Origin of the sequence: Rhizobium sp. L1K21, from assembly GCF_024055895.1 — a bacterium.
In the GTDB taxonomy this organism is placed as follows: Bacteria; Pseudomonadota; Alphaproteobacteria; order Rhizobiales; family Rhizobiaceae; genus Ensifer_A.
Map to the genome: position 1 here is coordinate 228,400 of NZ_JAMXLE010000002.1, position 110,913 is coordinate 339,312.

A 110,913-nucleotide genomic window follows, 5' to 3' on the forward strand; every position below is an offset into this window, starting at 1 on the left:
TTCGAGACCCCAGGTGATGTCTGCAACACCTTGAAGCGCGCGGACATATTGCTCGACCGGACCTTTGCCCAGTTCGCCACCGGGATAGACCTGAATGGTCAGTTCGCCATTGGTGGCGTCCTTCAGACCATTGGAAAGCGGATCGACCACAGCCTTGGTGATGATATGTGCCGGGGGTACGAAATGGGCAAGCTTGAGAACTTCGGCTGCGCTGGCACCAGCAAGCGGTGCTGCGGCCATGACTGCGCCGGCCAGAAGTGAAACGAACTTATTACGATACATGATTTCCTCCCATGAGATCATTATCAAGCGGCCATTTCCTCCGGGCCGCCTGATTGAATGTCATTTGCAGCCGCATGGGGAACATCCGCCCCATGCGGCTGAAGGTCTTACTTCGTACGCCAGCTGCCTTCGGCATAAGAGCCGCGGGCTTCCTTGGAATACGGTGTCGGGGCCACGCGAACGCGGATTTCGGCCTGCTTGTGCGCCTCGGTCGAGGTCTTGCCAGTCGTTTCCGGCTCGCCCCATTTGAGGGTCAGAACATCGCCTTCCTGAATGCTCTGGTCAACAACGCCGAGCGAGAGCACGCAACGCTCGTTGAAGGAATAGCCATTGAACATGGACATGCCGACCATCTTGTCGCCCTGCATGATCATATCGGCAGAGGACGATGCGTAGTTCGGCTGCGGGAAGTCAATCCACTTGTAAGGCGTGCCTTCTTCAAAGGCGGACGCGATGACCTTGAGAACGTCGTCGCGGTTCCATTCGAAGGTGACCTTCTTTCGGTTGTTGGCACCCTTCATTTTCTCGAGCGCGGCCTTGCCGATGAAGTCGTCCTTCTTCCAGCCAATGTAGAAGTCGTAGCCGAGTTCGAAGGGATTGACGTAGTAGTCTTCGATATTGTCGGACACAAAGCTGCCGCCGATAGCGCCTGCTGCTTCGTAGCTGTCTGCGCCCAGCCACTGGCGGTAATCTGCCAGCATGCCGTCGCCGGTGTAGATGCCCGGAAGCGGTGACGGGATCCAGCCGGATTCCAGCGTGTTGGTGGAGTAAGCGCGGCTGCCGCACTGCACGAGGTTGACGCCAGCGTCACGCGCTGCCTGCAGGATGGTGGAGTGGATATAGTCCTTGTCCTTGTACGGACCCCAGACTTCGAGACCCGGTGCGCCGGACATGCCGTGACGCAGCGCCTGAACCTTCTTCGAGCCGATATTGATCCAATCGACGTGGAAGAACTTGATATCCGGGATCGGGCCGCCGTTCATCTTTTCGAAGATCTTGGGAGCGTCCGGACCCTGGATCTGGAAGCGGTAGTGCTCGCGCAGCACGCGCTCGCCTTCCGGGCGTGACGGCGAACGAGGGTCGTAGCGCAGGCGCACGTTCCAGCTGCCATAAGCGGCGGCAAACATCAGCCAGTTGGAGGTCGGCGCACGGCCAACGAGGATGAACTTGTCTTCGCGCTCACGGAAAATGATGTGGTCGCCGATGACATGACCATTCGGGGTTACCGGCACATAGTGCTTGGCGCGGTTGAGATCGAAATTCGAAAACGAGTTGATGCCGTGATAGGCGAGAAATTCCGCGGCCTGCGGACCTTCCACGATCAATTCGTCCATGTGGTGCGACTGATCGAACAGAACGGCGCTCTTGCGCCATGCTTCCTGCTCAACACGCCAGTTTGAAAATTCCGGTGCGACGACCGGATAAACGTACATGCCGATCTTGGAGTTGCGCAGAACATTCACTGCTCCGCCACCGGCCTGCATGACGGATTCAAGGCTGCTTTTTGTCATTAGAAATCCTCCCAAAAGCGATAATGTATACAGCAAATACCTGATTTATGAAAAATTCAAGACAGAATCTGAAAAATAAGCCCTTGTATGGCCTATAAATGTATACATTCGAATTGGCGGCAGTGGCATTCAACTTTAACCGCTTGAAAGAATTGGAATTTCCATTGTTTACTACGCACAAACAAAACACCGCGACGCATTGAAGCGCCGCGGTGCAAGCTGGCGGAAAGCCGGAAAATTCATCGCTGAAAATGGCCTTCACCGCACGGGTGAAGCACCTTCTTAAATCAATGCGCGCCGGACATGTCGCCGAGCACCTCTTTGGAGGCGACGGTCGAATCAGCGTTGAGCTTGTAGACCATGGGAACACCGGTGGCCAAATTGACGCCAAGGATTTTCTCACGGTCCAGCCGATCAAGCACCATCAGGAGCGAGCGCAGAGAATTGCCGTGGGCGGCGACCAGAACGTTTTCTCCACGCAGAACACGCGGCAGAATTTCGGTCATGTAATAGGGCCAGACGCGCGCGCCGGTATCCTTCAGGCTCTCACCTCCGGGCGGCGGCACATCATAGGAGCGACGCCAGATGTGGACCTGTTCCTCACCCCATTTGACGCGTGCATCGTCCTTGTTGAGACCGGCGAGATCGCCATAGTCGCGCTCATTCAGCGCTTCATCCTTGATTGTCTCCAGCGACGACTGGCCGATACCATCGAGAATGATCTGGCAGGTCTTTTGCGCGCGCTGCAGAACGGAGGTAAAGGCGATATCGAACTTGATGCCGTAGTCGGCGAGCGCCATGGCCCCGGTGGTTGCCTCTTCCACACCGAGAGGCGTGAGGTCGGGGTCTTTCCAGCCTGTGAAAAGATTCTTCAGGTTCCACTCACTCTGGCCGTGACGGACGAGGACAAGGGTTCCACTCATGGTTCAGCTCCTACCTGCAAATTGCCTTAACTTGAAAGCCCGAGAACATCGAGCGTGTGATAAAGACCGGGCTTCTTGTCGCGCGCCCAGAGCGCGGACTTGATGGCACCGCTGGCAAAAAGCGAGCGATCCATGGCGCGGTGCGACAGGGTGATCGTCTCGTTTTCACTGGCGAAAATGACCGAGTGTTCGCCGACGACACCGCCGCCGCGCAGCGTGGCAAAACCGATGGAGCCTTCCTCGCGCGGACCGGTGATGCCGGAGCGCACGGTGACGGCCTTTTCCTTCAGGTCGATATTGCGGCCTTTGGCGGCCTCAAGACCGAGAAGATAGGCTGTTCCAGAGGGCGCATCGACCTTGTGTTTGTGGTGCATTTCGAGGACGTCAATATCCCAATCGGCTGCATCAAGCGCTGCTGCAGCCTGACGCACGAGCACGCCGAGCAGGTTCACGCCGAGGCTCATATTGCCGGATTTGACGATACGGGCGTGGCGGGATGCCGCTTCGATTTTCTTCTCGTCGTCCTCGCTGAGGCCTGTTGTGCCGATGATGTGGACAATGCGCGCCTGCGCCGCCAGAGCCACAAATTCAACGGTTGCCTCGGGCCGGGTGAAATCGATCACGCCGTCTGCTGCGGCAAATGCGGTCAGCGCATCGTCAGTGATTTTGACATCCAGAGGGCCGATGCCTGCCACCTCGCCCATGTCCTGACCGATAAAGGGCGAGCCGGGACGTTCAATGGCAGCTGAAACGGTGACGCCCTTGGCGTCATGGATCGCGCGCACAAGCGTTTGGCCCATGCGACCGGCTGCACCGACGACGACGAGTTTCATATCCGTTTCAGGCATTGGCTCTCCCGCATTTCCTCTCTCAGCTAATGCAGCTTCTATAGAGGCTCAATTCAGGCTCGCCAATAGCGTCCGTCCGTTGAAATGCCAAAACGAAGAGGATTGCACGCATAGTCGGCAAGTCCGGCAAGGGCTGCCATCGGGTGGGTGATGACATAGGTGGGAATGTCGCGCAGCAGGTGGGTGTGCGGTGCCTTGTCTTCGAACGCGGCGCGGAATTCCGGCATTTTGAGTGCGGGTATGATCCTCAGCGAAATGCCGCCGGCGAGATAGACCCCGCCATGCGCCATGAAAATGAGCGCAAGATCACCGGCAATCCGGCCGAGATAGGTGGAAAACAGCGACACGGTTTCGCACGCCTGCGCATTTTCTCCGCCCGGCAACCCGTTCGCGGTGATTTCGGCGGGCGTTTTCAGCACCGGCTCGACGCCGTCCACGGCGCAAATGGCGCGATAGATATTCATCAGACCGCGCCCGCAGAGCAGTTGCTCGCCGGAGATGCGGCCTTCAATCGTATCAAGATGGGGGAATATCTGGTAGTCGCGCGCGCTGCGCGGTCCCATATCAATATGACCGCCCTCGCCCGGCACCGGTACCCAGGTATCCTGCGCATGGATGAGACCGGCAACGCCGAGCCCCGTGCCTGGACCCAATGCGACGCGCGACAAAACCGGTGCGATATTGGGGCCACCGATCAGCTGGCGATGTTCTGGCCCAAGAGCTGCCACGGCAAGCGCTTGTGCCTCGAAGTCGTTGACCAGGAGAACTTCTTCAAAGCCCATTTCCGCAATCATCGTTTTCGGCCGCACGATCCAGGGGCAGTTCGTGAGATCCACCTCATCGCCATCAATGGGCGCAGCGACGGCGAGAATGGCCGACTTCGGGCGAGCGCCTTTGTCCAGGATACAGGTGCGGATCGCATCGTCGATGGTGGCATAATCGGCGGTCTGGGCCGTTATATAATTATCAGGCGTATCATCGACGCTTTCCAGAACTGCAAAGCGCGCATTGGTTCCACCGATATCACCGATGAGGATGGGAAATGGCATGGCATTATGGATCATGTTCTTTTCACTCATACCGCGTCGGCGGCTAAAATACCCTGATCAGAAGTTCTGCTGTGGCGCGGTTGAGCGCCATGGGAATGTCGTAGACGGTGGCAAGGCGTGTCAATGCCTTCACGTCCACATCGTGGGGAAGTGCCGTCAGCGGATCGGTGAAGAAAAGCAGCATCTGCACCTGACCATTGGCGATCATCGCACCGATTTGCTGATCACCGCCAAGCGGCCCGCTTTTGAGAGGCGTGATATCAAGGTCTGGGCATGCATCGAGAATACGCCCGCCAGTGGTTCCGGTCGCAACAAGGCGAAAACCAGAGAGTTCGGCCCGGTGATTGGTGGCAAACTCGACCATATCGTCTTTTTTCATGTCATGGGCGATCAACGCCAGGCATCGTTTGTCGGACATCGTTCAACCTCCTGGAGGCTCGATTTAAATCGATTTGATATCTACCGGCTTCGACACCGTTTGAAAAGCCCGTCAGCGATCCGGGCGGGCAAGCGGAATGGGAATGTTTGAAGGAACGGGGGCAAATCCATCCGCGCTTGCAGCCGTGTCAGGTGCTGGAACCGGGGTTGGAACGCTGGCCGGTGTGACAGGCAGCGATTTTGGCAGATCAACGGCCGAGGCAAGGCTGGTGATCGGTGTACCCTTTTCGGCCGCAAGGGAGGCCGTGGCGGAGATCGGAACGCCCATATTGTCGTCAGCGCGTTCGGAAGCCGCGTTCAGAACGGCCTGGCATGCATTGGGCAGATCGGAAACGGTGACAACCCGCGGCTTTGGTGGGGTGGTTCCTTTTTTGGGCGGCTCGGGCGCGCGCCAGGGCTCGTCACTGAACCACCATGAAAGCTGCTTGTCGCAACCATCGCCGGCAGGCACTGCAGCCTGCGATTTGCAATTCGGCGTGCCGGGCGGGCAGGACAAGCGAATGTGAAAATGATAGTCGTGACTGTAATAGGGGCGCACCTTGCCGAGGATTGACGGGTTGCCCTTCCAGGTTTCGCAAAGTTCCTTCTTGATCGCCGGATTGACGAAGATGCGCTCCACCTCGGGATAAGATGCAGCCCGCATGATCAATCGACCATGGGCGGGCGACCAGATGTTGCGGTCAAGCGTGAGAAAGGCACCTTTCTTCAAAACCGAAACTGCCGACAGGTTTTCCCGCTCGGCAGCCGTGAGCAAGCGGCTGGGCATCGGGGTCAGCCAGATATCAACATCAAGGCCAACCTGATGCGAGGCGTGGCCTGTGAGCATGGGGCCGCCGCGCGGCTGCGACATATCGCCCACGAGAAGGCCGGGCCAACCGTCTTTTTGTGCTGCATCCCGCGCGAGCTTTTCAATCGTGCTGATCAGCTCCGGTTGACCCCAGCGGCGATTGCGCGACAGGCGCATGGCCTGCCAGTTCGGCCCGCTGGCGGGGAGCTGGACGGCACCGGCCTGACAGCCCTTGGAATAAAAGCCGATGGGCTGGGGCGGTTGAGCCGAGCCTGCATCAACATGGCCAAAAGCCTGTTTGGCCTCGCGATTGTCGGCCATGGCCGGCAAAGCCGCCGACAAGCTGACAAGCAGAAAAACCCCTGCCCGCGCAGAACCCAAAACCGTTTTACCGCATAGCCGCATCACAAAATGTCCTCGCCTGTGATTTGTCCTCAAGTTTATCGCGAAACAGTTTTGGCGTGAATCCCTCGTCCCATTTGCGGGCGCGTTATGGCGATTCTCGCGATATTTACGTCGCGAATGCCTGTCTTTTGCTAAATTCTGTCTTATTGTGGGCGGATATCAGCGATTCATGAAAAGAGAGGATGCCGGATGAAAATGAAAGTCATGTGCCTGCTGGGCTGCTTGCTGACCACCATGACCATGAATTTACTTTTTCCGGCGATGTCTTCCGCACAAGAGCTTCAATGGCGAAACGGTGTCGCAGCCTTTGGCGAGCCGAAATACGGGCCGGACTTCAAGCATTTCGACTATGTGAACCCGGATGCGCCGAAGGGCGGTAATCTGCGCCTCTCGGAGGAAGGCACGTTCAACACGTTCAACACGCTGATCGACAAAGGCACCCCGGCAGCTGGCACTGGTCTCGTCTATGAAACGTTGCTGACGGATTCGCTGGATGAAGCGAATGTTTCCTATGGGCTGCTTGCCGAGGCGGTGGCCTATCCCGACGATTATGCCTATGCGAAATTCCGGCTGCGCCCCGAAGCCAAATGGGCCGATGGTGAAGCGGTGACGCCGGAGGATGTGGTTTTTAGCTTCAATAGCGCCAAGGAAAACAGCATCCAGTTTGCCAATTACTATCGCCACGTGACCTCTGCGGAAAAAACCGGCGAGCGTGAAGTGACATTCCGCTTTGACGAAAAGGACAACCGCGAACTGCCGGCCATTCTTGGGCAGTTTCCCATTTTGCCGAAACACTGGTGGGAGGGCAACGACGCCAGCGGCAAACAGCGCGACATTTCAAAAACCACGCTGGAACTGCCGATGGGCTCCGGTCCCTACAAGGTTGTCTCCGCCGAAGCCGGCTCGACGATCCGCTATCAGTTGCGGGACGACTATTGGGGCAAGGATCTGCCGGTCAATGTTGGCGAAAACAATTTCGGCACGATTGAATATGTCTATTTCACCGACCCCGAAGTGGAATTCGAGGCCTTCCGCGCAGGCAATATCGATTACTATCGCGAGAGCAGCGCCAGCCGCTGGGCAACGCGTTACGACTTCGAGGCCGTGAAAGACGGACGTGTCATTCGCGAAACATTGAAAAATCCATTGCGCGCTGTTGGCGTCATGCAGGCGCTGGTTCCCAACATGCGCCGTGATATTTTCAAGGATGAACGCGTTCGCGAGGCGCTGAACTATACGCTCGATTTTGAAAGCCTGAACCGCAACCTTGCTTATAATGGTCTGAAGCGTGTCGACAGCTATTTCTGGGGTACCGAACTTGCTTCATCCGGACTGCCTGAGGGCCGTGAAAAGGAAATCCTCGAAAGCATGAAAGACGAGGTGCCGCCGGAGGTTTTCACCACGCCATATACCAACCCGGTGGGCGGAACGCCGCAGAAGGAGCGTGAGAACCTGCGAAAGGCGGTTGCGCTTTTCAAGGAGGCCGGCTTTGAAATCAAGGGTCGGCAAATGGTGAACACCAAGACCGGCAAGCCCTTGAATTTCGAATTGCTGCTTGCCAGTCCCTCGCTCGAACGCTCGGTCAAACCATTTGTCGACAATCTCGCCAAGATTGGCGTAACCGCCACGATGCGCACTGTCGATGACTCGCAATATATCAACCGGGTGCGCTCATTCGACTATGACATGATCTGGGCGGTTTGGGCCCAGACGCTGAATCCCGGCAATGAACAGATCGACTATTGGGGATCACAATCGGTCGACCGGTCGGGGTCGAAGAACTATGCCGGCATTGCCGATCCGGCCATCGACAAGCTGATCAAGATGCTGACGAGCACCAAGACACGCGAGGAGCAGATGGCGATCGTGAAGGCGCTCGACCGGGTGCTGCTGGCCCATCACTATGTTGTGCCGCTGTTCTATTCGGGGGAAGAAAAGATCGCCTATTGGAACAAGCTCACGCACCTGCCCGAGCTTCCCTATTACTCAACCGGCTTCCCCACTGTCTGGTGGTCGAAAGACGCTGAAAAGCAATAAACGGCAAAAATCCAACTTCGCGTAAGACAGAGTGTATATTCAGCGCATGAACGGACTGGAGAAACCCGATTGAAGCCGACTGATACATGCCCAGCGACCGCGACGATGGAGATGCACTGAATGGGTGCCTATATCCTTCGCCGTCTTTTGCTGATCATTCCGACACTGATCGGCATTATGGCGATCTCCTTTGCGGTCGTTCAGTTTGCGCCCGGCGGGCCGGTGGAGCAGGTGATTGCTGACCTGACCGGACAGGGCGGCAATGCAGAGGGGCGTATTTCCGGCGGATCAGATGTTCAAGACTTCTCCACGGACGATTTTTCCGGCAAATATCGCGGTTCTCAAGGGCTCGATCCGGAACTGATCGCGAAGCTGGAAAAGCAATTCGGCTTCGACAAGCCTCCGCTTGAGCGCTTCCTGAAAATGATGTGGGATTATGCCCGCTTCGATTTCGGCGAGAGCTTCTTTTCCAACGAGACCGTGATCGATCAGATCAAATCACGGCTGCCTGTGTCCATGTCGCTCGGCGTGTGGATCCTCATCTTTTCCTACGTCATTTCCATTCCTCTCGGGATCAAGAAGGCCGTTTCGGATGGTTCCAAGTTCGATGTCTGGACCTCCGGCATCATTGTCATTGGCTACGCGGTTCCGAGCTTCTTGTTCGGTATTCTGCTGATCGTGCTTTTTGCCGGCGGCTCCTATTACGACTGGTTTCCGCTCCGGGGTCTTGTATCCGACAATTTCTGGGAACTGCCCTGGTATGAAAAGATCATCGATTATTTCTGGCATCTGACACTGCCGCTGATTTCGCTGTCGCTGGCCGCCTTTGCCACCACAACGCTTTTGACAAAGAACTCCTTCATCGATGAAATCCGCAAGCAATATGTGGTGACCGCGAAAGCCAAGGGCCTGACGGATCGACAGGTGCTTTACAAACATGTGTTCCGCAATGCGATGCTGATCATTATTGCCGGCTTCCCCGGTGCCTTCATCACCGCATTCTTCTCCGGGTCGCTGTTGATTGAAAACATCTTCTCGCTCGATGGTCTCGGGCGGCTCGGCTATTTTGCCATCGTGAAACGCGACTATCCGGTGGTGTTTGCAACGCTTTATATCTTCTCGCTGCTCGGCCTCATTGTCGGGCTGATCTCCGACATCATCTATACGTTGGTCGATCCGCGTATCGACTTTGAGCGGAGGGATGTGTGATGGCCGAAGCGATGGTGGATGTGGCCGACACGGTGCCGCACAAAAGACCGCTGATATCGCCGGCCAATCAGCGACGCTGGCAGAACTTCAAGGCCAACCGGCGCGGTTACTGGTCGTTCTGGATCTTCATGGTCCTGTTCGTTCTCAGCCTTTTTGCCGAACTGATCGCCAATGACAAGCCGCTGGTGGCGTCCTATCACGGCGAAATTCTTTTCCCCGTTCTGGTGGACTATCCGGAGGAGAAATTCGGCGGCTTTCTCGCGGTCACCGACTATCGCTCTCCCTATATTCGTGACGAAATCAATGCCAATGGCTGGATGATCTGGCCGCCGATCCGCTATTCCTACGGCACGGTAAATTCCTATATTCCGCATTCAGCGCCCACCCCGCCCTTCTGGACCATGAGCGATGACGAGGTCTGCTCGGCCTATCCCGAAGGCGACAAGGACCCCGATTGTACGCTTGGCAATCTCAATTGGCTCGGAACGGACGATCAGGCGCGCGACGTGACTGCGCGCATCATCTATGGGTTCCGGATTTCGGTTCTCTTTGGCCTGGCGCTGACGGTGGCCTCTGCCATTATCGGCGTGGCAGCCGGGGCGGTGCAGGGCTATTTTGGCGGCTGGACGGACCTGTTGATGCAGCGTTTCATCGAAATCTGGTCATCCATGCCGGTGCTTTACATCCTGCTGATCATCGCAGCGATCTTGCCACCTGGCTTCTTCATCCTGCTTGGGATCATGCTGCTCTTTTCATGGACCAGTTTCGTGGGCATCGTGCGGGCTGAATTCCTCCGTGCGCGCAATTTCGAATATGTGCGGGCAGCCCGCGCGCTCGGCGTTTCCAACGGCACGATCATGTTCCGTCACCTTTTGCCCAACGCGATGGTGGCAACGCTGACCTTCCTGCCCTTCATTCTATCGGGCTCGATCACCACGCTGACCTCACTCGACTTCCTGGGCTTCGGCATGCCGCCCGGCTCGCCATCACTCGGTGAATTGATCGCGCAGGGTAAGAACAACCTTCAGGCGCCGTGGCTCGGCTTTACTGCCTTTTTCACCATGTCGATCATGCTGTCCCTGCTGATCTTCGTTGGCGAGGCCGTGCGCGATGCGTTTGACCCGAGAAAGACGTTTGGATGACTGAGCCGCTTCTGACCATTCGCGATCTTTCGGTGGCATTTCATCAAGGCGGCAAGACCTCGCTTGCCGTCGATAAGGTGTCGTTTGAAATCGGCAAGGGTGAAGTGGTGGCTCTGGTTGGGGAATCCGGCTCGGGTAAATCGGTGACCGCCAACTCCATCCTGAAGCTGTTGCCCTACCCGGCAGCCAGCCACCCATCCGGCGAAGTGATTTTCAAGGGTGTCGACCTCTTGAATGCCAATGAAAAGGTGCTGCGCGGGGTGCGCGGCAATGACATCACGCAGATTTTCCAAGAGCCTATGACATCGCTGAACCCGCTTCATACCATCGAGCGGCAGATTGGCGAGATTTTGGAACTGCACCAGGCAATCACTGGTGAGGCAGCGCGCAAGCGCACGCTTGAGCTTTTGAATCAGGTCGGCATTCGTGAGCCGGAAAAACGGTTGAAAGCCTATCCGCATGAGCTTTCCGGCGGGCAGCGGCAACGCGTGATGATTGCCATGGCGCTTGCCAACCGGCCCGATCTGCTGATTGCAGACGAACCCACAACGGCGCTTGATGTGACCGTCCAGGCACAGATACTCGAGCTTTTGAAAGAGCTCAAGGATGTGCATGGCATGTCCATGCTGTTTATCACGCATGATCTCGGGATCGTTCGCCGCTTTGCCGACCGGGTTTGCGTGATGACCAATGGCAAGATTGTCGAAAGCGGGCCTGTGGAGACAATTTTCGACAATCCGCAACATGACTATACGCGCCACCTGCTGGCTGCCGAGCCCAAAGGAAGTGCACCTCCTGCCGACGCTGAAAAGCCGATTGTGGTTGAGGCGGAGGATATAAAGGTCTGGTTTCCCATCAAGACCGGGTTTCTGCGCAAGGTCACCGATTATGTGAAGGCCGTTGATGGGATCGACCTGAACCTTCGCGCGGGCCAGACCTTGGGCGTGGTGGGCGAATCCGGTTCCGGAAAGACCACGTTGGGCCTGGCGCTGACACGGCTGATTTCATCCAAGGGGCGCATTGCGTTCATCGGCACGGATATCAGCGCTTATTCCTTTGCCGAGATGAAGCCTTTCCGAAACCGCATGCAGGTGGTGTTTCAGGACCCCTACGGTTCGCTGTCGCCGCGCATGACGGTGGGCGATATCGTGGCCGAGGGGCTTGCCGTTCATGAGCCGTCCATTACGCCGGAAGAGCGTGACCGGCGCGTGTGCGACGTGCTGAAGGAGGTTGGGCTCGACCCGCAAACGCGCTGGCGCTATCCGCACGAATTTTCCGGCGGTCAGAGGCAACGTATCGCCATTGCCCGCGCCATGATCCTGAAACCGCGCTTCGTGATGCTCGATGAGCCGACATCGGCGCTGGACATGAGCGTGCAGGCGCAGGTGGTCGACCTCTTGCGCGAGCTCCAGGCGGCCCATGATCTGGCCTATCTGTTCATCAGCCACGATCTGAAGGTGGTGCGGGCGCTCGCCAATGACATCATCGTCATGCGGCTGGGGAAAGTTGTCGAACAGGGGCCGACCGAACAGATCATCACCGCACCCAAGGAAGATTATACCAAGGCGCTGATGGCAGCTGCCTTCGACCTGAAAGCCATTCGTTCCAAAGCAGTAAGCCAGTGAATAAAAGCCCTATCATTATCGATTTGAAATTTCGTGACGCTGAGATGTGCGCGGCGCTCGCCGGGGCTTTTGCCGGTCGTGAGGTGATCAACCTTGCAGATGCTGCGCACAAAACCCGTGACCTCAGCGGCATTGATTATGCGCTTGTGTGGAAGCCGCATGCTGATCTCTTTGAGCGGGCAACCGATCTGAAGGCCGTATTTTCGGGCGGAGCCGGTGTGGACCATGTGCTGAACCTGCCCGGCCTGCCGGATGTGCCGCTTGTGCGTTTCGTGGATCGCAGCCTGACAACGCGGATGAGCGAATGGGCGGTTATGCAGTGCCTGATGCATTTGCGCCAGATGAAAGCCTATGACGCGCAGCAGAGAAAGGCCGTCTGGAACCCGCTTTCTCAGCCGGAAGCGCGTGAGGTGACTGTGGGCGTCATGGGTCTTGGCGTTCTCGGGCAGGATGCGGCGTTCAAGCTGCAGATCATGGGCTTCAATGTCATCGGCTGGTCGCGAACCAAGAAAGAGCTGAAGGGCATGGAAACGTTTGATTCCGGTGCGCTTGATGCCTTTCTGGCGCAAACGGATATCCTTGTCGGGCTGCTGCCGCTAACCGACGACACGCGCGGGCTGTTCAATCTCGCCCTGTTCAAAACGTTGAGGCAAGGCGGAGCCCTCGGAAAGCCGGTTTTCGTCAATGCGGGGCGCGGCGGAAGTCAGGTTGAAGCCGATATTCTTCAGGCGCTGGATGAGGGCATTCTCGGCGGCGCATCGCTTGATGTGTTCGAGGCCGAACCCCTGGCGCAGGACAGCGCCCTTTGGAGCCACCCTGGCATTTTCATCACGCCGCATACCGCTGCGGATTCCGACATCCGATCGCTTTTCGCGCATGTGGAAGAACAGATTGAGCGACATGAAAATGGACTGCCGCTCGAGCATACGGTGAACCGCAAGCTTGGTTACTGAGGTCGTCTGAAGCCGGTGGGCTCGCCATAGAGATAGGAAATGCGTACGATCGCGTCCCGCAGTGGTTCGCGGGATACGCTCATCGTGTGGCCGTTGGCGTGGAGAAGGGTCTCGCTGTCTTCGAGAATGCCGACATGGCCCTTCCAGAAGACGAGATCGCCGCGACGGATTTCGTCGGGTGCAATTTCGACACCCAGGCCGGCGGCCTGCATGTCGCTGTCACGGGGAGCCTCGACACCTGTCATGTGCAGCGCAAGCTGAACGAGGCCAGAGCAATCGATGCCGAATCCGCTGCGCCCGCCCCACAGATAGGGCGTCTCGAGAAAACGACCGGCGATGCTGACATAGTCTTCGGTCTCCACTTCCCCCAGCGGCCTGCAGTGACCGGCAACCACCGCGCGCTCATCCTCCAGCACGAGGTAGCGTGTGCCGCGATGCTCCAGTTCTTCGATCACGGATATGCGGCTGCCCATGGACAGACCGCCAACCGGCGCCGTTTTCAATTCCGGTTCGGGATAGATGAAGGTGCGCGGGGCTGTGATCCAATGGGTGGGGTTATCGCCTGCGTCGTCCAGAAAACGATCCGGCAGGTAACCGACATAGGAATCGATATCGCTTTTCACCCACGACCAGCCGTTCTTCATTTCGAAGACCGTGACGCTTTCACCGAAGAGAAGCTGGGTATCGACGCCGACATTGAAATGCGGCTCGCTGCGCAGTTCAGCAACGGCCACAACGACGCGGGCTTTTTCGCCAACGACGAAGCGGGCGGCGTTCACCCTGCCTTTGAGCCCGATTTCGGCAAGGTCGGCGCGGAATGCGTTCAGCCTTCGATCCAGCATTGTTCCATTCTCCGGCGCGTTCAAAAACGAGGTATCAGCGGGGTAATTTATGACCTTCCTCGATGATCAGGTCACCCAATTTCTCAAGGTAAAGCGCCCCTTTGACCGTGCGTTTTATGATCACATTGCGGCGATCCTGCGTATCGCGCTCGCGGTCCACGAGCCCCATGGCGCCCATGGAATCGAGCGCGCGGGTAATCACCGGCTTGGATACGCCAAGCGTGGCGGCCAGCCCGCGCACGGTATGCGGCGGCGGCATGAGATAGATGTGCAGAAGGATAGCCGTTTGCCGCAACGTCAGATCGTGCGCTTCGGCACGCACCTGTTGAAGGGCAACCTGATGCCACAGACCCAAGGCCTGCGATGGCGAAAGCTCGACGGACACGCAAATACTCCAGAGACCGTTCCGGAACCGTTATATTTGTTTTGAGGCCGAAGAGCAAGGACACCTATCTCACATTGGTTTTGATGTGGCGGTAGAGGGCGCGGATCGCCTGGGCTTCGCCGCCGACCGGCGAGTGCGGCTTTTTCTTTGATGACCAGCCGAATATATCGAAGTGCACCCAGCTTTCCGTCTGCGTGACAAAACGCTTGAGGAAAAGCCCTGCAGTGATGGCTCCCGCCATACCGCCGGACGGCGCATTGGTGAGATCTGCGACACCGGCTGAGAGATAATCCTCATAGCCCTTGAAAAGCGGCATGCGCCATAGCGGATCGTCCGTTTCCGCCGATGCATCCAGGAGGTCTGTTGCAAGGTCGCGGTCATCGGTGAAGAAGGGGGGTAGGTCTGGGCCGAGCGCCACACGCGCGGCACCGGTCAAGGTCGCCATGTCCACCAGCAGATCGGGCGTTTCTTCATCGGCATAGGTCAGCGCATCGGCGAGGATCAAGCGACCCTCGGCATCGGTGTTATCAATCTGAACCGTCAGGCCTTTGCGGCTGCGATAGATATCGCCGGGCCGGAAAGCGTTGCCAGAAATAGAGTTTTCGACTGCGGGGATGAGGACGCGCAGATCAACCTTCAGGTTGGCATCCATGATCATCAGCGCCAGACCAAGCATATTGGCAGCGCCACCCATGTCCTTCTTCATGTTGAGCATGGAAGAGGCCGGTTTGATGTCGAGGCCGCCGGTGTCGAAACAAACACCCTTGCCGACCAGCGTGACCTTCGGCGCGCCCTCGTGGCCCCAGCGCATTTCCAGGAGGCGCGGTTCAGACGCCGAGGCGCGGCCCACGGTATGGATGAGCGGGAAGTTCTTTTTCAGAAGCGCATCGCCCTTGATGACGGTGACCTTTGCTTCGTAGTAATTCGCGAGATCGCGGAAGACGGCCTCCAGTTCGTCGGGGCCCATTTCGTTCGTCGGCATGTTGATCAGGTCGCGAGCCAAGAATATGCCTGCGATCTGGCGGCGAATATCCGCAGCAACCGCATCCTTGGGGATCATCAAGGTGGCATCCTGGTCTGTTTCGCCGGTATATCTTTCAAAACGGTAGCTGCCCATGCCGAAGCCAAGCGCAATGCGGCTGGCCGTCAGCGGCGCCGTTTCGATGTGCCAGTCGCCGGCAGGAAGTCCGGTTGCCAGCTTGCCGGTGATGAAAGGCGTCGCCGCGGGGTTTTTGCCAAGACCGAACAAGGCACCGCCCAGGCCCCCTTCCGCATTGGGGACAAGAAGGACCGAGCCAGCCTCTGCCTTGTAGCCGGACTTCTTTGCCCAGTCGAGTGCGACCGGATCCAGCGCTTCCAGTTCGATCTGCGCCGGCGTGATGGCAAAGACCGGCAATGTCTTGCCGCCTTTGTTGTTGAAAGGGCTTGCGCGCTTAATGAACTGGAATGGCGTCATCAGTTTTCCTTCGTTTGCTCGTCGATCTCAGCGCGGCATTAACGCTCTATTAGGGTTAACAGATTATTGCTTGAGCGAGGGTTGCGCTGCTGTTTCTCGTTCTGGCCAAGGGCCTGCGCATCCGGAAAGACCCAGGACGGCAAATATGACCAGCAGAATTCATGACCATTCCAAGAAATCAAAGCTTCTTCTCGCAGCAGCCTTTGCTGCTGTTGCAGTTTCTCTGGCCTCCTGCGGAACCACCGATCATAAATTGAAAACGGCGTCTATCCCGAAGTTTTCCAAGCCCATTTCCGAGATGAACGCGACCGAGCTTGCGTCGGCTTCCGACGCGGTGGGGGCCGCCTATGCAAAAGACCCGTCAAACCGGGATGCGGGGCTGAACTATGCCGACCTTCTGCGCATGACGGGAAAGAGTGATCAGGCGCTTGCCGTGATGCAGCAGGTGGTCATCCACCATCCTGACGACCAACAGGTGCTTGCCGCTTTTGGCAAGGCTCAGGCTGCGGCGGGTGACCTGCAGGCTGCGCTGAACACGATCAGACGTGCTCAGACGCCCGACCGCCCGGACTGGAAGCTGACCTCAGCCGAGGGTGCCATTCTCGACCAGCTTGGCCGGCCAGACGAAGCGCGACTGAAATATCGCGAAGCACTGGATCTTGCGCCGAATGAGCCTTCCGTGCTTTCCAATATGGGCATGTCCTATCTGCTGACGAAGGATCTGCGCACGGCTGAAACATACCTGAAAAAGGCCGTTGCGCAGCCGAATGCCGACAGCGGTGTGCGTCAGAACCTGGCTCTCGTGGTGGGGCTGCAGGGGCGTTATCAGGAAGCCGAAAACATCGCCCGGCAGGAACTATCGCCGGCACAGGCGGATGCCAATATCCAATATCTGCGCTCGATGATGTCGCAGCAGGGCTCCTGGGGCGCGCTGAAGAAACAAGGCTGATGCGTCGGCCTCGCGCTCTCAGAAAGCACCGCCAAAATCCAATGGCTTCATCCTGATCAACCGGCTGTCGAGAACACCTGCCTGACGGTGCGGCATAGCCTTGCGGTATTCGGGGTCTTCAATCATCGCCGCGAATGCGGCCGCGTCGGGATATTCGGCGATGAAGGCGATGTCCCAATCCTCGCCATCGGGTCCGATCATCATGAATTGCGGCTTACCGCGCCAGACAATGCGACCGCCCAGACGGCTGAAAACAGGTCCGCTCAATTTGGAATAGGTCTTGTAGGCCTCGGCACCGGAGACGTCACGGCCATCATCATAGTCTGCCTTTTGGCGAAAGCGGACGAGATTGAGCATGTGAATGGGACCGCTGTCATCAATCGCTCTGAAACCATCCCATCGTTCCCGGCTGAAACTCGTATGCATTTTTACTCCTCCCGAATTTTACTCGGGAGAAGGTACACAGGTTCGAGGGAAATACAAAACGAATGCGCCCAATGGCAGCTGTGCTTAGAAGTTATCAGCAACCTTGATGCCTGCAGGGCCGAGAATAACGGCAACCAGCACCGGCAGGAAGAAAAGGATCATCGGCACTGTGAGCTTCGGCGGCAAGGCTGCTGCCTTTTTCTCCGCTTCGTTCATGCGATGATCGCGGCTTTCCTGTGCGAGCACGCGCAGCGCCTGGGCAACCGGCGTACCATAGCGCTCAGCCTGGATAAGGGCCTGAACAGCAGACTTGATTGGCTCGAGCTGCGTGCGGATTGCCAGATTTTCAAAAGCCTGCCGGCGCTCCTGCAGAAACGACAGTTCGGCCGTGGTCAAAACCAGCTCCTCGGCCAGTTCGGGCGATTGCTCGGCAATTTCCTCGGCAACCCGGTGTAGACCCGCTTCCACCGAAACACCGGATTCCACACAGATCAACAGAAGATCAAGCGCATCCGGCCACGCCTGGCGGATTGATTTCTGACGCTTGCCGACCAGGTTTGCGATAAAGATGTTGGGGGCGTAAAATCCAACATATCCAAAAGCGATTGCCGCAAAGGCTTTGACCGTCAACGGCTGGGTTGGCAGGTTGCCAAGGACAAAAATCCAGACCAACGCAATGACAAGAAAAAGGAACGGTAGTGTGACGCGGGCAAAGAGGAAGGCGTTCAATGCGCTTTGCGAACGCAAACCTGCCGACTTCAGGCGGTTGACCGTCTTATCGTCAACCAGCGCTTTGCGCAGGTTCAGCCTTTCCACGATGTTGCGCACATTCGCATTGCCTTCACCGCGCAGGCTGGCTCTCTTTCCGGTCGCTTCTGCAGCAAGACGCGCTCTCTCACGCGCGCGCATTTGCTCACGCTCGGTTGAAACAGAGCGCATGCGTTTTTCCAAATCGCCCTTTTCGAAATAGGGCAGGATCAGCATGTAAAGGGTGAGGAAAACCGATAATGCCACCAGCACCGAAATGATCGTTCCGGGATCGGTCAACATTGCCGCAAAATCTTTGTTCATCGCGCGCTTCCCATCCTCAAATATCGAAACTGACCATTTTCTTCATCACCAGAATGCCGATTGACATCCAGATGGCTGAGAAGCCGAGGATAAGGTGTCCACGCGGATCGGTAAAAAGCGTCATGATGTATTCGGGCGAGGTGAGATAAACCATGAAGGCCACGGCAAAGGGCAAAATACCAATGATGCCGGCGGAGGCTTTGGCTTCCATGGAAAGCGCCGAAACCTTCGCACGCATCTTCTTGCGGTCACGCAGAACACGGCTGAGATTGCCCAATGCCTCGGACAGATTGCCGCCGGCCTGAGACTGAATGGCGATTACGACTGCAAAGAAGCTGACTTCCTGCAAGGGGATGCTCTGATACATGCGCGCGCAGGCTTCCGGGATGTTGAAGCCCATTTGCTGGGCTTCAACCACTCTGCGGATTTCGGTCTTGACCGGCTCCTGGCCATCAACGGCGATCAGGCGTAGAGCATCGTTGAGCGGAAGGCCCGATTTGATGGAACGGACCATAACGTCCAGAGCGTTGGGAAACTCGGCCAAAAACTGCTTCTTGCGCCGATTGACGAGAAAACGAACAATGATCTGCGGCAGACCTGCACCCAGCGCGAAGGCCGCACTGAGCGCAATCAGCGGGCTGAAGCCACCGAGAAACGCCAGCACGAATGCAAAAAGTCCAAAAGCTGCCGAGTAGATGTAGAACTGCGAGACGGTGATTTTCAAACCGGCCTGCTGAATTCTTTCCTTCAGGCCAATATTTTGCTTGCGGGATTTCTCCTGCTGTTTTCTCTCAAGCTCCTTGAGCGAATCCTGCACCGACTTCCTGCGTTTGGAGGCTTCGGCAACGCGATCGCGCGCGGCCTTCATCTTGATCGTGTCGGTCTCTGCAGCGCGTACCTTATTGAGGCGTCGCTCTGTCTTTTTCTCGGTTTCAATCTGACCGAAGAAGAGCATATAGGCGATGGCCCCTGCGGCGACAGCAGCGAGGACGATAATTCCCAGAACCCTGATATCCATACCAAACATCGGATATGCCCTACGTTGTCTTCATCTCCATGGAATCGAGCGCATCGGCCAGACGACGGTCTTCGTTGTAATAGCGAGCCCGATCCCAGAAATTCGGTTTTGAAATGCCGGTCGACATGTGGCGACCGATGATTTTTCCATTTGCGTCTTCGCCATCCATCTCAAAACGCATCAGGTCCTGCGTGACGATGACATCGCCTTCCATGCCGACCACTTCGGTGACGTGTGTGATGCGGCGCGAGCCGTCTCTGAGACGCGCAGCCTGAATAATGACGTCGACCGAACCGGCGATAATCTCGCGGACTGTCTTGGCGGGAAGGCTGAAACCACCCATGGCAATCATCGATTCCATACGGCTGAGGCATTCACGCGGGGTGTTGGCGTGGATGGTGCCCATCGAGCCATCGTGGCCGGTGTTCATGGCCTGCAGGAGGTCGAACACTTCCGGTCCGCGCACTTCGCCGACGATGATGCGTTCGGGACGCATACGCAGGCAGTTCTTGACCAGATCGCGCATGGTGATTTCGCCCTCACCTTCGATATTGGGCGGGCGCGTTTCCAGGCGGACGACATGCGGTTGCTGAAGCTGGAGTTCGGCGGAGTCTTCGCAAGTAATGATACGCTCGTCTTCGTCGATATAGCGCGTAAGGCAGTTGAGAAGCGTGGTCTTACCGGAGCCCGTACCGCCTGAGATGACAACATTGCAGCGCACGCGCCCGATAATCTGCAACAGGACCGCCCCGGCCTCGGTGATCGAGCCATAGCGCACAAGCTGATCAAGCGTCAGCTTGTCCTTCTTGAATTTACGAATGGTCAGTGCCGTGCCGTCGATGGCCAAGGGCGGCGCGATGACGTTGACGCGCGAACCATCGGGAAGGCGTGCGTCGCAGATTGGGCTTGCTTCATCAACACGGCGGCCGACCTGGCTGACGATACGCTGGCAGATGGACAGAAGCTGGGAATTGTCGCGAAACCGGATATCGGATTCGTGCACCTTGCCATCGACTTCGATAAATGTCTGGCCGGCACCATTGACCATGATATCGGCGATATCGTCGCGCGCCAGCAGCGGCTCCAGCGGACCATATCCGAGAACGTCGTTGCAGATGTCCTCCAGCAGTTCTTCCTGCTCGGCAATGGACATTGCAAAGTTCTTGATGGTGATGATGTCGTTGACAATATCACGGATTTCTTCGCGCGCGCTTTCAGCGTCGAGCTTGGCCAGCTGTGACAGATCGATCGTGTCGATCAGGGCCGAAAAAACCTGCGATTTTGTATCGTAATACTCGTTCGTGCGTGGTGTACGCTTGCGTTGCGATGACGGCGGTGGCGGTGGGGCAACCGGGGCGCGGGCCGGTTGGGCCGAGGCACGCGTCTGCTGGGGGGCCAAAGGCGGTGGTGCTACAGCAGCTCTCGGCTCATGCACGGCCGGTTGAGCGGGGGGCGCAGGTACAGGCGCCGCCTGCTGAACGGGCGTCGGTGCGGGCGCCAAAGGGGCAGGCTGCTCCGGGCGAACCTGCGGGGTCACACCTGTGCCAGCCTTTCCGAAACCGTCATTTCCTCGCTTGCCGAACATCGCTACCTAACCTAACAACATCGAATTCTTATTTGCGACCGAGCAGGCTGAGCACCTTTTCCAGCCCTGCGCGCTTCTGTTTTTTCAAGGCTGCCCGCCCCGTCACGATGTGAGAAATCTGTGAGAATATCTCTGCCGCCGGTGACTTGGGATCCGTCTCGCTGATCATCCGCCCGCTGTTGGCAGCGGCACCGAAGAGTTGCGCATCAAAGGGAATGATGGCTATCGGCTCTATTTCAAGCGGATCGCAGAAATCGCCGGGCGTGATTTCCGGACGTTTGGGCATACCGACCTGATTGAGGATGAGGTGCGGTTGCTTGTCGTTCGGGCGCAGCTTGCGCAGTGAGTCGAACATGTTTTTCGTATTGCGCAGGTTCGCGAGATCGGGAACCGAGGTGATCACGACTTCATCAACGCTTGCCAGCAGCGAGCGGGTCCACTCGTTCCAGGCGTGCGGAACGTCAAGCACCGTTACAGGTGCACTCTGGGTCAAAATGTCCAGAACTGGCCGAAACGCATCATGCCCGAAGTCAAAGGCACGGTCGAGCATGGACGGCGCCGCCAGCAGAGACAAATGATCAGAGCATTTGGCTAAAAGGCGGTCCAAAAAGACCTCATCAAGACGCTCAGGCGCGTAAACCGCTTCCGCCATGCCCTGGGTGGGATCCTGATCGAAGTCGATGTTTGCGGTCCCGAATGGCAGGTCGAGATCCGCGAGAATGGTTTCCGTTTCAAACAGGTGCGAAATGCCGAAGGCGCAGTTATGCGCCACAGTGGAGGAACCAGAACCGCCCTTTGCACCAATGAAGGCAATGCTTCGGCCAAGCGGTTCTGCATCGGGATCGACGAAGATCGAGGCGGCGGCACCAAGCACGTCGGCCATGCCGACAGGTGCTACCAGATATTCGGAAATGCCGTTGCGCATCAGTTCGCGATAAAGACCGATATCGTTGTTGCGGCCGATCAGAACAACGCGGCTGGAGGGATCGCAGACCTGCGCCAGCTCCATCAGTTCGCCCATCAAGCGATCCGGTGATGCTGCACTTTCCAGAATGATGAGGTTTGGTGTCGGTGAGGACGCAAACATGTTGGCAGCCGCCAGAATGGAGCCGCTGTTAATCCGGAAACTAACCTTGGCCATGCGGCGGTCGGCTTCGCAGCGCTCCATCAGCCGCATGGTTTCCTCCGACTCGCAAAATGCGTGGATCGAAATGCGCGGCAGCGGGCGCATGTGATCCAGATCGTTGGTGGCCGGCGGTTCCGACAGATCGGCTTCGACCTGCGGACCAAGTTTTTCGATACCGTATTCTACTGTACTCATCGCGTCTTCCTGCCTCTCTTCTGGCAGTTCAAATTATTCGGAAACCGGTGACGAACCTTCACGGTAGAGACCGATCACGGTTGCACGGCGTTCAGCATCGATGGGCGTTTCGGCGCGCGGGGTCTTCAAGTCCATGGGATTGGCGACCATGGCAGCAAGATTGTTCTGGTTGGCGCAACCGAAATTGTACCAATTCTTGTTGGAAAAAGAATTGTTTATGAGATCTTCCGGCCACTGTCCGCATTGATCCGTCGTGGCGCTGACGGCGATAAAGCTCAGTTTTACCGGCGCGGAGACTTCCCCGCCTTGAGCGGGATAAGTGGTCACGATAATACGTCCTTTTTTCACGCCGGAATTGTAAAGCTCTGCCTTGATGGCTCCGGTCAGCGCTTGTGCAGCAGCGGAATTGATCGATCCCGCCGGAATTGAAAGCTGGATGCTGCCGGAGGATGAATTGGCATAATCCTGGCCAAAACCGCGGATGGTGTCGCGCAGGCCATTTGAGAGCTTGCGGTCTCCACTTCCAATCGGCAGGTCAAGCGAGTGTTCGACTTCAGCCAGCGTAATGGGGTGACGGACGCGATAGTCGTTGTCGATGGATGCGGTTTTCAAGCTGTCATCCGGCTTTTTGGCACAACCGGCCATAGGCGCGGCGACGACGCTGACCAGCGCAACCAGAACCGCATTTCGCACAAACCGCATCTTTTTCGCCCTTGTCATTTCGTTTCCGGATTTCTGTCCGACCATTTCGATTTCGCTTACCGTCTTCATCTGGCCACCCTTACTTGTAGATAAAGCCGACAGCACCATGATAGCGCTCGCCTTGGGTCGCTTCGGGTTTGAGCCCGTAGACCTTGTTGACATTGTTGAGGAAGAAGGTCGCAGCATCGTTTTCCGGAATGAAGTTGTCATCGGGCCGCGCCAACTGATCGGCGGCGACAGGGCGCACGAGATAAGGTGTCGCGATGATGACGAGCTCGGTTTCGTTCCGCTGGAAGTCCTTCGACCGGAAAAGCGTGCCAATCACTGGAACCTTGGCAAGAGCCGGATTTCCGGAAAAGGCCTGACGGATGTTGTCCTTGACGAGACCGGCAATCACGATGGAGCCACCGGAGGGCAATTCGACCGTGGTCGATGCTTCGCGCCGACGGACGGAGAGCGTTGTCAGGCCAGGGACGTTGAGTGCTGCGCCGGAGACACTGGATCCCTCGTAGGTTGGTTCAGAGACCTCTGTTTCAATCTTAAGACTGATACGTCCCGCAGACAAAACCACGGGCACAAAGTTCAAACGTATGCCGTATTCCACGGTGGAGGCAGCCGAGCGGCTGACGGATTCAGCGGTGCCATCTGGGCCGATATTTCCCACGTATTGCGTCGAGTCCATATTGAACTCACCGCCAACATAAAATTTGGCCTGCTCGCCAGAAATAGCTGTCAGGCTCGGTTCGGCCAGCGTGCGCATAACGCCCGCGCGTTCCATGGCATTGAAATAGGATTCGAAATCGACGCCGCCAATGGCTGCCGACGCAAGCTTCTGCGACATCCAGTTAACCGCGCCGCCGAGGTTCGTGGGGCTCTGGAAGAGGATGTTGTTGCCATTTATCGTGCTCGAAGTGTTAATGCCGAGCTGCTTAATCACCTGCCTGCTGACTTCGGCGACTGTGACCTTCAGCGTCACCTGATCCTCGCCCTCGATCTGCAAAAGATTGACGATCTGCGACTTCTGTCTTTGTTCTGCGAAGATGGCTACACTGCTCGAGGTGCCCTCACCGCTTGCGACCGTATTTCGAGTTGTTGCTTCACCACCGGTCAGGAAAATGTCAGCCAGATTGGTCGCCTGGGCGGCATCCTGCGGCGTACGAACGGTACCGGTCAGAACAATGTTGTCGGAAATGATCTCGACCTTGATATCGGAATCCGGAAGGAAGCGCTTCAACTGAGCCTCAAGGTTGGAAATGTCACGTTCGACCTCAATCTCGATGCTGACAATCTGGCTTCCATCTTCGCCGAAAACGAAAATATTCGTTTGCCCAACCGCCTTGCCAAAGAGATATATGCGGCGCGAGGTGCGGGTGATCGCATCGGCCTTGACGGGATCAGCCACGAGAATATCGTGCGCATCCTCAGGCAGGTCGATCACCAGAGCCTTGTTGAGGCCAAGCTTGACATGCCTGGTGACGCCGGGGCCGGCTTGGGAGATCTTGATAATCGATTCTGCGGCATAGGCCGGGGACGGTCCGTAAACGGGAATTATCGTTGACGGCAGGCCGAGCATCGTCAGGTTGATGGAGAGACCTGCAACCAGAAAGCGCCGTGTATATTTGCTGAAGCTTTTCACTGGAACCTCTCGATCAATTGGTTTGGTCTACGACCGTGACTTTGCCGGTCTTGATGACTTTGATTGCCGGCGAGCCATCATCACCACTGAGCAGATAATTGGCCGAGTCGGTATCAGACTCGCCTGCGTCGGCAACCGAACGGAGCGCCAATGTCAAGCGATCTGCAATCTGCTGTGCGACGGTGACGACCTTTGCCTGGGTGGGGGTCAATTCGAGCGTCGCCGTTGAACCCACTGCGGTTTGCTGGCCGTCCGGCGTTTCCTGAATTCGCTGGTCGATGGCCAAAACACGGATGTTTTTGAGGATGGTTTCAGTCAGATACGAGCCGGACTCGCCGCGACGAACCATGATGACGTCGACGCGATCATTCGGCAGAATAAAGCCACCTGCCCCTGTATGGGCGGAAATTTCGGTAGCGACCGCAAGCTTGCCCGCAGGCAGCAACGACGACATGATCCGTGCGCTCGCATCTGCAATCTTTTCAAAGCGGATAGGCTCGCCGTCGAACATCGGCATTCGGATGATTGCTCCAGCCAGTTTCTGCTTCACGTCCGGATGCGCTTCTTCCGTGATCAGCCCCTCGCCGACAGAAGCCTTAGGCCAATCCGCCCAACGCATTGCATCATCATTCAGCGTTGCACCGGTCGGGAGATTTGCCCCAGCCACCAGAACCTTCACTGTGGGTTCTTTTTTTACAATGGCTTCAGCGGCCTGCATTTCGACGACCGTCGTGCCGCCCGACAGCGTCATTGCCAGATAGCCAGCAAGACCGGCGGCCGCGACGGCTACTGTCAAGATAATAAGACGTGCAGGTTTCATGATCATTCCCTACGGAGACTCAAGTGCTACTTACTGGCCGCAGAATGATCAGGAATTGGTGTAATTATAGTTAACGAATGCCTTCATCGTTTGGTTAATGAATAACTTCAGAATGAATAGCAGTCATGAAAAAGCCGGCTCGAGGCCGGCCCGGAGATGGACTGAACGGTTGGTATCAGCGGCTGAGAACGAGTTGCATCAGCGGAGACATGGGATATGTGACGAAGGCACCGATGCCGATTGCGATACCGTAGGGGATTTTTTTCGCATGCAGGATTGGCTTCGGGATGTAATGTCCAAGGCCGGTGGCATGAATACTGTTCTCGTTCACGCGCAGCATGACGATAAGGAATGTCAGAAACCCGCCAACAAAGGCGACCGTTCCAAGATAAAGAACAAGCGTTTCGTTCCAGCCAAACCAGACCGCACTGGCGGCTAGAACCTTGGCATCCCCACCGCCCATAACGTTCAACGCAAAAAGCGCGAACACGGCAGCAAAGACTGCGACGCCAGCAAGAAGATGAAAGCCAATTTGCTCCAGGGGCATACCGCATAATGGAGCAACAACAAAGAATCCGGCCAGCAAAATAACCGAAACCCGGTTCGGTATCGTCATCGTTATGAGGTCAGAGGACGCAGCGATTGCCATGCATAGCGGAAAAATCACCAGGATTGCCGCAACCAACATCTACCGAACTCCTCGAACATGAAAGAACGACGCATAGCTTGCTGGATAAAGCTTAATAAAATTCAAAGCCGCCACCGGCGAGGCGACGGCTTTGAAAAAGCTACGAAAGCTCAGATCGGCTTTGCAACCGTGTTCCCAAGCTTGACGAATGCGTTGTTCAAAGCATTGCCCAGCTGCGAAGCACCGGTGATCAGTGCAACTGAGATAAGGGCGGCGATCAGGCCATATTCAATGGCAGTCGCGCCGGATTCATCCTTGATGAAGCGTGCAAAAAGATTAGACATGTTTACTCCTATACAAGTAGTCGGTTCAGCACTACCGCCAACTTCTGCCGTTGATCGGATGGCCGCCAATTTATGGGTTACGTATTGCGATCGACTTAAAAGATACGGTTAATATTCTTATAATTCGGTGTTGGACATGGCCGGCACCTCTTTTCAAGCTTGCTGCAGGACCCGACCACCCAGTATTCCATACCCAGCAAAAATATTGGGATTTCTATGCTTTGGCGGTGAGATTTCGCTCCAAATCCGGTGCTGCTTAACCCAATGTTCACCATTCCGGACGAAACATAGCGTTGCGGGTATTACGAGGGACGTTTGATGAAACTGCACCAAATTGCGGCAGGTTGCTTAATCGCAGCCACTTCTATGGCGAGTGTTCTGCAGGGGAACGTGTTTGCTGCGGACAATAGCGATATGGTGCGGGTGTTCATGAACCATGCCCGCATTCTGAAACTCGACCGTCCGGTGGCAAAGGTTATTGTAGGCAATTCCGGCGTTGCGGATGCGACTGTCGCAGATGCCGAAACCATCGTTTTGACGGGACGTGCCTATGGCACCACAAATCTCGTTTTGCTGGACGCACAAGGCAATGCCATTCTCGACAAACGCATTCTGGTTTCCATTGATGAAGGCAATACCGTGCGCGTTTACCGGCAGACCGACCGCACCGTGTTTTCGTGCACGCCCAATTGCGAAGAGCATGCCAATATCGCTACCTCGTCAGAGTCGGCGGCGGCTACCCCTGCTGAATGATCTTTCGTAAAATTTTATCAACGATAGAAACCCCATCAAAACGCATAGGTTTTATCTTCTTGCAAGCTCAATAGGCGTTGCGGGAGTCCGGAATGGGCATTGCGGTTCGAATAGCCGCTTGGGGAATGAAGTCAAAAACGACCTTTGACCGGATGCGGATTAGCCGCGACGGCGCAACGGCGGTTGAATTTGCCATTCTGATCGTACCCTTCCTGATGGTTCTCTTTGCCACCATGGAGACCTTTCTCGCGTTCACGGCCGAACACCTGGCTGCGAATGCGGTGGACACGCTTGCCCGCAAGGTGCGTACCGGGGAAATTACCTTCGGTATGAACCGGCCGGCGACGGACATGACCGAGGCGCAATTCCGCCAGGCCTTTTGCGATGAAGTCTCCATTATCATCCGATGTTCTCCGACAGAGGCGGCCTCGCCACAAAAGCTTTACATCGATTTCGAGCAGGTCGCCTCCTTCGGCGCTATTCAAACGGATATTCCGCGCATCAACTCAGACAATAATTCCGATCTCGACACCAGCGCATTCAGCTTCAGCCCCGGCAATTCGGCAGCCATAAACTCGCTTAGGGTCTATTACAGATGGGAGATCACAACCGATCTCATCCGGCCGTTCATCTCGAATCTGAAACCGGCGGGCGAAACGGTGCCATCCCAATTCCTCATCGTTGCCACGACCGCATTCAGGAATGAAGCTTATCCATGAGTGCGCGTTTTCCATCCAGATCCGTCCCCATTCTTTCGCAGTGCCTGCGTCTTTTCCAAAGATTCTCTGGAGCCAAGGAGGGCGTTGCGGCTGTCGAATTCGCGCTTCTCCTGCCGATCTTCGCCTTCATATATCTGATGTCATTTCAGCTGACCGTCGGTTTCAGCGTCGCCAACAACGCTGATCGAGCCGCCTCCATCATCGCCGATATCGTGACACAGGAGCCGACAACCAACGTTGCGAAGCTGGATGACATGTATGCACTCGCAAAAGCGATCATGACTCCCTATTCCACTGATGACCTGCACATCAAAATCACCGGTGTGCAGGTTGATGCCGGGGGTAATCCAACCGTCAAATGGTCGTGGAAGGACGATGGCACCGCGGCCTATCCCGCCGGATCGGCCGTGACATTGCCGGTGGAACTCCGACAGCCGAACTCGTTTGTCGCGCATACGGAAATTGCCACTGTCTATAATTATCTCTTCTTTGTCCCAAGCATGACAAGCTCCACGGCGGCTGCACTGGACATCAACAAAGAGTTCTATTTTCGCCAGCGCGTCGGGAACAATGTCGCCTGCACAAACTGCCCCTAGATCATTGGAGCACCCGAATCCGGGCTTTACGCCGCGCAGGTGCGCTCGCAGACGTTTCGACGAATTTTCTTATTGCAACTAATTCGCATTTGCATTTTAATTGCAGATATCGACCATCTTCCGCGATGCTGGCAGTTTTCGCCCGGTGTCATATCAAACAGAGAGTGAGAATGTCCTCAGACCACTGTCTACCGCGTTTGAAATTTCTACTTATCCTGATCACGATTGGTTTGTTCTCATCCCCGGCCCCTGCCAAGGCGCAGGAGAAATTCAAGGCAGTTACCACCTTCACGGTGATTGCCGACCTTGCCCAGCACGTCGCAGGCGATGCGGCAATGGTTGAATCGATTACCAAGCCTGGTGCAGAAATTCACAACTATTCCCCGACCCCCGGCGACATACGCCGCGCACAAGGTGCACAGTTGATCTTGTGGAACGGGCTCAATCTGGAACTATGGTTTGAGCGCTTTTTCCGCAATCTGCGCGATGTGCCGAGCGTGGTCGTTTCACAGGGCGTTGCGCCCATGAGCATTGCTGAAGGCCCCTATTCCGGCAAACCCAACCCGCATGCCTGGATGTCGGCGGAAAATGCGCTGATCTATGTCGATAATATCCGTGACGCCTTCGTCAAATACGATCCGGACAATGCGGCCACTTATGAGGCCAATGCAAAAGCCTACAAGGACCAGATTGCTGCAGTTGCCGGGCCCATCCGGGAAGCTCTGAGCGCCATTCCAGAAGATCGCCGCTGGCTGGTGACGAGCGAAGGCGCATTCTCCTATCTCGCACGTGATTTCGGCCTGAAGGAACTCTACCTCTGGCCGATCAATGCGGACCAACAAGGCACGCCGCAGCAGGTGCGCAAGGTGATTGATACGGTGAAGGAAAACAACATTCCCACCATCTTCAGCGAAAGCACTGTTTCGGACAAGCCTGCGCGTCAGGTGGCTCGTGAGACGGGTGCGCATTATGGCGGCGTGCTTTACGTGGACTCGCTCAGCGAACCAAACGGCCCGGTCCCGACATATCTGGACCTCCTGCGCGTGACCTCGCAGACGATTGTTGATGGGCTGAACGCGGGAATGGCGCGATGAGTGATGGTGCAGACATTTCCGGCGTTGCATCAACCGGCAACGGCATAGCCGTCAGACATGCCACAGTGACATATCGCAATGGGCATACCGCGCTTCGCGATACGAGCTTTGAAATCCCGACCGGCACCATTACCGCCCTTGTTGGGGTAAACGGATCGGGCAAATCGACACTGTTCAAAGCCATCATGGGTTTTGTGCGTGTTGCGCAGGGCGAGATTTCCATTCTCGGCATGCCGGTTCAGACCGCGTTGAAAAAGAACCTCGTTGCCTATGTGCCGCAAGCGGAAGAGGTAGACTGGAACTTCCCCGTGCTCGTAGAAGACGTGGTGATGATGGGGCGCTACGGCCATATGGGCATGCTGCGCATGGCGCGCAAAGCCGACCATGCGGCGGTGGATGCGGCCCTTGCCCGCGTCAATATGAGCGAATTTCGCAAGCGTCAGATCGGTGAGCTTTCAGGCGGTCAGAAGAAACGTGTTTTCCTTGCCCGCGCGCTGGCGCAGGACGGCAAGGTCATTCTGTTGGACGAGCCCTTTACCGGCGTTGACGTCAAGACCGAAGAGCAGATCGTCAAACTCTTGAAGGAGTTGCGCGATGAAGGTCGGGTGATGCTCGTTTCCACTCACAATCTGGGCAGCGTGCCGGAATTCTGCGACCGGACTGTTCTGATCAAAGGCACGGTTCTGGCCTATGGCAAAACGGAGGACACGTTTACGCAGGCCAATCTGGAGCGGGCCTTCGGTGGCGTACTCCGGCATTTTGCCTTTGGTGATGTTGGCAAGGGCAAGCAGCCGGTGGGCGTGTTCACCGATGATGAACGGCCGCTCCTTTTGCAGGCGGGCCGTTTTGTGGAGCGCCGCGCAGAACAAAGCGAAGAAGGCGGCGCATAATGGACCTGCTTCTGGAGCCTTTTTTCTACGGCTATATGGTCAATGCAATCTGGGTTTCGGCGCTCGTTGGTGGAGTTTGCGCCTTTCTCTCCTGTTATCTGATGTTGAAAGGCTGGTCGTTGATCGGCGATGCCCTCTCGCATTCCATCGTGCCCGGTGTTGCCGGTGCTTATATGCTGGGCCTGCCCTTTTCCATCGGCGCATTCTTTTCCGGTGGGCTTGCCGCCGCAGGCATGCTTTTCCTGAACCATCGGACGCGGCTTCGTGAAGACGCCATCATCGGCCTGATCTTCTCGTCATTCTTCGCGCTTGGCCTCTTCATGGTGTCGCTTTCGCCCGCGGCGGTGAATATTCAGACCATCATCCTTGGCAATATTCTGGCGATCACGCCTGAAGACACGCTGCAGCTTGCCATTATCGGCTTCGTTTCGCTGGCAATCCTGCTTGCGAAATGGAAGGACCTGATGGTGGTGTTTTTCGATGAAAGCCATGCGCGCTCCATCGGCCTCAATCCGCAATGGCTGAAGGTTCTGTTTTTCACGCTGCTCTCGGCGTCAACGGTTGCGGCATTGCAGACGGTGGGCGCCTTTCTGGTAATCTGCATGGTGGTGACGCCAGGCGCGACCGCCTATTTGATCACGGATCGTTTTCCACGCCTGCTTGTGATTGCCGTGGCCATTGGTGCAGCGACAAGTGCTGTTGGGGCCTATATCAGCTATTACCTTGATGGCGCGACGGGTGGAATCATCGTGGTTCTGCAGACGGTGATCTTTCTTCTCACGTTTCTTTTTGCGCCCAAGCATGGGCTTCTGGCCGCACGGTCACGGGCCGCAGCTGCACTGGAGGTCGACAAATGAGCGTTATCGACATGCTGCTTGAGCCCTTCCAGTTTGAATTCATGGTCCATGCGCTGGTCATTTCGGCGTTGATTGCGGTTCCAGCAGCCCTGCTTTCCTGTTTCATGGTTCTCAAAGGCTGGTCGCTGATGGGCGATGCCATTTCACATGCGGTCTTTCCCGGCGTGGTTCTGGCTTATATTGCCGGCGTGCCCTTGGCGCTTGGTGCCTTTGCCGCCGGCATGTTCAGCGCCATTGCCACCGGCTATCTCGATGCCAATAGCCGGATCAAGCAGGATACGGTGATGGGTATCGTGTTTTCCGGCATGTTCGGGCTGGGCCTCGTCTTGTACGTGAAAATCCAATCAAGCGTACATCTCGACCACATCCTTTTTGGTGACATGCTCGGCGTTTCGATGCGCGACATCGGCGAAACGGCGCTTATTGCTGCCGCAACTGCCGCCATCCTGGGGGTCAAATGGAAAGACCTGCTTTTGCATGCCTTTGACCCTGCGCAAGCGCGGGCCGTGGGGCTCAGGGTCAACTGGTTGCATTACGGGCTGCTCTGTCTGATATCGCTCACGATTGTGGGTGCGTTGAAATCGGTCGGCATTATTCTGTCCATCGCACTTCTCATTGCGCCGGGGGCCATAGCCTTTCTGATAACACGCCGATTTTCGCACATGATGCTCGCGGCACTCCTGATTGCGGAAGTTTCGTCTTTTCTCGGCGTCTATCTGTCTTTCTTCATCGACAGCGCGCCCGCGCCGACCATCGTTTTGCTGATGGCTGCGGCCTTTATCGCAGCGCTTTTCTATTCATCGTTGAAGGTGAAGAAAGCAGAGGCCGGCCCGTCCGCCTGAGCGCTCAAGGCTTTTTTCGGCTGACATAGATTTCGAGCTTGTGGCTGACAATTGCGTAGCCATGGGCCTTAGCGATTTCTTCCTGCAGGCGCTCGATTTCGGCGGAATAGAACTCGATCACATCGCCGGTTTCGACATCAATCAGATGGTCGTGATGTTTCTGGTCGGCGCTTTCGAAACGCGCGCGACCATCGGCAAATGTGTGTTTCTCAAGGAGGCCCTTTTCCTGTAGCAGGTTCACAGTCCTATAGACTGTGGCCAGAGCAATTGCAGGATTGATACGGCTGACACGGCGATGCAGTTCGACGACATCGGGGTGATCCTCGGATTCCTCCAGCACCTGCATGATCACTCTGCGCGGGCCGGTCAGTCGCAAGCCATGCTCCTTGCAAAGTGTTTCTATATCCTTCGCAAACTCCATTGGCTCGACGTTCCCTCCTCGCTGATCAGCAGCTGGGCCTTCTTTCCATAGTATTCGCACTTAGCCCAGTTGCGACGCAATTGCAAAAAGGCAGCATGAGAATTACGAAATTTTCCCGGATGGACAATATTTCAATCCTGCTACGGTTGTTCTAGACTAACCTACTTAAATAAGAACCGAGACGAATATGGCGCGCGCATTTCTGTTTGTACTGGACTCCTTTGGCATCGGCGGCGGGCCGGATGCGGCTGATTATGGTGACAGGGGTTCCAATACGCTGGGCCATATCTCTCAGTTCTGCGCGGCCGGGGCCGGTGATCGGGAAGGTTTGCGCAAAGGGCCGTTGAAATTGCCCAACCTGTCTGTTCTTGGCCTGCTGCATGCAGCCAAACTGGCGACCGGACATTTTCCTGAAGGGATGCAAATTCCCTCGCAGGTGTTTGGTATTCATGCCGCCGCCAGCGAAACCTCGAACGGCAAGGACACCCCCTCCGGCCACTGGGAAATTGCCGGAACGCCCGTGAAATTCGACTGGGGCTATTTTCCCGAACCTGAAAACACGTTTCCGCCCGAGCTGATTGACGCCATTTGCGAGGCGGGCGAGATACCGGGTATTCTCGGAAACTGCCATGCGTCCGGCACCGAGGTGATCAAGAAATTTGGTGAAGAGCATATCAGGACCGGCAAGCCGATCTGTTACACCTCGTCGGACTCGGTCTTCCAGATTGCGGCCCATGAGCGGCATTTCGGGCTCGAACGCTTGCTCAAACTCTGCGAGACCGTTCGCACATTGGTGGATGATCTCAATATCGGGCGGGTGATTGCGCGACCCTTTATTGGGGAAACTGCGGCCACCTTTGAACGTACGGGCAACCGCCGCGACTATTCGGTTCTGCCGCCCGAGCCGACACTTCTCGATCGTCTGGAGGCAGAAGGCCGGACCGTGCATGCGGTGGGCAAGATCGGCGATATTTTTGCCCATCAGGGGGTGACGAAGCTCACCAAGGCAAGCGGCAATATGGCGTTGTTTGATGCAACACTTTCCGCCATGGATGCGGCGGAAGATGGCAGTCTGGTCTTCACCAATTTCGTCGATTTCGACATGCTTTATGGGCATCGCCGCGATGTGGCCGGTTATGCGGCCGCGCTCGAAGATTTTGACCGTCGGCTGCCGGAAATCAACCGCAAGCTCAAGCCCGGCGACATGATCGTGATTACCGCCGACCACGGCTGCGACCCGACGTGGCGCGGCACGGACCACACCCGCGAACGGGTGCCGGTGCTGGCCTATGGGCCGGGTTTTGCTTCACGCAGTGCGGGCATTCTTTCCACCTTCGCCGATATTGGCGAGAGCGTCGCCAAACACCTGGGCCTGGAACCCGGCCCCTATGGCAGGAGTTTCATTTGACAAAACATCTCGTGAAAGCAGAGCTTCACCTTCACATTGAAGGCGGGGCATTCCCCGCGCTTGTTGAAAAGCAGGCGCAGAAATACAATGTCGATACGTCCAGCTTCATCAAGGACGGCTCTTATATCTGGAGCGATTTCACGACATTTCTGCATGCCTATGATCAGGCCTCAATGCTTTTCAAGACGGAAGAGGATTACGCGCTTCTTGCCGAAACCTATCTGAGCTCGATTGCGGCTGAAGGCGCCATTTACGGCGAAATCATTGTCTCGACAGACCATGGGATTGCTGCGGGTCTGAGCGCGGACGCCTATATTGACGGGCTGATTGCAGGCATGGAAGCGGCGAAAGCCAAGACAGGTATCGAAAGCCGGATCATGCTGAGCGGTGTGCGCCATCTCGGCGTTGATCGCGTGATTGCTGCGGCTGAATATGGGGCCAAACGCCGTCACCCCTGGATTACCGGCTACAATATGGCCGGTGAAGAGCGCAACGGACGGGTTGCTGACTTTGCACGCGCCTTTGATATTGCCCGCGACGCCGGGCTGGGGATTTCCATTCATGCGGGCGAGCTTTGCGGCGCGTTTTCGGTGCGCGATGCGCTGGATATCGTGAAGCCCGACCGTATAGGCCATGGTGTGCGGGCAATCGAAGATCCTGAACTTGTGGCACGGCTTGCCGACAGCGGTACCGTGCTGGAAGTTTGCCCCGGCTCCAACATCGCCTTGAAGGTTTTTCCCGATTTCAAGAGCCATCCGCTGCGCGCCTTTTACGAGGCCGGGGTAAAGGTGACCTTGAACTCCGACGATCCGCCATTCTTCCATACCACGCTTGGCAAGGAATATGAGATTGCAGCCAATGAAATGGGCTTTGACGAGGCCGCGCTGAACACGATGACGCGCACGGCAATCGAAGCTGCATTCGTGGATGAGGATACGCGCGCTGCGCTGATGGCGAAACTTTAGTGGAGACAGTGCTGCAAACGCTTGCGGGGCGGCACTATTGCGGTAAAAAGATTGCAGACGGACGACAGTAAAAGGTGGACAAAATGAGTGGCGCAACGGTTATCAATCACCCGCTGGTGCAGCATAAACTGACGATCATGCGCCGCAAGGAAACTTCGACGGCAAGCTTCCGCCGGCTTTTGCGCGAAATCTCCACACTGCTCTGTTACGAGGTGACGCGCGATCTGGACCTGACCTATGAGACGATTGAAACGCCCATCCAGGAAATGCAGGCCCCTGTTCTGGAGGGCAAGAAGCTGGTTTTCGCAACCATCCTGCGTGCCGGCAATGGCCTTCTGGAAGGCATGCTGGACCTCGTGCCGGCAGCCCGCGTTTCGCATATCGGTGTTTATCGTGACCACGACACACTCGAGCCGGTGGAATATTACTTCAAGGCACCGGAGAGCCTTTCAGAACGCCTGGTCATCGTCGTTGATCCGATGCTTGCAACCGGCAATTCCTCCATCGCGGCTGTCGAGAAGCTGAAGGAGCGTGGCGCCAAGAATATTCGCTTCCTCTGCCTGCTGGCTGCGCCGGAAGGCATCAAGAATTTCACCGAAGCTCACCCCGATGTTCCGGTCTTTACCGCAGCGGTAGACGACCATCTCAACGAGAAGGGTTACATCGTACCAGGTCTCGGCGATGCGGGCGACCGCATGTACGGGACAAAATAAGGCATCCGCGTTTACATTCCGGCAAGGACAAATCGAAGCCATGCATTAACCAGGCTTGGAAAATTGCCTGACTTCGGCACAGTCTGACCCGTTTTGTTTCAACTTTCATAAGCATTTCCCCGGAATATGATCCGAAAAAACGGGGAAGAAAATGTCCAGATTGATGCTTTTGGTGGGTGCGGTCGCCATAAGTGCGGTGTATTTCGGCAGCAAGGCCGAGGACTTCATGGCTGCGCTGGAAAAGCCTGCCGCCCCAAAGGAGATTGAAGTTCAAGTGGCGCAGGCCGAACCTGCCACCTTGGGTCCAGCCGGTAGCGAAATCATCAAGGCAACCGGCAACGGACATTTCATTGCCGATTTCGACGTTAACGGTCGCAAGATCAGAGGCTTGGTTGACACCGGGGCGACCTTTGTGGCCATGAACGAAACAACTGCACGTCAGGTCGGTATTGGTATTTCGGGACTGAAGTTCAAATATGCTGTGAACACGGCCAACGGCAAGACCGAGGCTGCGCATGTGAGCCTTTCGCGCGTTGAACTGGGCTCCATCCGTGTTCGCGATGTCGAGGCCTTTGTACTGCGCGACAAATCGCTCGACAACACGATCCTTGTCGGTATGAGCTTCCTGCGTAAGCTCGAGTCCTTCAAAATTGAGGACGGGCAGCTTTATCTCAAGAACTGATCTTCGAGATGATCACGTTTCCAGGTGAATAGGTTCCATTGCCTATGCGGTAGCTCTTCAAGAGCGTTTCGCAAGCCGCTTTGGCAGCGGCCTCGTCTGCGGCATGAACCATTGCAATCGGCTCTCCTTTTTCCACCTTTGACCCCAGCGGCAGAATATCACTCACACCGACACGATAGTCGATGACATCATCGGAATGCATGCGCCCGCCCCCGAGAGCCACGACAGCAAGCCCGATATCGCGCGTGTTGCAGTGTTCGAGGATGCCTGTGCCGGGAGCGGCAACGGGCAAACATACGGGCGCCTTCGGCAGATAGTGTTCAGACTTTTCGACAAAATCGGCAGGCCCGCCGAGATGTGCAACCATGCGCGCGAAATGCTCGAGCGCTTTGCCGCTTTCCAAGGCTTCGCGCGCCCTGTTGAGGGCCGTTTCTACATTTTCCGCGGCACCGGACAGAACCAGCATTTCGCCGGCAAGCCCCATGACCACCTGATCCATCCGCGTTCCTGCCTTTTCCCCTTTCAGATAGGCCAGGCAATGGGCGACTTCGAGCGCATTGCCGGCAGCATCGGCCAGAGGTTCGTTCATATCGGTCAGCAGTGCCGTGGTGTTGACGCCTGCCCCATTGGCGACCTCCACCAGCGAATGGGCGAGCGTTTCAGCATCTTCGCGTGAGGTCATGAAGGCGCCGTTGCCGACCTTGACATCCAGCACGAGGCTTTGCAGGCCCGCAGCCAGTTTCTTGGAGAGGATGGATGCGGTAATCAGCGGCACACTGTCCACGGTCGCGGTGACATCGCGGATGGCGTAGAGTTTGCGATCAGCCGGCGCGAGTTCGGAGGTCTGACCAATGATGGCGCAGCCTGCGTTTGCGACCACCTTGCGAAACAACGCTTCCGACGGTTGCGTGTTATAGCCCGGGATGGAATCGAGTTTATCCAGCGTGCCGCCGGAATGGCCGAGACCGCGACCGGAAATCATGGGTACGGCGAGCCCGCACGCTGCCACAATGGGTGCCAGCATGAGGGAGACATTGTCGCCGACGCCGCCGGTGGAGTGTTTGTCTGAAATTGCCCGCGTTTCGCCGGGCCAGGAGAGAACGTCGCCGGAATCGCGCATTGCCAAGGTCAGAGCAACGATCTCATCCTTTTCCATGCCGTTGAACCACACGGCCATGGCGAAGGCCGCAATCTGGGCTTCGGACAGCGCGCCATCGGTTATGCCTTTGACGATTTCGCCGATTTCGCCAGCACTCAGTGCATGACCATCGCGCTTGCTACGAATGATTTCCTGCGGCAGCGGCATCGCGAGCCTCTCAATAAGCCGCGGTGCTCGAAGCGCCCTGCTTGCCGTCCAGAACCGCAAGAATGTCCGACAGCAGGCCGGATGCGCCGAAGCGGAAGGTTTGCGGCGTTGCCCAGCCTTCGCCCATGATCTCATCGGCAAGACCGAGATAAATTCCGGCATCGGCGACGGTGCGAACGCCACCGGCCGGCTTGAAGGCGGCAGGTCGACCGCAATCGCGGATGGCTTCCAGCATGATGCGGGCTGCTTCAGGCGTGGCGTTGACGGCCACTTTGCCGGTTGAGGTCTTGATGAAATCGGCACCCGCTTCCAACGCGATTTCAGAGGCGCGACGGATGAGCGCCGGGTCTTCCAGTACGCCGGTTTCCAGAATGGTTTTCAGGCGCACCGGCGCGGTGCACTGCGCCTTGATCATTTCGACCATTTCGCGCACCGCTGCCTCGTCGCCTGCCATGAAGGCGGTGTAAGGGATCACCAGGTCGATCTCGTCGGCACCATCGGCAACAGCCTGCTTGGTTTCGGCAATCACAGTGTCTAGGGGCATGTCGCCAGAGGGGAAATTGACCACGGTTGCTATCTTCACCGGATGGCCGGTGCCGAGGACTTTCCGCGCTTGCGCAACAAAACGCGGCCAGATGCAGATGGCTGCAGTGTTGCCATGCGGGGATTGCGCTGCCGCGCAAAGCGTGTCGATGGCATCAGGCGTGCAGTCATCATTGAGGTTCGTCAGGTCAAGGAGCGAAAGCGCCTTGGCCGCGATTGTCTTGGATGTTTCCGTCATTATACCGCTCCAGAGGCGATCATTTCTTTGAGTATTGTTGCAAGGCGCGCACCACCGATGGGCGCCATGTCCTTGGTTTCCTGATGGCTCAACTCGCCACCGGTCATTCCAGCACCGAAATTGGTGATCACTGAGGCGGCGATGACGCGCAGCCCCAGAAAGCGGCCCAGAATAACCTCCGGCACGGTGGACATGCCCACCGCATCCGCGCCCATGATCCGTGCCATGCGAATTTCAGCGGGCGTTTCAAAGCTCGGCCCAGAAAACCACATGTATACGCCCTCGCTCAAGGGCGTGCCGGTTTTTTCTGCCGCTGCCTTCATCTGTGCGGCCAGCTCTGAGTCGTAAGCGTTCGTGAGGCCGACGAAGCGACCGTCGCTTTCCTCGCCGATGAGCGGATTGAGCCCGGAAAAATTGATGTGGTCGGAAAGACGCATCACCGATCCCGGCGGCATGTCTTCGCGCAGGGAGCCCGCGGAGTTGGTCAATATGAGGCGCTGCACCCCAAGCCCTTTGAGCACCTCCAGCGGCCCGCGCATGGCTTGCGGGTCGGCCTTTTCATAATAATGGATGCGACCCGACAGCATGATGATCGGCACGCCGTTCAAGCGCCCAGCCACAAGTTCGCCCGCATGGCCGGTGACGGCGCTGACCGGAAAGCCGGGGATCTTGGAATAGGAAATGCGCAAGGTCACATCGACGGCGTCGACCAGGCTGCCGAGGCCGGAGCCGAGCACGATACCGTAACGCGGAACGAGCCCATCCAGCTTTTCCACGAGGAGATCGATTGCTTCGTTCATCCAATTACATCCGTCTGAAAGCTGTGCGGCAAAAGCTCATCCATGGTCATGGTCTTGCCCACGCCGACATCATCGCAAAGGTAGATCTTCGTGCCCTGATCGGCAAATTCACGGATGCGCTGGCGGCAGCCTCCGCAAGGCGGGCAAAGCGCAAGCTTTTCAGCAATCACGGCGATTTCGACGATCTTCCTGCCGCCTGCCATAACCATGTGGCTGATGGCGGTGGTTTCGGCGCACCAACCTTCCGGGAAGGACAGGTTTTCGATATTTGCGCCGGCATAGATCTTCCCATCGTCGGCGCGGATGGCAGCGCCAACGGGAAACTTCGAATAGGGCGCATGGCATTTTGCCATGGCTGCTTTTGCAGCCAGATAAAGGTCTTCAGCCATATCAGCGCTCCTTCACATAGGGGCGACCGGAAGCCTTTGGCGGGATGGCCTTGCCGATGAAACCGGCCAGCAGGATAACAGTCAGCACATAGGGTAGCGCCTGATAGACCTGCACCGGCACTTTGCCAACCAATGGCAGCGCGACACCCTGCATGCGGATGGAAAGCGCATCCAGGAAACCGAAGAGCAGGCAGGCAAAGAGAATGTTGCGCGGCTTCCATTTGGCAAACACAAGGGCGGCGAGTGCGATGAAGCCTTTGCCGGCGCTCATGCCTTTGACGAAGCCTGCATTCATGGCAATCGACAGATAGGCACCTGCAAGACCGCACAAGATACCGCCGATGAGGACTGCCGAATAGCGAAGCCGCACCACGGAGATGCCCGCAGTATCAACAGCGCCCGGATTTTCGCCAACGGCGCGCAGACGCAGGCCAAAGCGCGTGCGGAACAAGATCCACCAGCTGACGGGCACCATGATGAAAGCGATATAGGTCAGGAGATAATGTCCGGAGAGCAGGTTGGAATAGATGCCGCCGAGGATGGGAACATCCTTCACGGCATCAGCAAACGGCAGTTCCCAGGTGCCAAAGCGGGCATCGCCGATCAGCGCCGGGGTTCGTCCACCCTGGCGGAACCAGGCCTGTCCGAGAATGACGGTGGCACCGGCTGCAATGAAGTTGAGGGCCGTACCGGAAACAATCTGGTCGCCGCGCTGGGTGATGGATGCGTATCCGTGGACGGCAGCCAGCGCCATGGAGGCCATGACGGCAACAGCAGCGCCGAGCCAGGCATTGCCAAGCACGGCAGCCGCGCTCGCACCGGCAAAGGCGGCCGCCAGCAGCTTGCCTTCAAGGCCGATATCGACGACCCCGGAGCGCTCAGCATAAAGGCCTGCAAGTGCGGTCAGGATCAGCGGCACGGAGAGCCGAACGGTCGACTGGAGAACAACGATGACGGTATCGAAATATTCCATGATCATTCTCCTGTTGCAGTTGCGGGTTTGCCCGAACCAGCCACCATTCGCTGGTAGAGCCGGATGACCGTGGGCCGAAACATGTGTTCGAGCGCGCCTGCAAAGAGGATGACCAGACCTTGAATGACCACGATCATGTCGCGAGAGATGTTGGGCATTTCAAAGGAAATTTCGGCACCCCCCTGATAAAGCACGCCGAAGAGAATGGCCGCAGGAATAATGCCAGCCGGATGCGAGCGTCCCATCAGCGCCACCGCGATACCAACGAAACCCGCGCCATTTACGAAGTCGAGCTGCAAGCGATATTGATCGCCCATGATGGGGTTGAGCGCGGTAAGGCCCGCCAGACCGCCTGAAATCAGCATGGTGACGATAATGATCTTGGCCTGGTTGATGCCGGCATAGCGTGCGGCCGACGGCGAATGGCCCAATGTGCGGATTTCGTAACCGAGCTTGGAGCGCCACAGCAGCAACCAGATGCCAAAGGCGACGGCCAGCGAGAGAAGGAAAGTGATGTTGAAGGGCGCATAGCCGACATCCAGCCCGAAGAGCGCGAGAAGCCAGTCCAAGCGCGGCAACTGTCCGCCTGCCTCGAATGTCCGTGTCTGCGGTGCCATGGAGCCCAGGGGTTTGAGAACCCGCGTCAAAAGGTAAACCATGGAAATGCTGGCAATGTAGTTGAACATGATCGTGGTGATCACGATGTGGCTGCCGCGTTTGGCCTGAAGCCAGGCGGGGATCAGCGCCCACAAGGCGCCGAAAGCGACAGATGCCGCAACAGCAAGAACAAAAACCAGATACCAGGGAAGCGTCGTATCATACTGCAAACAGACCAAGGCCACGCCGACGCCGGCAATGTAGGCCTGGCCTTCACCACCGATGTTGAAGAGACCGGCATGAAAGGCAACGGCCACGGCAAGGCCGGTGAAAATGAAGTAGGTGGCGTAATAAAGGGTGAAGCCTACGCCCTCGCCGGAGCCGAAGGCACCCTTGACCATCAGATATGCGGCTTGAATGGGACTTTCGCCGACAAAGAGAACCACCAATCCGGCAACGAGAAAGGCCACGATGAGGTTGATGAGCGGGATCAGCCCGTATTCAGCCCAGGCCGGGAGTTTTGCAAAGGGCGCGCTCATTCGGCTGCCTCCATCTTTCCTTCAATTCCAGCCATGAGCAGACCAATTTCGCTTTCCGACGTATCCGGCGTACGCTCGCCGACAATTCGCCCGTCGAACATCACCAGGATGCGGTCGGACAGAGAGCGGATTTCATCAAGCTCGACCGACACAAGAAGAACCGCCTTGCCCTGATCGCGCATTTCGATGATGCGCTTATGGATGAACTCGATGGCCCCCACATCCACGCCGCGTGTAGGCTGACCGATGATCAGCACATCGGGATCGCGTTCCATCTCACGGGCCAAGACAATCTTCTGCTGATTGCCGCCGGAGAAGTTGGCCGTTTTCAAGCGCGGGTTCGGCGGACGGATATCGTATTTTTCGATTTCAACGGTCGCCGCCTCGCGGATGGCGTTCATATTATAGAGGCCGCCTCTGAGATATTCCGGGCTGCCATGGTATCCGAGGATGGCATTTTCAGCCTCCTCAAACTGCAGAACAAGGCCTGTGTGATGGCGGTCTTCCGACACATGGCCGAGCTTGCGGGCGCGCAGGTCTGCCGGATCGCCGGGGCCGGTTACGTCGGTCGACTTGCCATTCAGCATCACTTCGCCCTGCACGGCGCTGCGCATACCGGCGATTGCTTCCAGCAATTCGGACTGGCCATTGCCGGCCACACCGGCAATGCCGACGATTTCGCCGGCGCGAACTTCAAAGGAGACGTTTTCGACCATGGTGACGCCACGGCTGTCCTTGACGGTGAGATCCTTCACCGAAAGGCGGACTTCCTTGGGAAGGGCAACACCTTTTTCAACATTGAGAAGGACCCGGCGGCCCACCATCAGCTCGGCCAGTTCCTCCACATTCGTTTCCGAGGTTTTGCGGGAGGCGACCATTTCGCCGCGGCGCATGACCGAAACCTCATCGGTGATGGCCATGATTTCGCGCAGCTTGTGGGTGATCAGGATGACTGTTTTTCCCTCATCGCGGAGCTGGGCCAGGATGCGGAAAAGGTGATCTGCCTCGGCAGGCGTCAAGACGCCCGTCGGCTCGTCGAGGATCAGGATGTCGGCCTTGCGGTAGAATGCCTTGAGGATTTCCACACGCTGCTGAAGACCCACTGGCAATTCTTCAATGATGGCGTCCGGGTTGACCTCCATCTCGTATTCTTCTTCGAGCCGCTTCAACTCGGCTCTGGCATTCACGATGCCGCGGTTCAGAACGGCTGCACCTTCGGCTCCCAGCATGACGTTTTCAAGCACGGTGAAATTTTCAACGAGCATGAAGTGCTGGTGAACCATGCCGATGCCGGCTGCGATGGCGGCGTTGGGGTCGCGAATAGTGATCTTCTTGCCATCGACAAAAATCTCGCCCCGATCCGCCTGATAAAATCCATAAAGGATCGACATCAGGGTGGATTTGCCCGCACCGTTTTCACCAATAATCCCGTGGATGGAGCCCTTGCGGACCTTCAGATTGATGTTCTTGTTTGCGTGGACGGGACCGAAACTTTTATCGATGCCTTTCAACTCAATTGCAATATCGCTCATGATACGCCATCTCAGATTTGCAGGGCCACTCACAGGACATGATCCGGCGAAAGCGGAGAAAACCAATGGACAATACAGAACACCAACGGGAGAGAATTGAACAGCTTGAAATGCAAGTTGCATTTCAGGAGCGGACAATCGAAGAGCTTTCCGGACAGATTGCCGAACACTGGAAGCTGATCGACAGGTTGACGGCTAAACTCGATGCGCTGACAACACGCTTTCTCGCGGTTGAAGAAGGCCTGCAGGAAGCCCCGCCGATTACCAAACCACCCCATTACTAAAGGTTTCGTTCCCCGTCCGTCGCCAGCGTGTCCGGCTTTCAGGACAAAGAGCCCGTCGACCTCGCCGACGGGCTCTCCCAATTATGCCTTAGTAGGGGCAGGACTCATCCGACATGTAGTCGTGAACTTCCACAGCACCGGAAATGATGTCGGCCTTTGCCTTTTCGACAGCTTCCAGCATCTCGGGGGTTACCAAATCCTTGTTGTTGTCGTCCATGGCGTAGCCAACACCATCTTCTGCAAGGCCAAGGGCGTTGAAGCCGTAGGAGAACTTGTCGTTCTTGGCGTCGTTCATGGCATTGTAAACCGCAACGTCAACGCGCTTGAGCATGGAGGTCAGGACGTGACCAGGCTGAAGGCCATTCTGGTTGGAGTCCACGCCGATGCCAAGTGCGCCGGCATCGGCTGCGGCCTGGAGAACACCAACGCCGGTGCCGCCAGCAGCATGATAGACAACATCCGCACCCTGATCGATCTGGGACTTGGCGATTTCGCCACCCTTGACCGGATCGTTCCATGCGGACGGATCAGAGCCGGTATAGGCTTCGAACACGGTGTTATCGGCGTTAACCGACTTTACGCCGCCGATATAGCCGCAGGCGAACTTGTGGATGAGCGGGATATCCATACCGCCAACGAAGCCGGTCTTGCCGGTCTTGGACGCAATCGCAGCCATAACGCCGACGAGGTAGGAGCCTTCCTGTTCCTTGAAGACAACGGAGCGAACATTCGGCTTGTCGACCACCATGTCGATGATTGCAAAATCGGTATCGGGGTATTCCGCAGCGACCTTTTCAAGTGCGGCAGCCCAGGAGAAGCCGGCCATAACGATCGGATCCTTGCCTTCTCCGGCAAAACGGCGAAGTGCCTGTTCGCGCTGCGCATCGTTGGAGATTTCGAACTCGGAATATTCGATGCCCGTTTCTTTCTTGAACTGTTCTGCACCGTTATAGGCAGCTTCGTTGAACGATTTATCGAACTTGCCGCCAAGATCGTAGATGATAGCAGGAGCAACGTCGGCAGCGAAAGCCGATGCAGACATGGCCGCCGATGCAAGAAGCGTCAGGATGGTTTTCTTCATTTTTCAAAAGCCCTGTTTTCGTTTTTTCAGTTTAACGCATTTCCCCTCCGGAAATGCGCCTCAGGAGAGCTGTTGGTCCCCTCAAAGGCCCAAGCCGAAAAACATCCTTGCACGGCGCGAAACAAAATTCACCAAAAATTTCTCATCTGGTAAAAGATTTTCCGGCTATGTGTGGAAGACAAAGACTTTATGTCTTTTCAAGGCGCAAGAAACTGCCCTTAAACCGTTGGGCAAGAAACACCCGTTCCCCGCAGACCGCAATAGCCCTGCGGGTTTTTCGCCAGATATTGCTGGTGATAATCTTCCGCATAGTAGAACGGCCCAGCCATCGCGATTTCGGTTGTTACGGGCGCATTGTGCCCAGCTGATTTCAGCGCAGCCTCAAAGCGCCTGGCTGCAGCTTTTGCCTCTTCAAGCCAGTCCTGCCGCTCCACGTAAATTGCCGAACGGTATGTGGTGCCGATATCGTTGCCCTGACGCATACCCTGCGTGGGATCATGCGTTTCGAAAAACGACTTCAGGAGCGTTTCAAAGGAAATCACCGACGGGTCAAACACAACTTTGACCACTTCGGTATGGCCCGTCAGACCTGTCACCGTTTCCTGATAGGTGGGATTGGGTGTGATGCCGCCCGCATAACCGGCTGCCGTTACCCACACGCCGGGCAATTGCCAGAAGTGACGCTCTGCGCCCCAGAAGCAGCCCAAGCCGAAATAGACGGTTTCGCAGTTTTCCGGATAGGGCCCTTTGAGAGGGTGGCCGTTCACGAAATGGTGCTCAGCGGTTTCTATCGGCGCCGAACGCCCCGGCAATGCTGTCTCGGCATCCGGCATGACTGTCTTTTTTGAAAAGATATCTGTGAGAAACATAATCCTCGAGCCTCCTGTTCAGGCGGCAAAACGACCCGCCGGTTTCACTCTTTGATAGCCGATCATCCATAGCAGCAGCGCAACAGCGAGAAACACCGCGAATGCAGGCTGGGCCAGCGTCCAGTTGAACACCTCAGCAGCACGCCCGGCTGGATCGAGACCTTCTACTGTGCTTTCAGCCGCATTGAACGAATTCGGATTTACGGAGATCCAAACAGCCAAAGCAGGCGTCAAGATGACATCCGACGACGCAAACGACTGAATCGTATCGATCACACCGGCAACAACGGCGAATGAGAGCATCATGGCACTCAAAAATCTAAACAGCACACGCATCCAGTCCACCGAACATGTCAGCCTCGCCGCAACCAACACGCCTTTCAATCTGCTTTTGCTTAAGTAACGTTTGAGGGGGGCGATATCAATGTTCGCTCCCTTTCCGAAAAGCAAATTTTCGTGAAGCTGATAAATGCAGAGGCGTCGAAACGGTGATTCAAGCCTGGTTATGCTTGCTCAGCCGCTCTTCCCATGTGAGGGCGGTTGCGACGATTTCCTCCAGGTCGTCATGTTCCGGTACCCAGGAAAGCTCTTTCCTGGCGCGGGCCGGATTGGCAACAATCGAAACGGCGTCGCCGGCACGGCGGGGGGCATAGGTGACGTTCAGGTTCTTGCCGGCGACCTTCTCCACTGTTTCAAGAACTTCGAGAACGGAGAAGCCGCGGCCATAGCCACAATTGGCAACCAATGAACCGCCGCCATTGCGCATTCTCTGCACGGCAAGCACATGCGCATTCGCCAGATCCGTTACATGAATATAGTCTCGGATGCAGGTTCCATCCGGGGTTGGATAATCGGTACCGAAGACCGACATGCCTTCGCGTTTTCCTGTCGCAACCTGCACAGCAACCTTGATCAGATGCGTTGCGTTTCTGCTCGACTGGCCCGTGCGACCCTGGGGGTCGGCGCCGGCCACATTGAAATACCGAAGTGCGGTGTAATTGAAGCCTTCATAGGCGGCTGCGCTATCACGCAGCATGACTTCGGTCATGTATTTCGAGCTGCCGTAGGGCGATTCGGGATTGAGAGGGGCTGTTTCGTCGACAGGTTCAATACTCACCGGCGTGCCATAGACGGCCGCTGTGGACGAAAACACGAAATTGGGAACCCCCGCGTTTATGGCAGACGCCATCAACGAACGGGATTTAACCGTGTTGTTCTCATAGTAGGAGAGCGGGTCTGAGACCGACTCCGGCACGACGATGGATCCGGCGAAATGAATGATCGAATCCACGCTGTTTTCACCGAGGATGCGGCCGATCAACTCGCTGTCGCCAATATCGCCTTCATAAAATCTGGCTTCGGGAGGAACAGACCAGAGATGACCGGTGGACAAGCGGTCGACGATCACAACCTCGTCCCCAGCATCAAGAAGCGCCCACGCCGTGTGGCTGCCGATATAACCAGCGCCGCCGGTGACCAGAACTGCCATAATCATTCCTTCAATATCGATTACCCAATTTCCGCTATCCTATGGATATAAGGTTCAATCGCATACTCAACCTGTAAGCGCCAGCATGGTAAAGTCATTTGGCGCGCGAATGACGGTTTTCAAAATATCTGCGCGTGCGCCTTGAAATACATATATTTTATTATATATGTTTGCGTAACGCAGCTCAAGCCGCCTCTAGATCGAGAAAGGACAAAATGATGATAAACCCCCTGCCCTTTCAGCCAGACATGACGCTGGAGCCCGAAGTCATCGCGTTTTTCGACCAGCCGACCAACACCATTTCCTATGTCGTGCACGATCCATCGTCCAAGGCCTGTGCGGTGGTCGATTCCGTGATGGATATCAATTATCCGGCCGGGCGCATTACCTATGATGGCGCTGATGAGATTATTCGTACAATCAAGGAAAAAGGTTGGGAGCTCGAGTGGATTATCGAGACCCATGTGCATGCCGACCACCTTTCCGCTGCCCCCTATATTCAGGAAAAGCTCGGCGGCAAGCTGGGGATTGGTGAGAATATTACCATCGTGCAGGACACGTTTGGCAAGTTCTTCAACGAAGGCACCGAATTTCAACGCGACGGCTCGCAATTCGACAAGCTTTTTGCGGATGGCGACAGCTACAAGATCGGCAACATGACCGCATATGCGATGCATACGCCCGGTCACACGCCTGCCTGCATGACCCATGTTATCGGCAATGCCGCCTTTGTGGGAGATACGCTTTTCATGCCGGACAGCGGCTCGGCCCGTGCAGATTTTCCAGGCGGAGACGCGCGCACGCTTTATCAATCCTCAAAGCGTGTTCTCCAGCTTCCAAAAGAGACGCGGCTTTTCATGTGCCACGACTACGGATCCGACGGCAAACGCGAGGTTCGGTGGGAAACGACCGTTGGCGAAGAGCGCGAGCACAATATCCATCTGAAGGATGGCATTACCGAAGACGAGTTCGTGGCCATGCGCGAAAAGCGCGATGCGACGCTCGATGTGCCGAAACTCATCATTCCTTCGCTGCAGGTGAACATGCGAGCCGGCCATCTTCCGACCGATTCAGCCGGCAAGCCGGCTTTGAAAGTGCCCATCAATGGTCTCTGAAAATAGCGATTCTGCAAAATCCGGCCTGCTTGGCCGGATATTTCAAGCTTTCATGAAGAAAGGTCCTCGCATGTCAGTACGTCAAGTCGACACGAATTATTTCGTGGCCGGGCAGATCAAGCCAGAAAATATCGAGATTTTGGTGCGAAACGGGTTTACCACGGTTGTCTGCACCAGGCCCGATGGCGAAGGATTTGGCCAGCCGCGCTTTTCCGAGATCGAAGCTGCAGCAAAGGCGGGCGGTATTGAAGCCTATTATCTGCCGGTCGGTGGTGGGCTTCCGCCCGAGCATGTCAAGCAAATGAAATCCATTATGGCAAACGCGAAAGGAAAGGTGCTGGGCTATTGCGCTTCGGGTAACCGCGCCACGATGCTTTACCAGATGGCGCGCTAATTTGCCGCCGCAGTCCGTCATTTGATTATCGTAAACACGCAGCTATCATACTTCACAAGTTCTCTGGCTTACCGGAAACATGTGCAGGAAAGGGCAGCTAGGCTGGGTGCATAGTCCCACATTCTGTCCGGCGACCAGCATTTATCGGTCGTTTCTGCCTCAGTTTCCGCTCGGCCCTTGATGATCCATCCGACGCTACGATTTGAAAGGAGCTCGGGCATGTTCGATTCGTTTTCGGCAGAACACCTCGCGAGAGCGCAATTCGCCTTCACTGTGTCCTTCCATATCATTTTCCCCGCCTTCTCGATCGGACTGGCCAGCTATCTGGCCGTTCTGGAAGGTCTCTGGCTCAAGACAAAAGATGAGGTCTATCTGGAGCTTTTCAATTTCTGGAAAGCCATTTTTGCTGTCGCATTTGGTATGGGTGTCGTCTCAGGCATCGTGATGTCTTACGAGTTTGGGACGAACTGGAGCGTCTTTTCCGACAAGGCTGGACCCATCATCGGGCCGCTCATGGGCTACGAAGTCTTGAGCGCGTTTTTCCTGGAGGCCGGTTTCCTGGGCGTCATGCTGTTCGGCCTGAAGCGCGTTGGACCGAAGCTGCACTTTCTGGCAACCCTGATGGTGGCGGTCGGTACGTTGTTTTCAGCGTTCTGGATTCTTTCGGTGAATTCGTGGATGCAGACGCCGGCGGGCTATGGGATCAACGATCAGGGACAATTCGTGCCGACCGACTGGTGGGCGGCGATTTTCAACCCGTCATTCCCGTATCGGCTCGTGCACATGGTGCTGGCCGCCTATCTCACCACATCCCTGGTGGTGGGCGCGGTCGGCGCCTGGCACCTTTTGAGAAAGACAGCACCACGGCGGGCATCGAAGATGTTTTCCATGGCAATGTGGATGGCAGCTCTTGTTGCGCCTATCCAGATTTTGGCCGGTGACCAGCATGGCCTGAACACGCTGGAGCACCAACCGGTGAAGGTGATGGCCATGGAAGGGCATTTTGAGAGCCATCCAGACGGCGCGCCGCTGATTTTATTCGGATTGCCGGACCAGGACGAACAGACCGTGGACTACGCGCTGGAAATTCCGAAACTGTCGAGCCTGATTCTCAAACACGATCTGAATGCTCCGCTTCAGGGCCTCGATACGGTGCCGCGCGACAAACAGCCGCCCGTGGCGATCGTTTTCTGGTCTTTCCGGGTGATGGTCGCAATCGGCTTTGCGATACTGGGGCTGGGATTGTGGAGCCTCTACGCGCGCTGGCGAAAGCAGCTTTATGACAGCCCTTGGCTGCTCAGGGCGGCGGTGGTGATGGGACCGAGCGGTTTTATCGCCGTGCTTGCCGGCTGGGTTACCACCGAAGTGGGCAGGCAGCCCTACACGATCTATGGGCTGCTCGAGACCTCGCAATCGCTCTCCCCTGTGGCAGCACCGGCGGTTTCGGCCTCTCTGACGGCCTTCATTATCGTCTATTTCACCGTCTTCTCTGCTGGCGTGTTTTACATCTTCCGGCTGATGGACAAGCTGCCGCGCGAGACGGATGACGAAATTGCAGATGCGCCCATACGGACGGCCACCGGACTGACGGGCACGCCGAAAGGAGGTGCAGCATGACTATCGACCTACCATTCATCTGGGCCGGTCTCATCGCGTTTGCCGTCATGGCCTATGTGGTGCTCGACGGTTTCGATCTTGGCATCGGCATTCTTTTCCCCTTCTTCAGAAAGAAGGAAGACAAGGATGTGATGATGAACTCCGTGGCGCCCGTTTGGGACGGAAACGAAACATGGCTGGTGCTCGGCGGCGGCGGGCTTCTGGCCGCCTTTCCGTTGGCCTATGCCGTTATATTGCCGGCACTTTATGCGCCCATTATCGCCATGCTGCTCGGGCTCGTCTTTCGCGGTGTCGCCTTTGAATATCGATGGCGCACGCACCGTGGACAGTGGTTCTGGAACCTGGCTTTCGCGGCGGGCTCTCTTGTCGCAGCACTCTCCCAAGGCATCGTATTGGGTACGCTCGTGCAAGGGATTCCCGTCGAAGGACGCGCCTATGCCGGCGGATGGTGGGACTGGGCCACGCCCTTTTCCTTTATGACCGGCATTGCAGTTGCCGCAGGCTATGTGTTTTTGGGCGCGGGCTGGCTGGTCTGGAAAACCGAGGGCGCATTGCAGTCAAAGGCGCTCAGAATTGCGCGCAACAGCGGCCTTGCCACCGTTGTCGCCATGGGTATTTTCAGCCTCTGGTCACCCTTCAAACACCCCGAATATATGGAGCGATGGTTCGGATGGCCAACCGTCATCTTCAGCCTCATTGTGCCGCTTGGCGTGCTTTGCTTCATCTGGCTTGGTTATACCGGCTACAAGCGATGCGACGGCCCCAAACTGTTCTTTTCCGCCCTTGGTCTCTTCGTGCTCGGATATGTCGGCATCGGGATTTCGTTCTATCCCTATATGGTGCCGCATTCGCTGACGATATGGGACGCAGCAGCCCCGGATGACAGTCTTTCCTTCCTGCTCGCGGGTGCCGTGGTGCTCATTCCCATCATTCTGATCTACACGGCTTATGCGTATTGGGTCTTCCGCGGAAAGGTGCGTGCATCGGAAGGTTACCACTAGATGGCTCGGATGAGGTCAAAGCTCCTCTGGTTTGTTCTGCTTTGGGTGGGCGGTGTGGCGGTAACCGGCACCGTTGCTGCCGTCATCCGGTTCGCAATCATGGGGTAATGGCTTGAAATAGATCAGAGGGTTCCATGGCGGCTAGTTTCGCTCAAGTTTGGCTGCATAGAAGAGCCTTGTTCCGGCGGGCTCCTATTCGAAAGGACAGGACCGCACCCTCCCTTTCGCAACGAACCCGCCGGAACAAATTTCCAGCCGCCGATTTCTCTCAGCTTCGGCATCGGCAAGGCCCTCAGGCCACATCCCTCTCGGTTACTCCGCTTTCAACGCACAAAAACGCTATACGCTGCGAATGGTGGCCCTTTGGGCTTCGCTTTCGAGCTTGTTTAATCTTGAACAATTGCGCCAATCAGATATCCTCACTGCCGAAAAGCCGCATACAGCGAGAAGGCTGAACCGGCAGAAGCACAAGCGTTGCGGGGAGGCAATGACAGAAGCAGTGACCCAAATCGAAAACACAGCAACCCGGAAGCTCTGGCTGGACAGTTATCCCGCTGAGATGCCCGAATTCATCCCGTCGCTTCAATACAGTTCGTTGAAGGACTTTCTGGAACGCAACTGCGCGAAACATGGCGGCAAGACAGCCTATTCCAGCATGGGCAAGGCGATGACCTTTGCCGAGTTGGACCGCGTGTCAGCCAATGTGGGCGGCTGGCTGCAGTCGCAGGGGCTCAAAAAAGGTGACCGCGTGGCCGTTATGCTGCCGAATATTCTGCAGTACCCGGCAGTGGTCACCGGCATTCTTCGTGCCGGCATGACCGTGGTCAACGTCAACCCGCTTTACACCCCGCGCGAGCTGGAACACCAGCTGAACGATTCCGGTGCAACGGCAATTTTCATTCTGGAAAATTTCGCGACCACGTTGCAGCAGGTGGTGTCCAAGACATCGGTGCGGATTGCCGTTGTAGCCAGCATGGGCGATCTCCTTGGTCTGAAGGGCCATATCGTGAATTTTGTCGTGCGCAAGGTGAAAAAACTTGTGCCTGACTGGTCGCTCAACGGTGCCTTCCGCTTCAAAGAGGTCATTGCCGAGGGCAAGACGCTGAAACCTGTCGAGGTCGGCTTGGAGGATATTGCGTTCCTGCAATATACGGGCGGAACGACCGGCGTTTCCAAGGGTGCAACCCTTTCCCACGCCAACCTTCTGTCCAATATCGCCCAGATTGATGTCTGGTTCAAACCAGGAGCAAAGAAGCACGGCCTGAAAGACGAGCAGGTTGTGTTGGTTTGCGCTCTGCCGCTTTACCACATCTTTGCGCTGACGGTGAACATGTTCCATGCGGTGGAACTTGGCGGATTGAACATTCTGATTGCGAACCCGCGCGACATCCCCGCCTTCGTGAAAGAGATCAAGCCTTTCCGCTTCAATGTCTTCCCTGGGCTCAACACGCTCTTCAATGCGCTTGCCACCAATGACGACTTCAAGAAGCTGGACTTTTCCGGCCTGATGCTGACCCTTGGTGGCGGCATGGCCATGCAGAAGGCTGTTGCCGAGCGCTGGGAATCGGTGACTGGCTGCTGGGTATCTGAGGGTTACGGCCTTTCCGAAACCTCACCCGTGGCAACCTCCAACCGCACCGACGGGGACGCCTTTACCGGCACTGTCGGCCTTCCCCTTCCCTCCACCGAGGTCGAAATCCGCGATGAGGACGGCAATACACTGCCCGTCGGCGAGCCTGGCGAAATCTGCATTCGCGGACCTCAGGTGATGGTCGGCTACTGGAACCGACCGGAGGAAACCGCAAAGGCCATCAGTGAAGATGGCTTTTTCCGCAGCGGCGATATCGGTGTGATGCTGGAAACAGGCTATATCAAGATCGTCGACCGCAAGAAGGACATGATCCTGGTGTCCGGCTTCAATGTTTTCCCGAACGAAATCGAGGAATATGCCGTGACCATGCCGGGGGTTCTGGAATGCGCGGCGATTGGCGTTCCAGACGAGCATTCGGGCGAAACGGTCAAACTTTTCGTGGTCAAGAGCGATGAGGCAATCACCGAGGCCGATGTGAAAGCCTATTGCGCCAAGGGGCTGACCAACTACAAGCGCCCGAAATATGTGGAATTCCGCGACAGCCTGCCCAAATCCAACGTGGGCAAGATACTGCGCAAGGAATTGCGGTCTTAGGGCGTCCAGGACGCACACAAATAAACCTCGGAGGCCCGGACGTTTGCGCCGGGCTTCTGTTTTCTGCGTGATCCACAGCACAAATCCGCGTTCCTCCGCAGTAAAATCAGAACATCCCAAACTTTCCGCAAACTCTTGCAAAAAACACGGAAAAACCGGTTGATCCTTTTGTCATGATCGGTATATATCCGCCCGTCCGGACGTTTCAACCAGCGTCCCGCGCCAGCCGAACATCGCTGACGCAACTGGCAAGGGCAGGTGGCCGAGTGGTTGAAGGCGCACGCCTGGAACGCGTGTAGGCGGGGAACCGTCTCGAGGGTTCGAATCCCTCTCTGTCCGCCATCTGTTTGCTTGTCCGGCCCGGAGACATTCTTCAAGACATTGAAGTCCGAACTGATCTGGGGGGCCGTATTCCACACAAGGCGTGATGCTGGAACCGCTATTGCCCGATATGTCGAAGGGTTCTGCGATACCGACCAGCGGTATTCATCGCTCGACGACATGAGCCCAGTTCAGTTCGAACGAATGGCTGCATAAGGGCAGAAGGCCTCTCCACTTTTGCGTGGCAAGTCCCTTCGGCATCTGAGTCAAGGAGGGAGCGAGAGGGTCCCTCACACACAACTCGTTCCTTTCACCCCCGGCGTCTACACACATTGCAACCAGCTATCTGGGGTTGCCGGGCGATGGCGAATCCCGGCGCTCCATCATGCAAATGAGCGTTTGCTGACCGATTGCCACAAGCGTTCGGCCATCAGCAGAGTCGGCAAATACTTCCAGTTGACAGATTGTGAGCGTCTTTCCGGCCTTGATCACTTTGCCTAGCGCTTCGAGTTTATCGCCTAAAGCGGGGTTCAGCAGATTGATCTTGAATTCCACGGTGAGAACCGAGCTGAACTCCGGGAAAAGCGTGAAAGCGGCATAGCCGCCGGCAGAATCCCCGATCGCGGAAGTTCCTCCTGCGTGGAAATAACCGTGCTGCTGCGAAAGCTCCGGTCGGAAAGGCATCTGGACAGATACCAGTCCCTGGCGAATTTCGGACAGTGTTGCGCCCAAATGGTGCATCAGCCCTTGGCGAGCAAAGCTGTCACGGACCCGTTGTTCAACGCTCGCATCTACGGCACCGCCAATAACCCTTTCCATGACACCTCCGGAGCAATGACCCTGGATGCCAAAACTACCGGGAGGTAGCGGCACACTGGAGTGAAAAGCTCTGACAGGATGTTGAGAAAAACTCAGGTTCTTTCAGTTCACCATCGTCGTCGCAAGCTCTACTGGAGAGGGAAACTTGCGGGAATGTCGACTGGTGGAAACCGGACAAGCTCGATCGCCGTAAGATGACCGCCGTGATGGTCGAAATTGCGCATCGCCGCTTCCAAAGCCTTTTCGGGCTTTCCTTTGAGCGTTGCGACCGTGATGTGGGGTACCCAATTACCGACCAAATGATGTTCATGTATTTCTTGCCCTTGAGCGGCCTCGACAATATTTTCATGAAGGGCAAGGAGCGATTGAGTTACGACAGGTGCCAGAAAAACATAGGATGGGGTCCCTGAAAATATTCCGAAGTGACTCGTTTTTATTTTGAGCCGGCCAATATTTCGGCATTTTGCAGCGAGTTGTTGAACTATGGGATCAACGCGCGCACCATCCTCTATCACCGCCAAAGTGATGTGTGGCGGATAGTCTAACTGCTTTTCTGCGTTCGGAGCCCGAACGAGGAGATCGTACCTTAACCGGTCTATTGTCTTGGAAAGGTGATCGTCCAATCGTGCAGCTATAGCCAATGGCATGGGTCCATCTGATCCTTGAAAGCACCGGAAATTCATTGTGTTCCCGACATCGTGCATTTGGTTGGTCGGCAAGCGAGAGAGAAAGGCTCATCTTTGCATGATGAATTCTCAGCAGCGCCTCTCTCCATTCAATGACAGGTATATATGGCCATTTTTCAGTGTCGAGATGGCCTGCAAACGGATCTCTGGATGGAAACCACAACACTTACCGGCCTTGCACTTTATGCTTTCGTGATGACGATCACGCCGGGGCCGAACAACCTGATGCTCACCACGTCGGGTCTCGTCTTTGGATTGGCACGAACATGGCCACACATCCTTGGGATTCCTTTTGGTGTTGCCGTACAATTGATGTCGGTCGGAGCTGGCCTTGGGGCTGTCTTTGCATTTGAGCCCCGCATCCAGATTTTTTTGAAAATTATCGGCACGGCTTACCTGCTCTGGCTTGCTTACAAACTCTGGCGTGCCGCCGAGATGCCCGATGCCTCTTTGGCAAAGCCGGTTTCCTTTTTCCAGGCTGCCGCATTCCAGTTCGTAAACCCCAAAGCCTGGCTGATTGCGGTGACCGTCATCGCAGCCTTTATTTCTCCAGATAATGGCTATCTGATACAGCTTGTCTTTGCCTCAGCGATTTTCACCGTAGTCAGCATTCCATGCTTGGCAGTGTGGGCGGCCTTCGGGGCTGGACTGCGACAAGTGCTTCACGATCCATCGAAACTTCTTCTCATAAATCGCAGCATGTCCGCGCTCGCGGCACTAACAGCAGGATTGTTTTGGCTATGAATTTTCTTTCACGCAAAGAGCTCGAAAATCATGCAACGACATGGATCGAAGCATGGAACCGCCACGACGTCGATGCGGTGATCGCACCATTTTCCAAGTCGGTGGTATTCGTTAGCCCGCGGGCGGCAACCGTGACCGGGGACCCAACGGTGCGAGGCCGAGATGCACTTTATGACTATTGGACAAAAGCCCTCGCCGCCGTTCCTGACCTGAAATTCAAACTTGAATCCATCGCCTGTGACGAGAAAGCACAAGCCGTTCTGGTCCACTACGTGTCGCATGCCGGCGGAAAAACACTTCGAGCATGCGAACTCATGCGGTTTGACAATGGACAGCAAGTTTATGGCGAGGCCTTTTATGGCGCGGATATTTCGGAGCCGTCGCAATGAGACCCGTCGAACCTTCAAGCGAGAATTTCTATCGTTGGGGAAACGGGTGTTCGGGCTGGCGCCTGCTTGACATCGAGCGCCTTCAGGTGAGGCAGGAAACAATGCCGACGACGACGGCTGAAGAGCCCCACGTCCATCGTGAGGCGCATCAATTCTTTTATGTGCTGGATGGGCAAATGACGATCCGCACCCCTATCGGCGTCACGCTCATCAGTCCGGGTCAAGGAATGCATATACCGGCCGGGCAGCCGCACTGGGTCAGAAACGACGACGTTTCCGATCTTATATTCCTGCTCTCATCCAGCCCGAGTACATCCGGAGACCGCTATCTCTCCGATCCACTGAATTGGAACAAGGCTTTATGATGGTTTACGCAGTCGCCCAAATTACCATCCACGATCGCGTACGCTATGACCGCTACGCAGCGAAGTTCCTTGAGACGCTCGGCCCATATCAAGGGCGTTTGCTTGCGGCGGATGAACACCCAGAAATGATCGAAGGATCATGCGAATGCCATAAGGTGATCCTTCTCGCATTTCCTGATGCCAGCGCTTTCCACGCCTGGCGGACATCCCCAGAATACGAAGCCATCGCCATCGACAGGCTTGCGGCATCTTCGGGCAGCGTATTGCTTGTAAGAGGCTTATAGAAAGCTGCGCATCCCTACGCCAATCCATCCTCAGACAGCGTCAGGAGGAAGCCGTCAGTCTCAATGCAACCAGCAGTCCTATTTCAGTATGACTGTATCTAAATTCGTGCGCGACTTTGGCAAATTCAAGCAGCTCGAACCCCGAGCGCTGGGCGACTGATTTGATATATTCCTTGTGGTGGGAAAAACAGCCCGACTTGGCGAGTTCCGGGTTGATGCAGGGACCAAAGCCGCGGGGGTCTCCTTTGTCATTTGGATAGACGGTGAAGACAAACAGCCCACCAGGTTCCAGAATATTGGCAACGCTTGAGAAGATTGTGGCCAGATCTCCGAAATGGATCAGGACGGCTGCAGCCGCGACCGCATCAAACCGAAGCGCGGTGACGGAGAGGAACGACGCCAGATCGTCGCGGATCAGCGTGTCGTAAAGCGATTTTTGTCTTGCGACTGACAGCATCGCCTCGGACAGATCAATGCCCACCAATTGCGCTGCCCGATCTCGCAGCAGGCCACCGACCAGTCCGGTTCCGCATCCTATGTCGAGGATCCTGTTGCCGTGTCCAGGCAACAGCCTGGCGATCGCGTCGCCGACGTGGCGATGTGCCAGATAACCGTCCGCCCGATCCCAGTTGTGCGCCTTGGATGAATAGAGTTGGTCGAGCTGTGCTGTGGAAGCCCTTGAGGGGACCGGCCCTCTGTTCATTTGCGCCAGACGCATCCGGGCGCCATCGACATCGCCCGGATTTTCGCGCAGATATCGCTCCAGATGGGCGGTAGCCTCTTCATGATTGCCGGCATCGGCCAGCAGATCCCCGAGCAGGAAGCGGGCACCAGCATGGCCGGGCGCATGCGACAGGCACCGGTGCAAGGGTTCGATTGCCGAGCCTCTTTTACCGGTATCGGTCAAAGCGACGGCCAGGTTGTAAAGAGCGTCCGGGTAGGTCGGGCGGTAAGCGACAGCGTTTTCGAAGGCGGCGATCGCTTCCAGCAGTCTGCCGTGCTTCCGCAGCGCAATGCCAAGATTGTTCCAGGCCGTCGCATCATCAGGTTGACATTCCGTTACAACCGTCAGCGTTTCGATTGCTGCCTCCAGCCTGCCTTGCGCCATTTCGATCAGTCCGAGAAGGTGCATCGCTTCGATTGGCGGCGGGTCTTGCGCGCAGATGTTGCGGCAGATTCTTTCGGCCTCCTGGAAGCGTCTGGCGCTATAAGCCTCCAGCGCAAGGCTCAGATCAAATATGGCGGTGGCATGGGTCGTCTGGTTGCTTCTCGCCATTTGCAGCCCTCAGTTAACCAGCTCGATCTGGTAGGTTGCCATCGGCCTGCGCGTCGCCACGCGGTCATACACGTGCCGGGCGGCCGCGTTATCCTCGGCCGTTTCCCAGTAGAGACGCCGCCAGCCCTCCTGTCCGCCCAGAACCTTCAGATGTTCGATGAGCCTCGCTGCAATGCCCCGGCCCCTGTGCCGGGGGGAAACCCAAAGGTCTTCGAGATAGCAGACGAGGCGGAGCGAGAATGTGTGGGGATGGAGAATTGTGTGCGCCAGCCCCACAGGTTCTCCAGCCTGAAACGCGAGCCATGCATTCATCGGTGAGGAGGGATCGAGAACGCGCTGCCACAGTCCGGCGACGACCGCTTCCTTCATGTCCCCGGTGCCGAAATGCGCGCAGTTTTCTGCCCAGAGTTTTTCCCAGCCGCTTCTGTCTGCGTGGCTTGCGGCCTTGATCGTTATCGTCATGTCGTTGCCTTTGGAGTTGCTTCATCGAGCAGAAGGCCGGGCGCGTTGGTCGGGATCTCGCCCGTGCGCAGCCAGCCAAGCGCGAGTGGCCACAGGCTGTCCCTGAACCGGTCATGGAAAAAGGCGAAGTGTCCGATAGACGATACGCCAATGTCGGCTGGGGCAATGCGCCAATGACGCCGGTGGCTGGACGTGAAATAGGCCAGCAGCCGGTTGAGGGCTGCCGGGGTGCCGTGCGGATCGTCTTCAAGGCCAATTGCGAGTATAGGCGCCGTCACCCTGGTGAAGCGTCTTTGGAGGATGACAGATTCCCGCTCCCCACCGATGAAAAGATCTTGCCGCACGGTGTGCTCGAACCGGGCCATCATTCGGCTCCAGTCCCGGACCACGCCTGCGGGCGTGTCCTCCATCCAGCCAAGCCGTTTGGCCGGAAAGTAGCCGAACATTCGTGTCAGCAGCGGCATGACGATGTGCCACTTGATATACATGCGTCGGCGTTCGGCCTCGTCGTAATCCCGCCAATAGGCGAATTGGGATCCAACGGTGAGAATGCGTCCGATCCGTCGGTTTGACGGCGCAAGCCCAATGGCAAAGCCGCCGATCGAATGACCGACGACATGGATTTCCTGCCCCGGAAAAGTGCGTTCAGCGTATGCGAGCGCTGCCTCCAGGTCGTGCGCGCCCCAATCCACCCAGTCGGCACGCAATCCGCGTAAGGATTTCGGCCGGGACTCGCCTATCCCCCGGTAATCGAAGGTGAGCACGTCGAATCCGTTGAGAAACAGGTAGTCAGCGAAGCGCGAATAATAGCGGCACCTTACAGACGTCGCGGCGCTGATGATCACGATCGGGCGCGCGGCCGCAACACCGCCGTGTCGCCATAGAAACCCGCCGAGAAACCGGCCATCGTCTGTTTCAAGGCGCACCGACAATGCTTTGTTCGGCATCTCCCGGACACCAGCAATGTCTGTTCCGCGTCCGTGGTTGATCACGCTGACGCCTCTCGATTGTTACTTTCAGGTATCCGTTTTTTCTTCGCCCGGATGGAGATTGTCGAATGAGCATCCCTCCATATGGCGTGAGAAGCGCTCATTTGTTTTCGTTATCGATTGCAGGCTCATTTGGCGAAAAGCTTGAAATGAGCCAGGGAAAGTCGATGCATCCTATCGTTAGCCTCCGAGAACTGCCGCTTCAGACACAATCGCATGGTGGAGCTTATGAAGCGCACATGGCTGCCGTTGCGGCACCGTTTGGCGCTAAGCGGCTTGGCGCTCGCTATGTTGAAATACCCCCGGGCAAAAAGGCTTGGCCCTTCCATTGCCACCACGCAAATGACGAGCTCTTTGTCATTCTGGCGGGGGCCGGTGTGCTGCGATATGGCGAGGAAGAACATGACGTGAGCGCTGGTGATGTCGTCGTTTGCCCCGCCGGTGGCGTTGCAACAGCGCATCAACTGCGGGCAGCAGGCTCCGAACCGCTGCGTTACCTAGCGGTCAGCACAATGAATGAGCCCGATGTCCTGGAATATCCCGATAGTGGCAAGGTGGCGGTTTTCGCGGGCTCCGCGCCAGGGGGTGAAAAGGCAGCCCGAAGCCTGGAACTCACCGTGAAGAAAAATGCTGCTGTCGGATATTGGGAGGGGGAAGAATGAAGCGGGGTCAGAACAAGGCAAATGCGCTTTTTGCCATACCTGCGATTTGGGTGCGGACACTTCTCTTCGCGGCCGCTCTGTTGCCGACATCCACGCTTGCTATGGAAATGACGAGCTCGTCCTTCGAGAATGGAGGAACAATACCTCTGCGCCATGCGCTTAACAGTCTGGGTTGCGAAGGGCAGAATATTTCTCCTGCTTTGCAATGGAGTGATGCTCCGCCAGAAACGAAGAGTTTCGCTGTCACAATGTTCGACCCGGACGCGCCTACAGATAGCGGTTGGTGGCACTGGATTCTTGTAAACATCCCCGCAGATGTCACCAGCTTGGCGGAGCGATCCCAACCCAGAGAAGCGCTCTCGACAAACACCGACTTTGGCGTCTCCGGGTATCGTGGCCCATGCCCGCCAGTTGGTGCTCAGCCGCATCGTTACGTGGTTGCGGTGTACGCGCTTGATGTCAGCACGCTGCCATTGGCAGTTACTTCTTCTGGCGCAATGGCCAGCTACATGATCAATAGCCACATGCTCGCGAAAGCAAGCATGGCCGGTTATTTTGGACGGTAAACTGTCGGCATTCGCCGTTTTCTTCGATCTGCCGGAAGCAATTTGAATCGGACGCGCCGGACAGCCGGACGACCTCCATGTGGCGGGTGGTGCCCGTGGCCATCGTCTTGCGCACGAAATGGCCCAGGCATGTCATAGGGGGCGGTGCCACTATCGTTTCTCTCGCTCCGCAGGCAGGCATGTCTTTGCGGCCTCTGCCAGCATCCAGGTCCTGACATTCCTGATGCGGCGGTCGCGCTCAAGGGCCGGCGGATAGCAGAGGTAATAGCCTGCGTTTGCCGGTATTTGGTGCGGCATGATCGGGCTGAGCCTTTGGGCGGCTATGTCGCATGCGGCAATTTCGATGCCCGCAAAGGTTATACCTGCGCCGTCGATCGCGGCCTTGAGGCCAAGGCCCGAAGAGTCGACGATTGTGACTGCCGCAGGGCGGGTCGGACCGCCCGGGAGCGTTTCGTTCCAACGCTGGAAGTCCTCGCGCCGATGCTGGGACAGAAACAGGTTGGTTTGCGAGATGGCTTGGCGAATATCGATTTCGTCATTCGTTTGCCAGTCATCCGGACGGCCGAGCAACGTTACATTTTCGTCGAACAGGCGCTCGGAGAGAACACCAGGCCATTGCCCAGAACCATGACGCACAGCAGCATCTGCAACGCCGGCGCCAAGATCGACGGCGGTTTGGGTCGTGGAGATCAAAAGTTCGAAGCCGGACCGCGCAAATGGATAGGACGCCATCCGTGGCGACAGCCAATGAACCGCGAATGTCGGCAGCATGGACAGGCGCAAGGGACCAAGCTTCCGCTCCTGCTTCACGGTCGCAACGGCCTGAATGATCCGCGTGAAGCCGACGGTGAGATCCGGAGACAACAGTCGTCCGGTCTCCGTCAGTTCAAGGCGCGGTCCGACGCGGCGCATCAACTCTACCCCGAGCAGATCCTCGAGGATCCTGAGTTGATGACTGACAGCGGAGGGCGTGACGCCGATTTCTTCGGCCGCATCCTTGATCGACATGTGGCGTGCGGCGGCCTCGAAAGCGCGCAGGGCATTCAGTGGCACGGACAATCGCATCGTTTCGGTCATGGTGCGCTCGCTCTCGTATTTCCCGTCCTCGCCGGATGCCGCCGTTCTCCTCCTGCACTGCTTACCGAACAACAAATTCTCAGCTCTCTCTGAGGATTGCTCACTCGCCAGGCACGGATGTTGGGTGACAATGGGATGTCTTTCAAAGGGGCCAAATTGCTATGAGTGACGTGCTTGCTTTCGATGATCGCGATGGCCTGATCTGGCTTGATGGAGCACTCGTTCCCTGGAACGAAGCCCGGCTCCATGTCATGACCCATTCGCTGCATGCCGGCGGGGCCGTGTTCGAAGGAATTCGGGCCTATGACGGATGCATTTTCCTGTCCAATGCGCATTTCTCCCGCTTGCAACGTTCTGCCGAGATCGTCGGGTACACGCTTCCCTATTCTAGCCTTGAGCTCGTCAAAGCATGTGAAGCCGTTCTCTGGGCAAACGAATTGAAGGATGCCTATATCCGTCCCATTGCCTGGCGCGGCAGCGAGAGCGTGACGGTGGCCGCCCGCAACGCCACTATCCAAGTTGCGATTGCCGCCTGGGATTGGCCAACGCCGGCCGCCGAGGGAAGGAGCACGACGGGTATTCGCCTTCAGCTCTCCTCCTGGAGGCGTCCGCGTGCCGACACGGCGCCGACGGCCTCCAAATGTTCCGGCCTCTACATGATCGGCACGCTCGCGCGGCATGCCGCAAATGACGCGGGTTTCGACGATGCCCTGCTGCTCGACGTCGATGGAGATGTTGCCGAAACGACCGCGACGAACATCATACTGGTCGAAGGTCGCAAGCTCGTGTCCCCGGCAGCAGACTGTTTTCTCGACAGCATCACCAAACGCCATGTCTTCGCTCTCGCGCAGAGGGCTGGCCTGGAACTCGAGGAGCGAAAAGTCTCGCTGGAGGAGTTGTCTGCGGCCGATGAAGTCTTCGTTGTCGGCACTTCGATCGAGATTCAACCCGTCGTCGAACTCAAGGGACCAGCGATTGGAGCCCAATGGAGCGTTGGCCCGCTTACTCAAAGCCTCATCGACAGCTTTCAGAACTCGGTTCGCCAACATTGTCCCGCATAGGCGGACACCCTTGCCCAAAGGGCCGGATTTCGATGCGTTCTCCATGTCGTTCTTCTCGAAGCAAAAGATTTTTCGTGGTCGCCAATAGTATTTGATGTTACACTTCCCGTAAAATGCAAAAGCGTAACATGACACTATCAGGCTACTCCCATGCGTTTACAATCACCCTGGCAGCCTCGCCTTACTGGTGAGATGGACTCTCCATGCGATCGGCTCGTCGCCGCCGTGTCGGAGGACATCGCAGCCGGGCGATTGGAGGTTGGAGACAGGCTTCCGGCCCACCGCGATCTTGCCTGGCGTCTCGGCATCGGCCTTGGCACGGTCACGAAGGCCTACGGAATCCTGGAGCGGCGCGGCCTGCTGCGCTCCGTCAAGGGACGGGGCACCTTCGTGGCCGTTACCGAAGCCCGCAGAGGCGACGTCATCGATCTTTCGAGAAACGCGCCGCCCGCCGTCATCAGCGAGAGGCTTCTGGCCCGATCGCTCAACGCGATTGCCAAGCGTATCGACTCGGATATTTTCAATACCTATCCGCCCGTAACCGGGCATCAGAGGTTCCGCCACGAAATGGCGCGCTGGTTTCGCCGTCTCGGTCTGGACGCCGATCCTTCCTGCCTGCTTCTGACCAATGGTGCGCAGCATGCGCTGTCCGTCAGCCTCTCCACGCTCTGCGGTCCCGGCGGTACGCTCTATGTGGAGGAAGAGACCTATCCCGGTGTGATCAACGTTGCGCGTCATCTGGGCGTCAAGCTCACTTCAATTGCTATGGATGACGAAGGCATGCTGCCGGATCAGCTTGAACGGGAACTCGCGACAAGTCGCGGCAGCAACGCAGCAGTCTATCTCATGCCGACGATGCAGAACCCGACCACGAGTTCCATGAGCAAAGCGAGAAGGCGCGCGATCGCGCAAATCTGCCGCAAGTTCGGCATCATCGTGATCGAGGACGACGTTTATGCCCTCGCGCCCGATCCGGACTATCCACCGATAGCGAGTCTTGCGCCTGAGCATGTCTTTTATATCAACAGCCTTTCGAAGACCCTCAATCCGGCTTTGCGGATCGGCGGTCTGGTGGTTCCGCGGGCGTGGCTGGACCATGCGGAAACCGCGATGCATGCCAGCGGGCTGATGATCAGTCCGCTGAGTTGCTCGGTCATGGAACAATGGCTTCTTGATGGAACGGCCGATGCGATCAGCACCGCTATACAGGAAGAAGCCATTCGCCGCCGCGCGAGGGCAATGGACTTGTTGGGGCAAGCTGTACGCCAGCCTGTCCATGTCGGCTATCATCTGTGGGTTCCGCTAAACCATTCCGATGCCGGGGCACTCGAGACTGCGGCAAAGGCGCTGGGTGTTCTGGTTACGCCGCCCTCTTCAACCTCCGCGAATGGCAATAGCTCCGGAATCCGTCTTTGTATCGGCGCGCCATCCTCTGAAGATCTTGAGCAGGCGCTTCCCGCGATCAGGCGCATAGTCGATCGCTTCAGCATCGAGACCGGCGCAGGGACGGCCAGAAATACCAGACCACTGCCGCCACTACGATAAGACCACCTGCGATTGCCGATTTCCCCGGATCTTCGGCGAAGGCCAACCAAACCCAAAGCGGACCGAGCACCACATCCAGAAGTGCGATCAAAGCCGACTCTGACGAAGCGACATGACGTCCACCCGCGAGGAACAGCAGGAATGCGAGCGCGGTCGTGAGAAAGGCCAGCATGAATATCAATCCGAGCGCACCGTAGCCCGGAAGTTGCCCGGATGAGAATGGAAATGCCGCAACCGCACACAACGCTGCTCCGGCGGCATTCACGTGAATGAGATTCAGGGCTCGGTTGCGGCGTGTGACGATGAGAAGCGTCCCAAAGCTCAGCGTCATTGCGAAGGCCAGCAAGTTACCCTTGATATCGCTCGCCCCCAGTGCCGTCCCCGCAACAAGCACGATCCCGATCATCGATACTGCGCTCGCCATCAACAGGCGTCGCGAGGCCGCTTCCCGACCGACCGCGAAGGCCAATGCGGCTGTCACGAAGGGAAGTGTCGCGTAGATGATCAAAACGTTTGCGACCGTCGTCATCGTGAGGGCGGCGACATAGCAGAACATTGCGGTGGCGGAGAATGAGGCGGCCAGGCAGAAGCGCCAGTCGAAACGCACTGCTTCCGCCGGCCTTGCGATGGCGATGGCAACAAGGCAAAGGCAGGCGAAGAGAGAACGCCACAGGATCAGATCCCAAAGCCCAAGATCAATTGCGCGTACGAACAGGCCAGCAAGGCTCCAGAGCACGGTTCCTGAGCCAACCAGTATGAGACCGTAGACGCGCCGTTCCCCACTCTGTTCCTCTGGCCGCCGCATCTTAGAAATAGAACCAAGTCAGCCCAAACCCGACGGCAATGACGATGCCGCGCAGGATGGTCGGAATAATCCAGCGAGCCCCGGCGACTGCATTGCAGGCTCCGCCCACAAGACCGGCGGAGACCAAAAGGGCCGTGGTATTCATCTCCAAACCTGATCAACCCCGCTCTTCGAAGGCCAACCGGACACCGAAGGCAATCAGGACCGCGCCAGTTACTCCATCGACGCCACGCTTGAAGAGCGAGCTATGGAAAATGCGCGCGAATGGCCGCGTCGCAGCCGTGATGGCCGCGAACCAGATGAGACCCATGAGCGCATGAATGGCCGCCAGTGCCATGCTGAAGATGACAACCGGAACATCCTGCGGAATGAACTGCGGCAGGAAGCTGACGTAAAACACGCCGACTTTCGGATTGAGAAGGTTGGTCATCAGACCGCGCCAGAACCAGTTGGCACTTTTATTGATCGACTTGCCTGCCGGCACGCTGTGAAGCGCCCCTCCCTCCTCGACGGTTCTGCGGATTGCGCCCCGGATCAGCCGCGCGCCCAGCCAGATGATGTAGCCAGCGCCGAGATATTGAAGAAGCCGGTAGCCGACCTCCGATACGGTGAGAACCGCTCCGAGACCCGCCGAAGCCAACAGTCCCCACGCCAGAACACCGGTTACGACCCCGGTGCCAGCCTGCATGGCCTGCTTGCCGCCCTCAACAGTGGCAGTGCGCAAGACCATGGCCGTGTCCAGCCCAGGCGTCATTGTCAAAAGAGCGGCGGCGATCGAAAAGGCGGCAACAGCGGAAAAGGCATCCATGTCAGGACCTCAGGCCAGCACAGAATGCGCCAAGGAGCATCCGTCCCTGGTCCCAGAGACCGAGGCCGCTTGCGCCGTTGATATGGCCGCACGGGCCGATCTCGACGAAACCGGCGCCCCATTCCTCGGCGCGTTCTTTAACATACTCTGGGGCGGCATAAGGGTCGTTGGCGCTTGCCACGATGAGGGCCGGGAACGGCAGGCGATGGCGTGGCGGGTTTGCGAAGCTGGCCGCTGCTGTCGGGAATTCAGCGGAAGCGGGATCGGGGACTGCGACCAGAAAAGCACCCATAACCCGGCCCGCGACCATCTCTGCCGCGTGCGCGACGAGCAGGCAGGCCAGACTATGCGCGACGAGAACAGGCGGCGATGGCGAATTGTCGATTTGCCTTTCCAGCGCGTCTTGCCAGTCTGCAAGATGGGGCTTCTCCCAGTCGGAAGGATGGAACCGGGTAAAGCAAGGGTCTGACGCCTCCCAATGCGTTTGCCAGTGGGTTTCACCGGAACCGCCGATACCTGGCAATGTGATGAATGAGGTCATTCTGTCGCCCTTCTATTGTTGTGAAAGATCCATGGAGGGCTCGTAACTGCGGTCAGGAACATCCTTCGTGATCGCTTGCCCGCAAATCACGGCCTGACGCACGCCGTCGTAGGTCAGGACCGGGCTCCCATGCAGGCTCCAGCCCAGGTTGAGGGCCTCAGTAATGCGGTGACAGAAGGCCGTATCATCAACGCCGGTCAGCAAACGATAAGCTTTCATCGCGAGGGTCCCCAGTTTCATGCTCGAAATCATAAGCATCTTCTGGAAGCGCTGAACTGAAGTCGTCTCAGTCGATCCGCAATATTTCTCATGCTTTTGTGCAGAGGATGTGAGGACCGCAACTGACCAATGCTCACACCGCAGTCAACACCGAGACCTTCCCAGTTCAGATGAAGCAACTTCATTCGCCATCGAGCGTCAGAAGTTCGCGGCGGAACTCTGGTTCGCTCAACACCACTTCGCCCGCGCCGAGGGCACGGGCCTGGTCCAGCGCGCGCGATGTGAGGCGCTGCGCTGCTTCGACGCTCTGCGTCAGGGGAAATCCGCGCGCGAGCCCCGCGACGATCAGCCCGGCGAACAGATCGCCCGTTCCCGCAAGCGCGACCGGCAGGTGCTCCACAGGATGACGGCTTGCGCCGGCGGCTCCGAGTATGACGCTTTCGATATGGCCGGCGGGCGTATCGTCGAGCGCGCACCCAGTGGCGATAAGATAGGCGCCGGGCGCGATGCGGAGAAAGGCTCGGGCGGCTTTGAGGTCCGCCATGGTCGCGATCGGCTGCCCGGTCAGCCAGCCCAGTTCAAACGGGTTCGGCGTCGCGATATCGGCCATCGGCAGCAATCGCTCGCGCATGACGTCGGCAATGGTCTCCGGCACATAGAGGCCGGGCCCGGCATCGCCCATCACCGGATCGCAGAGATAGACAAGGCGCGGATTGACGGCCTTGGCCTCGGCCACGAAATCCGCGACCATCAGCGCCACATCGAGCGAACCGATATAGCCGGTCAGAACGAAATCCGCGCGTTCCGGGAGGCCGCGCTCGCGTGCGCCCTGCAACAGGTCCGAGAAGAATTCCGGCGGCAGCGCCCGGCCACGCAGCGTCGGATAGTCGGGCGTATTGGAGAAGATGACCGTCGGAATCGCCGCCACTTCCAGCCCAGCCGCGAGCATCGGAAACACGGCCGCGGAATTGCCGACATGGCCGAACACGACCTGGCTCTGGATCGATATCACGAAGGGAGGGGATGTCATGGAGTGCCGTCCAGTCTCTTGCGCCAATCTTCCACGCGTCCGCTCTCGAGCCGCCGAACCGCATATTTCCGCCAGCCTTCTGCCAGCACGTCGAGGGCCGCTATGCCCTTCAATTCGTCCAGGTTCAACCGGTCGACATAAAGCGCATGCCAGAGCCGGTGGAGCGTCCAGTCTGGTGCGACGCGGTCCGCCAGTTCAAGCCGGTCCCCCGTCTTCACGAGTCCATCTTCCAGCACGCGATAATACCAGCCGGTGCGGCCGCTCTGCTGGACGCGGCGGGCCATGTCGGGCACCTCGAAACGATGATTGAGTTTCCAGCAGGGCTGTCGCCCCTGCGAGACCTGCAAGAGTGCCGTGCCCAGCCGGAAAACATCCCCCACTGCGACGGTGTTTTCGGTCGGGCCCAATGCCGAGATGTTCTCGCCAAATCCGCCGGGAGCGGCAAGCGCCGGCAGATCGCCGAGTTCCTCACGCCAGAGCTGATAGTGATCCAACGGGTAATGATGCACGGCCTTTTCGACGCCGCCATGAACCCGTCGGTCCGCCTGCTCGTCGCCTTCGAACCCTTCAGGGCCGAGGCGAAGCGGCCTGTTCACCGGCGTCTTCATGATGCCGCTTTGCGCGTCGCTTCCCGCCAACGGTCTGGCGCGCCCGATCAGAATGGTGATCACGGTCATGCCGGCAACTCCTGCAGCCATGCCCGGAGCATGGATTGGCCGGCATGCCTCAGCGCCGGACCATACGCGATGGCGTCACGACGCAGGCTGGCCGGGTCGATGCCCGCTTGGGCCAGTTCCACGCTGTGGCCGATGAGCCAGCGTTCGAAAGCGGGCAGTTGGCCTGCTTCGGGGTGGAATTGCAGCCCCAGAACAGTTGCGCCCATTGCAAAGGCCTGGGCCGCGCAGGCGGCGGTGCTGGCGAGACTGTCCGCTCCATCCGGGATCTCGAAGGCTTCGCCATGCCAGTGGAGAACGGGCACATCCCGCAGGTGACGAAGCGGGCTGCCAATGCCGGCCTCCGTCAGTGTCAGGGCGGAAAAGCCGATTTCCTTGCGGGGCATCGGAGCGACCCTCGCGCCGAACGCCGCCGCCATGAGCTGTGCGCCAAGGCAGATGCCGAGTGTCGGGCGGCGGGCCACCAGACGCAGTGCCAGCCAGTCGCGCTCTGTCTTCATGCACGGGTACGCTTGCGTGTCATTCACCCCGATCGGGCCACCGAGCACCACCACGAGATCGGGACCGAGCGACTCCGGCAAGGCATCGATGCCAGCTTCGGCATGGTTGAGCCGGTAGCCTTCTTCCTCAAGCACCGGGCCAAAGCTGCCGAGGTCCTCGAAAGGGAGATGGCACAGAATCAGGGCGGATTTCGACATGGGGGCCTCTTGCGTTTTTCCATGTGTCTCGCGAATATCCGGCCTAAACAAAAGAGCCAGTTTTGAAACTTTTGATAGGCCGGTTGTCATGGCATCGGAACCGCTTGCGCTGGACATCGAGAAGGAGCCCGCCGGGCCGCTGTTTCTGGCGATCGCCGGGGCGATCACCAGCGACATCATGCGGGGCCGCCTTAAGCCCGGCGTTCGCCTGCCTGGTACGCGGGCACTGGCGCGCGAGCTCGGCGTTCACCGCAATACGGTCGACGCCGCCTATCAGGAGCTCATGACGCAGGGCTGGCTCCATGCCGAACCCGCGCGCGGCACATTCGTCGCCGAGGATCTGCCCGACAGCATTGCGGAGCCGGTTTCCGCGCCCATACCCCGAGAGCCCGCAACCGTCCGCCCGCACCTGGCCTTCAGCGACGGCGCGCCCGATCCCAGGCTGGTGCCGGACAAGGCGCTGGCGCGCGCCTTCCGCCGGGCATTGCTGTCGCCGGCTTTCCGCGGCAGCGCGGATTACGGCGATGCCCGCGGCACGCCGATCCTGCGTCACGCGCTGTCGTCCTATCTCGCCACGGACCGAGGCGTGGTCGCCGATCCGGCACGGCTGCTGATCACGCGCGGCAGCCAGATGGCGCTGTTCCTGGCGGCCAGGGCGGCGGTGAAGCCCGGTCAGACGATTGCCGTGGAGGAACCCGGTTACCCGCTGGCCTGGGAGGCCTTCAGGGCTGCGGGCGTTGCCGTGCGCGGCATTCCCGTCGATGCGGGTGGGCTGTCGGTCGCCGCCCTTGAGGCGGCAATCGAAAGTGATCCACGCATCGTGGCTGTTTATGTCACGCCCCATCATCAGTATCCGACCACGGTCACCATGGGCGCGGCGCGGCGGCTGCAGCTTCTCGACACGGTCGAGCGTCACGGCATCACGCTGATCGAGGATGACTACGATCACGAGTACCGCTTCGAAGGGCGTCCGGTCCTGCCGCTTGCGGCCCGCGCCCCGGCAGATATGTCGTTGATCTACGTAGGCTCGCTCTCCAAACTGCTCTCGCCCGGTATCCGTCTCGGCTATGCGATGGCCCCAGAGCCGCTGCTTACTCGCATGGCGGCCGCTCGTGCGGCGATCGACCGGCAGGGCGACGCACCGCTTGAGGCCGCGCTGGCGGACCTGATCCGCAACGGCGATCTCGGTCGCCATGCGCGGAAGGCCCGACGCATCTACCGCGCCCGGCGCGATGTCCTGGCGTCGGCGCTGTCGGCGCAACTGGACGGGCGGATCATGTTCGACAGCCCTGCGGGCGGTCTGGCCCTGTGGCTGCGATGCGTGGGCGTCTCCGCCGACACCTGGGCGGAGCGCGCCGAAACGGCCGGGCTCGCACTTCTGCCCGGCACACGCTTCGCCCTTGATCGCGCCGCGCCGCAAGCCCTTCGTCTCGGCTACGCGGCGCTGGACGAGTGGCAGATTGCCCGGGCGGTGGATATTCTCGCCCGAAGCCTGCCTGATTGAGCTATTCCGCCGCCATGGCTGAGCCTTGCGGCCTGGCGGGTGCAATATGCATGCCGAGCCGTTGGACGAGGTCTAGGCCCTTCGTGGCCGCGGGGTCCCCGGTCTTCAACAACTGATCTGATCAATGGGGGCGAGGCCCGTCAGCGAGGCTGCCAAACGGGATCCATGCCCACCGATGACGCCGTAGGAACAGGAGGCATTTATTTTTATTTACAATGATTTAAATCTTATCGCGGCGCAAAATTGGCGGCATTCGGATGAGCACACATCATTCCCACTCGATTGTGCCGGGCGGCTTCGAGGTTACATCGTAGACGACGCGGTTGATGCCTTTGACCTCGTTGATAATGCGCGTGGAGACGCGGCCGAGGAAGTTCATGTCAAAGGGGTAGAAGTCGGCGGTCATGCCGTCGACGGAGGTGACGGCGCGCAGTGCCAGCACACGATCGTAGGTGCGGCCATCGCCCATGACGCCGACGGTCTGGACGGGCAGGAGAACCGAGAATGCCTGCCAGATTTCATCATAGAGGCCGGCCTTGCGGATTTCCTCGATATAGATCGCGTCGGCCTTGCGCAGGATGTCGAGCTTTTCGCGGGTCACGCCACCGGGAAGGCGGATGCCGAGGCCGGGGCCCGGGAACGGATGGCGGCCAATGAAGCTTTCGGGAATACCGAGCTCGCGGCCAAGGGCGCGAACTTCATCCTTGAAAAGTTCGCGCAGCGGCTCGACAAGCTTCATGTTCATGCGTTCAGGCAGACCGCCCACATTGTGGTGGCTCTTGATGGTGACCGACGGGCCGCCTGAAAACGACACGCTTTCGATAACGTCGGGATAAAGTGTTCCCTGGGCGAGGAAGCTAGGCGCACCCTTGCCGTCGCTGGCGATCTTCTTGGCTTCTTCTTCGAACACTTCAATGAAAAGGCGACCAATGATCTTGCGCTTGGTCTCGGGGTCGGATTCCCCTTCCAGCTGGCCGATAAAGAGGTCGGATGCATCAACATGGACGAGCGGAATGTTGAAATGGTCGCGGAACATGCCGACGACCTGATCGCTTTCGCCCTGGCGCATGAGGCCGTGATCGACATAAACGCAAGTGAGCTGATCGCCGATCGCCTCGTGAATGAGGACGGCTGCAACGGAGGAATCGACACCGCCCGAAAGCGCGCAGAGCACCCGCTCGCTGCCCACCTGCTCGCGGATCTTCTGGATCATCTCGGCGCGATAGGCAGCCATAGTCCAATCGGAATGCAGGCCGACGATCTTGTGCACGAAATTGGCAAGCAGCTTGCCGCCATCGCGTGTGTGCACCACTTCCGGGTGGAACATGGTGGTGTAGTAGCGCTTTTCCTCGTTGACGCAGATGGCAAAGGGCGCGTTCGGCGAGGTGCCGATGATCTCGAAGCCTTCCGGCGCCTTTGTGACGCGGTCGCCATGGCTCATCCACACAGGGTAAGACTTGCCGACTTCCCAGATGCCATCAAAGAGCGGTGAGCTTTTGAGAATTTCCACATCTGCGCGACCGAATTCTGCCGCGTGACCACCTTCGACCGATCCCCCGAGCTGAAGCGCCAGCGTCTGCTGACCGTAGCAGATGGCCAAGATCGGGACGCCGCTGTCAAACACGGCCTGTGGCGCGCGCGGGCTGCCTTCCCGAGTCACTGAATCCGGACCACCGGAGAAAACAACACCTTTCGGGTTCAGTTTCTCGAAACCTTCATCGGCTTTGTTATAGGGCCAGATTTCGCAATAAACACCGGTTTCGCGAATGCGCCGCGCAATCAGCTGTGTGACCTGGCTCCCGAAATCAATGATGAGAATAGCTTCGGGATGGGGTATCACAGACATGGTGCGCCTCTTGGAAGTCTTGCCAGCAGGGAGGAAAGCGAGAATTCGGTTTCTCTGCCCGGCCCTTACAATATTAAGGTGCCGTTGTCCAAGGACTCTTCAAGCGCGTGGACCGCTTTTGCCAGATTTTCATCGACAACATGCAGATATTCGGTCCAGTCACTGACATGGCTGAGCTCAGCCTTGCCATCGGAAATGCCACGCAGACCAATCATCGGAAGGTTGTGCAGCATACAGGCGCGCATGACTGCAAAGCTTTCCATATCCACCATATCGGCATCGATCAGATTATAGGCTGCACCGGAGACGATGTTGGCACCTGTCGACAGGCTTGCTGCCGGAACGCCGGGAATGCGGTGCGGCAGATCAATCCTTGCGGGCAGATCGAGGAAAGGTGTCACGCCTTTCTCAAAGCCGAGCGGCGAGGCATCCATGTCGCGATAGGAAACCGAGCTTGCCTGATAGACCTCAGTCTGCTCCAGTAACGGTGAACCGGCAGAACCGAGCGAAACGACCAGGTCAGGCTTGTGCCCCGAAGCTTCCAAGCGGGCCAGGGCGGAGGCGATCACGATGGCGGATTCGACAGGGCCAACGCCGGTCATCAGGGGGCTGATATGGGCGCGCAGATGTTCGCCATATTCGGCATCGACGGCCATAACGTAGAGAATTTTCGTTCCGCCAACGGTGTTGAACTCGAAAGCCATCTATGCCTTGCCCTTTAACCTGATTGCATGCTGGTCCCAGGCTACATCACTGCGTGTTTGCAGGAAAAGTCCGTTCTCGTTTGACACGGCAAAACCATGCGATGCGGATGCCACGGCGCTGGCGTGATCGAAGCGCTTTTGGCTGACCAAAGCGCCCGTATCCGCGTCCAGAATGACATAGCTGCTGCCCTTTGGCGAGGTTGCCGCCACAAGGCCGTCGTGCCGGTTGACCGCAATGGCTCCGACATAATTGGCCAAGCCTTCAGTCACATCTTCCGGCAGTGTTATAAGATTGAGATCTTCACCGCGCTTAAGACTACCGATCAGCGGCGGCAGGTCGTTGCGGGGCCCCTGATACTGGCAGGCAAACCAGATGCGGCCATCGGCGCAAGTGTCGGCATGACGGATCGAAAGCTGGCTCAATTCGGGCGAGAGCCCATGTTTTTCCATGAGCGCACCAGTTTTGGCGTCAATCAGGGCGAGCGATGGCTCCATGTGATCGAGGTTCAGTTTGGTGCGCCCGAAATCCGGATGCGTTTCGATGCCGCCATTGGCCGCAATCAGAACCGAACCATCATCGGACACTGTCAGATCGTGCGGGCCGATACCGTAGGTCGGGAATTCGCCGATACGCTCAAAGCCCGCCGTCGCATCATAGATGCCGATCACACCGCGCCGGTTGTCGAAGTCGTTTTCGCTCGCATAGAGCAGGCGGCCGTCGGGCGAGAATTTTCCGTGGCCGTAAAAGTGCCGGTCTTCATTTGCGGTGATGATGACGGGCGCTTGGCGTCCATTCATGTCGTAAACAAAGACGAATGTGCCGGGACGTCTGGCAAAGGCTGCGACCATGCCGGTCGATTTCGAGGCAGCAAGCCCATGGGCGCGGTCGGGAAGATCGATGCGGTCGATGATCGTCCCCTGCTCGCTGACAAGCGCCATGCCATAGTTGCCGTCCCGATCCATGAAACCGGCGGCATAGACGGCATCAGCACGTTCCAAAGCCATCAGGCTGCGGGGCGTGAGGCCGGCCAGAAAGGCCGCGCCGGACGCGCGGATGAAAGACCGTCTGTCGATCAGGCGTCCGCGCAAGGGTTTAGTCTCCGTCCGAGAAGGTGAAGCTTGCGCCGAGCCCCATGGCGCGCCCGTAATCGTTGTTGAGGCGGGTCTGCAGGTCTTCCAGCGTCATCATCAGAAACTCGAACTTGTGCTTAAGGTTCTTGTCCTTAAGCACATCAGCAACAGGCGTCTTGCCGAAGGATTCGGCCGTTTTAATCGCCGTCTTGAAGTCGAAGGTGATGTTGGTGGTGATGGCCGTTGCATCGCCCTTGATGATGTGGCGCATGCCGGAGTTCAGCCAATAGTCCTGCAGCCCCTCAAGATTTCCGGCAATGGAGGCAAAGGTATTGTTGGAGCGCCAAAGGGCTGCCTTCTTGGCATTGCTGTAACCGTCGTCGGGATTGTAGAAAACCGCAATCCGCTTGTCGCGAATGGTCTCCACTCCACGCACCAGCACACCGAGAAGACCCGATAGTGCTTCTTCGCCATCGCGATACACGGCATTGTCAGGACCGGGCTTCTTCCAATCTTTCTGGATGCCGTCAGGGTCATCCCAGGCTTCGGTCAGCTGATTTGCCAGATTTTCAACGTTTTTGGCAACGGCCAGTCCGGCCTGGCAACGGTAGTTTTCCTGCCCAGCGGCGAGCTCTTCAGAGCCTTTTCCGAAGAGAATATATTCCTCCGTGCCGATCCCCTGCAGTGCCACGCTTTTCTGGTCCATGGTCGCCAGATCGATGGCGTCCTTGTCCTTCACGGCAAGCAGAGCCTGCACCTGCTTCAGACCGATGCTCTTGCGGTCGGGATAGAAGAAAATACGTTCGAAGCGGTTTTCGCGAATGACGGGACCATCGCGCAGAACCTCCGCCTGCGACCAAGCTCTGACAAGAGCGTCGAACGTGTTGCGGGCATTTTCGAAGGCCGGTTGCGAATTCTCCTTGCAAAGGCTCTCCATCGCCGTCGCCATGTCTGCGGCCTTGCCGGAAAAAGCGTGATAGGCGGGGCGAATAGCCTGATCGACGGCCTTGTCCATCACCGCTTCCACCTCTGCCTCTTCAGCAAACGTTGCATGCGCAGGCGATGACAAAAGAGTGGGAAGCAGGATCGAAAGGGACGTGAGAATTTTGAAATTCATAATGACTCCAGAAACCGGACAAGTGCGTCGCGGTCTTTCTTTTTCATTTTCATGTAACGGTCTTTTGACAGTTCTGCCTCACCGCCGTGCCAGAGAATAGCCTCCTCCAGCGTCCGGGCCCGCCCGTCATGAAGGAAGAACCGGCGACCGTTTGCTACACCTGAGAGCCCTATACCCCAGAGCGGCGGCGTGCGCCACTCGCGACCGTCAGCGGTGCCGACCTGCTGGCCATCAGCGAGACCTTCTCCCATATCGTGTAACAGAAAATCGCTATAAGGCCAGATCAGCTGAAAGGCAGACTCCTTGCGTGCGGCATCACGACGCGTCACAAATTTGGACCGGTGGCACGCAATGCAGCCTGCCGCGTAAAACTGCTGCTTGCCCTCCAGAACCTCAGGATTGCCTACGTCGCGCCGGGCCGGAACGGCAAGCGTTGAAGAATAGTCCGTCAGCAATTCCATGACCGGATCGGGAGCTTCGCTGTCGCCAAGCCGCGATTGAACACCGTCCGCCATCGACAGACATTTTGCCTCTGCGCTCGTGCAGTCGCCGTGGGAGGCGGGCTCATCAGGCGAGGAAATGCCGATATCCGTATTGAGTGCGGCTGCACTTTGCGCACGCACTGTTGCATGCTGTGCCTTCCAGCCGAACAATCCCAAGACCTGCGCATGCCCATTGCCCTCCGGGGTCGTTGCCGCGCGACCGGATATTCCATCGCCGTTCTTGTCATCGGGATCGGCACCGGCGAGAATATCGTCCGGTGCGATCGCCTCGATCAGGCCGAGGCCAATCATGGGCTGGGCGATGCGGGGTGACAGTGTGGTTTTGGCGTCAATCGGGCCATAGTTGGGTTCCGCGATCCTGTAAGAGGGTTTGCGCAGCGTGACGGCGGTGCCGTCTCCCATTGTCACTTCAACATCGCCATAGGAGACTTGCACCTTGCCTTCCGCCTGGAGGCCCGGGACGGCGAAGTCCTGCAACTGCTTGCCGTAGACAGGATCAGGCAGGTTCACCCAACCCATTTTCTCGATCTGCTTTTGGCTCTCTTCACCTTCCGCAGGTCGGGCGAGCCTCAGGACGAATGAGGTGGCGTCCCCATCGCGCGGGGGCTCGCCACGGCCATTGCGCAAATGGCAACTGTGACAGGAGCGGGCATTGTAGAGGGGACCAAGACCATCCGAGGCCTGCGTGGACGAGGGCGAAGAGACCCAGAATTTCTCAAAAAGCGCCTTGCCGAGATTGAAGTTCAAGAGCGCTTCCGGGCTGAGATTGGGGGCAGGCTTTGTGTAAACATCACGGCCATGGTGGCCGGCAAGCGTTGTGGCCCCGCCTTGCATCGCCTCGTATGCCTCCGGTTTCGAAAAATCCGTTGCGGGTAGCGTTACAGCGCGGATACGGGCGTTATCCGTGATGTTCAAGTCGGCGCGTGGGGGTGGCGCTTCGGCAAAGACCGAAGCAGTCAAGCCAAATACGAATGCGCCGCCGATGATCGACTTGAAAATATTCCGGGCCGTTTTCATGCAAAAAACCGGCTCTCAGAGACCGGCCTTCATTTCAAAGTGAATGAGGCCGCGCTGTTGGCGCGGCCTCTGGATAATCTTACTGGAACACCGAGTTAGGGCTGTCCAAGCTGTCGGACCCTTCAACCTCAATGCCGCCGAGGCCGAGGCTGGAAACGGCCCGCTGGATGGACTTGGTCTGATCGACCAGGCCGTCAACAAGCGCCTGAACGGCTGCATTGCCCTCTTCGTTGCCTTCCGCGATCATCTGATCGTAGGCCTCGACTGTTTCGCCGCGCTTCTTCAATGCCGCTGCGGCGTCCAGAGTCTTCGCGAGCTTGGCTTCCAGTTCCTTGGCAACGTCCGGGTCCTTTTCTTCCAGCAAGGTCTTGATGGAAGGACCGGTCATTACGGTGCCGTCGGTGCGGGTGTAGGTTCCATCGTAGCCCGTCACAATGCCGACAACGTCATAGTAATGTGAGTTGTAGGTGTTGTCAGAGAAGCAATCATGCTCTTCTTCCGGATCGTGCAGAAGAAGACCGAGCTTGGTGCGTTCGCCGGCGAGTTCGCCATAAGACAGCGAGCCCATGCCGGTGAGGATCGCAATAAGGCCCTTGCCCGGATCGTCGGTAAAGACCTTGGCAGCTTCGCCGCCGCGCTCGAACTTGTGCGTCATATCCTGGAGGTCGGAGACGAGCAAAGTCGACGCCGCCTTCAGATATTCGCCGCGACGATCGCAATTGCCATGGGTGCAATTGGCCGTGTCATAGTCGGTGTAGGGGCGGTTGCCGGCACCCGGACCATTGCCGTTCAGATCCTGACCCCAGAGCAGAAACTCGATGGCATGGTAACCGGTTGCGACATTGGCTTCGATGCCGCCGGCTTCCTGAAGCTTGTTTTCGAGAAGATCGGGGGTGATTTCCGATGTGTCGATGGTTTCGCCGTTGATTTCGATCTGCTTGTTGGCGATCACATCGGCGACGTAAGCGGGGTTTTCGTCGCTTTCAGTGCCGTAGGACACATCGACATAATCGATCAGGCCTTCGTCCAGCGGCCAGGCATTGACCTTGCCTTCCCAATCGTCAACGACCGGGTTGCCGAAGCGGTAATGTTCCGTCTGCTGGTAAGAAGGACGCGCATTGAGCCATGCCTGACGGGCCGCCTTCAGCGTTTCCTCGGAGGGCGAAGCCAACAGATCATCGACCGCCTTGTCGAGTGCCTTTGCGGTGATCAGCGCATCTTCATAATTGGCATGGGCGATTTCGGCATAGTGATCGACAACGGCCTGCAAATCTGCAGCGGCTGCGGAAACCGTCATTGCCACAGACGCAGCAAGACCAAGTGCTGCGCTCCGCAAGATGTTCCTTTTCATGATTGTCCCTCTCAGTTCAACGAAATTGCAGCCTACATGCTACAAACGTAAACCTGTGTCAAACAATCAAGTTTTGAAATGTTCTAAACAGCGCGCGCGCCGGCGTCAGCCCGTGCGGTCGAGAATGGCTATGAAGAATCCATCTGTACCGGTGGCTGCGGGCGACAATGTAACCGTCATGCCATCGGGAGAGTGGGGTTTGAGGCTGCTAACTTTTGTCACGGCCTTGAAGACATCAGAGGCCACGGCCAATTTGTAACTGGGGTTGGCCTCGACGAAGCGCTGCATCTGCTGCTGGTTCTCCTCCGGCAAGAGCGAACAGGTCACATAGACCAGTTTTCCGCCTATACGAACATATTGCGACGCGTTGTTGAGAACCTCTGCCTGCTGCGCAACCCGTTCTTCTATGTTCTTCTCACTCAGACGCCATTTGGTGTCGGGCCGGCGTCGCCATGTTCCCGTGCCAGTGCAGGGTGCATCAATCAGAACCCGGTCGCAGCGCTGATGCAGATTTGCCAGTCCATCCTCGCTATCATGAACCTGGACATTGCGGGTGCCGGCACGCTTCAAACGCTCGATGATGGGAGCAAGGCGTCTGCGGTCTGCGTCATAGGCGTGGATTTGACCCTTGTTGACCATCTGTGCAGCGAGCGCCAGCGTCTTGCCGCCGCCGCCGGCACAGTAATCCAACACCTGTTCGCCCTCATGCGCGGAGACCATTTCGGCAACAATCTGGGAGCCTTCGTCCTGGACTTCGAACCAGCCCTTCTGGAAGCCGAGTTCAGCGGTCACGTTTGGCAGTCGCGCACCGCATTCGCCCGGCGGAATGCGAATGCCGTTTCTGGCAAGCGGGGCAGGCTGCGCGCCGGAACGCTCCAGCGCCTTCAGCACCTTAGCCTCATCGGCTTTCAGCGTATTGACGCGCAGATCAAGGCTCGGACGCAGGTTCAGAGCCTGTGCTTCTGCAATCCATTGGTCGCCGAAATTCTGCTCAAAGGAGGACACCAGCCACTCTGGAATATCACCCTGAATGTGGGCAGGCGCATCCACAATATCGCGACTGGAGAATGCCTCCACATTCGCTTGCGGGAGGGGTGCGGGCGCAAACCGGTCTCCATCAAGTTCTGCAGCCAGTGTTCCGGGGTTATAACCCCACTGGCGGAACATTACCGCATAACCCAACGTTAATGGGCCATTGTCGTCCATCATCCAGCCGTGCGAGAGCTTCATACGCAATGCATCATAGACAATATTGCCAATGGCTGCGCGATCGCCAGAGCCCGCAAAGCGGTGGGAAAGCCCCCAGTCCTTCAACGCATCGGCGACGGGACGGCGGCGTTCCTCTATATCGGTCAAGACTTCGATGGCTCCCGCGAGCCGGCCGCCAAGACGCATGCGCATTCTCCTTCAGTTTCCAGCCTCGTGGTATAGCCGAAGCGGAGGCAGAGCAAGTGTTTAGCGCATCAGCCAACTGCGAAGAGGATAATCCGTCATCAACGGATGATTTCGTAGCAGACCTTGGCAGTGCCAGCCCGGATCATGCTGATCTCGGCTGCGGCCCCTTTGGAGAGATCAAGCACCCGTCCGCGGATGAACGGACCGCGGTCGTTGACGCGAACGACGACGCTTTTTCCATTGCGCATGTTGGTCACCTTGATCTTGGTGCCAAAACGAAGCTTGCGATGGGCTGCTGTCTTGAGCGCGGGGTTCATGCGTTCCCCGGAGGCTGTCTTGGAGTGGAGCGCGTACCATGATGCCCCTCCACAATTGGCGCCGGCTGCTGCCTGTGCCGGTGACATCGCCAAAATTCCAAGCACGCAGGCAGCCGTTGCGGCAACCATGCCGCGTCTGATCATCTTTTGCATTTTTATCCGCCGTTTCTCTCATAAATCGCGGGCGGCTAAATAGGGAAAAAATGACCAAAAAATGACCCGTCAAGACTTAAATGTCTTTTGGCGCGGGCTTTGTGCGACGTGATGTGACCTTATTGCCATCCGTTTTCCAGGAGCGATTGGAGAGATTGCCGGTAATTCGGATAGGCGAATTCGAAGCCCAAAGACTTGATCTTGGCGTTCGAGACGCGCTTGTTTTCTCCATAAAAAGAGCGCGCCATTGGTTTCAGATCTGCCGTTTCGAAAGGCACGTCCGGCGGCACGGGCGCACCAATCAGCCGGGCTGCAAATTCCACGACATCCTGCGGCGGAGCCGGCTCGTCATCGGTGACATTGAATATGCCGCCTTCGTTGCGCTGAGCGAGAAAGAGCGCTGCGGTGGCAATGTCTTCGACACGGATGCGATTGAAGACCTGACCATCCTTGATCAGCCGGCGCGCGGTGCCTTTTTCAAGGTTTTTGAATGTGTTACGCCCCGGCCCATAAATGCCCGATAGCCGCAATATGGCGACTGGAACACCGGTTTTTTCAGCAAACTCCTGCCAGCCGTTTTCGGCGTCCACGCGTTCGACCGAGCGTCTGGAAACAGGCTTGCATACCGTCTCCTCGGTAACCCATGCACCATCATGATCACCGTAGACGCCAACGGTGGAAAGGTAACCGATCCAAGTCAAAGCAGGGCAGAGCGCGCGTAGACGCTCAATGCCAAGATTAAGGAGCGGATCACCGCCCTCACCCGGCGCAATGGATTGAATAATATGCGTGGCTTCGGCCATGGCGGCGGCGAGTTCACCGGAAGGTTCGCCACCGTCATAAATAAATGCGCCGATTCCGGCCTCACGAAGCTTTTCTGCCTTCTCCGCACTGCGTGTGGTTCCGCTGATTTCGCTGAAAACGCCCTTCGCGGTGCGGGCGATTGCCTGGCCCGAATAGCCGCAGCCGATAATCAGAAGCTTCATCTTACATCTCCAAACTCTGCAATTCCGCCAGCACCAGCGGGTCGTTTTCGCCGGGGGGCAAGAGGCCCTTGGCTGCCTCAGCCGTCAGGCCTTCCAGACAAGACAGCGCCCAGATCGCCATGGCACGCACATCCGCACTATCATCGCGACAGAGCCGGCGGCAATGGGGGGCAAGCTCAAGATCAGCCGAATTGCCCGCCGCAATGAGGCAATTGCGGATAAAACGATTGCGGCCGATGCGTTTGATCGGCGAGCCGGAAAACAGGGTACGAAAGGCGGCATCATCCAGCGTCAGCAGATATTCGAGTTTTGGCGCGTTCAAGTCATCTCTGGCTGCCAGCTTCATTTCGCTGGCGGCATGGGCAAACTTGTTCCACGGACAGGCGGCGAGACAGTCATCACAGCCGTAAATGCGGTTGCCCATAAGAGGGCGCAGTTCAGGCGCGATCGAGCCTTTATGTTCGATGGTGAGATAGGAAATACAACGCCGGGCGTCGATTTGATACGGTGCCGGAAACGCATTTGTGGGACAGGCGGACAGACAGGCCGAGCAAGTGCCACAATGGTCGATTTCTACATCATCCGCAGCAAGCTCTGCGGTGGTGAATATGGAACCGAGAAAGAACCACGAGCCAAGCTCACGTGAGACAAGGTTTGTATGCTTGCCCTGCCAACCGAGCCCGGCAGATTGCGCCAGCGGTTTTTCCATAACAGGGGCGGTGTCGACGAAGACCTTCACGTCCGCGCCCTCACCTGCCCGCGACGCCAGTTTTCCGGCCAGTTCCTTGAGCTTTCCCTTTATCACGTCGTGATAATCGCGATTGCGGGCATAGACAGAGATCGACCCGCAATCCGGTTGATCCAGTGCGGCGAGCGGATCGGTTTCGGGACCATAGTTCATCGCCAAAACAATGACGCTCTGAGCCTCGGGCCAAAGTGCGCGAGGGTTGCCCCTGCGCTCTTCCGTCTCTTTCATCCACGCCATCGTGCCGTGATAGCCGGCGTTGAGAAAGGCCGCGAGATTTTCAGCCTGGCGGCTACCCGGCACAGCCGGTGCAATGCGGCAGGCGGAGAAGCCCAGCCGCGCAGCCTCGGACTTGACGAAACCGGAGAGTTTTTCGGCGCTAGAAATCGAGGTCCGCATAATGGGAAACCGGGGTCAGGCCCCTGATCCGTTCGGCAAGAAGTGGCCTGAAGCAGGGCCGCGACTTGATGCGCTGATACCATTCCTTCGCCTGCGGCGTTTCACCCCAGTCGATTTCGCCCATATAATCCAGCACAGAAATCGACGCGGCGGCTGCAAGATCGGCGTAGCTGAACCGGTCGCCGGCAAGATAAGCCCGCGTACCGGCAAGCCATGCGACATATTTCATATGTTGGCGGATATTCGCCCGTGTTGCCCTGAGCACCTTGGAATCGGGCGGTCCACCGCCCTGGTCGGACCGCATGATGACCTTGTGCACACGTTCACGCACCAGCGGACGGGTGACTTCCTGTTCCATCTTGGTAAGGAACCATTCCGTCAAACGGCGGATTTCGGCGCGCTTGAACGGGTCATCATCGAGAAGCCGCTTATCGCGCTTGAGGATACCGGCTGTTTCGTCCATGAATTCCAGGATGACATAGGCACCGCAAAGAACCCGCATGCTATCATCAACGAGCACCGGCAAAGTTCCGGCCGGGTTGAGTGCCAGAAAATCCTTGCGATGTTCCCAAGTCAGTTCTTCGGCGAGTTCCACCTGATAATTATATTCCCCCAAAATGAGCCGGACAAAGCGCGAGTGGGATGACATGGGGAAGTGGTAAAGTGTTGGCATTCTTTTCTTTTCGGGCCACCTGAAAGTTCTGTTTCCGCCGCCGACACGGCCCGCCGGGCTGGTCTTTGCGGCTGTGAAAAAGCTATAGGTTCTTGCCTTTGTTGGACAATCGAATCAGCTTCGTCGGACCATGCTACTGCGAGAAGGATAAATTATGACTGAATCTTCGGAATTTGCGGCCCTGATTTTGGGCCTACTCGAAGGTTTGACGGAGTTTATTCCCGTTTCATCGACGGCTCACCTGCTTCTGGCGGCCCATTTTCTCGATTTCACATCGCCGGGACACACGTTTGAGGTCATGATTCAGCTGGGTGCCATTCTGGCGCTGCTCGTCGTCTATGCGGGCAAATTGTTCCGCATCGCTATTGCAATTCCGACAGATGAAAAGGCACGCCGTTTTGTCGTGTCCATTCTGGTCGCGTTCTTGCCGTCCGCGCTCATGGGCGCACTTGCCTATAACCTCATAAAGACCGTGCTCTTTGAGTCTCCGGAGCTCATATGCTCAGTGCTGATCATAGGCGGCGTTGCGCTGGCGATTGTCGACCGCATGAAACATGAGCCGAAATATTTCGACATCTTGGATTATACGCCGTCTCTGGCTTTCAAGATCGGTCTTTTCCAGTGCCTTGCGCTTATCCCCGGAACCTCAAGGGCGGGTGCGACCATTGCCGGGGCACTTCTCTTGGGCACCGACAAGCGCTCGGCTGCAGAGTTTTCGTTTTTTCTGGCTGTGCCGACGATGATCGGCGCATTTGCGCTCGACCTGGCGAAGAATTGGGATGCACTGTCCTTTGCCGCCCTCACCGATATCGGCATCGGATTCGGCGCGGCCTTTGTGACCGGCTTGCTTGTGGTACGTTCACTTTTGAACTTTGTCGCGCGCCACGGTTTCGGTGTCTTTGCGTGGTGGCGCATTATCGTTGGCAGCGCTGGGTTTGCCGGGCTTTATCTGATGGGTTGAGGTCCTGTCATCAGTCAAAAAAGCCGGGTCTCACGCCCGGCTTTGCTGTTCATTTTCGCGCTTCAAATCACTTCTGCACCGTGCACGGATCAACCCCATAGGCCGGAGCACATTCGGATTTGGAGGCGACGGCAGTCGGGGCGGCAAAAGATGCGCCTACGATGATGGCAGCTGCACACGCGAAAAAAATTGCAATCGATTTGCCCATAAAGCGAAAAGCCTCTCCAGAATTCTTTTTGCCCGGAATCAACCATTCCGCGGCTCGGCGCGTCGTGTACGCTCAGCGCCTGCAAGAAACAATAGTTTGTTAAGCTGAACGTAGAATTAACGGTGAACTAAATTAAGCTGCTGCAAAAATACAACGCGTGCTCAGCGACAAGACGCTGCCTGCTATTAAGGCAACAAAAAACCCGGCACGATTGCCGGGTTCCTTAACCGATCTTACGTAACCGGAAATTCAGGCAACTTTGCCCGAGCGGCTGTACTGGCCATGCGGGCGGTGGCGCACCAGATAGGTCGGGATAATGGCCGAGGCCAGTGTCGGGCTGATGCCCATGCCGTCCAGGGTCAAGCCCGCATCAGCGGCTTCCTGCGAAACAACATTATCCGTCTTGAGAAGTTCCACCTGATCGGCAGTCAGCGGCGGATCGACAAACGGCACCATGGATGAAATAGAGCCAATCAGAGACGCCACACCGAACGGGATTGATACAAGCGGACGCTCGCGGTCGGTTTCCTCAAGGATCATTTCCAGGATTTCGCGGAAAGTCAGTATTTCAGGACCACCCAGTTCATAGGTCTTGCCGGTTTCGAGCTTGCCATCAACACCGCGCGCAACAGCTTCTGCAACATCACCGACAAAGACAGGCTGAAACGCGGTCTTGCCACCGCCGATCAGCGGAAGCGCCGGCGCAAAGCGGGCCATGGCTGCGAACTTGTTGAAGAAATTGTCTTCCGGCCCGAAAATGATCGAGGGGCGCATGATGATCGCTTCCGGAAGGATTTCGTGGATCGCCTTTTCAGCCCGCGCCTTGGAGGCTGCATAAACAGACTCACTGTCGGTATCTGCGCCGATTGCCGAAATGTGGATCAACTTGGCGCCCGCGGCCCGTGTTGCTTCGGCTACGGCACGCGCGCCGAAATCCTGGACGGACTCAAACGTGTTGCGGCCCTTGGCGAAGAGTATGCCGACACAGTTGATGACATAATCCGAACCCTTGACCGCCGCATCCACAGAGCTGCGGAAACGCAGATTGGCCTGCACGGCTGAAATCTGGCCCACATTGCCAAGCGGCTGGAGATGGAAAGCCAGATCCGGACGCCGCACAGCAACGCGAATACGGTAGCCTCTTTTTGCCAGCGCGCGAACAATGTGGCGCCCTACAAAACCCGACCCGCCAAAAATGGTGACAAGCTTGGGCTGGTTGGACATAGTCATGTGTGTCAGTCCCTATCGAAATGAAATCCCTTGAACACGGTCTTTATATGAATATGGACCGCAGGTGAAGGTTTCCCAGAGGCGCAATTTGCCTCATATTCCCTCAACCAGAACGATTTCTCCATCGGCAATTTGCTGGCGGATGCCGACAGCGATCTGATATTCCGGCGAATGGTAGCATTCCTGCGCTGTTTTCAGAGAATCAAACTCGATGATCACGTTGCGGGCGCGGCCGGGGCCTTCGGCAAGCTCATGCGCACCGCCGCGGACGAGGAATTTCGCACCGTATTTATCGAATGCGGGCTTTGCCGCCGCAACATATTCCGGATAGCGCTCCGGCTCCCGAACGTCGACACGCGCGATCCAATATCCCTTTGCCATGATGTGTTCTCCCTTTAATTTAAGCGCTTGCCATTTCGGCCAGTATGGCGCGCGCGGCCTCCAGCGGATCATCCGCCTTCACGATAGGCCGTGCAACAACCAAATGTGACGAACCGGCCCGCATCGCATCTGCCGGTGTCATAACCCGTTTCTGGTCGCCCTTATCCGCGCCGGCGGGGCGAATTCCAGGCGTGACGACGGACATGTCCGGGCCGACGATTTTGCGCACGGCAGAGGCCTCTTCCGCCGAACAGACGATGCCGCCCATACCAGCCTCAAGGGCCTGCTCGGCGCGGCGCAGAACCAGGGTGTGGGGATCATATTCATAACCGGCAGCGATCATGTCCTGCTCGTCCATGGAGGTGAGCACCGTGACACCCAGAAGACAGAGGTCTGACCCCTTGGCGGCTTCGACTGCCGCGCGCATGGCCTTTGGATAGGCATGAAGCGTGAGCATGGTCATGCCCATCTTGACGATATTTTCGACACCACTTTTGACCGTGTTGTCGATATCCAGAAGCTTCATGTCGAGAAAGATTTTCTTGCCGTCCCTGGCAAGGTCGCGTGCCAACTCGAGCCCACCTGCAAAGGCAAGCTGATAGCCGATTTTATAAAAGAGAACATCGTCGCCCAGTTTCTTGACGATGGTTTCCGCCTCACCGATTGTCGGCACGTCGAGGCCGGTAATCAGGCGTTCGCGCATATCCACGGTCATCCGCTCAACCCCTTCCAGATTTCCATTGGGGTCCAGTCGCATTTCAGCGCCTTTTCCGCAAGGTCAAAACAATGGAGACCGCTCGCTATTGAGCCGGCCGTCGATAGGTCCAGAGCTGTGCGGGTGGAATATTGCGCATGACAAAATCCAGATGCTTGATGATGTATTTGCCCGGACGCGGGCCAATGGGCGAAACAGGGCCGTAGGAAATCTGAACGACCGGATTACCGGCAGGTACGCGATCAAGAAGGCTTTCGAGAAGGTCCTTGCGCGCTTCGACAGGAAAATTGAGCATCGGGATTGCCGAAATGATGCAGTCGAACTTTGCCGAGGCGTAATCGCCGAGAATATCATCCAGCTGAAACGCATCGCCGCGGATGAAATTGACGCCGGGATAGAGCTTTGTCAGATGGTTGTAAAAATCATCGGAATATTCGACGGAAACCAGCTTCTTAGGTTCAATGCGCTGCAGGATGGCTTTCGTGATGGAACCTGTCCCCGGTCCCAGTTCCAGAACCGGAAGGCCGGATGCCGGATTGATGACGCTTGCCATGCGGCGCGCAGTGACGCTGGACGTCGGCAATATCGCGCCCACCTGCTTGGGGCCGTCCATCATGCCGCGAAAGAACTTGATTTCACCTTCAAATCGCTTGCCAAATTCGCTTTTCACACGCTGCACAACCATCAAACTATCCTTTTCAATATGTTAGCACCTGCCACCATCTTGCACCAATGGCGGGCAGGAAAATGGCAGACGATATGAATGCATGTGCTCCCGGGCGGGCGAGTTGTCCAGCCCTTGCTGCCTAGACGCGCATGGGCATGAGCACGTAGAGGGCGTCATCGCTTGCCGTGTCACGCACCAGCGTTGGAGAGCCCGGATCGGAAAACAGAAAGATTGCTTGCTCGCCCGAGAGCTGGCTGGTGATGTCCAGCAGATATTTTGCGTTAAAACCGATTTCCAGCGGGTCACTGTCATAACCGGCAGGGACCTCATCGGTCGCAGAACCGGAATCCGGGTTGTTCACTGTGAGGGTCATCTGACCGTCGGAAAGGGCAAGCTTGACGGCGCGACCGCGCTCCGACGAAATGGTGGACACGCGGTCGACTGCGTTCTGGAAAGATTTGGTGTCGATGCGCATTTCCTTGTCGTTGCCGGAAGGAATGACGCGCTGATAGTCCGGAAACGTGCCGTCAATCAGCTTGGATGTCAGAATGATGGGGCCAGCAGTCATGCGGATCTTGGCATCGGAAATTTCAATCAGCACATCAGCATCAAGACCGTCGACCAGCTTTTGCAATTCACCGACAGTCTTGCGCGGCACGATAATGCCCGGCATGCCTTCCGAGCCTGACGGTGCCGTTACATCGGCGCGCGCGAGGCGGTGACCATCGGTTGCCACGGCACGCAGCTTCAGATCACCTTCAGCTTCCACGGTGTGCATGAAAATGCCGTTAAGATAATAGCGTGTTTCTTCTGTCGAGATCGCAAACTGGGTGCGGTCGATCAGCATCTTCAAGGATGCTGCTGGCAGTTTGAACGTGTGGCTGAATGTGCCGGCAGTCAGATCCGGGAAATCGGAAACCGGCAGGCACTGCAACGAAAACTTGGAGCGACCTGCTGCCACGGTCATGGCCGCACCATCCGGCGTGGTCGCCAAGAGCACTTCGGAGCCGTCCGGCAGTTTGCGCACAATATCATAGAGAAGGTGCGCCGGAACGGTGGTGCCACCTGCCTGTTCAACTTGTGCCGGGGTTGACTCGGTGATCTCCAGATCGAGGTCCGTCGCCTTCATTTCAAGGTTCGCACCGTCACCCTTCAACATGACGTTGGAGAGGATCGGGATCGTGTTGCGACGCTCGACGACACGATGCACGTGGTTCAGCGACTTGAGAAGGTTGGCACGCTCGATGGTAATACGCATGGACTTGATATCCGCCTTGAAACTTCGCCCGAACCCGGTCGGGTCCGCAAAAGCAACAGTTGGGTTTTCCGGCAGGGCCGGTCTGATTGTGGAGGCGCAAAATGGCAGATAGTCGCGCCAGATTGCAAGGGTTTTACCAAGAAACTTCCGCAGTTATGCCCATTAAAGAGCCTGAAGGCGCCTCTTGCGGGCGAGCAGACCATCGCCCATAAGGAAGAAGAGACAAAACCGGGAAGGAAGATCGGATTGAGCGAAAAGGCGCGGACATACAGAATCGGCAATACGGAATTGCCGGCGCGCCCGCTGGATGCCGGTCTTTATCTGGTTGCCACACCCATCGGCAATCTGGGCGATATAACCCTGCGCGCGCTGGAAACCCTTGCCGGGGCTGACATTCTGGCATGCGAGGACACCCGCGTGACCCGCGTGCTTCTTGACCGTTACGGCATACGCCAGCGCCCGTTTGCCTATCATGAGCATAATGCAAAAGAGGCCGGCGAAAAGCTGCTTGCCATGCTGGAAGACGGCAAGACGGTCGCGCTCGTTTCCGATGCCGGCACGCCGCTTGTTTCCGACCCCGGTTATCGGCTTGGCCAGATGGCGATCGCGGCGGGACATCGTGTTCACCCTATTCCGGGGGCTTCGGCTCCACTTGCCGCACTTGTGGGCTCCGGTCTTCCAAACGATGCCTTTCTGTTTGCCGGCTTTCTGCCCACCAAGGACAAAGCGCGCCGCGACCGGCTGGCCGAACTTGTGTCCGTCCCGGCAACGCTCATCTTCTTTGAATCGCCCCACCGGATTGCGGCAACGCTTGCGGCAGCAGCCGATGTTCTGGGCGGCAGCCGCGACGCTTCCGTCTGCCGGGAACTCACCAAGACTTTCGAGGAATTCAGGCGTGGGCCGCTGGAGATGCTGGCTGCCGACTACGAGGGTCAGAGTGTAAAGGGCGAAATCGTGCTGGTGATCGGCCCGCCAGAAGTACCCGAACCACCGGGCGAAGCCGATGTCGACGCGATCCTGCGCGACCTGATCGCCGATATGCCAACCTCGAAGGCGGCAACCGAAGCTGCGAAGATAACAGGGCTGCCACGCAAGGACCTTTACCAGCGCCTTCTGGATATGAAGGACAATGGCTGAGGACGGCTACAAGAAGCGCCGCCGCGCTTTTCGTCTCGGCCATCTGGCTGAATTTTATGCCGCCGCCTATCTGCTTTTCCGCGGATACCGCATACTCCAACTGCGCTACCGGACCAAAGCCGGGGAAATCGATATCATTGCCCGTAAAGGCAATCTGATTGCCTTCGTTGAAGTGAAGGCGCGCAGAACTGTGGAGGATGCGCTCTTTTCTGTCGGCGAGAGAAACAAGGCACGAATCCGCGCTGCCAGCCGCATCTGGCTGGCAAAGCAGAAAGATTTCTCAGAGCTTTCCTGGCGTTATGACATTCTGGCGGTAACACCCTGGCGGCTACCGTCACACGTTCCCGACGCCTTTTGAACAGGTCCGGAATTCATTGTCACACTAACGTAATCCAAGCGTCATGGGACCGTAATATTAGCGGTCTAATTGCCCATTCAGTCAAATCATGACGAGAACAGGGGCAAACCATGTTGAAAAAAATCGTATTCGCAAGCGCTGCATTTGCGCTTTCCGCTTCCACGTCTTTTGCTGCTACCAACATCACCTGGTGGCACGGCATGAGCGGCCATAACGGCGATGTCATCAACGAAATCGCCAAGAAGTTCAACGAATCGCAGAGCGAATGCGCACTGACGCCGGTTTCGAAGGGCACTTATGAAGAAGCGCTCGCCGCCGGTATCGCTGCCTTCCGTTCGGGCGAACAGCCCAACATCCTGCAGGTGTTTGACGCAGGCGCCGCAACGATCATCAACGCCAAGGGTGCTGCGGTTCCGGCTGAAGACCTGATCACCCAGGCAGGACACACATTCGATCGCGACGCTTTCATTGATGGCGTGCGTTACTTCTACGCTGACTCGGACGGCAAGTTCATCGGCATGCCTTTCAACTCTTCGGCTCCGATCATGTATATCAACGACGAAGCCCTGAAAAAGGCCGGCGTTGAAGCACCGAAGACCTGGGAAGAGTTTGAAGCTATCGCACCGAAGCTCAAGGAAGCCGGTTTCGTTCCGCTCGTTCAGTCTCAGCTGACCTGGGAATTCACCGAAAACTTCTTCTCACGCAACAACATCCAGTTTGCGACCAACAACAACGGTTATGACAGCGTGCAGGGCACGGAAATCAACGTGACCGACCCCAACCACGTCATGATGTATGAGAAGCTGAAGGCTTGGGCCGACGAAGGCTACTTCGGCTATTACGGTGCCGGCTGGTCCGACAACCAGAAGGTTTTCGAAGAAAACAAGGCTGCACTCTGGATCGGTTCTTCGGGTTCGTTCGGCGGACTGCAGAAGACGGCACAAATGCCCTTCTCAGCGACCTTCCTGCCCTACTGGAACTCCATTGATGGTGCCGGCGTACACTCCTTCATCGGTGGCGCAGCACTGTTTGCAATGGCCGGCAAGCCGGAAGCGGAAAACAAGTGCACGGCTTCCTTCTTCCAGTTCCTGACGTCCCCTGAAATCCAGGTCTTCTATCATAAGTCGACCGGTTACGTTCCGATCACCAAGGCGGCTTATGAAATGGCCAAGAAGGAAGGCTATTACGAAGAAAAACCTGCTGCCGAAGTCGGTATCCTGCAGCTTTCGCTGCCGGGCGCTGAGTGGGACAAGGGCTATCGCCTGGGCTTCTACCCGCAGATTCGTGAAGTGATGGAACGTGAATATGGTCGCATCTTTGCCGGTGAAACGACCGTGAAGGACGCCATGGAAACCATCAAGAAAGAAGCCGACCAGCTTCTGGCCAAGTTTGCCAAGACGGCCAGCTAATCCACTTCATCAAGCATGACGAAGCATCCGGGAGGTCACCTCCCGGATGTTTTACGATTTCAGAAAAGTCCGGCTGGCACGATGAAAAGAGTTCAATTTTCCCATCCCTATCTGCCCTATCTATTTCTGCTGCCGCAGATGGCCGTGATTTTCATCTTTTTCTATTGGCCCTCCGCTCAGGCCATTCAATCTTCATTCTATCTGGAAGATCCGTTCGGCTTCGGCTCGACCTTTGTGGGGATAAACAACTACACCGATATTCTCTCCTCTTCGGAATATATGAGAATTGCCTGGTTTACGGTGTGGTTCACAGTCCTCGTGACGTTCTTCTCACTCTCGATCGGTCTTTTATTGGCGGTGAAGGCCGATGCGATTCTAAAAGGGGCGAGTGCCTATAAGACCCTGCTGATTTCGGTCTATGCCGTTGCTCCGCCGGTTGCCGGCCTGATCGGGGTCATGTTCTTCGACCAGCATATCGGTCCTTTCGTCAAATTCGCGGCCCTATTCGGCTGGGACATGAGGATCGGCATCAATTATTACGACACGGCAATTGCGATGATCACAATCGCTGTGTGGAAGCAAATCCCCTATAATTTCATTTTCTTTCTCTCCGGCCTGCAGGGCATACCGGTCTCGGTGCGGGAGGCTTCGGCCATCGACTGCCGTTCGGGCTTGCGCCGCTTCTGGACGATCACGCTGCCGCTTCTCTCGCCAACGGCGTTTTTCCTGCTGATCATCAATATGACCTATGCGCTTTTCGACACGTTCGGCATTGTCGATACAACCGTCAAGGACAAGGCGGCCAACAATCCGATTACCCTCGTTTACAAGGTCTATATGGACGGTTTTCGCGGCAACGATCTTGGCGGTTCCTCGGCACAATCGGTGATTTTGATGATCGTCGTCTTCGTTCTCACCATCTTCCAGTTCCGCTTTCTTGAGCGGCGCGTGCACTACAATTGAGAGGGATGGGATCCGTGAAGAAATATATCGACCATCTCATTCTCATTATCGGTGTTGTTTTCATGATGGGCCCGGTTGTGGTGGCCTTCATGACATCGACGCATGACGCCGCTGAAATCCACATGCAGGGGCTTATGACCACATGGGGCGGGCATTTTGCCGAGACCTATGACGAGGTGCTTTTTGAGAAAGGTGGCTTTACCGGCCAGGTGACCGGTCTGGCGATGCTGAAAAACTCCTTCATTCTCGGCATCGGGTTTGCCGTCGGCAAGATCGTGCTTTCCATGCTGGCAGCCTACGGGATCGTCTATTTCCGCTTCCGTATGGGTGTTGTGTTCTTCTGGATGATTTTTACGACCCTGCTGCTGCCGCTCGAGGTGCGTATCCTGCCCTCCTATATGGTGATGAGCAAACTCCATCTGATCGACACCTATTCCGGTTTGATCGTGCCATTGCTGGCCTCTGCGACAGGCACATTCTATTTCCGGCAATTCTTCAAATCCGTGCCGGATGAGCTTCTCGAGGCAGCCCGCATCGATGGTGCCGGACCGTTCAAATTCTTCATCGATATTCTGGTGCCGCTCTCCCGCAACATGGTGGCGGCCATTTTCGTGATCATGTTCGTCTATGGCTGGAACCAGTATCTCTGGCCGATGCTGATGACGACAGATGAAAGCTTCTTCACGCTGGTGCGCGGCATCAAGCAGATCCTGCTCGTTTGGGTCGGTTCCCAAATCCCCGATTACAATCAGGCCTTTGCGCTTGCCGTTCTGGCGATGCTGCCACCCATTCTGGTCGTCATCATCTTCCAGAGCTGGTTCATCAAGGGCCTGACCGAGAGCGATAAATAGGAACGATATTTCATGGCCAATATCCAGATCGCCAATGTTTCCAAAACTTATGCGGGCGACATCCACGCCGTAAAATCCGTCAATATCGATATCGCCGACGGCGAGTTCATCGTGCTTGTCGGGCCATCCGGCTGCGGAAAGTCCACGCTGTTGCGCATGATTGCGGGCCTGGAAACAATCACCAGCGGAACCGCGAGCATTGGCGGAAAAATTGTCAACAAGGTTGAACCCGCCGAGCGGGATATTGCCATGGTGTTTCAGAACTATGCGCTCTATCCGCATATGAGCGTTTACGCCAATATGGCCTACGGCCTGAAAAACCGCGGCACACCAAAAGCAGAAATCGATGCGCGGGTGAAAGAGGCCGTTCGCATGCTTGAGCTGGAACCCTACCTTGATCGCAAACCACGCGCGCTTTCAGGCGGGCAGCGCCAGCGTGTCGCCATGGGGCGCGCCATCGTGCGCAAGCCGGCGGCGTTTCTCTTCGATGAGCCGCTGTCAAACCTGGATGCAAAGCTGCGCGTTTCCATGCGCGGCGAAATCAAACAATTGCAGAAGCGGCTCGGCACCACATCGCTTTATGTAACCCACGACCAGCTGGAAGCCATGACACTGGCAGACAGGCTCGTGGTTCTGAACCGCGGCGAAGTGGAGCAAATCGGCACGCCGTTGGATGTCTATCACAATCCTGCCTCGACCTTCGTGGCGGGTTTTATCGGCTCACCGGCGATGAATCTTGTCAATGTGGAGATTACAGGCCAGACCATTGCCTTCGGAGACCAGACCATTTCGGTTGAGAACCGCACTCTGCCTCAGGGCAAATCCACACTGGGGATTCGCCCTGAAGATTTGCGGCTGGCGCAGGACGGCAGCGGCTTTGCCTTTCACGTGGATTACATTGAGGAGCTGGGCGCGCAACGTTTGGTGCACGGCCACGCTTCGGGAACACCGCTCACCGTTACTCTTTCTTCCGAGGTGGCACTGCCTGAAGACATTCGTCTTTCCGTCCTTGCTGAAAAACTGCATTTCTTTTCTGCCGAGACGGGCAAGCGCATCACCGCTTAAGCCCGGCTTGAAGCGCTTTTCCCGAATTGGAACAGCTGCCCTGACCCAGAACGGGCGTTGAGGCGCATTTTGCGGCACTTCCTGGAGGGTTCGCTAAAACTTGAGCCTTTTCCAGAACGGTAAACTCATCTTTGCCGTGTAAGGCTGCACCCGACTTGACTGTGGGGGTAAGTATGGCATTTCCATTTAATACAATTTTCGCGTTCGTATCCGTTCTTGGTGCGATGAAGATCAACGAAGCCCCGGCGGCGGGACCATCCGTCATTTCCGGTACGGCCAACAATCTGGAGATGAAGCCATCTCCTATCGAGCCATCGTGGATTTTGGAGGGCAATCCGAACGCGCGTATTGGCGAGCATTCGCAAAGTGACGACGACGCTGCAATGACGGCGATCTGGGACTGCACGGCAGGCCGTTTCAACTGGTATTATGGCTGGGACGAAACCGTCATGATCATTGAAGGCGAAGTGCATGTGACGGACGAGGATGGTGTGACCCGCACCTTGCGCGCGGGCGACATTGCCTATTTCCGGGGCAAGACCTGGGCGACATGGCAAATCGACAATTATGTCCGCAAAATTGCCTTCGTGCGCCGCCCCTTCCCCGGGCCGCTGCAGCTGGCCATCAAGCTTCGCAACAAGCTGAAAGCGATGCGCTCGGGCGGAACCCCGTTGCGAAGCGGGCTGTGACATCCTAAATGGGGGGAACTGATTTCTCGGGGACCCCCAAATGGCCAAAATCCGCAATGTCGCGGTCCAGATGGACCATGTTTCATCCATCCAGATCGCCGGTGATTCCACCTTTGCCATGAGCCTTGAGGCGCAAGAGCGCGGCTACAAGCTCTTCCACTATACGCCGGATCGGCTCTCGCTTCGTGACGGCAAGGTCTATGCCACAGTGGAACCGATGGTTTTGCGCGACGTGAAAGGAGACCATTTCGAGCTCGGTGAACCCGAACGTGTGGACCTTTCCACCATGGATGTTGTCCTGCTGCGCCAGGACCCGCCCTTCGACATGTCCTACATCACTTCCACGCATCTGTTGGAGCGCATTCATCCGAAGACGCTGGTGGTGAACGACCCGGCATGGGTGCGCAACTCGCCGGAAAAGATTTTCGTGACCGAGTTTCCCGACCTCATGCCGAAGACGTTGATTACCCGCGATCCGGGCGAAATCCGCGCGTTTCGCGATGAGCTGGGCGACGTCATCATCAAGCCGCTTTACGGAAATGGCGGTGCGGGTGTGTTCCATCTGACCAAGGGCGACCGTAACCTGTCTTCACTTCTGGAGATGTTTTCCGCGCAGTTCCGCGAGCCGTTCATTGCGCAGGAGTATCTGCCGGATGTGCGCAAGGGCGACAAACGCATTATTCTCATCGACGGTGAGCCTGTCGGCGCGATCAACCGCGTGCCAGCAGAGCATGACAGCCGCTCCAACATGCATGTGGGCGGACGCGCCGAACATTCCGAGCTGACGGAAAGAGAAAAGGAAATCTGCGCCCGTATTGGCCCGGCACTTCGTGAACGCGGCTTCCTGCTTGTCGGTATCGATGTGATCGGCAATTATCTGACCGAGATCAATGTGACGTCGCCCACCGGCATCCGTGAAGTCAAGAAGTTCGGCGGCGCGGATATTGCAAGCCTCCTATGGGATGCAATTGAAGCAAAACGCTAAACCGCAATATGCCCAAAATTGGCCGCTAAGATTGGCATAAAGCACGTTTATGCCAGCTTGATGCCGGAGTAGATGTTCCCTTGAAGACTAAGGGGACATGGCATGCGCATTTTCAAAATTCTTCTGTTCGTTTTTATCACTGCCAGCCTTGCAGCTTGCTCAAGCACGGCGGAAAAACTCCGTAACAAAAGCGACCGCTATCAGCTTTCGTCCACGATCGGAAAACCCTATGCAGCCATTGCTGCATCCAAGTCTCTCAAAGAAGCCGAACTCTTCGCCACGCGCGAAACATATGGACGCCTGATCGATCAGGTGACACTGCCGAGTGGAGACACGGTCTATAAACATGCCGGATTGCGGGAGGCTGGTGAATCCAGTTTCGATTTCTCCGGCCTTATCGGAACGAGCAAGACGAAGCTTGAATATGCAATATACTATTTCCGCGTCGGTCCCGATGGCATGATACGAGACTATGCGAACGGCATTGTTCAGGGCGACAGGGTCAACTGCATTGCGTTCATCAGCGGCCTGATTACCACCTGCCAGAACACCGACACGCTCACAGCCGACTTCACCTATATTGATACAATCGTTCGCACCGCCAACGGAAAACCGTATAGCGCCTGGCAATAGGTCGAAATGTCACCGGAAAGCAGCTCACGCTCCCTTGCTGCTTGTGAGCTTTTTGTTCTTCAAATACAACCCGATACAACTTTTATATGCATTTCTGAGCAGTTTGTTCATTTCCTGTTCTTGTTTTATTCACGCTAATGTGCATCAATAGCCCAAGTCAAGCAGGAACTCCAGTTTCTGCCGGAGCGTCAGGCATTTTGATGAGGGGCATCCAATGGTATCGCGTGTTGCGACAGTTGCATTTCATGGCATAGAAGGCGTTCCTGTCGATGTGCAGGTGATGGTTGCACCGGGAAACGTCGGCATGCATATCGTGGGCCTGCCCGACAAGGCCGTCGCTGAGAGCCGCGAGCGGGTGCAGGCTGCCCTGCATGCTTCAGGTCTGTCGCTGCCTGGCAAGAAAGTGACCATCAATCTGGCACCTGCAGACCTGCCCAAAGAGGGCAGCCATTACGATCTTGCCATCGCGCTTGGGCTGATGGCCGCGTTGGGTGCCATTCCGGCCGATGCGCTGCAGGATTTCGCCGTTGTGGGCGAACTCAATCTTGATGGCACCATTGCAGCCGTTGCCGGCGCCTTGCCGGCGGCAATTGCGGCGAACGCCATGGGAAAGGGCCTCATTTGCCCTGCGGCCAGCGGGGCTGAAGCGGCCTGGGCCGGAGACGGCATTGATATCCTGGCACCAAGAAGCCTGATTGCGCTGGCCAATCATTTTCGCGGCACGCAGGTGCTTTCACGGCCCGAGCCTGCCGTTCGCCAGATGCCCGCCAACCTGCCCGACCTTGCTGATATAAAGGGACAGGAAAGCGCCAAACGGGCGCTCGAGGTTGCCGCGGCAGGTGGGCATAATCTTCTCATGATCGGCCCGCCTGGCTCTGGAAAATCCATGCTGGCGTCGCGCCTGCCCTCCATTTTGCCACCCCTCTCGGCTGCCGAACTCCTGGACGTGTCGATGATACAGTCCATCGCCGGGCAGCTTTCCGGCGGCAAACTCTCAGACCGCCGTCCCTTTCGTGCGCCGCATCATTCAGCCACAATGGCAGCCCTTGTGGGTGGCGGATTGCGGGCGCGCCCTGGTGAGGTTTCGCTGGCGCATAACGGTGTGCTCTTTCTCGATGAGCTTCCGGAATTTACCCCGCAAGCGCTGGATGCGCTGCGGCAACCGCTGGAAACGGGCGAATGCGTGATTGCGCGCGCCAATCACCGCGTTTCTTATCCAGCCAATATCCAGCTTGTGGCGGCGATGAACCCCTGCCGGTGTGGCATGGCCGGAGAACCGGGACATACCTGCGCACGCGGGATCAGATGTGCTGCGGATTACCAGGGGCGGATATCGGGACCGTTAATGGATCGCATCGATATTCGCATTGATGTTCCGGCCGTCACCGCGATGGATCTCATCAAACCAATGGCGGCGGAATCGAGCGCCGATGTCGCACGCCGCGTTGCCTTTGCCCGTGACATGCAGCGGGAACGGTTTCTGGCGCTTGGTGAGGCGAGATTGCGAACCAATGCACAATGCTCGACCGCTTTGATTGAGAAAATTGCAGAGCCCGATCCAAACGGATTGCAGCTCTTGAGAGATGCGGCGGAGAAGATGAAATTCTCCGCACGCGGCTATCACCGAATTCTGAAGGTCGCACGAACGCTGGCTGACCTGGATGGACAGGCGACGGTTGGAAAGCTGCACCTGGCTGAAGCCATATCCTACCGTATCGCCGGGGACAGGCTAATGGCGGCGGCGTGAATGGGCGCCCTTTTTAAGAAGCGCCCCGCTTCCCGTTATTCGCCGAGGCCGTCAAACAGGGCGGTCGAAAGATAGCGTTCGGCAAATGACGGAATGATAACGACGATGTTCTTGCCGGCGTTTTCTGCGCGGCTGCCAACCTTGATGGCAGCAGCCAAAGCCGCACCGGACGAAATGCCGACCGGAACGCCTTCAATGCGGGCAACGTCGCGGGCCATTGCAAAGGCCTCATCATTGCTGATCGTGACCACCTCATCATAAATCGACGTGTCGAGAATGGGCGGCGCAAAGCCCGCTCCGATCCCCTGGATCTTGTGCGGGCCAGGATTGCCACCTGACAGAACGGGACTGTCCGCCGGCTCGACGGCCACAACCTTCACCTCGGGCTTCTTGGATTTGAGTACCTGCCCGGTGCCGGTGATCGTGCCACCCGTGCCGATGCCGGAAACGAAAATATCGACCGTACCATTGGTATCGTTCCAGATTTCCTCGGCGGTCGTCTTGCGATGGATTTCGGGATTGGCCGGGTTTTCGAATTGTTGCGGAATGATTGCATCCGGCAGGGTCGCCGCCAACTCTTCGGCCTTGGCGATTGCGCCCTTCATGCCTTTCGGTCCTTCAGTGAGCACCAGTTCAGCGCCAAGAAGCGCCAGCATCTTGCGCCGCTCAATCGACATGGTCTCGGGCATGGTCAGGATCAGGCGATAGCCCTTCGCCGCCGCCGTAAAGGCAAGTGCAATCCCGGTGTTGCCGGAGGTGGGCTCCACGAGCACGGTCTTTCCGGGTGTTATCTTGCCCTGCGCCTCAAGCGCGTCGATCATCGCGACACCGATACGGTCTTTCACAGACGCAATCGGGTTGAAGAATTCAAGCTTGGCGAGAAGATTGGCTTTCACGCCCTTTTCTTTCGCGAGCTTGTCCAGCCGCACGATGGGCGTATCGCCGACAGTCTCTAAAATGGAGCTATAGACGCGCCCGCGTCCCGGCTTCTTCTCGGTCATGATGTTTCTCCCTTGGCGGTTATATTTCCTCAATTCAAGATAGGCGCTTCTGCTCTGAGCCGCCAGAACCGAAAATCCATGGGGAACGAAACCGATAGAAAATTCCGCCAATGCGGCTGCTTTTGCTAAAAAACCGTGGACCTGTTTTGTGCGTATTGCGATTCATACTGCTGTGGCAGCAGGAATGCGGCCGCACGCACAATCCCAATATCGTCCTTGTGACAATTCCGAAAAACACCCGTTCAAGCAGCAAGCGTGTCAAACGCCGGTGGATCCAAAACCGCCGGCACCGCGGGCGGTCTGTGACACCGACTGGCTTTCTGCCACCGATACACGCGTGACCGGTGCGATCACCATTTGTGCAATTCGCATTCCCCGCTCAATGAGAAACTCCTCCTCGCCATGATTGATGAGGAGAACCTTCACTTCGCCGCGATAGTCGCTATCAATCGTGCCCGGCGTATTGAGGCAGGTAATGCCATGTTTGAAGGCGAGGCCTGAGCGCGGACGTATCTGTGCTTCAAAGCCTTCAGGAACTTCAAAGATAAATCCAGTGGGAACGAGAGCCCGTTTGCCGGGCATCAACATCATTGGCCGATCTTGAGCCACAGCTGCGCGCAGATCCATGCCCGCAGCACCTTCCGTTTCATAAGAGGGCAAATCAAGACCCTCACCATGCTCAAGTCGGGTGAGAGAAAGCCGCGGTGATGTTTGAGAATGCATGTTCATCGGCGTCCAATCCGTTCGCTGGTGAAGCTTTTCATTGTTCCTCGGTCGAGTCGGGCCAGCGGGTCAATTGCACTTTCGGGTTTGAGCGGTTATGAGAGCCGCAATTCACAGGAAAATAGGAAATGGCCGAAAGCTTGTCAGAAGCGGTGTCCCGCCGCCGCACCTTCGCAATCATTGCTCACCCGGATGCCGGTAAGACAACATTGACTGAAAAGTTGCTGCTTTTCGGCGGTGCCATCCAGCTCGCCGGCGAGGTGAAAGCCAAGAAGGACAGGGTTCAGACCCGCTCCGACTGGATGAAGATCGAGCGCGAGCGCGGTATTTCTGTTGTCACCTCGGTGATGACTTTCGAATACAATGACAAGATCTTCAATATTCTCGATACGCCAGGCCACGAAGACTTTGCCGATGACACCTATCGCACGCTGACGGCGGTGGATGCGGCCATCATGGTGATCGATGCTGCCAAAGGTATCGAGCCCAGAACGCTGAAACTTTTCGAAGTTTGCCGCATGCGCGACATTCCGATCATCACCTTCGTCAACAAGATGGACCGTGAAAGCCGCGACCCGTTTGAAATTCTCGACGAAGTTGAGGAAAAGCTGGCGCTCGACACCGCGCCGATAACCTGGCCGGTTGGTCGTTCAAAGACATTCTGCGGTGCCTATCACCTCGCCAGCAACACCTTTCGCGGCAGCGATTCACAGGTAAACACGATCCCGGTCAATGGACCGCAAAGTGTTGCCGAGCGGCTGCCGGAAAACGAGCGAGACGCGTTTATTGGCGAGTTGGAACTGGCGCGCGAGGCCTGCCGCCCGTTCGACAGGCAAGCTTTTCTCGAAGGGCATATGACGCCGGTCTTCTTCGGTTCTGCGTTGCGCAATTTCGGCGTGCGCGATTTGATCAATGCCTTGGGTGACATTGCGCCGCCGCCGCGTGCGCAGGTGGCAGACACGCGAACCGTGGAAGCGACCGACGAAAAGATGTCGGCCTTCGTCTTCAAGATTCAGGCCAACATGGACCCCAACCACCGCGACCGCATTGCGTTCGTTCGGGTTTGTTCTGGCAAGCTGACGCGCGGCATGAAGGCGCGTCTTGCCCGTACCGGCAAGCAGATGGGGCTTTCAGCACCGCAATTCTTCTTTGCCTCACAGCGGCAGCTGGCCGACACGGCCTATGCAGGCGATGTAGTTGGCATTCCCAACCACGGCAGCCTGCGTATTGGCGATACGCTGACAGAAGGGGAATCGCTGGTGTTTCAGGGCGTGCCGAATTTTGCGCCTGAAATTCTGCGCCGCGTGCGTCTGGAAGACGCGATGAAAGCGAAGAAACTGAAGGAAGCCCTGCAGCAGATGGCCGAAGAAGGGGTCGTTCAGCTTTTCCAGCCGGAAGACGGTTCGCCAGCGATCGTGGGCGTTGTCGGCGCGCTGCAGCTCGACGTGCTCAAAGAGCGCCTTCAGGCGGAATACGGTTTGCCGGTTTCCTTCGAGATGTCACGGTTTTCCATCTGCCGGTGGATTTCTGCAGACAAACCGGCCGAGCTTGAAAAATTCGTCGCATCTCACCGAGGAGACATTTGCCGCGATCTTGATGGCGATCCCGTTTTCATGGCGCAGGACGGTTTCTCGTTGAACTACGAATCCGAGAGGTCTCCTGATATCAAAATGATCGCGATCAAGGAGTATCACGCACAAAAGGCTGCCTGAGGCTTCGGGCAGTCACCACCGCCTCACTCAACCGCTACACCTCACTGGAGACATTCACACGCGAAAGGCTATGTTAAGTTTAGCGTGTCAAGCTGCAAGCATTGGGACAACGAGCAGTGCTAGCGAATGGGCGGAAAAGCGACGGGTGGTTTAAGCGTAAAACGCATCAGAAAGACGGCGTATCTCCATTACGTCCCGGCTCTGATTGCCGCTGTCACGATTGCGCTTTTCGCAGGCTACGCGGACTGGCAGCGGCAACTCGGCGCTCATGAAGCAGAAGTCGCGGCGGTTTCTCAAGAGCTTACGCTTGCCAAAACCAAGTTGGATGCGCTCATTTCAAGAAATGTTGCCATTGCCCAAGGATTGGCGGTCGATATTGGCAACCATGGCGCATCAGACGAGAAGCACATCCAAGATCTGGTCAGTATCGTATTCGACCTAGCCCCGCAGATCCGCAATATAGCCGTCGCACCCAACATGAAAGTCTCGATGGTCTTTCCGCTCAAGGGCAATGAGGATGTCATCGGTCTCGACTACAATGAGGTTCCGGCGCAGCGCGCGGCCGTTCTCGAGGTTATGAAAACCGGAGAGCCGGTTGTGACAGGGCCTGTCGACCTGGTCCAGGGTGGCAAGGGCCTGATCGCCCGGTTCCCCCTGATAGAAGTGGACGAGAAGGGCAGAAAAACCCTCTGGGGTATCGCTTCCGCGGTGATTGAAATGTCGCGGATCTATCGGGACAGCGGGCTCAGGATTGCAGATCCCGACATCCAGATCATGATGCGCTCGCGATCAAAAGATGGGGATGTCACCGTCCCGTTCTTTGGCGACCCGGCGATTTTTGCAAACCATCCGGTCAAAACGACGCTCAGCCTGGGCTACGATACCTGGGAAATGTATGCCATTCCAAGCGACGGATGGGATGCCGGCAGCGATCAGGCATGGTTCCGCGCGGCATTGCTCGTGATATCGCTTGCGCTTCTCATTCCGCTCATTTGGGCCGGGCGGCTGATGAGCGACAGACAGCGACACATGGAAGCGCTGCAGGACCGAGAAGACCAGCTTGGCGAACTTTCCCAGCGGCTGGAACTGGCTCTTGAAAGCTCCGGAATCGGGGTTTGGGAGTTTAACATATCCGAAAACACGCTGAGTTGGGACGAGCGGATGCGGGAAATGTATAACGTTCCCGCCGATCAGCTCGAATGCGGCTATGAAGACTGGCGCAACGCGCTGCATCCGGATGACCGGGTGAGCGCAGAACGAAGGTTCGACGATGCAATCAACAAGGGCTCGGACTATTCAACCAGCTTCCGCGTTGTAACACCCGAGGGCAAGCTGCGCCACGTGAAAGCCATGGGCTCTGTTTATGTCGATTCAGCAAAACGCCGCAAGATTATCGGCGTAAACTGGGATGTGACCGAAGACATTGTCCTGCAGGACGAGTTGCGCAAGGCCAAGAGCCAAACGGAGCTTCAGAACCGCCACTTGATGCAGGCCAAGTCAAGCATGGAACATGCCGCGTTGCACGATGCGCTGACTGGCCTTGCCAATCGTCGTTTCCTCGACAAGTGTATGCAGGAAATACCCATTGGAAGCCATATCACGGTTCTCCATATCGACCTCGACCGTTTCAAGGAGATCAACGACACGTTCGGTCACGCCGCCGGTGACCTGATCCTCAGAGAGACGGCACGCAACCTGCGCAATTTGATCCACGATGGTGATTTCCTAGCCCGCATTGGGGGCGACGAATTTGTGGTGATATCTGGGGTCAACAACTCTGACAAAGACTATGCGAGCGTTGCAAACGCGCTGGTGGAGGCCATGTCGCGGCCGATCATCTTCGAAGGGCACGAATGCCGCGTGGGTGCAAGCATTGGTTTTGCCTCGGGCAACACGGCCAGTGAGCCGGCGGGTCAGATCCTCATAAACGCAGATATCGCGCTCTACGAAGCCAAGCGGCGCGGACGCAACCGCGTGGAGCCTTTTACCGAACGGCTGAGACAGGTGGCAATCCATAATAAACGGATCGCAGACGACATTCTTCGAGCGTTCGAACAGGACCAGTTCGTTGCTTACTATCAGCCGCAATTTTGTGCGCAGACCCGTGAGATCAATGGATTTGAGGCGCTCGTGCGCTGGATCCATCCGGAAAAGGGCCTGCTTGCGCCCGATGCCTTCCTCCAGATTGCGGAAAATCTAAAGGTCGTTTCCACTATTGACGCGCTCGTCCTCGAACAAGCGCATCAGCAGTTCTTGCGGTTGCGTGCAAGCGGCGTCGATATTCCAAAATTCTCCGTGAACCTTTCAGCACAGCGGCTGAAGGAAGAAGCGCTTTTTGAAAAGATCGCTTCCATGCCTCTCCTGCCCGGCAGCCTTTCCGTGGAACTGCTCGAGTCGATTTCCTTCGAGGGCGACGACGAAGAATTGGTCAAACAGACCGACCGGCTGAGGGATATGGGCATTGACATCGAAATTGATGATTTCGGCACCGGTCACGCTTCCATCCTGACGCTTTTGAAGCTGATGCCGCGCCGCCTGAAAATCGACCGCGAGCTCGTCTTTCCCATCGTGGAATCTTCAAATCAGCGGGCGCTCGTTCGCTCGATTATTGATATTGGTCGGGCAAGAGGCATTGAGATAATCGCGGAAGGCGTTGAAACAATGCAGCACGCAGTTATTCTGCGGGACCTCGGATGCCATTCTCTGCAGGGCTATGCTTTCGCACACCCCATGTCGGGGCAGGAATTTCTGAATTTTGCGCGCAAGCGGCCTTGGCTCGCGGCGTGAAACACGCGACATGCAAAATGGTGGCCGAATGTCGGTTGCAAAGGCGTACACATCCTGAATAATGTGCGCTAACCCATTGCAAATCCTTGATGGAAGCCGGCATGCAAAGTTCCAAAGCCCGGACATTTCTCACTCAGCTGTTCGATGTTGCGGTCAGCACCGCCGATCCGATGCAGGTCATCGCGCAACATCTACCGGAGAAGCCGGATGGACGGGTCATCGTCATCGGAGCCGGCAAGGCCAGCGCGCGCATGGCTGAGGCCGTAGAACAGGCTTGGGGGCCTTGCGAAGGGCTGGTGATTACCCGCTATGGCTATGGACGCCCAACCCAGACGATTGAGATCGTGGAGGCGGCGCATCCCGTGCCGGATGACGCTGGCGAGGTTGCCACAAAACGCATGCTTGACCTGCTTGCAACTGCGGGCGACGGCGATTTCGTGCTGGCTCTGATTTCGGGCGGCGCGTCTGCCCTGCTGGTTCAGCCCGTGGCAGGGCTCGATCTGCAAGACAAGCGCGCAGTCAACGCAGCACTGCTTTCGTCAGGTGCGCCGATTGATGCCATGAATACGGTTCGCAAACACCTTAGCCGTGTCAAAGGTGGTCAGCTGGCAGCGGCGGCCTATCCGGCAAAAATGCTGGCTCTGATGATTTCCGATGTGCCGGGCGACGATATGGCGTTTATCGGCTCCGGTCCGACGGTGGGCGATGCCTCCGGCGCAGATGATGCACTGGCTATATTGGAGCGCTGGCAGGTAAAGGTCGACGACAAGGTCAAAGGTGTTCTGAAAACGGGAAGCGGCGTCATACAACCGGGAGATGATCGGCTTTCGAGGGTGGAGAACAGGGTTATCATTGCTCCCTCCCAATCGCTGGAGGCTGCAGCGGACGCGGCGACTGAGCAGGGTTTTGATGTGCGCATTCTAGGCGATTCCATAGAGGGAGAGGCCCGCGACGTGGCCGCCGCACAGGCCAGTCAGGCGCTGGAAATTCAAGGAACGCTTAAAGCGGGAGGCAAGCCCGTTGTTCTCTTGTCCGGCGGGGAGTTGACCGTTACCCGGCGCGGGGAAGGCATTGGCGGGCCGAATGCCGAATTCTGTCTGGCGGCAGCTATTGCGCTGGATGGCGCAACTGGAATCCATTTGATTGCATGTGATACGGACGGCGTTGATGGCGCAGCAGAAGTGGCCGGTGCCGTGGTGACGCCCGATACGCTGACACGCGCCATAGAAAAGGGCATCGATCCGCAAGCTGCCCTTGCGAATAACGATGCCCATTCCTTTTTTGCAAGGCTTGACGATCAGGTGGTGCCCGGACCGACGCTGACCAATGTCAACGACTTCCGGGCCATTCTGATTGAGCCTGTTTAGGCGAACTGGGCATTTTCCTTGATGAAGCTGCCCTGCTGAAGCTCCTGAAAGGCCTGCATCAGCTCTTCGCGGGTATTCATCACGATTGGGCCATGCCAGGCAACCGGCTCCTGGATCGGCTTGCCGGAGACCAGCAGGAAACGAACACCCTTATCACCGGCCTGAACGGTCACTTCATCTCCCGTATCGAAGACGACCAGGGTACGGTTGCCGCTCAGATCGCGAATGTTGAGTTCCTGTCCGTTGAACTCCTTTTCCACCTTGACGCCGATCGGATTGGACGCATCACGGAAGGTACCGGAGCCTGCAAAAATATAGGCAAAGGCCTTGCGGTAGGTATCCACCTTGAAGGTCTTGCGCTTGCCCGGCGGCACGGAGACATCGAGATAGACTGGCTCGGCGGCGATGCCATCGACCGGACCTTTCTTGCCCCAAAATTCGCCGGTAATGACGCGGACGACTGTACCGTCGTCGTCGATTTCGACCGGAATATCGGCTGATTTGACATCCTGATAGCGCGGGCTTGTCATCTTCAGCGACGACGGAAGGTTTGCCCAGAGCTGGAAGCCGTGCATCTTGCCGGCGAAGTCGCCCTTGGGCATTTCCTGGTGCATGATGCCGCTGCCAGCCGTCATCCACTGAACGTCGCCTGCGCCCAAGAGTCCCTGATTGCCAAGGCTGTCGCCATGCTCGACCGTTCCGGCCAGAACATAGGTGATCGTTTCGATGCCGCGGTGCGGATGCCAGGGAAAACCCTTGAGGTATTTTGCCGGATCATCATTGCGGAAATCGTCCATCATCAGGAACGGGTCCGTCATTTCCGGATCGCCAAAACCAAACACGCGATGCAGGTGGACGCCGGCGCCTTCCATGGCGGGCGTGGCGGTGCTTTCATATTTTACGGGACGAATAGACATCAGAGCGTCTCCTTTCACTTGCCGCTAATATAGAGCAGGCGATTTTGCAGACAATCAGCTCGCACAGGACGGTCTGTTCACATTTTTACCATCAATGTCCGCAAAATTCTAATTGCCAATTGAACTGCGTTAATAATCCGTTATCCATGTTTTGAGACGCTTGCCGCAAGCAGGCTTTTTTGTTCTGGAAACCACCAAATGTGCCGTTGGGCAGCCTATTGCGGTCAGCCGCTTTATCTTGAAGACATTATTTCATCGCCTGCGCATTCGCTGATTGAGCAGTCGCATCGCGCCACTGAAGCGAAAACCACCATCAATGGCGACGGTTTTGGAGTTGCCTGGTATGGCGAGCGCCCCGAGCCGGGCCGATTTCGCGATATTCTGCCGGCGTGGTCGGATTGCAACCTGAAAAGCATTGTCCGGCAGATCCGCTCCCCACTCTTTCTTGCCCATGTGCGGGCCTCGACCGGGGGTGGAACATCTCGCGACAACTGCCATCCCTTTGTCTCCGGTCGTTGGTCCTTCATGCATAATGGTCAGATTTCCGGGTTTGAAAAGTTGCGCCGCGCCATGGAAGCGTCGCTTGACGAGAAGCACTACAGCGCGCGCCGCGGCACGACGGATTCCGAGCTTCTGTTTCTCATGGCGCTCAGCAACGGGCTGGAGGAGGCTCCGGTTGCGGCTATGGAAAAGACACTGAGAGCAGTCGAAAATCTCGCGCATGATCACGGCATGGAAACCGTGATCCGTTTCACGTCATGCTTTTCCAATGGCGAGACGCTCTATGCGATTCGTTATGCCACCGACCGGGCCGCGCCGACGCTTTATTATGCGCCTATCGGGGTTGATGGCATCTGTCTGGTCTCGGAACCGCTCAACGATGATCGCGAGAGCTGGATTTGCATACCAGACGGAAGTGCGGTCGAAATTTCGCGCGAGGGCATCCTGCTGGAGCCGTTTGGCGATTGGAATGACTGCGCTGAGGGCGTTACTGCCCTTCAAGCAATGACGAAATAAGCGGCGATTTTTGCGGCCAGCTTCTCAGCAACCATTTCCTTGGACATATCTGGCCAGATGTCCACGCCGTCAGCACTGATGATGCGAACGGCATTGCGGTCCCCACCCATAATACCGGTTTCGGCACTCACATCGTTGGCAACAATCATATCCGCACCCTTGCTCTTCAGCTTGGTACGGGCATTTTCGATAACGGACTGGGTTTCGGCTGCAAAGCCGACCACGAGTTTGGGGCGGAGCGCGTGATGGCCGACCGTTTTCAGAATGTCGGGGTTTTCCGTCAGCGTCAAAGGTGCAGGCCCCTCACCCGGCACTTTCTTGATTTTCTCGCCTTGTGAGCGCTCTACGCGCCAATCGGCAACAGCGGCGACCATCACGGCAATATCGACCGGCAGCGCTGCGAGCACCGCATCACGCATCTCTTCCGCCCGCTCGACATGGATTGTCCGCACGCCGATCGGGTCTGAAATGTTAACTGGCCCTGAGACCAGCGTCACATCTGCACCAAGTGCTGCAAGCGCTGCTGCAATGGCATGTCCCTGTTTGCCGGAGGACCGGTTCGCGATGTAGCGCACGGGATCAATCGGCTCATGGGTGGGACCGGATGTGACGATTGCTTTGCGGCCCAGAAGCGGCTTTTCGCGGTTGTCCATGAGGTGGAGGACGGCGGCCAAGATTTCGTTTGGCTCGGCCATGCGTCCGACACCGGCCTCACTGCTCTCGGCCATCTCGCCCTTGTTGGGGCCGACAAAGTGAACGCCGTCGGCCCGCAATGTCTCGGCATTGCGTTTTGTGGGTGCAGCTTCCCACATTTTGGGATTCATGGCCGGCGCGATCAGGACCGGCTTGTCCGTCGCCAGCAGCACTGTGGAAGCCAAGTCATCGGCAAGTCCCGAGGCCATTTTCGCCATGATATTGGCCGTGGCCGGAGCCACCAGAACCAGGTCACAATCGCGCGCGAGGCGGATGTGCCCAACATCCTGTTCATCCTCGCGGGAGAACAATTCTGTAAAGACGTGATCGGCTGCCAACGCGCCGACGGCCAGCGGTGTTATGAATTTCTGCGCGCCTTCCGTCATGACGGGACGGACAGATGCGCCCTGCTCCCGCAAACGGCGGATCAGCTCAAGGCATTTATAGGCAGCAATTCCTCCGGTGATGATCAGGAGAATACGCTTGTCTTTCAGTATCATCTGTCAGCCGCCTTGATTGAGGACATGGCGCGGAAAATAGCCCAACCGACGCATGAAGGAAACCGGTGGGGCAAATTCTGGTTAAAGACTGAAATTGTCGCCGAGGTAGAGCCGACGCACATCCTGGTTGGCCACGATATCATCTGCACGACCATGGGTCAGCACCTCGCCGGCGTGAATGATATAGGCACGGTCAATCAGGCCCAGCGTTTCGCGCACATTGTGATCGGTGATGAGCACGCCGATGCCACGCTTTGTGAGATGGCGGACGAGGTTCTGGATTTCAGAAACCGAAATCGGGTCAACACCAGCGAAAGGCTCATCCAGCAGCATGAAGGCCGGGTCGGTGGCCAGCGCACGCGCAATTTCCAGACGACGGCGCTCACCGCCCGACAGGGCCACAGCCGCAGACTTGCGCAGATGCGAAATGGAAAACTCTTCCAACAGCTCCGTGATGCGGCGCTCGCGTTTTGCCTTGTTCTTTTCGCGCACTTCCAGAACCGCGCGGATGTTTTCCTCGACCGTCAGACCACGAAAGATAGACGCTTCCTGGGGCAAATAGCCCACACCCAGACGGGCACGACGATACATCGGCATGCTGGTCACATCGCGGCCATCCAGCTCGATTGTGCCGGAATCGACCGGCACAAGTCCTGTAATCATGTAAAAACAGGTGGTTTTGCCCGCACCGTTCGGGCCGAGAAGGCCAACCGCCTCGCCTCGCTTCACGATGATGGACACGCCATTGACAACACGCCGCTTGCTGTAGGTCTTGGTGATCCTGCGCGCCACCAAGGTTCCCTCGTAGCGCTGAATCTCTTCATCACTGCGGGACGCCTTACGAGAGGCCTTTGACGATAGAAACGGGATTTTCAAGTGTTGTCCGCCCGGCTTATTTCTTGGATTTCGGATCGAGCTGGATCTGCACGCGGCCACCACAGGCCTCGAGCTGGGCTTCGCCGCTTTTCATCAGAACTGTGAGCTTGCAGCCGGTAAAGACGTTTTCACCCTCTGTCAGCACGACCGGCTTTCCGGTCAGGGTCAAAATCTCCGTATCCATGTCAAACGTGCCCTCATCACCACTGGCCGTCTGGGTGCCAGACGTCATGAGAACGCGTTTTGACATCAGGATATGATCGATATCCGCCGGGCCGTCGCCGGAAACGGGTCCGCCTTCGGAACGATAATACACCGTCATCGCGCCAGAGCGGATCGTCGTCGTTCCCTGCACGACTTTCACATTGCCGGTGAAGTCCGCCCGTTTGTCCTTGTCCTTGATCTGCAGCTTGTCGCTTTCAATCTGGATCGGCTCATCGGAAGAGAGCGACAGTCCTTCCATACGCGTTGAGGTCTGCTGCGCAAATGAGGCGCCTGTTCCTGCCGCCAATGCAGCAAATGCGATACAAGCAAAAATGACCGATCCCTTGCGGCTCATCAGGAATTATTCTTTCTCTTTGCGAATGGACGTCGGGTTCACCAGAACTTTGACGTTGCCTTCGAAAGTAAGGCTTTGACCGTTGTCTTTCATTTCGAATTTATTGGCAACAATAGACGCGTCACTCATGATGATTGTTGTTTTTTCATCAGATATCATCGATCCACCTGTCAAATCCACACTTGCGGAGCGAAAATGCGCGTTTACGCCGTTGGAGAGGTCGATATCAAAAGGCTTGGGCAGCTCAAGCTTTTCCGAATCACGGTCAAAATTGCCAACGGCCGCACGAATATTGGCCATCAGGCCATTGCTGCCCGGCAATTGGGCGGCGATTGATTCCAGCGTAATGAGATTGGGCGACACGATGTCCTGCAGCGCACGCGAAGCTTTCAGCGCATAGGCAATGCCGTCGCCGTTG

117 protein-coding genes and 1 tRNA gene (2 of these 118 cut by a window edge) are annotated in these 110,913 nt (G+C 57.1%); 49 read left to right on the forward strand and 69 right to left on the reverse strand.

Going from position 1 to position 110,913, the window contains the following annotated elements:
• The 7 genes from NHF56_RS13565 to mepA form a co-directional block, all read right to left on the reverse strand.
• A protein-coding gene (locus tag NHF56_RS13565; RefSeq protein ID WP_252805393.1) for a TRAP transporter substrate-binding protein crosses the window boundary here: on the reverse strand, positions 1–282 show its beginning. 708 nt of this gene lie to the left of the window's left edge; only the first 282 of its 990 coding nucleotides appear in the window; it begins with the start codon at positions 280–282; its stop codon lies beyond the left edge, outside the window.
• 107 nt (positions 283–389) lie between these two features.
• Positions 390–1,793, reverse strand: coding sequence for an aminomethyltransferase family protein (locus NHF56_RS13570; protein ID WP_252805395.1), 1,404 nt, complete (start codon positions 1,791–1,793; stop codon positions 390–392).
• Between the two features lie 287 nt (positions 1,794–2,080).
• Positions 2,081–2,716: a 2,3-bisphosphoglycerate-dependent phosphoglycerate mutase gene (locus tag NHF56_RS13575; protein ID WP_252805397.1), complete on the reverse strand. Its 636-nt coding sequence runs from the start codon at positions 2,714–2,716 to the stop codon at positions 2,081–2,083.
• A 26-nt stretch (positions 2,717–2,742) separates the two neighbouring features.
• Positions 2,743–3,564, reverse strand: a complete 822-nt coding sequence (dapB, locus tag NHF56_RS13580) for a 4-hydroxy-tetrahydrodipicolinate reductase (RefSeq protein ID WP_252805399.1) — start codon at positions 3,562–3,564, stop codon at positions 2,743–2,745.
• A 53-nt stretch (positions 3,565–3,617) separates the two neighbouring features.
• Positions 3,618–4,643 carry a glucokinase gene (locus NHF56_RS13585; protein WP_252805401.1) on the reverse strand — a complete coding sequence of 342 codons (1,026 nt, stop codon included), beginning with the start codon at positions 4,641–4,643 and terminating at the stop codon, positions 3,618–3,620.
• Between the two features lie 13 nt (positions 4,644–4,656).
• The gene (locus tag NHF56_RS13590) at positions 4,657–5,031 is read right to left on the reverse strand and encodes a methylglyoxal synthase (protein ID WP_252805403.1); all 375 of its coding nucleotides are present in this window, start codon (positions 5,029–5,031) and stop codon (positions 4,657–4,659) included.
• Positions 5,032–5,103: 72 nt separating this feature from the next.
• On the reverse strand, positions 5,104–6,243 hold the full coding sequence (mepA, locus tag NHF56_RS13595; protein ID WP_373456306.1) for a penicillin-insensitive murein endopeptidase: 1,140 nt from the start codon (positions 6,241–6,243) through the stop codon (positions 5,104–5,106).
• Positions 6,244–6,432: 189 nt separating this feature from the next.
• Between mepA and NHF56_RS13600 the strand changes: the two genes are divergently transcribed.
• The 5 genes from NHF56_RS13600 (at position 6,433) to NHF56_RS13620 (ending at position 13,209) form a co-directional block, all read left to right on the forward strand.
• The gene (locus NHF56_RS13600; RefSeq protein WP_373456307.1) at positions 6,433–8,280 is read left to right on the forward strand and encodes an extracellular solute-binding protein; all 1,848 of its coding nucleotides are present in this window, start codon (positions 6,433–6,435) and stop codon (positions 8,278–8,280) included.
• A gap of 120 nt (positions 8,281–8,400) precedes the next feature.
• On the forward strand, positions 8,401–9,489 hold the full coding sequence (locus NHF56_RS13605; RefSeq protein WP_252805406.1) for a microcin C ABC transporter permease YejB: 1,089 nt from the start codon (positions 8,401–8,403) through the stop codon (positions 9,487–9,489).
• Between the two features lie 11 nt (positions 9,490–9,500).
• Complete coding sequence (locus NHF56_RS13610; protein ID WP_373456314.1) at positions 9,501–10,631, forward strand: ABC transporter permease; 1,131 nt, start codon at positions 9,501–9,503, stop codon at positions 10,629–10,631.
• Positions 10,628–12,256, forward strand: a complete 1,629-nt coding sequence (locus tag NHF56_RS13615; protein ID WP_252805409.1) for an ABC transporter ATP-binding protein — start codon at positions 10,628–10,630, stop codon at positions 12,254–12,256. Before NHF56_RS13610 ends, NHF56_RS13615 begins: the two co-directional genes overlap by 4 nt.
• Positions 12,257–12,300: 44 nt before the next feature.
• A complete protein-coding gene (locus tag NHF56_RS13620; protein WP_252805929.1) occupies positions 12,301–13,209 on the forward strand; it encodes a glyoxylate/hydroxypyruvate reductase A in 909 nt (302 codons plus the stop codon).
• Here NHF56_RS13620 and NHF56_RS13625 read toward each other — a convergent pair.
• The 3 genes from NHF56_RS13625 to NHF56_RS13635 all read right to left on the reverse strand — a co-directional run bounded on the left by NHF56_RS13625 (position 13,203) and on the right by NHF56_RS13635 (position 15,892).
• The gene (locus NHF56_RS13625) at positions 13,203–14,051 is read right to left on the reverse strand and encodes an NlpC/P60 family protein (RefSeq protein WP_252805411.1); all 849 of its coding nucleotides are present in this window, start codon (positions 14,049–14,051) and stop codon (positions 13,203–13,205) included. The genes NHF56_RS13620 and NHF56_RS13625 overlap by 7 nt on opposite strands.
• Before the next feature lie 34 nt (positions 14,052–14,085).
• On the reverse strand, positions 14,086–14,436 hold the full coding sequence (locus NHF56_RS13630) for a MarR family transcriptional regulator (RefSeq protein WP_252805413.1): 351 nt from the start codon (positions 14,434–14,436) through the stop codon (positions 14,086–14,088).
• Positions 14,437–14,500: 64 nt separating this feature from the next.
• A complete protein-coding gene (locus tag NHF56_RS13635) occupies positions 14,501–15,892 on the reverse strand; it encodes a M17 family metallopeptidase (protein ID WP_252805415.1) in 1,392 nt (463 codons plus the stop codon).
• Between the two features lie 145 nt (positions 15,893–16,037).
• Between NHF56_RS13635 and NHF56_RS13640 the strand changes: the two genes are divergently transcribed.
• Positions 16,038–16,841, forward strand: a complete 804-nt coding sequence (locus NHF56_RS13640; RefSeq protein ID WP_252805417.1) for a tetratricopeptide repeat protein — start codon at positions 16,038–16,040, stop codon at positions 16,839–16,841.
• 18 nt (positions 16,842–16,859) lie between these two features.
• On the opposite strand, the gene NHF56_RS13645 is transcribed toward NHF56_RS13640, so the two are convergent.
• From NHF56_RS13645 to NHF56_RS13690, 10 genes are all read right to left on the reverse strand, one after another.
• The gene (locus NHF56_RS13645) at positions 16,860–17,267 is read right to left on the reverse strand and encodes a DUF1330 domain-containing protein (RefSeq protein ID WP_252805419.1); all 408 of its coding nucleotides are present in this window, start codon (positions 17,265–17,267) and stop codon (positions 16,860–16,862) included.
• 84 nt (positions 17,268–17,351) lie between these two features.
• Positions 17,352–18,338, reverse strand: coding sequence for a type II secretion system F family protein (locus NHF56_RS13650; RefSeq protein ID WP_252805421.1), 987 nt, complete (start codon positions 18,336–18,338; stop codon positions 17,352–17,354).
• Between the two features lie 16 nt (positions 18,339–18,354).
• The gene (locus NHF56_RS13655; RefSeq protein ID WP_252805423.1) at positions 18,355–19,365 is read right to left on the reverse strand and encodes a type II secretion system F family protein; all 1,011 of its coding nucleotides are present in this window, start codon (positions 19,363–19,365) and stop codon (positions 18,355–18,357) included.
• 10 nt (positions 19,366–19,375) lie between these two features.
• Positions 19,376–20,941: a CpaF family protein gene (locus NHF56_RS13660; protein WP_252805424.1), complete on the reverse strand. Its 1,566-nt coding sequence runs from the start codon at positions 20,939–20,941 to the stop codon at positions 19,376–19,378.
• Between the two features lie 28 nt (positions 20,942–20,969).
• The gene (locus NHF56_RS13665; protein ID WP_252805426.1) at positions 20,970–22,262 is read right to left on the reverse strand and encodes a CpaE family protein; all 1,293 of its coding nucleotides are present in this window, start codon (positions 22,260–22,262) and stop codon (positions 20,970–20,972) included.
• 33 nt (positions 22,263–22,295) lie between these two features.
• Positions 22,296–23,033, reverse strand: a complete 738-nt coding sequence (locus tag NHF56_RS13670; RefSeq protein WP_252805428.1) for a CpaD family pilus assembly protein — start codon at positions 23,031–23,033, stop codon at positions 22,296–22,298.
• A 10-nt stretch (positions 23,034–23,043) separates the two neighbouring features.
• Positions 23,044–24,537: a type II and III secretion system protein family protein gene (locus tag NHF56_RS13675; RefSeq protein WP_373456315.1), complete on the reverse strand. Its 1,494-nt coding sequence runs from the start codon at positions 24,535–24,537 to the stop codon at positions 23,044–23,046.
• Between the two features lie 76 nt (positions 24,538–24,613).
• Positions 24,614–25,420: a Flp pilus assembly protein CpaB gene (gene cpaB / locus NHF56_RS13680; protein ID WP_252805430.1), complete on the reverse strand. Its 807-nt coding sequence runs from the start codon at positions 25,418–25,420 to the stop codon at positions 24,614–24,616.
• Between the two features lie 175 nt (positions 25,421–25,595).
• The gene (locus tag NHF56_RS13685) at positions 25,596–26,108 is read right to left on the reverse strand and encodes a prepilin peptidase (RefSeq protein ID WP_252805432.1); all 513 of its coding nucleotides are present in this window, start codon (positions 26,106–26,108) and stop codon (positions 25,596–25,598) included.
• A 110-nt stretch (positions 26,109–26,218) separates the two neighbouring features.
• Positions 26,219–26,392 (reverse strand): Flp family type IVb pilin, encoded by a 174-nt coding sequence (locus tag NHF56_RS13690; protein ID WP_252805433.1) that lies wholly within the window; start codon positions 26,390–26,392, stop codon positions 26,219–26,221.
• A gap of 366 nt (positions 26,393–26,758) precedes the next feature.
• On the opposite strand from NHF56_RS13690, the gene NHF56_RS13695 reads away from it, so the two are divergent.
• The 7 genes from NHF56_RS13695 to NHF56_RS13725 all read left to right on the forward strand — a co-directional run bounded on the left by NHF56_RS13695 (position 26,759) and on the right by NHF56_RS13725 (position 32,143).
• Entirely contained in the window at positions 26,759–27,145 is a 387-nt protein-coding gene (locus NHF56_RS13695) for a pilus assembly protein N-terminal domain-containing protein (RefSeq protein WP_252805436.1), read from the forward strand.
• 125 nt (positions 27,146–27,270) lie between these two features.
• Positions 27,271–27,864, forward strand: coding sequence for a TadE/TadG family type IV pilus assembly protein (locus NHF56_RS13700; protein ID WP_252805438.1), 594 nt, complete (start codon positions 27,271–27,273; stop codon positions 27,862–27,864).
• Positions 27,861–28,460, forward strand: coding sequence for a TadE/TadG family type IV pilus assembly protein (locus tag NHF56_RS13705; protein WP_252805440.1), 600 nt, complete (start codon positions 27,861–27,863; stop codon positions 28,458–28,460). The genes NHF56_RS13700 and NHF56_RS13705 overlap by 4 nt, the downstream gene beginning before the upstream one ends.
• Before the next feature lie 170 nt (positions 28,461–28,630).
• Complete coding sequence (locus NHF56_RS13710) at positions 28,631–29,554, forward strand: metal ABC transporter substrate-binding protein (RefSeq protein WP_252805442.1); 924 nt, start codon at positions 28,631–28,633, stop codon at positions 29,552–29,554.
• Complete coding sequence (locus NHF56_RS13715) at positions 29,551–30,444, forward strand: manganese/iron ABC transporter ATP-binding protein (protein ID WP_252805443.1); 894 nt, start codon at positions 29,551–29,553, stop codon at positions 30,442–30,444. The genes NHF56_RS13710 and NHF56_RS13715 overlap by 4 nt, the downstream gene beginning before the upstream one ends.
• Complete coding sequence (locus NHF56_RS13720) at positions 30,444–31,301, forward strand: metal ABC transporter permease (protein ID WP_252805445.1); 858 nt, start codon at positions 30,444–30,446, stop codon at positions 31,299–31,301. The genes NHF56_RS13715 and NHF56_RS13720 overlap by 1 nt, the downstream gene beginning before the upstream one ends.
• Positions 31,298–32,143, forward strand: coding sequence for a metal ABC transporter permease (locus tag NHF56_RS13725; RefSeq protein ID WP_252805447.1), 846 nt, complete (start codon positions 31,298–31,300; stop codon positions 32,141–32,143). The genes NHF56_RS13720 and NHF56_RS13725 overlap by 4 nt, the downstream gene beginning before the upstream one ends.
• A gap of 4 nt (positions 32,144–32,147) precedes the next feature.
• Here the strand turns inward: NHF56_RS13725 and NHF56_RS13730 are convergent, their stop codons facing one another.
• Positions 32,148–32,564: a Fur family transcriptional regulator gene (locus tag NHF56_RS13730; RefSeq protein WP_252805449.1), complete on the reverse strand. Its 417-nt coding sequence runs from the start codon at positions 32,562–32,564 to the stop codon at positions 32,148–32,150.
• A gap of 187 nt (positions 32,565–32,751) precedes the next feature.
• On the opposite strand from NHF56_RS13730, the gene NHF56_RS13735 reads away from it, so the two are divergent.
• From NHF56_RS13735 to NHF56_RS13750, 4 genes are all read left to right on the forward strand, one after another.
• Positions 32,752–33,972: a phosphopentomutase gene (locus NHF56_RS13735; RefSeq protein ID WP_252805451.1), complete on the forward strand. Its 1,221-nt coding sequence runs from the start codon at positions 32,752–32,754 to the stop codon at positions 33,970–33,972.
• Positions 33,969–34,937 (forward strand): adenosine deaminase, encoded by a 969-nt coding sequence (locus NHF56_RS13740; RefSeq protein WP_252805453.1) that lies wholly within the window; start codon positions 33,969–33,971, stop codon positions 34,935–34,937. Before NHF56_RS13735 ends, NHF56_RS13740 begins: the two co-directional genes overlap by 4 nt.
• An 83-nt stretch (positions 34,938–35,020) precedes the next feature.
• Positions 35,021–35,650 carry a uracil phosphoribosyltransferase gene (gene upp / locus NHF56_RS13745; protein WP_252805455.1) on the forward strand — a complete coding sequence of 210 codons (630 nt, stop codon included), beginning with the start codon at positions 35,021–35,023 and terminating at the stop codon, positions 35,648–35,650.
• 151 nt (positions 35,651–35,801) lie between these two features.
• Positions 35,802–36,332 carry a TIGR02281 family clan AA aspartic protease gene (locus NHF56_RS13750; protein ID WP_252805457.1) on the forward strand — a complete coding sequence of 177 codons (531 nt, stop codon included), beginning with the start codon at positions 35,802–35,804 and terminating at the stop codon, positions 36,330–36,332.
• Here the strand turns inward: NHF56_RS13750 and deoA are convergent.
• The 7 genes from deoA to NHF56_RS13785 are packed head-to-tail and all read right to left on the reverse strand — an operon-like array spanning position 36,322 to position 43,249.
• Positions 36,322–37,638, reverse strand: a complete 1,317-nt coding sequence (gene deoA / locus NHF56_RS13755) for a thymidine phosphorylase (RefSeq protein ID WP_252805459.1) — start codon at positions 37,636–37,638, stop codon at positions 36,322–36,324. The genes NHF56_RS13750 and deoA overlap by 11 nt on opposite strands.
• Positions 37,639–37,648: 10 nt before the next feature.
• Positions 37,649–38,422: a deoxyribose-phosphate aldolase gene (gene deoC, locus NHF56_RS13760; RefSeq protein ID WP_373456316.1), complete on the reverse strand. Its 774-nt coding sequence runs from the start codon at positions 38,420–38,422 to the stop codon at positions 37,649–37,651.
• Positions 38,419–39,219: a purine-nucleoside phosphorylase gene (locus NHF56_RS13765; RefSeq protein WP_252805463.1), complete on the reverse strand. Its 801-nt coding sequence runs from the start codon at positions 39,217–39,219 to the stop codon at positions 38,419–38,421. Before NHF56_RS13765 ends, deoC begins: the two co-directional genes overlap by 4 nt.
• On the reverse strand, positions 39,216–39,608 hold the full coding sequence (locus NHF56_RS13770; RefSeq protein ID WP_252805465.1) for a cytidine deaminase: 393 nt from the start codon (positions 39,606–39,608) through the stop codon (positions 39,216–39,218). The genes NHF56_RS13765 and NHF56_RS13770 overlap by 4 nt, the downstream gene beginning before the upstream one ends.
• Position 39,609: 1 nt before the next feature.
• Positions 39,610–40,581, reverse strand: coding sequence for an ABC transporter permease (locus NHF56_RS13775; RefSeq protein ID WP_252805467.1), 972 nt, complete (start codon positions 40,579–40,581; stop codon positions 39,610–39,612).
• Positions 40,582–40,583: 2 nt separating this feature from the next.
• Complete coding sequence (locus NHF56_RS13780; protein ID WP_252805469.1) at positions 40,584–41,717, reverse strand: ABC transporter permease; 1,134 nt, start codon at positions 41,715–41,717, stop codon at positions 40,584–40,586.
• Positions 41,714–43,249, reverse strand: a complete 1,536-nt coding sequence (locus NHF56_RS13785; protein WP_252805471.1) for an ABC transporter ATP-binding protein — start codon at positions 43,247–43,249, stop codon at positions 41,714–41,716. Before NHF56_RS13785 ends, NHF56_RS13780 begins: the two co-directional genes overlap by 4 nt.
• Positions 43,250–43,314: 65 nt before the next feature.
• On the opposite strand from NHF56_RS13785, the gene NHF56_RS13790 reads away from it, so the two are divergent.
• Positions 43,315–43,533, forward strand: a complete 219-nt coding sequence (locus tag NHF56_RS13790) for a SlyX family protein (RefSeq protein ID WP_252805473.1) — start codon at positions 43,315–43,317, stop codon at positions 43,531–43,533.
• Between the two features lie 88 nt (positions 43,534–43,621).
• Here NHF56_RS13790 and NHF56_RS13795 read toward each other — a convergent pair whose 3' ends face one another.
• The 4 genes from NHF56_RS13795 to galE form a co-directional block, all read right to left on the reverse strand.
• Positions 43,622–44,614, reverse strand: coding sequence for a BMP family protein (locus NHF56_RS13795; protein ID WP_252805475.1), 993 nt, complete (start codon positions 44,612–44,614; stop codon positions 43,622–43,624).
• 218 nt (positions 44,615–44,832) lie between these two features.
• Positions 44,833–45,483 (reverse strand): peptide-methionine (S)-S-oxide reductase MsrA, encoded by a 651-nt coding sequence (msrA, locus tag NHF56_RS13800; RefSeq protein ID WP_252805477.1) that lies wholly within the window; start codon positions 45,481–45,483, stop codon positions 44,833–44,835.
• Positions 45,484–45,501: 18 nt separating this feature from the next.
• Complete coding sequence (locus tag NHF56_RS13805; protein WP_252805479.1) at positions 45,502–45,933, reverse strand: hypothetical protein; 432 nt, start codon at positions 45,931–45,933, stop codon at positions 45,502–45,504.
• 43 nt (positions 45,934–45,976) lie between these two features.
• A complete protein-coding gene (gene galE / locus NHF56_RS13810; protein ID WP_252805481.1) occupies positions 45,977–46,972 on the reverse strand; it encodes a UDP-glucose 4-epimerase GalE in 996 nt (331 codons plus the stop codon).
• Positions 46,973–47,190: 218 nt separating this feature from the next.
• Between galE and NHF56_RS13815 the strand changes: the two genes are divergently transcribed.
• The 7 genes from NHF56_RS13815 (at position 47,191) to NHF56_RS21040 (ending at position 53,821) form a co-directional block, all read left to right on the forward strand.
• Positions 47,191–48,087, forward strand: a complete 897-nt coding sequence (locus NHF56_RS13815; protein ID WP_252805933.1) for an MBL fold metallo-hydrolase — start codon at positions 47,191–47,193, stop codon at positions 48,085–48,087.
• A gap of 70 nt (positions 48,088–48,157) precedes the next feature.
• Positions 48,158–48,481 (forward strand): beta-lactamase hydrolase domain-containing protein, encoded by a 324-nt coding sequence (locus NHF56_RS13820; protein WP_252805483.1) that lies wholly within the window; start codon positions 48,158–48,160, stop codon positions 48,479–48,481.
• A 219-nt stretch (positions 48,482–48,700) separates the two neighbouring features.
• Positions 48,701–50,098 (forward strand): cytochrome ubiquinol oxidase subunit I, encoded by a 1,398-nt coding sequence (locus tag NHF56_RS13825; RefSeq protein WP_252805485.1) that lies wholly within the window; start codon positions 48,701–48,703, stop codon positions 50,096–50,098.
• Positions 50,095–51,099, forward strand: a complete 1,005-nt coding sequence (gene cydB / locus NHF56_RS13830; RefSeq protein WP_252805487.1) for a cytochrome d ubiquinol oxidase subunit II — start codon at positions 50,095–50,097, stop codon at positions 51,097–51,099. Before NHF56_RS13825 ends, cydB begins: the two co-directional genes overlap by 4 nt.
• Positions 51,100–51,586: 487 nt before the next feature.
• Positions 51,587–53,284, forward strand: a complete 1,698-nt coding sequence (locus NHF56_RS13835) for a long-chain-fatty-acid--CoA ligase (protein ID WP_252805489.1) — start codon at positions 51,587–51,589, stop codon at positions 53,282–53,284.
• Between the two features lie 252 nt (positions 53,285–53,536).
• Positions 53,537–53,626, forward strand: a tRNA-Ser gene (locus NHF56_RS13840).
• 9 nt (positions 53,627–53,635) lie between these two features.
• The gene (locus NHF56_RS21040; protein WP_373456308.1) at positions 53,636–53,821 is read left to right on the forward strand and encodes an IS3 family transposase; all 186 of its coding nucleotides are present in this window, start codon (positions 53,636–53,638) and stop codon (positions 53,819–53,821) included.
• Between the two features lie 126 nt (positions 53,822–53,947).
• On the opposite strand, the gene NHF56_RS13845 is transcribed toward NHF56_RS21040, so the two are convergent.
• On the reverse strand, positions 53,948–54,424 hold the full coding sequence (locus NHF56_RS13845; protein ID WP_252805491.1) for a PaaI family thioesterase: 477 nt from the start codon (positions 54,422–54,424) through the stop codon (positions 53,948–53,950).
• A 128-nt stretch (positions 54,425–54,552) separates the two neighbouring features.
• A complete protein-coding gene (locus NHF56_RS13850) occupies positions 54,553–55,065 on the reverse strand; it encodes a 2'-5' RNA ligase family protein (protein ID WP_252805493.1) in 513 nt (170 codons plus the stop codon).
• A gap of 195 nt (positions 55,066–55,260) precedes the next feature.
• Between NHF56_RS13850 and NHF56_RS13855 the strand changes: the two genes are divergently transcribed.
• From NHF56_RS13855 to NHF56_RS13870, 4 genes are read left to right on the forward strand one after another with little or no spacing between them, the layout of a single operon-like run.
• The gene (locus NHF56_RS13855) at positions 55,261–55,854 is read left to right on the forward strand and encodes a LysE family translocator (protein WP_252805495.1); all 594 of its coding nucleotides are present in this window, start codon (positions 55,261–55,263) and stop codon (positions 55,852–55,854) included.
• Positions 55,851–56,243, forward strand: a complete 393-nt coding sequence (locus NHF56_RS13860) for a nuclear transport factor 2 family protein (protein ID WP_252805497.1) — start codon at positions 55,851–55,853, stop codon at positions 56,241–56,243. The genes NHF56_RS13855 and NHF56_RS13860 overlap by 4 nt, the downstream gene beginning before the upstream one ends.
• The gene (locus tag NHF56_RS13865) at positions 56,240–56,608 is read left to right on the forward strand and encodes a cupin domain-containing protein (protein ID WP_252805499.1); all 369 of its coding nucleotides are present in this window, start codon (positions 56,240–56,242) and stop codon (positions 56,606–56,608) included. The genes NHF56_RS13860 and NHF56_RS13865 overlap by 4 nt, the downstream gene beginning before the upstream one ends.
• The gene (locus tag NHF56_RS13870; protein ID WP_252805501.1) at positions 56,605–56,892 is read left to right on the forward strand and encodes a DUF1330 domain-containing protein; all 288 of its coding nucleotides are present in this window, start codon (positions 56,605–56,607) and stop codon (positions 56,890–56,892) included. The genes NHF56_RS13865 and NHF56_RS13870 overlap by 4 nt, the downstream gene beginning before the upstream one ends.
• 40 nt (positions 56,893–56,932) lie before the next feature.
• Here NHF56_RS13870 and NHF56_RS13875 read toward each other — a convergent pair whose 3' ends face one another.
• The 3 genes from NHF56_RS13875 to NHF56_RS13885 are packed head-to-tail and all read right to left on the reverse strand — an operon-like array spanning position 56,933 to position 59,577.
• Positions 56,933–58,168, reverse strand: coding sequence for a tetratricopeptide repeat protein (locus NHF56_RS13875; protein ID WP_252805503.1), 1,236 nt, complete (start codon positions 58,166–58,168; stop codon positions 56,933–56,935).
• 9 nt (positions 58,169–58,177) lie between these two features.
• Positions 58,178–58,630, reverse strand: a complete 453-nt coding sequence (locus NHF56_RS13880) for a GNAT family N-acetyltransferase (RefSeq protein WP_252805505.1) — start codon at positions 58,628–58,630, stop codon at positions 58,178–58,180.
• Positions 58,627–59,577: an alpha/beta fold hydrolase gene (locus NHF56_RS13885; protein ID WP_252805507.1), complete on the reverse strand. Its 951-nt coding sequence runs from the start codon at positions 59,575–59,577 to the stop codon at positions 58,627–58,629. The genes NHF56_RS13880 and NHF56_RS13885 overlap by 4 nt, the downstream gene beginning before the upstream one ends.
• Before the next feature lie 209 nt (positions 59,578–59,786).
• Between NHF56_RS13885 and NHF56_RS13890 the strand changes: the two genes are divergently transcribed.
• Positions 59,787–60,281: a cupin domain-containing protein gene (locus NHF56_RS13890; RefSeq protein ID WP_252805509.1), complete on the forward strand. Its 495-nt coding sequence runs from the start codon at positions 59,787–59,789 to the stop codon at positions 60,279–60,281.
• The gene (locus NHF56_RS13895; RefSeq protein ID WP_252805511.1) at positions 60,278–60,847 is read left to right on the forward strand and encodes a YbhB/YbcL family Raf kinase inhibitor-like protein; all 570 of its coding nucleotides are present in this window, start codon (positions 60,278–60,280) and stop codon (positions 60,845–60,847) included. The genes NHF56_RS13890 and NHF56_RS13895 overlap by 4 nt, the downstream gene beginning before the upstream one ends.
• 150 nt (positions 60,848–60,997) lie before the next feature.
• Here NHF56_RS13895 and NHF56_RS13900 read toward each other — a convergent pair whose 3' ends face one another.
• Positions 60,998–61,924, reverse strand: coding sequence for a LysR substrate-binding domain-containing protein (locus NHF56_RS13900; protein WP_252805512.1), 927 nt, complete (start codon positions 61,922–61,924; stop codon positions 60,998–61,000).
• A gap of 161 nt (positions 61,925–62,085) precedes the next feature.
• Between NHF56_RS13900 and NHF56_RS13905 the strand changes: the two genes are divergently transcribed.
• A complete protein-coding gene (locus tag NHF56_RS13905; RefSeq protein ID WP_252805514.1) occupies positions 62,086–62,985 on the forward strand; it encodes a branched-chain amino acid transaminase in 900 nt (299 codons plus the stop codon).
• A 192-nt stretch (positions 62,986–63,177) separates the two neighbouring features.
• Positions 63,178–64,530, forward strand: a complete 1,353-nt coding sequence (locus tag NHF56_RS13910; RefSeq protein WP_252805516.1) for a PLP-dependent aminotransferase family protein — start codon at positions 63,178–63,180, stop codon at positions 64,528–64,530.
• On the opposite strand, the gene NHF56_RS13915 is transcribed toward NHF56_RS13910, so the two are convergent.
• From NHF56_RS13915 to NHF56_RS13950, 8 genes are all read right to left on the reverse strand, one after another.
• A complete protein-coding gene (locus NHF56_RS13915; RefSeq protein ID WP_252805518.1) occupies positions 64,469–65,335 on the reverse strand; it encodes a DMT family transporter in 867 nt (288 codons plus the stop codon). The two genes, NHF56_RS13910 and NHF56_RS13915, sit on opposite strands and share 62 nt — an antisense overlap.
• Position 65,336: 1 nt before the next feature.
• Positions 65,337–65,480 carry a hypothetical protein gene (locus tag NHF56_RS13920; RefSeq protein WP_252805520.1) on the reverse strand — a complete coding sequence of 48 codons (144 nt, stop codon included), beginning with the start codon at positions 65,478–65,480 and terminating at the stop codon, positions 65,337–65,339.
• A 12-nt stretch (positions 65,481–65,492) separates the two neighbouring features.
• On the reverse strand, positions 65,493–66,143 hold the full coding sequence (locus NHF56_RS13925) for a LysE family translocator (protein ID WP_252805522.1): 651 nt from the start codon (positions 66,141–66,143) through the stop codon (positions 65,493–65,495).
• Position 66,144: 1 nt separating this feature from the next.
• On the reverse strand, positions 66,145–66,684 hold the full coding sequence (locus tag NHF56_RS13930) for an alpha/beta hydrolase (RefSeq protein WP_252805523.1): 540 nt from the start codon (positions 66,682–66,684) through the stop codon (positions 66,145–66,147).
• Between the two features lie 12 nt (positions 66,685–66,696).
• Positions 66,697–66,903: a DUF1737 domain-containing protein gene (locus NHF56_RS13935; protein WP_252805525.1), complete on the reverse strand. Its 207-nt coding sequence runs from the start codon at positions 66,901–66,903 to the stop codon at positions 66,697–66,699.
• A 181-nt stretch (positions 66,904–67,084) separates the two neighbouring features.
• On the reverse strand, positions 67,085–67,933 hold the full coding sequence (gene pdxY, locus NHF56_RS13940; RefSeq protein ID WP_252805527.1) for a pyridoxal kinase: 849 nt from the start codon (positions 67,931–67,933) through the stop codon (positions 67,085–67,087).
• On the reverse strand, positions 67,930–68,610 hold the full coding sequence (locus tag NHF56_RS13945) for an MOSC domain-containing protein (protein ID WP_252805529.1): 681 nt from the start codon (positions 68,608–68,610) through the stop codon (positions 67,930–67,932). Before NHF56_RS13945 ends, pdxY begins: the two co-directional genes overlap by 4 nt.
• Positions 68,607–69,305: a glutamine amidotransferase gene (locus tag NHF56_RS13950; RefSeq protein ID WP_252805935.1), complete on the reverse strand. Its 699-nt coding sequence runs from the start codon at positions 69,303–69,305 to the stop codon at positions 68,607–68,609. Before NHF56_RS13950 ends, NHF56_RS13945 begins: the two co-directional genes overlap by 4 nt.
• An 88-nt stretch (positions 69,306–69,393) precedes the next feature.
• On the opposite strand from NHF56_RS13950, the gene NHF56_RS13955 reads away from it, so the two are divergent.
• Entirely contained in the window at positions 69,394–70,809 is a 1,416-nt protein-coding gene (locus NHF56_RS13955; RefSeq protein ID WP_252805531.1) for a PLP-dependent aminotransferase family protein, read from the forward strand.
• 268 nt (positions 70,810–71,077) lie between these two features.
• On the opposite strand, the gene guaA is transcribed toward NHF56_RS13955, so the two are convergent.
• The 11 genes from guaA to NHF56_RS14010 form a co-directional block, all read right to left on the reverse strand.
• Positions 71,078–72,655, reverse strand: coding sequence for a glutamine-hydrolyzing GMP synthase (gene guaA, locus NHF56_RS13960; protein WP_252805533.1), 1,578 nt, complete (start codon positions 72,653–72,655; stop codon positions 71,078–71,080).
• Positions 72,656–72,720: 65 nt separating this feature from the next.
• A complete protein-coding gene (locus NHF56_RS13965) occupies positions 72,721–73,359 on the reverse strand; it encodes a 5'-methylthioadenosine/S-adenosylhomocysteine nucleosidase (protein ID WP_252805535.1) in 639 nt (212 codons plus the stop codon).
• Positions 73,360–74,448: a DUF1513 domain-containing protein gene (locus tag NHF56_RS13970; RefSeq protein ID WP_252805537.1), complete on the reverse strand. Its 1,089-nt coding sequence runs from the start codon at positions 74,446–74,448 to the stop codon at positions 73,360–73,362.
• A 4-nt stretch (positions 74,449–74,452) separates the two neighbouring features.
• On the reverse strand, positions 74,453–75,547 hold the full coding sequence (locus NHF56_RS13975) for an imelysin family protein (RefSeq protein WP_252805539.1): 1,095 nt from the start codon (positions 75,545–75,547) through the stop codon (positions 74,453–74,455).
• Positions 75,544–77,067: a di-heme oxidoredictase family protein gene (locus NHF56_RS13980; protein ID WP_252805541.1), complete on the reverse strand. Its 1,524-nt coding sequence runs from the start codon at positions 77,065–77,067 to the stop codon at positions 75,544–75,546. The genes NHF56_RS13975 and NHF56_RS13980 overlap by 4 nt, the downstream gene beginning before the upstream one ends.
• 79 nt (positions 77,068–77,146) lie before the next feature.
• Entirely contained in the window at positions 77,147–78,418 is a 1,272-nt protein-coding gene (locus NHF56_RS13985; RefSeq protein ID WP_252805543.1) for an imelysin family protein, read from the reverse strand.
• Between the two features lie 105 nt (positions 78,419–78,523).
• Positions 78,524–79,813 (reverse strand): RsmB/NOP family class I SAM-dependent RNA methyltransferase, encoded by a 1,290-nt coding sequence (locus tag NHF56_RS13990; protein WP_252805545.1) that lies wholly within the window; start codon positions 79,811–79,813, stop codon positions 78,524–78,526.
• Positions 79,814–79,911: 98 nt separating this feature from the next.
• On the reverse strand, positions 79,912–80,259 hold the full coding sequence (locus NHF56_RS13995; RefSeq protein WP_373456317.1) for a septal ring lytic transglycosylase RlpA family protein: 348 nt from the start codon (positions 80,257–80,259) through the stop codon (positions 79,912–79,914).
• 143 nt (positions 80,260–80,402) lie between these two features.
• Positions 80,403–81,269 (reverse strand): SDR family oxidoreductase, encoded by an 867-nt coding sequence (locus tag NHF56_RS14000; protein WP_252805549.1) that lies wholly within the window; start codon positions 81,267–81,269, stop codon positions 80,403–80,405.
• Position 81,270: 1 nt separating this feature from the next.
• On the reverse strand, positions 81,271–82,413 hold the full coding sequence (gene queG, locus NHF56_RS14005) for a tRNA epoxyqueuosine(34) reductase QueG (protein WP_252805551.1): 1,143 nt from the start codon (positions 82,411–82,413) through the stop codon (positions 81,271–81,273).
• A complete protein-coding gene (locus tag NHF56_RS14010; RefSeq protein ID WP_252805553.1) occupies positions 82,394–83,086 on the reverse strand; it encodes a glutathione S-transferase family protein in 693 nt (230 codons plus the stop codon). The genes queG and NHF56_RS14010 overlap by 20 nt, the downstream gene beginning before the upstream one ends.
• Before the next feature lie 154 nt (positions 83,087–83,240).
• On the opposite strand from NHF56_RS14010, the gene NHF56_RS14015 reads away from it, so the two are divergent.
• Positions 83,241–84,047, forward strand: a complete 807-nt coding sequence (locus tag NHF56_RS14015) for an undecaprenyl-diphosphate phosphatase (protein WP_252805554.1) — start codon at positions 83,241–83,243, stop codon at positions 84,045–84,047.
• 457 nt (positions 84,048–84,504) lie between these two features.
• Here NHF56_RS14015 and NHF56_RS14020 read toward each other — a convergent pair whose 3' ends face one another.
• The 5 genes from NHF56_RS14020 to dnaN form a co-directional block, all read right to left on the reverse strand.
• Complete coding sequence (locus NHF56_RS14020) at positions 84,505–85,485, reverse strand: complex I NDUFA9 subunit family protein (protein ID WP_252805556.1); 981 nt, start codon at positions 85,483–85,485, stop codon at positions 84,505–84,507.
• A gap of 93 nt (positions 85,486–85,578) precedes the next feature.
• Positions 85,579–85,866 carry a DUF1330 domain-containing protein gene (locus NHF56_RS14025; protein ID WP_252805558.1) on the reverse strand — a complete coding sequence of 96 codons (288 nt, stop codon included), beginning with the start codon at positions 85,864–85,866 and terminating at the stop codon, positions 85,579–85,581.
• A gap of 19 nt (positions 85,867–85,885) precedes the next feature.
• Complete coding sequence (gene pyrF, locus NHF56_RS14030; protein WP_252805936.1) at positions 85,886–86,575, reverse strand: orotidine-5'-phosphate decarboxylase; 690 nt, start codon at positions 86,573–86,575, stop codon at positions 85,886–85,888.
• A gap of 91 nt (positions 86,576–86,666) precedes the next feature.
• On the reverse strand, positions 86,667–87,266 hold the full coding sequence (gene pmtA / locus NHF56_RS14035) for a phospholipid N-methyltransferase PmtA (protein WP_373456309.1): 600 nt from the start codon (positions 87,264–87,266) through the stop codon (positions 86,667–86,669).
• 121 nt (positions 87,267–87,387) lie between these two features.
• Positions 87,388–88,506 (reverse strand): DNA polymerase III subunit beta, encoded by a 1,119-nt coding sequence (gene dnaN, locus NHF56_RS14040; protein ID WP_252805562.1) that lies wholly within the window; start codon positions 88,504–88,506, stop codon positions 87,388–87,390.
• A gap of 246 nt (positions 88,507–88,752) precedes the next feature.
• Between dnaN and rsmI the strand changes: the two genes are divergently transcribed.
• From rsmI to NHF56_RS14090, 10 genes are all read left to right on the forward strand, one after another.
• Positions 88,753–89,643: a 16S rRNA (cytidine(1402)-2'-O)-methyltransferase gene (rsmI, locus tag NHF56_RS14045; RefSeq protein WP_254007719.1), complete on the forward strand. Its 891-nt coding sequence runs from the start codon at positions 88,753–88,755 to the stop codon at positions 89,641–89,643.
• Complete coding sequence (locus tag NHF56_RS14050; RefSeq protein ID WP_252805564.1) at positions 89,636–90,001, forward strand: YraN family protein; 366 nt, start codon at positions 89,636–89,638, stop codon at positions 89,999–90,001. Before rsmI ends, NHF56_RS14050 begins: the two co-directional genes overlap by 8 nt.
• A gap of 110 nt (positions 90,002–90,111) precedes the next feature.
• Positions 90,112–91,410: an extracellular solute-binding protein gene (locus NHF56_RS14055; protein WP_252805566.1), complete on the forward strand. Its 1,299-nt coding sequence runs from the start codon at positions 90,112–90,114 to the stop codon at positions 91,408–91,410.
• 81 nt (positions 91,411–91,491) lie between these two features.
• Entirely contained in the window at positions 91,492–92,373 is an 882-nt protein-coding gene (locus tag NHF56_RS14060; protein WP_252805567.1) for an ABC transporter permease subunit, read from the forward strand.
• A gap of 14 nt (positions 92,374–92,387) precedes the next feature.
• On the forward strand, positions 92,388–93,224 hold the full coding sequence (ugpE, locus tag NHF56_RS14065; protein WP_373456310.1) for a sn-glycerol-3-phosphate ABC transporter permease UgpE: 837 nt from the start codon (positions 92,388–92,390) through the stop codon (positions 93,222–93,224).
• A gap of 12 nt (positions 93,225–93,236) precedes the next feature.
• Positions 93,237–94,289: a sn-glycerol-3-phosphate import ATP-binding protein UgpC gene (locus NHF56_RS14070; protein WP_252805571.1), complete on the forward strand. Its 1,053-nt coding sequence runs from the start codon at positions 93,237–93,239 to the stop codon at positions 94,287–94,289.
• Positions 94,290–94,513: 224 nt separating this feature from the next.
• Entirely contained in the window at positions 94,514–94,978 is a 465-nt protein-coding gene (locus NHF56_RS14075; RefSeq protein WP_252805941.1) for a cupin domain-containing protein, read from the forward strand.
• A gap of 40 nt (positions 94,979–95,018) precedes the next feature.
• Positions 95,019–95,963: a glutathione synthase gene (gshB, locus tag NHF56_RS14080; protein WP_252805572.1), complete on the forward strand. Its 945-nt coding sequence runs from the start codon at positions 95,019–95,021 to the stop codon at positions 95,961–95,963.
• A 102-nt stretch (positions 95,964–96,065) separates the two neighbouring features.
• On the forward strand, positions 96,066–96,596 hold the full coding sequence (locus tag NHF56_RS14085) for a hypothetical protein (RefSeq protein ID WP_252805574.1): 531 nt from the start codon (positions 96,066–96,068) through the stop codon (positions 96,594–96,596).
• 214 nt (positions 96,597–96,810) lie between these two features.
• On the forward strand, positions 96,811–98,343 hold the full coding sequence (locus NHF56_RS14090) for a YifB family Mg chelatase-like AAA ATPase (protein ID WP_252805575.1): 1,533 nt from the start codon (positions 96,811–96,813) through the stop codon (positions 98,341–98,343).
• Positions 98,344–98,378: 35 nt separating this feature from the next.
• Here NHF56_RS14090 and cysK read toward each other — a convergent pair whose 3' ends face one another.
• Together cysK and dut are read right to left on the reverse strand one after the other, a co-directional pair.
• A complete protein-coding gene (gene cysK / locus NHF56_RS14095) occupies positions 98,379–99,344 on the reverse strand; it encodes a cysteine synthase A (protein ID WP_252805578.1) in 966 nt (321 codons plus the stop codon).
• A gap of 258 nt (positions 99,345–99,602) precedes the next feature.
• Positions 99,603–100,073, reverse strand: a complete 471-nt coding sequence (dut, locus tag NHF56_RS14100; RefSeq protein ID WP_252805580.1) for a dUTP diphosphatase — start codon at positions 100,071–100,073, stop codon at positions 99,603–99,605.
• 122 nt (positions 100,074–100,195) lie between these two features.
• On the opposite strand from dut, the gene NHF56_RS14105 reads away from it, so the two are divergent.
• The 3 genes from NHF56_RS14105 to NHF56_RS14115 all read left to right on the forward strand — a co-directional run bounded on the left by NHF56_RS14105 (position 100,196) and on the right by NHF56_RS14115 (position 105,933).
• Entirely contained in the window at positions 100,196–101,779 is a 1,584-nt protein-coding gene (locus NHF56_RS14105) for a peptide chain release factor 3 (protein WP_252805581.1), read from the forward strand.
• Between the two features lie 126 nt (positions 101,780–101,905).
• Entirely contained in the window at positions 101,906–104,566 is a 2,661-nt protein-coding gene (locus NHF56_RS14110; protein WP_252805583.1) for an EAL domain-containing protein, read from the forward strand.
• A 101-nt stretch (positions 104,567–104,667) separates the two neighbouring features.
• The gene (locus tag NHF56_RS14115) at positions 104,668–105,933 is read left to right on the forward strand and encodes a glycerate kinase (RefSeq protein ID WP_252805585.1); all 1,266 of its coding nucleotides are present in this window, start codon (positions 104,668–104,670) and stop codon (positions 105,931–105,933) included.
• On the opposite strand, the gene NHF56_RS14120 is transcribed toward NHF56_RS14115, so the two are convergent.
• Positions 105,930–106,850, reverse strand: a complete 921-nt coding sequence (locus tag NHF56_RS14120; RefSeq protein ID WP_252805587.1) for a pirin family protein — start codon at positions 106,848–106,850, stop codon at positions 105,930–105,932. The two genes, NHF56_RS14115 and NHF56_RS14120, sit on opposite strands and share 4 nt — an antisense overlap.
• A 198-nt stretch (positions 106,851–107,048) precedes the next feature.
• Between NHF56_RS14120 and NHF56_RS14125 the strand changes: the two genes are divergently transcribed.
• Positions 107,049–107,867 carry a class II glutamine amidotransferase gene (locus tag NHF56_RS14125; RefSeq protein WP_252805589.1) on the forward strand — a complete coding sequence of 273 codons (819 nt, stop codon included), beginning with the start codon at positions 107,049–107,051 and terminating at the stop codon, positions 107,865–107,867.
• Here NHF56_RS14125 and coaBC read toward each other — a convergent pair.
• The 4 genes from coaBC to NHF56_RS14145 form a co-directional block, all read right to left on the reverse strand.
• Positions 107,849–109,060 (reverse strand): bifunctional phosphopantothenoylcysteine decarboxylase/phosphopantothenate--cysteine ligase CoaBC, encoded by a 1,212-nt coding sequence (gene coaBC, locus NHF56_RS14130; protein WP_252805590.1) that lies wholly within the window; start codon positions 109,058–109,060, stop codon positions 107,849–107,851. The genes NHF56_RS14125 and coaBC overlap by 19 nt on opposite strands.
• A gap of 81 nt (positions 109,061–109,141) precedes the next feature.
• Positions 109,142–109,930: an LPS export ABC transporter ATP-binding protein gene (lptB, locus tag NHF56_RS14135; protein ID WP_373456318.1), complete on the reverse strand. Its 789-nt coding sequence runs from the start codon at positions 109,928–109,930 to the stop codon at positions 109,142–109,144.
• A 22-nt stretch (positions 109,931–109,952) separates the two neighbouring features.
• Complete coding sequence (locus tag NHF56_RS14140) at positions 109,953–110,495, reverse strand: LptA/OstA family protein (RefSeq protein ID WP_252805592.1); 543 nt, start codon at positions 110,493–110,495, stop codon at positions 109,953–109,955.
• A 6-nt stretch (positions 110,496–110,501) separates the two neighbouring features.
• Positions 110,502–110,913 carry the 3' portion of an LPS export ABC transporter periplasmic protein LptC gene (locus NHF56_RS14145; protein WP_252805597.1) on the reverse strand. 254 nt of this gene lie beyond the right edge of the window, so 412 of the gene's 666 nt are visible here — the last part of the coding sequence; its start codon lies off the right edge, out of view — the gene reads right to left on this strand; it ends in the stop codon at positions 110,502–110,504.

Excerpts from the sequence above, each read along its gene's own strand:
- NHF56_RS14125 (WP_252805589.1), top strand. The coding sequence starts at position 107,049 with ATGTGCCGTTGGGCAGCCTATTGCGGTCAGCCGCTTTATCTTGAAGAC.
- NHF56_RS13785 (WP_252805471.1), bottom strand. The coding sequence starts at position 43,249 with ATGAGCGATATTGCAATTGAGTTGAAAGGCATCGATAAAAGTTTCGGT.
- NHF56_RS14050 (WP_252805564.1), top strand. The coding sequence starts at position 89,636 with ATGGCTGAGGACGGCTACAAGAAGCGCCGCCGCGCTTTTCGTCTCGGC.
- NHF56_RS13710 (WP_252805442.1), top strand. The coding sequence starts at position 28,631 with ATGTCCTCAGACCACTGTCTACCGCGTTTGAAATTTCTACTTATCCTG.
- NHF56_RS13910 (WP_252805516.1), top strand. The coding sequence starts at position 63,178 with ATGGACTCTCCATGCGATCGGCTCGTCGCCGCCGTGTCGGAGGACATC.
- NHF56_RS14010 (WP_252805553.1), bottom strand. The coding sequence starts at position 83,086 with ATGCCAACACTTTACCACTTCCCCATGTCATCCCACTCGCGCTTTGTC.
- NHF56_RS13730 (WP_252805449.1), bottom strand. The coding sequence starts at position 32,564 with ATGGAGTTTGCGAAGGATATAGAAACACTTTGCAAGGAGCATGGCTTG.
- NHF56_RS13725 (WP_252805447.1), top strand. The coding sequence starts at position 31,298 with ATGAGCGTTATCGACATGCTGCTTGAGCCCTTCCAGTTTGAATTCATG.
- NHF56_RS13825 (WP_252805485.1), top strand. The coding sequence starts at position 48,701 with ATGTTCGATTCGTTTTCGGCAGAACACCTCGCGAGAGCGCAATTCGCC.
- NHF56_RS13775 (WP_252805467.1), bottom strand. The coding sequence starts at position 40,581 with ATGGAATATTTCGATACCGTCATCGTTGTTCTCCAGTCGACCGTTCGG.
- NHF56_RS13925 (WP_252805522.1), bottom strand. The coding sequence starts at position 66,143 with ATGGATGCCTTTTCCGCTGTTGCCGCCTTTTCGATCGCCGCCGCTCTT.
- NHF56_RS13935 (WP_252805525.1), bottom strand. The coding sequence starts at position 66,903 with ATGAAAGCTTATCGTTTGCTGACCGGCGTTGATGATACGGCCTTCTGT.
- NHF56_RS13765 (WP_252805463.1), bottom strand. The coding sequence starts at position 39,219 with ATGAACGAAGCAATCGATCTCCTCGTGGAAAAGCTGGATGGGCTCGTT.
- NHF56_RS14015 (WP_252805554.1), top strand. The coding sequence starts at position 83,241 with ATGACTGAATCTTCGGAATTTGCGGCCCTGATTTTGGGCCTACTCGAA.
- NHF56_RS13990 (WP_252805545.1), bottom strand. The coding sequence starts at position 79,813 with ATGCGTCTTGGCGGCCGGCTCGCGGGAGCCATCGAAGTCTTGACCGAT.
- NHF56_RS13780 (WP_252805469.1), bottom strand. The coding sequence starts at position 41,717 with ATGAGCGCGCCCTTTGCAAAACTCCCGGCCTGGGCTGAATACGGGCTG.
- NHF56_RS13690 (WP_252805433.1), bottom strand. The coding sequence starts at position 26,392 with ATGTCTAATCTTTTTGCACGCTTCATCAAGGATGAATCCGGCGCGACT.
- NHF56_RS13585 (WP_252805401.1), bottom strand. The coding sequence starts at position 4,643 with ATGAGTGAAAAGAACATGATCCATAATGCCATGCCATTTCCCATCCTC.
- NHF56_RS13640 (WP_252805417.1), top strand. The coding sequence starts at position 16,038 with ATGACCAGCAGAATTCATGACCATTCCAAGAAATCAAAGCTTCTTCTC.
- NHF56_RS13895 (WP_252805511.1), top strand. The coding sequence starts at position 60,278 with ATGAAGCGGGGTCAGAACAAGGCAAATGCGCTTTTTGCCATACCTGCG.
- cpaB (WP_252805430.1), bottom strand. The coding sequence starts at position 25,420 with ATGAAACCTGCACGTCTTATTATCTTGACAGTAGCCGTCGCGGCCGCC.
- NHF56_RS13820 (WP_252805483.1), top strand. The coding sequence starts at position 48,158 with ATGTCAGTACGTCAAGTCGACACGAATTATTTCGTGGCCGGGCAGATC.
- NHF56_RS13875 (WP_252805503.1), bottom strand. The coding sequence starts at position 58,168 with ATGGCGAGAAGCAACCAGACGACCCATGCCACCGCCATATTTGATCTG.
- deoA (WP_252805459.1), bottom strand. The coding sequence starts at position 37,638 with ATGCCGCTGCCGCAGGAAATCATTCGTAGCAAGCGCGATGGTCATGCA.
- msrA (WP_252805477.1), bottom strand. The coding sequence starts at position 45,483 with ATGTTTCTCACAGATATCTTTTCAAAAAAGACAGTCATGCCGGATGCC.
- NHF56_RS13685 (WP_252805432.1), bottom strand. The coding sequence starts at position 26,108 with ATGTTGGTTGCGGCAATCCTGGTGATTTTTCCGCTATGCATGGCAATC.
- NHF56_RS13655 (WP_252805423.1), bottom strand. The coding sequence starts at position 19,365 with ATGTTTGGTATGGATATCAGGGTTCTGGGAATTATCGTCCTCGCTGCT.
- NHF56_RS13665 (WP_252805426.1), bottom strand. The coding sequence starts at position 22,262 with ATGAGTACAGTAGAATACGGTATCGAAAAACTTGGTCCGCAGGTCGAA.
- queG (WP_252805551.1), bottom strand. The coding sequence starts at position 82,413 with ATGCGGACCTCGATTTCTAGCGCCGAAAAACTCTCCGGTTTCGTCAAG.
- upp (WP_252805455.1), top strand. The coding sequence starts at position 35,021 with ATGAGTGGCGCAACGGTTATCAATCACCCGCTGGTGCAGCATAAACTG.
- NHF56_RS13695 (WP_252805436.1), top strand. The coding sequence starts at position 26,759 with ATGGCGAGTGTTCTGCAGGGGAACGTGTTTGCTGCGGACAATAGCGAT.
- NHF56_RS13625 (WP_252805411.1), bottom strand. The coding sequence starts at position 14,051 with ATGCTGGATCGAAGGCTGAACGCATTCCGCGCCGACCTTGCCGAAATC.
- NHF56_RS13610 (WP_373456314.1), top strand. The coding sequence starts at position 9,501 with ATGGTGGATGTGGCCGACACGGTGCCGCACAAAAGACCGCTGATATCG.
- NHF56_RS13590 (WP_252805403.1), bottom strand. The coding sequence starts at position 5,031 with ATGTCCGACAAACGATGCCTGGCGTTGATCGCCCATGACATGAAAAAA.
- NHF56_RS13855 (WP_252805495.1), top strand. The coding sequence starts at position 55,261 with ATGGAAACCACAACACTTACCGGCCTTGCACTTTATGCTTTCGTGATG.
- NHF56_RS13835 (WP_252805489.1), top strand. The coding sequence starts at position 51,587 with ATGACAGAAGCAGTGACCCAAATCGAAAACACAGCAACCCGGAAGCTC.
- NHF56_RS13980 (WP_252805541.1), bottom strand. The coding sequence starts at position 77,067 with ATGAAAACGGCCCGGAATATTTTCAAGTCGATCATCGGCGGCGCATTC.
- NHF56_RS14115 (WP_252805585.1), top strand. The coding sequence starts at position 104,668 with ATGCAAAGTTCCAAAGCCCGGACATTTCTCACTCAGCTGTTCGATGTT.
- mepA (WP_373456306.1), bottom strand. The coding sequence starts at position 6,243 with ATGCGGCTATGCGGTAAAACGGTTTTGGGTTCTGCGCGGGCAGGGGTT.
- NHF56_RS14020 (WP_252805556.1), bottom strand. The coding sequence starts at position 85,485 with ATGACTATGTCCAACCAGCCCAAGCTTGTCACCATTTTTGGCGGGTCG.
- NHF56_RS13570 (WP_252805395.1), bottom strand. The coding sequence starts at position 1,793 with ATGACAAAAAGCAGCCTTGAATCCGTCATGCAGGCCGGTGGCGGAGCA.
- NHF56_RS13930 (WP_252805523.1), bottom strand. The coding sequence starts at position 66,684 with ATGACCTCATTCATCACATTGCCAGGTATCGGCGGTTCCGGTGAAACC.
- NHF56_RS13900 (WP_252805512.1), bottom strand. The coding sequence starts at position 61,924 with ATGACCGAAACGATGCGATTGTCCGTGCCACTGAATGCCCTGCGCGCT.
- pmtA (WP_373456309.1), bottom strand. The coding sequence starts at position 87,266 with ATGGTTGTGCAGCGTGTGAAAAGCGAATTTGGCAAGCGATTTGAAGGT.
- NHF56_RS13575 (WP_252805397.1), bottom strand. The coding sequence starts at position 2,716 with ATGAGTGGAACCCTTGTCCTCGTCCGTCACGGCCAGAGTGAGTGGAAC.
- NHF56_RS13720 (WP_252805445.1), top strand. The coding sequence starts at position 30,444 with ATGGACCTGCTTCTGGAGCCTTTTTTCTACGGCTATATGGTCAATGCA.
- NHF56_RS13750 (WP_252805457.1), top strand. The coding sequence starts at position 35,802 with ATGTCCAGATTGATGCTTTTGGTGGGTGCGGTCGCCATAAGTGCGGTG.
- NHF56_RS13870 (WP_252805501.1), top strand. The coding sequence starts at position 56,605 with ATGATGGTTTACGCAGTCGCCCAAATTACCATCCACGATCGCGTACGC.
- NHF56_RS13645 (WP_252805419.1), bottom strand. The coding sequence starts at position 17,267 with ATGCATACGAGTTTCAGCCGGGAACGATGGGATGGTTTCAGAGCGATT.
- pdxY (WP_252805527.1), bottom strand. The coding sequence starts at position 67,933 with ATGACATCCCCTCCCTTCGTGATATCGATCCAGAGCCAGGTCGTGTTC.
- dapB (WP_252805399.1), bottom strand. The coding sequence starts at position 3,564 with ATGCCTGAAACGGATATGAAACTCGTCGTCGTCGGTGCAGCCGGTCGC.
- NHF56_RS13915 (WP_252805518.1), bottom strand. The coding sequence starts at position 65,335 with ATGCGGCGGCCAGAGGAACAGAGTGGGGAACGGCGCGTCTACGGTCTC.
- NHF56_RS13600 (WP_373456307.1), top strand. The coding sequence starts at position 6,433 with ATGAAAATGAAAGTCATGTGCCTGCTGGGCTGCTTGCTGACCACCATG.
- NHF56_RS13700 (WP_252805438.1), top strand. The coding sequence starts at position 27,271 with ATGAAGTCAAAAACGACCTTTGACCGGATGCGGATTAGCCGCGACGGC.
- NHF56_RS13605 (WP_252805406.1), top strand. The coding sequence starts at position 8,401 with ATGGGTGCCTATATCCTTCGCCGTCTTTTGCTGATCATTCCGACACTG.
- NHF56_RS13955 (WP_252805531.1), top strand. The coding sequence starts at position 69,394 with ATGGCATCGGAACCGCTTGCGCTGGACATCGAGAAGGAGCCCGCCGGG.
- NHF56_RS14140 (WP_252805592.1), bottom strand. The coding sequence starts at position 110,495 with ATGAGCCGCAAGGGATCGGTCATTTTTGCTTGTATCGCATTTGCTGCA.
- NHF56_RS13920 (WP_252805520.1), bottom strand. The coding sequence starts at position 65,480 with ATGAATACCACGGCCCTTTTGGTCTCCGCCGGTCTTGTGGGCGGAGCC.
- galE (WP_252805481.1), bottom strand. The coding sequence starts at position 46,972 with ATGGCAGTTCTGGTCACCGGCGGCGCTGGTTATATCGGCAGCCACACG.
- NHF56_RS13950 (WP_252805935.1), bottom strand. The coding sequence starts at position 69,305 with ATGTCGAAATCCGCCCTGATTCTGTGCCATCTCCCTTTCGAGGACCTC.
- NHF56_RS13885 (WP_252805507.1), bottom strand. The coding sequence starts at position 59,577 with ATGCCGAACAAAGCATTGTCGGTGCGCCTTGAAACAGACGATGGCCGG.
- NHF56_RS14070 (WP_252805571.1), top strand. The coding sequence starts at position 93,237 with ATGGCCAATATCCAGATCGCCAATGTTTCCAAAACTTATGCGGGCGAC.
- NHF56_RS14090 (WP_252805575.1), top strand. The coding sequence starts at position 96,811 with ATGGTATCGCGTGTTGCGACAGTTGCATTTCATGGCATAGAAGGCGTT.
- NHF56_RS14105 (WP_252805581.1), top strand. The coding sequence starts at position 100,196 with ATGGCCGAAAGCTTGTCAGAAGCGGTGTCCCGCCGCCGCACCTTCGCA.
- cysK (WP_252805578.1), bottom strand. The coding sequence starts at position 99,344 with ATGACCGAGAAGAAGCCGGGACGCGGGCGCGTCTATAGCTCCATTTTA.
- NHF56_RS13635 (WP_252805415.1), bottom strand. The coding sequence starts at position 15,892 with ATGACGCCATTCCAGTTCATTAAGCGCGCAAGCCCTTTCAACAACAAA.
- NHF56_RS14000 (WP_252805549.1), bottom strand. The coding sequence starts at position 81,269 with ATGAAGCTTCTGATTATCGGCTGCGGCTATTCGGGCCAGGCAATCGCC.
- NHF56_RS13965 (WP_252805535.1), bottom strand. The coding sequence starts at position 73,359 with ATGGCTTTCGAGTTCAACACCGTTGGCGGAACGAAAATTCTCTACGTT.
- NHF56_RS13705 (WP_252805440.1), top strand. The coding sequence starts at position 27,861 with ATGAGTGCGCGTTTTCCATCCAGATCCGTCCCCATTCTTTCGCAGTGC.
- NHF56_RS13845 (WP_252805491.1), bottom strand. The coding sequence starts at position 54,424 with ATGGAAAGGGTTATTGGCGGTGCCGTAGATGCGAGCGTTGAACAACGG.
- NHF56_RS14085 (WP_252805574.1), top strand. The coding sequence starts at position 96,066 with ATGCGCATTTTCAAAATTCTTCTGTTCGTTTTTATCACTGCCAGCCTT.
- NHF56_RS14055 (WP_252805566.1), top strand. The coding sequence starts at position 90,112 with ATGTTGAAAAAAATCGTATTCGCAAGCGCTGCATTTGCGCTTTCCGCT.
- NHF56_RS14110 (WP_252805583.1), top strand. The coding sequence starts at position 101,906 with ATGGGCGGAAAAGCGACGGGTGGTTTAAGCGTAAAACGCATCAGAAAG.
- NHF56_RS13860 (WP_252805497.1), top strand. The coding sequence starts at position 55,851 with ATGAATTTTCTTTCACGCAAAGAGCTCGAAAATCATGCAACGACATGG.
- NHF56_RS14025 (WP_252805558.1), bottom strand. The coding sequence starts at position 85,866 with ATGGCAAAGGGATATTGGATCGCGCGTGTCGACGTTCGGGAGCCGGAG.
- dut (WP_252805580.1), bottom strand. The coding sequence starts at position 100,073 with ATGAACATGCATTCTCAAACATCACCGCGGCTTTCTCTCACCCGACTT.
- NHF56_RS13615 (WP_252805409.1), top strand. The coding sequence starts at position 10,628 with ATGACTGAGCCGCTTCTGACCATTCGCGATCTTTCGGTGGCATTTCAT.
- NHF56_RS13995 (WP_373456317.1), bottom strand. The coding sequence starts at position 80,259 with ATGGTTGCCGCAACGGCTGCCTGCGTGCTTGGAATTTTGGCGATGTCA.
- NHF56_RS13865 (WP_252805499.1), top strand. The coding sequence starts at position 56,240 with ATGAGACCCGTCGAACCTTCAAGCGAGAATTTCTATCGTTGGGGAAAC.
- NHF56_RS13715 (WP_252805443.1), top strand. The coding sequence starts at position 29,551 with ATGAGTGATGGTGCAGACATTTCCGGCGTTGCATCAACCGGCAACGGC.
- NHF56_RS13675 (WP_373456315.1), bottom strand. The coding sequence starts at position 24,537 with ATGCTCGGCCTGCCGTCAACGATAATTCCCGTTTACGGACCGTCCCCG.
- guaA (WP_252805533.1), bottom strand. The coding sequence starts at position 72,655 with ATGTCTGTGATACCCCATCCCGAAGCTATTCTCATCATTGATTTCGGG.
- gshB (WP_252805572.1), top strand. The coding sequence starts at position 95,019 with ATGGCCAAAATCCGCAATGTCGCGGTCCAGATGGACCATGTTTCATCC.
- NHF56_RS13880 (WP_252805505.1), bottom strand. The coding sequence starts at position 58,630 with ATGACGATAACGATCAAGGCCGCAAGCCACGCAGACAGAAGCGGCTGG.
- NHF56_RS13795 (WP_252805475.1), bottom strand. The coding sequence starts at position 44,614 with ATGAAGAAAACCATCCTGACGCTTCTTGCATCGGCGGCCATGTCTGCA.
- NHF56_RS14075 (WP_252805941.1), top strand. The coding sequence starts at position 94,514 with ATGAAGATCAACGAAGCCCCGGCGGCGGGACCATCCGTCATTTCCGGT.
- NHF56_RS13670 (WP_252805428.1), bottom strand. The coding sequence starts at position 23,033 with ATGAAGACGGTAAGCGAAATCGAAATGGTCGGACAGAAATCCGGAAAC.
- NHF56_RS13975 (WP_252805539.1), bottom strand. The coding sequence starts at position 75,547 with ATGAATTTCAAAATTCTCACGTCCCTTTCGATCCTGCTTCCCACTCTT.
- NHF56_RS13985 (WP_252805543.1), bottom strand. The coding sequence starts at position 78,418 with ATGAAAAGGAACATCTTGCGGAGCGCAGCACTTGGTCTTGCTGCGTCT.
- NHF56_RS13770 (WP_252805465.1), bottom strand. The coding sequence starts at position 39,608 with ATGGCTGAAGACCTTTATCTGGCTGCAAAAGCAGCCATGGCAAAATGC.
- NHF56_RS13945 (WP_252805529.1), bottom strand. The coding sequence starts at position 68,610 with ATGACCGTGATCACCATTCTGATCGGGCGCGCCAGACCGTTGGCGGGA.
- NHF56_RS13620 (WP_252805929.1), top strand. The coding sequence starts at position 12,301 with ATGTGCGCGGCGCTCGCCGGGGCTTTTGCCGGTCGTGAGGTGATCAAC.
- NHF56_RS13735 (WP_252805451.1), top strand. The coding sequence starts at position 32,752 with ATGGCGCGCGCATTTCTGTTTGTACTGGACTCCTTTGGCATCGGCGGC.
- coaBC (WP_252805590.1), bottom strand. The coding sequence starts at position 109,060 with ATGATACTGAAAGACAAGCGTATTCTCCTGATCATCACCGGAGGAATT.
- NHF56_RS13790 (WP_252805473.1), top strand. The coding sequence starts at position 43,315 with ATGGACAATACAGAACACCAACGGGAGAGAATTGAACAGCTTGAAATG.
- NHF56_RS13890 (WP_252805509.1), top strand. The coding sequence starts at position 59,787 with ATGCATCCTATCGTTAGCCTCCGAGAACTGCCGCTTCAGACACAATCG.
- NHF56_RS14060 (WP_252805567.1), top strand. The coding sequence starts at position 91,492 with ATGAAAAGAGTTCAATTTTCCCATCCCTATCTGCCCTATCTATTTCTG.
- NHF56_RS13905 (WP_252805514.1), top strand. The coding sequence starts at position 62,086 with ATGAGTGACGTGCTTGCTTTCGATGATCGCGATGGCCTGATCTGGCTT.
- NHF56_RS14120 (WP_252805587.1), bottom strand. The coding sequence starts at position 106,850 with ATGTCTATTCGTCCCGTAAAATATGAAAGCACCGCCACGCCCGCCATG.
- NHF56_RS13650 (WP_252805421.1), bottom strand. The coding sequence starts at position 18,338 with ATGAACAAAGATTTTGCGGCAATGTTGACCGATCCCGGAACGATCATT.
- NHF56_RS13660 (WP_252805424.1), bottom strand. The coding sequence starts at position 20,941 with ATGTTCGGCAAGCGAGGAAATGACGGTTTCGGAAAGGCTGGCACAGGT.
- dnaN (WP_252805562.1), bottom strand. The coding sequence starts at position 88,506 with ATGCGTATTACCATCGAGCGTGCCAACCTTCTCAAGTCGCTGAACCAC.
- NHF56_RS13815 (WP_252805933.1), top strand. The coding sequence starts at position 47,191 with ATGATAAACCCCCTGCCCTTTCAGCCAGACATGACGCTGGAGCCCGAA.
- cydB (WP_252805487.1), top strand. The coding sequence starts at position 50,095 with ATGACTATCGACCTACCATTCATCTGGGCCGGTCTCATCGCGTTTGCC.